The following is a 113398-nucleotide window of genomic DNA, read 5'->3' as shown; positions in this document are numbered from 1 at the left end:
CGGTGATTTGGGATTTGTCACATTCCTGCGGCGCCATGCCGGTTGATCTCAACGCTTGCGATGCGGATTTTGCGGTGGGTTGCGGCTATAAATATCTCAATGGCGGCCCCGGCGCGCCCGCTTTCACTTTTGTGGCGAAGCGGTATCAGGAAAAAGTCTTCCCGGCCCTTTCAGGCTGGCTCGGCCACAAGCAGCCCTTTGCCTTTGATGATCGCTATGCGCCTGCCCCCGGAATCAACCGCTTTCAATGTGGCACGCCGGGCATCATTGGCTGCGCAGCACTGGAGGTCGGTATCGATCTCATGCTTGAAGCCGACATGCAGGCGCTCCGCCAAAAATCATCCGCCCTCGGTGACTTGTTTATCCAGCTGGTTAACCAGGAATGCGGCGAATTCGGATTTGAACCCGCCTGCCCGATCAATGCCGCCGAGCGTGGAAGCCAGGTCAGCTTTCATCATCCCGACGGCTACGCCATCATGCAGGCCCTGATCGCCTGCGGTGTGATCGGAGACTTCAGGGCGCCCGATATTCTCCGTTTCGGGTTCGCCCCCCTTTACATCTCCTATCGCGATGTCTGGAAAGCCGTCGACATTCTGCGCGACGTCATGTCCAGCGAGGCATGGAACCAGAGCCAGTTCAAACAAAGGGCCGCTGTCACATGAGCGAAATCGTCACCACTGAAATCCGCGATGAGTGTCTGATCGTCAGGGTCAATAACCCGCCGGTGAATGCGCTGGGTCATGCCGTACGGGACGGTGTGGTCAATGCATTGAAAGAAGCCGGCGATGCGAAAGGCGTCGTCCTTCACTGCGAAGGCCGCACCTTCTTTGCCGGCGCCGACATCACCGAATTTGGCAAGCCGCCGAAGTCACCCTCTCTGCCCGACATGATCGAAGCGCTCGAGACCTGCCCGGTTCCGGTTGTGGCCGCCATACATGGCATGGCGCTGGGCGGCGGACTCGAAACGGCGCTGGGTTGCGACTATCGCCTGATTGACCGAAAAGCCCGCGTCGGATTCCCCGAAATTGACCTGGGTATTTTCCCTGGGGCCGGTGGCACACAGCGCGCGCCCCGTCTTACAGGTATTGCGGCGACGCTTGCCATGACACTGGACGGCAAACCTGTCTCTGCCGCGCGAGCCGTAGACATCGGGCTCTGTGATGAGGTGTCCGACGGAGATATTCTGGAAAACGCCATTGCCTTTGCACGCCAGCAATCCGTCAAGCGCCGCATCAGGGATCTACCGGCCCCCGCAATGGATCAGCCTGCCATCGACGCCGAACTGGCCAAAGCCGCCAAAGCCCGGCGGGGGCAGATCGCGATTGAAAAAGCCACCGAGGCCGTCCTCGCTTCCGCTTCCTTGCCGTTTGAGCAGGGACTGGAAAAGGAGCGCGAGCTCTTTCTGGAGCTGATCGGCGGATCGCAGTCCCGCGCCATGCGCCATCTTTTCTTTTCCGAGCGCCTGTCCGCGAAGGTCGATGGTCTGAATGCCACGCCAAAGTCGCTTGGCCTGATTGGCGTCGTCGGGTCCGGAACAATGGGCGGCGGTATCGCCATGGCCTTTGCCAATGCCGGTTTCGCAGTCCGCCTGTTTGATGCCAATGCAGACGCTCTGGCGGCGGGGCTGGAGAAAATTCGCAGCCTTTACATGGCCTCGGCCGCCAAGGGCCGGACCAGCGAAGCCGAAGCCCTGGATCGCTATGACCGGATCCAGCCGGCCGACAACTGGGAGGCATTTGCCGCCTGTGATCTCATTATAGAAGCGGTGTTCGAGCGTATGGACGTCAAGAAAGCCGTCTTTGCCGAACTCGACCGCGTCGCCCGGCCAGACGCCATTCTCGCCACGAATACGTCCTACCTTGATCTCGATGTCATAGCGGCCGGCACAAAAGACCCAACGCGCGTACTGGGCATGCATTTCTTTTCACCGGCCAATGTGATGCGCCTGCTGGAGATCGTGCGCGGCGCAAAGACATCGGACACCGCGCTGGCCACTGCGTTGGATGCCGCCAAGAAGATTAGGAAAGTGCCGGTTGTGTCGGGCGTCTGTCACGGCTTCATCGGCAATCGCATGCTGAAAGGCTATGGCCGCGAAGCGGGTCTTTGCATGATGGAGGGGGCTGCCCCACAAGACGTGGACAAGGCTTTGTTTGATTTCGGCATGCCGATGGGGCCGCTGGCCATGGCCGACCTTGCCGGCCTTGATATCGGCTATGACAATCGCCGGTCGATGACGGCGGGCGAGGACTATGAGCCCCTCGCCTCGGTTCTTCAGGACCGACTCGTCGAAATGGGCCGCAAGGGACAAAAAACCGGTGCGGGCATCTATAACTACGAACCCGGTGACCGCACGCCGCAACCCGATCCGGTGGTGACCGCACTTATTGAAGAATTGGCAAAGGAGCATGGCGTCAAACGGCGCAATGTTGCCAGCGAGGAAATCGTCGAGCGCTGCATGCTCGCCCTGATCAATGAAGGCGCCGCCATACTGTCCGAAGGCATCGCGCAGAGGTCCAGCGATATCGACGTCGTCTACGCCAACGGCTACGGTTTCCCGCGCTATCGCGGCGGACCGATGTGTTATGCCGATGAGCTCGGTGCGGCTCATATTCTTGAGCGGCTTGAACACTATCAGGAAAAATATGGCCCCAAATGGTGGACGCCGTCCCCGCTGATCCGGGAACTGGCTGAAACGGGTGGCACATTCGGACAATGGAAAAAGGGATAAGCAGATGGGACATCTGAAGGGGCAGACCGCCGTCATTACCGGTGGCGGAACCGGCATTGGTCTGGCGATCGCCAAACGATTGACAGCCGATGGTGCAAATTGTGTGCTGATGGGGCGAAATCTGGAGCGCCTGGAAACGCAAGCGAAAACGGTTGAGCGCGCGCGTGCCATCCAGTGCGACGTGACCGACAGCGCCGCAGTTGAGGCCGCCTTCGAAGAGGCGCGCCGCGATGGCCCGATCACCATCCTTGTGAACAATGCCGGCATTGCCTCTTCTGCGCCCTTCCACCGGATGGGCGAGGATGAATTCCTGCGGATTCAGGACGTGAACGTCACCGGTGTCTTCCGCTGCACCAAAGCGGTTGCGCACGACATGCGGGGTGCCGACTCTGGCCGGGTGATCAACATCTCATCCATAGCCGGACTGTCGGGTGGGCCGTATATCTCGCATTATTGCGCGTCCAAACACGCCGTTATCGGCATGACCCGCGCCCTGTCCGCCGAATGGGCCAAGACCAACACGACCGTCAATGCCATCTGCCCGGGCTATGTCCGTACCGAAATGGCCGAAGGCGCGATCCGGACGATCATCGAGAAGACCGGCGCAACCCGCGAGCAAGCCATCGCCGAGCTGGCCAAGAGCAATCCGCAGGGCCGCCTTCTGGAAGTCGAGGAAGTGGCCGAAATTGCCGGCTGGCTTTGTCATCCTGACAGCCGCAGTATCAATGGACAGGCTATTGCGCTCAATGGCGGACATTCCATGTAGGAAGCGGACGGAATTCCGCCTAGAAAGCCTGCGACAGTCAAAGAGGATGCGATGCGTCAATTCTACGTTTTTATCAAATGCGAGCTCGGCAAAACCTACGATGTGGCCAGCGATATCGTTGACCAGATCGACGAGGCCCGGCACGTCCACTCGGTTTCCGGCGTGTATGACCTGCTGGCCCATTTTTCGGTCGAGGCCGATGAGGACATTGGCCGGTTTGTGAACCAGCGCTTGCAAATCCTTCCCGGGATCAAGGACACACAGACAATCCTCTGCTTCAACGCCTTTACCCCCGATCGCGGGCTGGGCGAAGGCTAACCCATGCACCTGGGAGTCTTCGATCTCTTCAAGATTGGCGTCGGTCCGTCCAGTTCGCACACTGTGGGGCCGATGAAAGCAGCCGGCACCTTTGTGTCGCGCGTCCGTGACGATCACGGCCTGAACCGTATTGCGCGCCTGCAGGCTGAACTCTACGGCTCTCTGGCTTTTACCGGCGTCGGCCACGGCACGGACAACGCCGTGCTGCTCGGCTTGGAAGGCGAAGACCCTGCCGGAATCGATCCGGATACGATGGCGGCCAAGATCGAACGAATCCGCAAGGACGGCACGTTGAAAGCCGCTGGCCAGCACGACATAGGTTTCAACGTCGAAGAAGACCTGATCTTTGATGGCGGAACCCGCCTTCCCTTTCATTCAAATGCCATGAAATTCCGCGCTTTGGATAAATATGGCGAAGTCTTGCGTGAAGAATTCTGGTATTCGATCGGCGGCGGTTTTGTCATTGATGAACAGGAAGCCGGCCGCAATTCCGCTGTCGGCGACCAGGAGGGCGAACCCTACCCCTTCAATACCGGCGATGAGCTGATTGCGCTGGGCAAACAACATAACCTGTCGATCCCCGAAATCATGTTGGCGAATGAAAAAGCCTTCCGCTCGGAATCTGAAATCCGGGATGGCATCAAAGCCATCTGGAAAGCGATGGAAGACTGCATCGATCGCGGCCTGAGGCATGACGGCACCCTACCCGGCGGGCTGAATGTGAAGCGGCGGGCCGCAAAGATGCATCGCTCACTACTGGAGAACCCAGACAAGGCCGAAGCCGATCCCCTCACTGCCATGGACTGGATCAATCTCTGGGCCATGGCCGTAAATGAGGAAAATGCCGCCGGAGGACGTGTGGTAACGGCCCCCACGAATGGCGCTGCCGGCATCATTCCCGCCGTGGCCCGCTATTTTGACCGACATCATCGCCGCACCGGCGACACGGAATGCATGCTGCGCTTCTTTTTGACGGCCGCCGCCATCGGCGCCCTCTACAAGAAGAATGCCTCTATCTCCGGTGCGGAAGCGGGCTGTCAGGGTGAAGTTGGCGTCGCCTGCTCCATGGCCGCCGGCGGGCTCGCCGCGGCGCTGGGCGGCACGAACCGCCAGATCGAGAACGCCGCCGAGATCGCCATGGAGCATAATCTGGGGCTGACCTGCGATCCCGTCGCTGGCCTGGTGCAGATCCCCTGTATCGAACGCAATGCCATCGGCGCGGTGAAAGCCATAGATGCGGCTCGTCTGGCCCTGTCCGGCGATGGCGAGCACAAGGTCTCGCTCGATCAGGTCATCAAGACGATGAGCGATGTCGCCAAGGATATGTCGGACAAGTACAAGGAGACCTCGCAAGGCGGTCTCGCCATCAATGTCCCGGTCTGCTAGCGCGCGCTAATTGGCAATATTGCCGCCCGTTGCGCCATTCGCCGATGCGAGATTACCCAGAATGTTGACGCTCTGACCCGGGCGCAAATTCTCCGCACCGCGTACAACAACGCGATCCCCGGCATCCACTTCACCTGTCACAGCGATCAGGCCGTCGCCGCGGGTTCCGGCCTCGACGTGGACCTGGCGGACCGTGTTGTCCTCTTCAACCACCCAGACATGAGAGCCTTGAGACCGAAGCACCAGCGCGTCCTGCGGCACCGCGATGACATGCTCGCTGGGCGCGCGGGGCAGATGCACGCGAACAGCCGTTCCCGCAATCCAGGGAGAATCTTCCAGGTCAACGCGGACCTCGAAGGTGCGGGTCGCCTCGTCGCCCACGGGGATAATCCGGCGCACAGGGGCATTAATCGCCTGCTCGCTATCGCTGACGGAGACCTCATCTCCAACCGTGATGAAGGATGCCACGGAAATCGGAGCCTGGGCGCGGGCCTCCAGGGCCGTTGTGTTGACCAGCCGGACGATTTCCCGCCCCGGATTGGAATATTCGCCAACTTCGATCAGGCGCTCGACAACCCGCCCGTCAAACGGTGCCAGAATTTCCATACGCGCAAGCGTCAGTCTGGCGCGTTGCACGGCGCTGCGGGCTTCGGCCTGTTCCTGAAGCGCCAGATTGCGTGCCAGTTCGACTTCGCGCAGCCGCGTTTGCGGCGCGGTCCCCTGCTCGACAAGGCGCGACCAGCGCTCGAACTCGGCCGTCTGGTAGTCGGCATTTGCCGTCAGGCGTGCCAGCCGGGCTTGCGCTTCTCCCAGTTGAAGGCGTGGCTCGGCATCATCGAGGCGAGCGACCGGTTGGCCCGCCTCCACAAAATCACCGGCTTCAGCCACAAAGACCACCCGGCCGACACCTTCAGACGCAATCCGGGAATCGCTGCGGCTGAGCACCGTTGCCGGGCTCTGAATGGTCGGTGCCATATCCGTTTCGATCGCCATATCAATCCGCACAGGTGCTGGCGGCGGTGCGCCGCCCGGGCTCTGTTGCGCAAAAGACGGAACAGACGTCAGTGCAATGGTGAAGCCGACAATCAATGCGGTATTCAAATTCATGGACTTACTCCGCCGGCACGAGCCGGGATTGGCCCTGCCGGGCCGGTGAATGCTCCCCCAGCCGCAACAGGCTGGGGATCAGGATAAGGGTGAAAATCAGACTCACACTCATGCCGCCGACAATCGCAGCCGCCAGACCACGATAGATCTCGCTGCCGGCGCCGGGGAAGATCAGAAGCGGCGTCATGCCGAGAATGCTGGTCAGCGTCGACATGAAGATGGGGCGCAGGCGGATATTCAGGGCGTTCTCGACGGCCTCGGTGCGGGACAGCCCCTCACGTTCGCCTTGCCGTGTCTGATCCACCAGCAGGATGGCATTATTGATCACCAGACCGAGCAGGATGATGAAGCCCATCATGGTCAGAAGATCGAGTGGTTGCCGTTGCTGGGTCGTCGCCTGCATCACCAGATCAAGAATACGCAACACTATGACACCCCCGACCGTCGCCAGCGGGATCGAAATCAATACCAGACAGGCATCCCAGATCGACCGGAAAAGGCCCGCAAGGATCAGGAACAGGATGAAGAGCGCAAAGGCGAAGTTCTGCAGCATCGTGCTGATCGCCCGATTGAGACTGTCGGCACTGCCGCCATAAACGATGGAACCGTCAGCGCCGAGTGTCTGCATCAAAGCCGGTTCGATCTCATTCTGAATGACTTCCAGAACTTCCTGCAGGGTCTGTCCCTCGGGCTGGGACAGATTGAGGGTGATCGTTCTGCGGCGATCCACGCGTTGCAGGCCGGTGGGCGACAGACTTTCGCGCACATCCACAAGATCGCCGAGCGGCACAATGGCACCGGATGGCGTCGCCACGGGTATCCCTTCCAGCTCCTGCACATTCTCCCAGCCTTCGGTGCGTAGGATCATGTTCAAGCGCTGGTCACCGTCAAAATATTCACCGACGAACTGACCATCGCCAAGGGCCGCGATGACACTTCCGACCTGAGCCCGGCTCCAGCCGGATTCCTGGATACGCCGGTCATTTGGAATGATGGACAGGCTGGGCTGCGTCGCCTGCGGGGAAGGGTTGGCATTGATATTCACCCCCGCAAAGCGCTCCCGGAGCAATTGGAGCCCTTCAATTGCGGCAGCGGACAAGCGATCGGGGTCGGCCGACTGAAGATTGACCTGAATGCCTCCGCCCTGACCAAAGCCGCCGAATAACTGTCCGCGGAATGCAAAGGCACTGACGTCCGGTATGCCGGCAATCAACTCGTCGCGGACCAGCGTTTCCAGCGCGCGGATATCCTCGATGTTGCGGGCCCGGAAACCGGCATTGGCGAAAGTTCCAAACGTTCCGAAATAATAGTTCAGAAGCGCCGGTTCCTGCTCGCCGGACATATATGGCTCAGCCCGCTCGATGATGACACTGGCGACCTCATCATTGACCCATTGCGGATTGGCCCCCGGCGGCAGTTGGAAGAACACGTCGATCGCATCCCGGCGCACCGGCGGCAGATAGTCCAGATTGGGCAAGAGGAACCAGCTGGCAGCGGCGGGAACAACAATCAGCCCCGCAATCAGCCCAAGGCGTCGGGACTTTCCACCCGTGACCGTCATCAGCAAACGGGACAATCGCTTGATAATGGGCTGACCGGTCGGGTTGCTCTTGTCCCGAACCCATTTCTCCGTTGCCACTGGCAGGATTGTCACCGCGACAAACATGGAAATCGCCACGCCAACAGCGATGGTTATCGCAAGATCCGCAAACAGCTGCCCTTCAGCGTCGTCCAGAAAGATGATCGGCAGGAAAATCGCGACGGTCGTCGTCGTCGAGGCAAATAGTGCGCCCCAGACCTGTCCCGCGCCCTTGTCAGATGCCGTTCGGGCGTCCTCGCCGGCTTCACGTCGCCTTATGATATTTTCCATCACGACAATGGCCGCATCCAGCACCATACCGGTCGCAAAGGCGAGGCCGGCCAGGGAGATCACATTCAGCGTCCGTCCGAGTGCAAACAGCACAATCAGCGTGGCCAGCAAGCTGACCGGGATCGCCAGCGATATGATCAGTGTCGCCCGGCTGCGGCGCAGGAAAAGCCAGAGCCCGCCAATGGCCAGAACAATGCCAAGCGCCAGATTGGTGCGCAGCAGATTGATGGCGCGATAGATGAAGACAGACGCATCAAAAGACGGCTGCAGCGACAAGCCGAGATCGGCCGCTTCGCTCTCGTTTATGCGTGCAATTTCGTCTTTGACGGCTTCCAGCGCGGCGAGGAAATTGGCCCCGTTTTCGCGCGTAATCTGGATGCCGATCGCCGGATTGCCATTCTGATAGGCGAAAGTGTTGTTCTCGCCGTAATCGATACGGGCGTCCGCCACATCCCGTAGATAGACCGGCCGTCCATCCCGCCAGTCAACTACCAGCTCCGACAACTCGCTGGGGTCGTATTCTCCCTCATAGCGAACGGTAAAGGCACGCCGGCCGATCGTGGCATCTCCGCCTGAGACATCGGTATTCCCGCGCAGCGCTGCGGAGATTTCCGGAATGGTCACGCCGAGCGCCGCAGCCCGGTAGGGGTCAAACACAATCTGGTATTCCTGAGGCCTCAGACCCCAATTCGCCTGCGCGTTGGCAACGCCCGGCAGGGCCGACAGTCGCGGCACGACCGTATTATTGATAAAATTACTGTAATCATTGATTTCTCTGGGATTTCCGGGAAGCGCCTGTACAAAATAATAGATCAGGATCTCGCCCGAACCGCCGCCAAAACCGTTATTGATATTAGGACCGACCGCATCAAGCGGCATGGGCGGCAGCTGGTTCATGCGCCCGATTACGTCAATCAGGGCCTGATCCATATTCGTGCCATTGGCAAAGGTCAGGTTCAGAAAGGCCCCGCCCTGCCCGATATTGACGCGTAACTCCTCCAGCCCGGAGATACCGGCAAGCGCCTGCTCCTGCGGTTCGACGATCTGGGATTCCATTTCAAGCGGCGATGCGGCGCGCCAGAAGGTCTGGATGAAGAGCTGGGGCCGGTTGGTGTCCGGGAAGAGCTGGACGGGCAGCTGGGTGACGCTCATCGCCCCGATCACGGCCAGCAGCATGACGCCGATCAGAATGGCGACCGGATTATTCAATGCAAACCGGGTCAATGGCATTTTCGCGTCTCCCTCACTCGGAGAGCTAAATGCTACGATGCGACAAATTCACCTAATTAAACTATGGACAGGCTACTCACACGGCTGTGATGCCATGCGATTGAGGATAAAAATGCCTGCATCACAAATCAGGCAGCAAGCCCACCCGCAAGACCGAAGGAAGCTTCCGTATTGGCGCGAACATCCTCAACGGAAACATCCGGGGCCAGTTCGATCAGAACCAAACCCTTATCCGTGACATCAAAGACGCCCAGATTGGTGATGATCCGGTCGACAACGCCCGTGCCGGTCAGTGGTAAGCTACACTTTTTCAGAAGCTTCGGCTCGCCCGCCTTCGAGGTGTGATCCATGATCACTACGATACGCTTGACGCCCGCGACCAGGTCCATGGCCCCGCCCATGCCTTTGACCATTTTGCCCGGAATCATCCAGTTGGCGATATCCCCGGTCTCGGACACTTCCATCGCGCCCAGAATCGACAGGTCGATATGGCCGCCACGGATCATGCCAAAACTGTCAGCAGATGAAAAATAGCTGGTCCGGCGAAGTTCCGTAATGGTTTGCTTGCCGGCATTGATGAGATCAGGGTCTTCATCGCCCTCATACGGAAAAGGGCCCATGCCCAGCATTCCGTTTTCAGACTGCAGCGTCACGTCGATCTCTTCGCCAATGAAATTGGGGACCAGCGTCGGTATCCCGATACCCAGATTGACGTAGAACCCGTCTTCCAGCTCCTGCGCTGCGCGGCGCGCCATGTCTTCGCGTGTCCAGGCCATGATCAACCCTCCTTCGCGCGCGTCGTGCGCTGTTCGATACGCTTTTCAAACTCGCCCTTGATCAGGCGCTGAACAAAAATTCCCGGCGTGTGGATATGATCTGCATCCAGCTCGCCGACCTCAACAATCTCTTCGACCTCGGCCAGCGTAATCTTTCCCGCTGTCGCCATCATCGGATTGAAATTGCGGGCAGTTTTGCGATAGATCAGATTGCCCTGGGCATCGCCCTTCCACGCCTTTACAATCGACAGATCGGCCTTCAGGCCCGTTTCCATGATATAGGTTTCCCCGTCAAACTCGCGGTGATCCTTGCCCTCGGCGATGACCGTTCCCACGCCGATCTTGACGTAGAATCCGGGAATACCGGCGCCGCCGGCCCGGATGCGTTCAGCGAGCGTGCCTTGCGGATTGAACTCAAGCTCCAGCTCTCCGGACAGGAATTGCCGTTCGAATTCCTTGTTCTCGCCGACGTAGGACGAAACCATTTTCTTGATGCGTTTGGCATCCAGCAGCTTGCCCAGACCGAACCCATCGACCCCACAATTATTGGAAATAATCGTCAGATCCTTGACGCCGGAATCCAGAATCGCCTGAATGGCATTCTCCGGAATGCCGCATAGACCAAAGCCGCCAGCCATGATGGTCATGCCGTCAAACAGCACGCCGTCCAGAGCCGCGGGCGCATCGGGAAATATCTTGTTCATCAGGCGTCCTTGCGTGGGATTATGTGATGGCTGTCCCGCTTATATCGCGTGCAGAAAAATTGGCCAGTCATTCGCGATGCCGCTTTTCAGTCAGCCGGTATTTGTCGATCTCCACAGCCAGGGCCCCACCGAAGAAAACGGAATAGGAGCCCCAATAGATCCACAGAAGAAAAACGATCAAAGCGCCGATGGACCCGTAGGCCGTCGGATTGACCCAGCCGTTCACGTAAAACGAAAAGCCGGCCGACAGAGAGAGCCAGAGCCCGCAAGCCGTGACGGCCGCAATCAGTGACGCCACCCAACTGATCCCGCCAGCACGGCGCATCAGATAGCGATACAGCAAAACCAAAGCCAGGAGCATCGTGACGCAAACAACGGTCCACTCATTAAAGACGGCGTTCAACCCTTGAATTTCAAAACCGAGCCATCCCAGTGCAGGCCGGACAATTGTGGGTATCGCCAACACGACGATGTTCGAAATGGCCAGCAACAAACCACCCATGACAACGGTCAGAATTGCCAGAAGGTTGAATTTGATAACATTCCGGAAGTCGCCCATTCCTGCAATCTGGTTCAACCCGGCGATGAGTGCCTTGGCGCCGCGCGAGGCCGCAAAAATGGTGATGGCCAGTGCCAGGAGTCCCTGCAGCGAGAGCGCCGCCGAAGACGCTTCGGTTATTGGTGATATCTGGTTGGCGATAAAGGATTGCGCCGTCTCGGGCATAACGCTCGACAGTCGCGCCAATTGCTGGCTGGCATCATCAGCATCGAAGATCAGGCCGTAGGAAACCGCGGCAACAGCAATGAGAGGAAAGATAGCAAGCAGGGTAAAAAAGGACACGCCACCCGCAAACAGCATCACTTCCCGCGCCATCGTCCGGCTGACCGACGCGATGATGATCGCCAAAGGTGTCCAGTCGAGCACCATCTGCGCGACATCACGGATTTTTCCGGCATGTTTGCGAATTCTTTCCATACCCACGCCATAACGCGAAAACGGGCTGACGGAAACAGAAACGCCAGCCTGTGGGTGCAGGCTGGCGCATCTGGGATAGGAAGGACCGGTGACCCGGCCAAGACAACGAACGTGCGAGGGACAAGAAGGTGTCCGTTGATCTCGAGAACAGGAATACCGAACGGTGCTTGAACGCTATATGAACGAAATTCCGCCGATCCGTTCAGCTGTTTCCCCGGCCACAATTTTATGACAACGTGGAGTTTGTTGCCTTGGGGGACGGCTTGCCGCGCATGCTGAATATCGCACTCATTGATGCCGACGGAAATCTGTCGCTGAAACCTGCAGACCTGGAGGTCTACCGGATTGCGGCGCAGACCGTTTCCGCAGATCGCCCCCTGGAACCCAACCGCCTCGATGCGATCATTGTTTGCGCGTCCGATATGGATGACGCGAGAAAACTGGCCGATTTGCATGCAGGTTCGGGAAAAACCCGACCACCAGTCATTCTCATTTCCGATAGTGAAACACCGCCTGTGGGATTTGATGGATGGCTGCGCCGGCCTGTATCAGCTGTGCAACTGGCAAATCGCATCCAATCCCTGCGTCGTCTTTGGGTCATGGAGGATGTGGCGCGCCGCCGCCGGGCCGCGGCTGAAGTCTTCGGTCATGCCGCCAACACGGATATGCTTTCCGAAAAGCGTCCAACCGTTCTGTTCGTGGGCGATGCGACCTCCCGTTTCATGGCGATTCACCATGCGTTGACGTCTGCCGGCACCGGCATGGTCGCCGCGTTCTCGTCTTTTTCGGCATTTGATTATCTGCATGAACGCCCGTTCGATGCCGTTATCTTGAACGCCATCAACAAGAAAGAGCTGGCCTTCACCATATCATCGGCCATGCGGCGCAATGCCCGCCTTTATCACACACCGGTTTTGCTGCTGACACCGTCCGGCCGCTATGAGTCGGCAGACGAAGCGTTCGCACGGGGGGTCTCGGATATTCTACCCGACAACGCCTCATCGGCGGAGATCGCGGCGCGGGTGTTGCGGCTGGCAGATGAGCGCCGGCGCCGCCGGGCGGCAAAGACTGTGCTGGAAAACTGCCGGGCGCGCTCCACAACGGATGCCGAATTGGGCCTTTACCGACCGAAACTGGCAATGGCGCATTTGCAGGATTTATTGAATACGGCGGTGCGGTCCAGAAAACCGACGGGGCTGGTACTGATTTCCATGGGCAAGCCCGAGGCGTCGGTGGGGCCAGACAAGTTAAGTGGCGCCAAGGTTCAGTTTGCTGCCATGTTACGACATTTGTTGCGCGCTGAGGATTTTCCGGCGCTGATTGCGCCCGATTTCTACGCGGCAATTCTACCCTATACTGGCAAGGAAGGCGCAACCTGCGTCGCGGAGCGCATTGCGGCGGTGGCCGATTGCACGGCGTTTGATGGCGATGATCCGCTCTACCCCTTCCGCCTGAACGTCCACTGCGTTGCCCTGGAAGCTTCGGGAGAAGAAACGGCCGAAGCCCTTGTTGAACGCGCCACACGCCTTCTGGACAAGGCACGGATGGAAGCGGTCTAGCTTCGCCGTGCGAGATCCGCGAGCCTTGCCAGCGCGCGTTCCATACCCTTCAGCCGTTGTCGCGGCTCCGGCCAGTCGCCCGCGATAAACAGTTTCTGGTCAGGACGCACGCGGAATTCATGCGGGTTTTCCGTGATCAGTTTGACGAGGCCTGCCGGGTCGGCAAACTCGCCATTGCGGAACTGGATCGTCGCGCCTTTCGGACCGGCATCGATTTTCTGCACACCCGCAATCTTGCAGAGCGTCTTGACCTGCATGACATGCATCAGCTGCTCGACTTCTTCCGGCAAGGGCCCAAAACGGTCGATAAGCTCAGCGGCAAAGGCCTCGCGTTCGGCCTTGTTGGCGAGGTTCGACACACGGCGATAGAGCTGCAATCGCAAGTCCAGATCGGTCACATAGCTTTCCGGGATCAGAACCGCTGCGCCCGCATTGATGGCCGGTGACCAATCGCGATCATCCTCTTCACGATCATTCTGAAGCGAGGCGACCGCTTCCTCCAGCATGGACTGATAGAGCTCGACGCCGACATCGCGGATATGTCCGGATTGCTCTTCACCCAGCAAATTTCCGCCACCGCGTATGTCGAGATCATGGCTTGCCAGCGAGAAGCCGGCACCAAGCGTATCAAGCGAATGAAGCACCTGCAGGCGGCGTTCCGCCTGGTCTGTAATCTTCTGGTTGGGAGAGGTTGTCAGATGGGCATAGGCTCGGGTCTTCGAGCGTCCGACCCGGCCGCGGAGCTGGTAAAGCTGCGCCAGGCCAAACCGGTCTGCACGATAGATAATCAGCGTATTGGCGGTAGGAACATCCAGCCCGGATTCCACGATGGACGTCGAGACAAGCACATCATATCGTCCCTCATAGAAGGCGGTCATGATGTCTTCGAGGCGCGTCGGGGCCATTTGCCCATGGGCGACCACAAAGGACACTTCCGGAACCTGTTCGCGCAGATATTCCGCCATCGCATCGAGATCGGTTATCCGCGGCGCGACGAAATAGCTCAACCCGCCGCGGTATTTCTCACGAAGCAGCGCTTCACGAACGGTCACCGGATCAAAGGGCGAGACATAGGTTCGCACCGCCAACCGGTCGATGGGAGGCGTCGCAATGATCGACAGGTCACGGATGCCGGTTAATGCCAGTTGCAGCGTTCGGGGTATGGGCGTGGCCGTCAGCGTCAGCACATGAACATCGGTTCGCAGTGCCTTGAGCCTTTCCTTGTGCTTCACACCGAAATGCTGCTCTTCATCGACGATCAGAAGGCCAAGATCCGAAAATTTCACGGAGTCTGACAGCAAGGCATGGGTCCCGACGACGATCTCGGCCTTGCCCTCCTGCAATTCCTTTTTGGTCAGCGCCGCTTCCTTGGCCGACACAAGGCGCGACAAGTGACGCACCTTGACCGGCCAGTTGCGGAAACGCTCGGAGAATGTCTTGAAATGCTGACGGGCCAGCAAGGTGGTGGGAGCAACGACCGCGACCTGTCGGCCTTCCATTGCGGTGATGAAGGCCGCGCGCAGCGCCACTTCGGTCTTGCCGAAACCGACATCTCCGCAAATCAGCCGGTCCATTGGACGTCCGCTGGCAAGGTCGCCGAAAATGTCCTCGATCGCTGAAAGCTGGTCGTCCGTCTCGACATAGGGGAAGGCAGCGCTGAACTCGTCATAGGTGCCGCTGGGCGGCGTTATCACATCCGCCTTGCGGGCATTGCGCTGTGCCGCGATCCGGATGAGCTCCTCGGCCATATCACGCAGGCGCTTCTTGGCCTTGGCCTTGCGCGCTTGCCAGGCCACGCCGCCGAGTTTGTCGAGCTGAATGCCATCGCTTTCATTGCCATAGCGCGAAAGCAGTTCAATATTTTCAACCGGCAGGAACAGCTTCGAACCGCCGGAATATTCGATCTCCAGACAATCATGCGGCGCTTCATGAACGTCCAGCGTCTTCAGACCGAGATACCGTCCCAATCCATGATCGCTGTGGACCACGAGATCGCCAACACCGAGTGAGCCCGCCTCCAGGATGACTTCAGCGCCCTTCTTCCGGCGCGGCCTCGCCAGGCGGTCGCCCAGAACATCCTGTTCGGAAAGTACGACCAGATCGGTGGTCTCGAAACCATGTTCGAGCGGAAGAACCGTTCTCAGCGCCGTATTGGCTGACGCTTTTTGAATATCCGGCCAGCTATTGGCCGGAACCGGGTCTTTCAGACCATGATCGGCGAGCACACTGCCCATCCGGTCCGACGCCCCTTCCGTCCATGAAGCAATCACAACCCGTTTGCCGAACGAAAGCTGGGACTGGATATACTTGGCGGTGACATCAAAAATATTGACGCCTTCAGCGGCGCGCTCGGCGGCAAAGCTGCGACCTTGCCGGCCGCCAGCATCAATCGCATCCGGCTCGTTGAAAGGCGTAAAGCGGCGAACGTCCAGACCGGACAGGGCCGCGTCAAAATTATCCGACGTCAGGTATAGCACTGCGGGCGGAAGCGCGCGATAGGTCGGGGCCTTGATCCCGCCCTTCACCGTTCCGGCAGCGGTCTTGCGGGCATCGTAATAATCGGACACCAGCTCGTCGCGCTGGGCGAGCGCGTCCGATGCCTGATGATCCACCGCAATCAGGGCGTCCGGCCCGAGATAGTCAAAAGGGGTTTCCAGTGTTTCGTGAAAGAGCGGCAGCCAGTGTTCGATCCCCTGCGGCCTGTGTCCTGCACTGACACCCTCATACACCGGATCGCCATCGGTTATGGCGCCGAACTCGCGAACATAACCAGAGCGGAAGCGCGATATGCTCGCCTCATCCAGAAACAGCTCGCTGACCGGGGAAAAGGTAATGACTTTCAGCTGCCTGGTGGAGCGCTGCGTTTCAGGGTCAAAAGAACGGACCGATTCCAGCGTATCGCCAAACATGTCCAGCCGGACGGGTTCCTCTCGCCCCGGCGGGAAAGCATCCACCACGCCTCCGCGAATAGCGAAATCACCCGGCTCGCGAACCGTCGTCGTCCGCGCATAGCCATTCGCGGTGAGGTAGGCTTTCAATCCCTCCAGATCGATGATCTCTCCGGGTTTCGCCTGAAAACCGCGCGCCGCCATGGTTTCGCGGGGCGCGCATTTCTGTGTCACCGCATTGATCGTCGCGATGATCAGCAGCGGCGATTTTTCATCGCGCGGCCGTGTCGCCAGCCAGGCCAGCGTTGCAGACCGGCGCGCCGCCACACGCGGGCTGGGCGAAACCCGGTCATAGGGCTGGCAATCCCACGACGGCAGACGCAAAGCAGGTATTTTGGGCGCGAAGAATTGCCAGGCAGATTCGAAGGCTGCAGCGCGGGAGTCATCCCGCGCAATAAAGAGCGCGGTGCCCCCTCTTTTTGCAAGAGCCTGCGCCAGGATCAGCGCGTCGTAGCCTTCCGGCGCGCCGCCAACGGTCAACCCGCCGGGCGACAAGGCAATGGGCTCAATCCACTCCATGGTCAGGGTTTGACAACCGCAACAGCCGACGCCGCCAGAGAATCAAACACCGGACCGCGGAATTCATCCGGTACCGGCTCGCGCCCGACAATCCATGCGTAGAGATCCTGATCGGGTGTCTCGATCAGGGCTTCAAATTCATCCAGAGCTGCTTCGCTCATGCTCGGCAAATTCTTGCGGGCATAACCACCAATCACCAGATCGGCTTCCTTGAAGCCCCGGTGTTCAGCGCGGAAAAGCAAGCGGCGGCGGCGTGTTTCAACATTTTCTGACATGGGACGGCCATATAGGCTGACCCGGCGCTGGCGTGAAGGCGTAACCTGTCGCAATCTGCACCTCATGCGTCCCGAGATTCTCTTTCCCCTCTTCAAGGAGGTAACCACCCTGCCCGGCATCGGTCCCCGATTGGCTGCGCTGGTGGAGAAAGTGGCCGGCGACCGCGTACGGGATCTTGTGTTGTTCCGGCCCAGCTCGGTCATCGATCGTAGCCTGCGTCCGACGATTGCAGAAGCTCCCGAGGGACAGATCGTCACCATCAGGTGCGAGGTCGAGGGGCATATCGAGCCACCGAAAAACCGCTTTACGCCCTACAAGGTGCGAATGAGCGACGAGACGGGGTTTCTACACCTCGTCTATTTCAAACCGCGTATTGATTATCTCAAACGTCTGCTGCCAGAAGGCGAAACCCGTATCGTCTCCGGAAAAGTGGAAACCTTCGGCAGCGAAAAACAGATCACCCACCCCGACCTCGTTCTAACTGAAAGTGAAGCAGAAGAACTGGGTGGCCTGGAGACGGTTTATCCTCTGACACAGGGACTGAGCCTGAAAGTCCTGCGCAAGGCAATCCGCGCGGCGATGCAAGGCCTGCCACATCTGCCGGAATGGCATGACGGCTCGGTTTTGCACGACCGCAGCTGGCCGGATTGGAATCAGGCGCTGCAAAGCCTGCATTATCCTGAAAGCCTTCCGGAAACGGACCCTAGTCATCCCGCGCGGCAGCGTCTGGCATTTGATGAATTGTTCGCGCGCCAACTGGCCTTGCAGATCGTGGCTCAAAGACGCCGGCGCCGGGCCGGTCAGCCTGTCACCGGTAACAATTCCAGCATTGACAAGGTGCTCGCGGCCGCCCCCTTTACCCCAACCAATGCGCAAATGCGGTCCTTCGACGAAATTTCCGGAGATATGGCCTCCGACCGCCGCATGATGCGCCTGCTGCATGGTGATGTGGGCTCTGGAAAGACTTTTGTGGCCGCTCTCGCCGCCGCGCGCGCCCACGAGGCGGGCTTGCAGACCGCCATCATGGCGCCGACCGAAATTCTTGCCCGCCAGCTGGCGCGGAATATGGAGATTTTTCTCAAGCCGGCAGGCATGCAGGTCGAGGTTTTGACCGGCAGGGATAAAGGCAAAAAGCGCGGCGAGATTCTCGAACAGCTGGCAGCTGGAGAAATCAATGTCATTTGCGGCACGCATGCCCTGTTCCAGGAAGGCGTGGAATTTGAGAAGCTCGGCCTGGTCGTCATTGACGAACAACACCGGTTTGGTGTGTCCGACCGGCTGAAACTGTCATCAAAGGGGCGGCGCCCGGAATTACTGGTCATGACGGCAACCCCTATACCACGAACCCTGTCCCTGTCGGTTTATGGTCACATGAATATGTCGCGACTCGACGAGAAGCCGGCGGGTCGCAAGCCGCCCGACACGCGTACGATTTCAATGGACCGCATAGACAGCGTTATTGATGGCGTCGGCCGCGCGATCGAACGCAATGAGCGGGTCTATTGGGTCTGCCCACTCGTCGAGGAATCCGACCTGTCCGATTTGTCAGCGGCCGAAGACCGGTATCGGCAACTCGCTGCCATTTATGGGGAAGATCGCGTGGGTCTCGTGCATGGCCGGATGAATGCGAAAGACAAGGACGCTGAAGCGGTACGATTCCGAAATGGCGAGATCGACATTCTGGTCGCGACAACTGTCATCGAGGTCGGGATCGATGCGCCCGATGCCACCATCATGATCATCGAACACGCCGAACGTTTCGGTCTCGCCCAGTTGCATCAGCTCCGCGGCCGCGTCGGGCGTTCCGACAAGGCCTCGACCTGCCTGCTGCTTTATCAGGCACCGCTGGGCGAGATCGCCCGGAAACGCCTCGATATCATGAAACAGACCGATGACGGTTTTCTGATTGCCGAGGAAGACTGGAAACTTCGCGGGGCCGGCGACCCGCTCGGTGTGCGCCAGAGCGGCCTGCCGGACTACCGGCTGGTCGACATCGAGGCCCATCTCGACCTGATCCCGCTCGCCAATGAGGCGGCGAAAAAAGCCGTCTATGAAGACCCGGATTTCAAGGGTGAATACGCCGAGGCCCGCCGGATATTGCTGTATCTCTTTGAACAGGACGACGGCATTCGTCTGATTGAATCTGGCTAGTCGCTCTTTTTCAACTTGGCCGCCTTTTTCTTGATGTGCTCCGGCACGTTCGCGCGCGCCAGGCCTTCAGGGGTCACCAGTCCGAATGATATGATCATCTTCGCGGCTTCTTCCACGGACATGTCCAGCGGGGTCACGCGCGAACGCGGCGTGTATAAAAGAAAACCCGATGTCGGATTGGGGGTTGTCGGCACGAAAATGCCGATCGAATCCTCGCCGACATCATCCTTGATTTCGCCCTGGGCGGCGGCCGTGACAAACCCGATCGCATAAGACCCCTTGGTCGGGAATTCCACGAGCACGACTTCCTGAAAAGATTGCTGCCGGCTGGAAAACACCGTCTCGGCGATCTGTTTGACGGCGCCATAAAGATTACGCACCAGCGGGACTGAATTCAGCAGGCTTTCACCCATGCTGATCAGCGTCCGTCCGAAGAAATTGGCGGCGAGCGCGCCCAGCAGAGTCAGCCCGACGACCGCGACAACAACGCCCAGTCCTGGCAACGCAAATGGCAAATAGGTTTCAGGATTATACTGCGCCGGGATAAGGGGCTTGATCACCCGATCAACGAAATTCACAAATGTATAGATAATCCAGATGGTTACCGTTACGGGCAGTGCCACGACGATCCCCGTCAGAAGACTATTTCTGAGCCAGCGAAACACGCTTGGTCTCCCTTGCAACAATTCCGGCTGTCAATCCGGTTGATTCTGAGCCGAACTCGGCAACACTACGCGTCTGGCGGATCAACGCCAACACGCAACGAGGTAACAGTCAGGCATGGCTAATCTGTGGCAATCCGTATCCCGCACCCGTATTGCGCTGTGGATGATCACAACGGCAATTGTCGGATTTCTGATACTGGTCGCTTTGGCGGCCTGGATTTTACGCGATCAGATCTACCAGTCACTTCTGGACCCCGGCGAACCTTATCAGACTTACGTCCTGCCGGATGCCCCCGACTACAATGAAGTCGGTTCCTGGTATGCCCGCCCGGCAGCGTTGGCAAACCAGCCGGCGGTGTTTTTCGTTCACGGCACCACCTATCCCGGCGGTTCGGACTGGAATGCGGCCATCGACGCCGAGGAGCCTGCCAGTCTGGTGATCGAAGAGCAGCTTCCGAATTTCGCAGCCCCCTTCTCGACGGTGGGCGCGATCTATGCGCCGAGATATCGTCAGGCGTCTCTCTACACCTTCATGAACCTCCGGGAAGATGGCGTAGCCGCTCGGCTGACGGCTACAACCGATGTGCGCGCGGCTTTTGCCGAGTTCATAAGATTAATCGGCGAGGACCGACCATTTATCATTGCCGGAATCGGTCAGGGCGGCCTGCATGGACTGGCGGTCCTGACAGAAGATGTTGCACCCAACCCGGCGCTCCGCCGTCGTCTCGTTGCCGCCTATATTCTGGAATATCCGCTCCCGCTGGATCTTTTGCAGGAACCGCTGGCAGATATTCCCGCATGCGAAGCCCCCGAGGCATTCCGGTGCGCCTACAGCTATGTCTCCGCCATATCAGAGAATGAAGACCGAATCCGCTATCTGACCGAGCGGACCATGACCTGGGCGCCCGGCGGATCACTCGAACGCGTCGATGGCCGAGGACTTTTGTGCATCAATCCCATTCTCGGCGCTCGCACCATCGATTACGCGCCAGCCCGGCTGCACCGCGGTGGCGCTCAGGCTTCCGGTTTTCGTGAAGGTACCAGTCCGGCCGCCCTACCCGCGCAGACCGGCGCACAATGTACCGATGGCGTATTGATGACCGAGCCACCGCGCTCGCGCACCCTGCATCGGCCGGGACGTTTGACAGAAAATTATCGCCTGCCGCCCTTCAATCTCTTTTATGAGGATTTGCGGGTCGACGCCGAGCAAAGGCTGGCAGCATTCCTGCCGGTTTTCGAAGCCGAAAATCAGATGGCACCGCCGCTGGAACAGCCGGAAGAGATCGAAGACGTGCCCTTCAGACCCATTCCGGACCGCTCGGACGATAATTAGTCGGCCGGATCCGAAAGTTTCTGCAATATACCGGTCGTGGATTTGCCTGCCACAAGCGGGATTAACCGGATTTCACCACCATAGGACTGCACGATCGACCCGCCGAGTGGCAGAAGGTCCTCAACCGAGTAATCAGCGCCTTTCAGATAAACATCCGGCCGCAAGGCCTCGATGAGATTTGCCGGAGTGTCCTCATCAAAGACGACGATCTGATCCACCGCAGCAAGCGCAGACAGAACACTCCCGCGCGCATCGGAATCATTCACCGGACGCCCCTCGCCTTTCAGTGCGCGCACAGACGCATCCGAATTCAGGCCAACAATCAATCGGTCACAATGGGCGCGAGCTTTCTCAAGGTAGCTGACATGCCCGGCATGCAGGATGTCAAAACAGCCATTGGTCAGTCCGACCTTCAGACCATGAGCCCGCCACCGCGCAACGGTTTCAACCAGTTGAGCCAGCGATTGCCCGCCGGATTTGGGGCGCCCCGCACCCGCGATCGAAAACAGGTCTTCGGGTGAAACCGTCGCGGTTCCTACCTTGGTGACAACCTCGCCCGAGGCATGGACTGCCGCTTCCATGGCGGTGCGCAGATCCGCCCCTGCCGCCAGAGCGATGGACAGCATGGATATGGCCGTATCGCCGGCCCCGGACACATCGTAAACCTGCCGAGGGCGCGCACGAACATGCGTGACGCCGTTCTGACCATAGAGGCTCATGCCTTTGGAGCCGCGCGTGACAATCAGATGATCGACATCATCAAGCCGCTGGTAGACTTGCGCCAGACCACGGGCCGTTGACTCGTCATCTACGGGATCGATGCCGCCCTCTTCGAACAATTCGAGCGCATTCGGCTTGATCAGGAACGCCCCGTTATAGCGCGAGAAATCCCGGCCGCGGGGATCGACGCAAACACGTTTTCCTGCGGCTCGGGCAAGGCGCATGAGTTCGTTACTGATGGCAGGAGACACGCCGCCGCGTCCATAATCCGACAGGATCACGATATCCGCAGCGTCCAGCTCACGCTCGATCTTCGCCAGAACAGATTTTGTGGTCGCCTCCGACAGACCGGATTTCGGATTGCGGTCGACGCAAAGCATTTGATGACCATTGGACACAAACCGCGTTTTGACGGGCGTCGGCCGGTCGGCATCGACAACAACAGCCTCCCCCGCTCCCTCCTGGCGAAGGCGCTCCACCACATCACGGCCTTCAGCATCATCACCCACGACGCTAACGAGGGTCGCTTCGGCGCCGAGTGCGCGGAGGTTCCGGATCACATTCCCCGCACCGCCGAGCATCAGCTCGACAGCATCTTCATCCAGCACCGGGACAGGCGCTTCGCGGGATACCCGATGGGTCGAGCCGTAAACGAAGCGGTCCAGCACGACATCGCCCACACAAAGGATGCGCAAATCCTTTGCCTGCTCCAGAATGCCGGAGAGTGTGGTGATATCCATAAAGACCTCGCGGTTCTAGCGCGCCGGATTACCAGCCCTTGGTGAGCTGATCATACTCAAGCAATCGCGAGACCATAGATTCAAATTGATCCAGCGGGACCATGTTGGGGCCATCAGATGGCGCATTATCCGGGTCGGGATGGGTTTCCATGAAGACAGCAGCGACACCAATCGAAACCGCAGCGCGCGCCAGAACCGGCACGAATTCGCGTTGACCGCCACTGGTTCCGCCCTGGCCGCCCGGCTGTTGCACCGAATGGGTCGCATCGAAGACGACCGGACAACCAATGTCGGCCAATACCGGTAGAGACCGCATGTCGGAGACCAGTGTATTATACCCGAAACTGACACCGCGCTCACAAGCCATGACATTGCCATTGCCTGCATCCGTCACTTTCGCGATGACGTTTTTCATGTCCCAGGGCGCCAGGAACTGACCCTTTTTGACATTGATCACCTTGCCGGTTTTGGCGGCCGCAATCAACAGGTCCGTCTGACGGCACAGGAAAGCCGGAATCTGCAGGACATCAACGGCTTGCGCGGCGATGGCACACTGTTCAGCGGTATGAACATCGGTCAGAACCGGCAATCCGGTGGTTTTCCGGATCTCCTCGAAAATCGGCAAAGCCGCTTCCAGTCCAATGCCGCGTGCGCTTGAAATACTGGTCCGGTTCGCCTTGTCAAAAGAGGTCTTGTAGACCAGCCCGATATCGAGGCGGTCCGCGATTTCCTTGAGCTGGCCGGAAACGTCCAGCGCATGATCGCGGCTCTCCAAAGCACACGGTCCGGCCAGCATGACCAGCTTCCTTGAATTGGAAATCTGAATGGGCGCAGCGTTGGGACGCGGCACTTCAATGATGGCATTGGGTTGGCTGGTTGCCATGTTTTGTCTTTCTGCAACTGCGATGCGGACACAACTGATCCGCTTTTCATCTGCTTACGTAGTTATGGAGGAAAAGAATAGAAGGCCGCTGAAGTTTTGTCCTCCAATTTGCCCGCCCCGATCATCCTCTGGTTCCGTCAGGATTTGCGCTTATCCGACAATCCCGTACTGGAGGAAGCGGTCAAGTCCGGACACCCCCTTATTCCGATCTATATTCTTGATGATGAAACGCCCGGAGACTGGAAACCGGGCGGTGCCAGCCGCTGGTGGCTGCATCACAGTCTGAAGGCACTTGCCGGCCAGCTTGAAGAGCTCGGATCACGTTTGATTCTTCGCAGTGGTCCTGCCGGACATGTTCTGGCCGACCTGGTCGAGAATACGGGCGCAGCGTATATCTTCTGGAACCGTTGCTATGAGCCCTTTCACTGCGAGCGGGACGCAAAAATAAAATCCACTTTCACGGACAACGGGCTGACCGTCCGCTCGTTCAATGCCAACCTGCTGGCAGAGCCCTGGACGGTGAGAAACAAGTCCGGCGATCCGTTCAAGGTGTTTTCGCCCTTCTGGCGCGCGGTCAGAGCGGAACTGGATCCCGGCAAGCCCCTGAAGACACCCGACTCGCTGAACGCCCCTCAATCCTGGCCTGATAGTGACAGGCTTGAGGAGTGGGAATTGCTGCCCACCAAACCGAATTGGGCGAAGGAATTCGAAGACATCTGGACACCGGGTGAAAACGGTGCCCGCGACCGCCTCGACCGATTCCTGGAAAATGGCGCGAAACACTATGCGGATGGCCGCGATCGGCCCGACAAGGCTTACACATCAGGCCTGTCCCCGCACTTGCATTTCGGTGAGATCAGTCCCCGGCAAATTCTTGCCGCGACAGATAGTGTCCGCGACAGCATCGGCGACCGGAATGCCGAGAAATTCTTCAGCGAAATCGGCTGGAGAGAATTCTCCTACAGCCTGCTATTCAACTTTCCGGATTTTCCGCACCAGAATTACCAGTCGAAGTTTGATCATTTTCCCTGGCGCGAGGACTCAGACGCCCTGTCCGCATGGCAGCGTGGCCAGACAGGATATCCGATCGTGGATGCCGGAATGCGCGAACTCTGGGCAACAGGCACTATGCACAATCGTGTCCGCATGATCGTCGCCTCCTTCCTGATCAAGCATCTGTTGATCGACTGGCGAGAGGGCGAAAAATGGTTCTGGGACACGTTGGTTGATGCCGATCTCGCGAACAATTCCGCGAGCTGGCAATGGGTCGCCGGTTCTGGAGCCGATGCCGCCCCCTATTTCCGGATATTCAATCCCATCACCCAGGGCGAAAAGTTTGACCCGAATGGCGACTACGTCCGGAAATGGATCCCCGAAATCGCACGACTGCCCGACAAATATCTGAACCAGCCCTGGGAAGCAGGTCCGCTGATCCTGAAAGAAGCCGGTGTCAAACTCGGCGATACCTACCCCGAACCGATTGTGGATCACAAAGCCGCTCGAGAGCGCGCGCTGGACGCATTCAAGAGCCTGAAGGAAACCGCATGAGCCCGATCATCACCCCGGATTTTGTCCAGCGAAAGAAAATCGCCGTTATCGGTGCCGGGATTGCCGGGCTGGGCGCGGCCTGGGCGCTGCGCAAGGTGCATGATGTCACCCTGTTCGAAAAACGCGACCGTCTGGGTGGGCACGCGAACACCGTCGATGTCGATTATGACGGACAGACAATCGCCGTCGATACGGGCTTCATCGTCTTCAATCCGCTCAACTACCCCAACATGATCGCCTTTTTTGAGAAGCTGGGAGTTAAATCGATTGAATCCGATATGAGCTTCAGCTTCGCGCTGGATGGCGATATTGAATGGTCGTCCAATGGGCTGGGCGGGCTCTTCGCGCAAAAGCGCAATGCCTTGCGCCCGTCATACCTCGGCATGCTGCGCGATGTGTTGCGATTCAATGCGGCCGCACCGAAAGATCTCGAATCCGGAAAGCTGAACGGGCTGGGTCTCGGACATTACCTTTCCCAACTCGGCCTCGGTGAGCGCTTTATACGGAATTATCTTCTGCCAATGGGCGCAGCCATCTGGTCAGCAAGCGAAGACGAAATGCGCGCCTATCCGGCCGATACCTTTGTCCGGTTTTTTCAAAACCACCGTTTGATGAATATGTCCCGCCCGCTCTGGCGCACGGTGAAAGGCGGCAGCCGGGAATACGTCAACAAAATTGCGGCGGATCTGGAGGGGCATATCCGCATGGCGGAACCGGCAACCCGCATCGAACGTCACGCACAGGGCGTCAGCATCCAGACCGGAAGCGGGAATGCCGAACATTTCGACGAAGTTATTCTCGCCTGCCATTCAAACCAGTCACTCGACCTCCTGTCGGATGCCGACACGACCGAGCGCGAATTATTGTCCGCGATCCCCTATTCACCCAATCGGGCTGTTCTGCATCGCGACCCCTCACTATGCCCGAAACGCGCCGGGGCTCGGGCCGCATGGAATTATTGCCGTGATGACGTAGATGGGCCTGCCTCGGTCACCTATGACATGAACCGCCTGCAGGGCATCGACCCCGCGAAGCCGCTTTTTGTGACGCTCAATCCGCACCGCGAGCCGGATCCGGCCCTCACCTTTGGTGAATTCCAGTATGACCACCCGCAATTCAATACAGCGGGTCTCGCCGCTCAGCGCATTTTCAACCAGGTCCAGGGCGTCCGGCACACCTGGTTTGCCGGCGCATGGCTCGGCTATGGCTTCCACGAAGATGGCCTGCGATCGGGATTGCGGGTCGCGCTTCGCCTGGGCGGACAAATTCCTTGGGCCTTTGCGGAGGGCGATGTCAGCGGTGGCAGCTGGGGCAAGCGTCCATTCTTCTCCGATCCGGCGCTTGCAGCGGCCGAATGATCGACCCCCTCCATATCTGGCGTGGATCGACGGCGCATAAACGCCTGAAGCCTTTCAAGCACGGATTCAGATATCCGGTGGCCATGATCGGAGTCGATCTCGACCGCCTGGATGAGGCGGGCCGGATTACGCGGCTATTCAACGTCAACCGGGCCGGACTCTTCAGCTTTCACGAAAAAGACTTCGGGGCCCGTGACAATTCCTGCCTGCGGGATTGGTCCAAACGGCAATTTGCCGATGCCGGTATTCCGAACGTGAAGCGTATCATCTTTATCTGCCAGCCGAGAATTCTGGGCTATCAATTCAACCCGATCTCCCTGCATTTCGGCTATGGCAGCGACGGCGTACTCCTCGGCATTATCTATGAGGTCCACAACACGTTCGGGGATTCTCATGCCTATGTCGCGCCAGTCAAAGGCAGCGCGGTTGAACAGCACACCGCAAAGAAATCATTGCATGTTTCGCCGTTTTTCGACGTTTCCGGTCAATACGAATTCGCCCTTCAGCCGCCGGATGAAAGCCTTGCTCTGGCCATCCGCAAAATCGCTGACCAGGGCGCGGATTTCAGGGCCTCGATGTCGCTTCGGCGCAAGGCCGCGAAAACCGGGTCATTTCTCGCATGGTTCTTCGGTTTCCCGTTTTCCACACTGGCGACGATCGCACTGATCCATTTCGAAGCGCTCCGCCTCTGGTTCAAGGGCGCCCGCTATCATTCTCGTCCCTCCCCGCCAGCCCGGCCCTCAACGCCGGTTCTGGAATCAAAGCCGCAAAAGCAGTAAGGTTAAAACATGAACGCAGTCACGCCTCAGACCCCCTTGCTGGCAACGCCGGACAGCATTCGCGCCCTTCGCGGTCTTCCGATGGGCATGAAAACAGCGCTCCGTATTTTCCTGCACCTCCCGAACGGACAGCTGACCATACGCTTCCCGAATGCGCAGGAACTGACCTTCAAGGGAAAATCTCTCGGCCCGGTTGCCGAGCTTCATGTTCATGAATTCAAATTCGTTCGCCGGGCCCTCGCTGGCGGAGATATCGGTCTGGCTGAAGGCTATATGGAAGGCGAATGGTCAACGCCTGACCTGACGGCTCTGCTCTCATTCTTCTCGGTCAATCTGGATGCAAAACCGGACATCGTTGCCGGCGGACCGATCACGCGCTTTTTCCACTGGGCCTATCACCAGCTGCGCGCGAATACGAAGTCAGGCGCGAAGAAGAATATCGAAGCCCATTACGACCTCGGCAATGATTTCTACGAAAAATGGCTTGATCCTTCGATGACCTATTCATCGGCACGGTACACGAAGCCGGACCAGTCGCTGGAAGATGCACAACACGAGAAATACCGCGCACTGGCGGATTCAATCGATTTGCAGGAAGGCGAGCATGTCCTTGAAATTGGTTGCGGCTGGGGCGGCTTTGCCGAGTATGCCGCTCGCGATCGCGGCGCACGCGTCACCTGTCTCACCCTCTCCACCGAACAGCGTGAATACGCCATCGAGCGTATGGAGAAACTGCAGCTCGGCGACAAGGTCGATATCAAGCTTCAGGATTATCGCGACGAAACCGGTGTTTACGACAAGATTGCCTCCATCGAGATGTTCGAGGCTGTCGGACAGGAATACTGGCCGTCTTTCTTCAGGAAAGTCCATGATTGCCTGAAGCCGGGTGGAAAAGCGGGTCTGCAGATCATTTCCATTCGCGATGATCTGTTCGAGACCTACGCCAAGCGGGCCGACTTTATTCAGCGCTATATCTTCCCCGGAGGCGTCTTGCCGAGCCTGGCGCGCCTGAAGGAAGAGTTTGCCAATGCTCAGTTGAGGCTCGATCAGGTCGAGGCTTTCGCGACCGACTATGCCGACACGCTGGCCGACTGGATGAAGCGCTTCACCTCCGCATGGGACGACATTCAACCCCTGGGATTCGATGCCCGTTTCAAACGAATGTGGGAATTCTATCTGGCCTATTGTGAAGCCGGATTCCGCACCGGACGGATTGATGTCGCGCAATATGCGGTCAGCCGCTAGCTGATCCCGATATCCTTGAAAAAGCGGCGGCTGTCCTCCCGGATCGCCGCCGTTTTTTCATCGCTCATTTTGGCGAGATTCCGATACGGCATGTTGAGACGGGGATTGCCTTTCAGCTTGTCCTCATTCTCGATCAGGAAATTCCAGTAGAGATAATTGAACGGGCAGGCTTTCGGCCCGTTCTTCTTGCTGACCGCATAATGGCATTTCCCGCAATAGTCCGACATCCGGTTGATATAGGCGCCACTCGCGGCATAGGGCTTTGTACCCATGACGCCGCCATCTGCGAAAAGGGCCATGCCGTGCGTATTGGGAAGCTCCACCCATTCATAGGCATCCGCATAGACGAGCAGATACCATTCCTCGACCTGCCGGGGATCAATACCGGCCAACAGGGCAAAATTGCCCGTAATCATCAGCCGTTGAATATGGTGCGCGTAGGCGTGCTTTCGGGTCGTTTCGACCGTATCCTTCACACAGGCCATACGCGTCTCCGCCGTCCAGTAGAAATCAGGCAGTGAGCGCGACGCATTCAGGAAATTTGTTTCGGCATAGTCCGGCATTTTCAGCCAGTAGAGCCCGCGTACATATTCGCGCCAGCCGATGATCTGCCGGACGAAACCCTCGACGGCATTGATCGGGGCCCGGCCTTCCTTCCATTCCGCTTCAGCACGCTGGCAAACATCCAGTGGGTCGAGGAGTCCGCAATTGAGGTAAAGCGCGATCACCGAGTGAAAGAGAAACGCTTCACCCTGCGCCATCGCGTCCTGATAATCGCCGAAATCAGCCAAGCAATACCGGAAGAAATGATCAAGGTCCGCTTCTGCGGCCGATCGCGTCACCCCATAGGTAAGGGGCTCCAGGTCGCCGAAATGATCCGCGAAGCGGTCTGCCACCAAAGCGCAGACATCCTTGGTGATCTGATCTGTCTTGTGAGTCTGGCGCTTCGGTAGAGATATTTCGGGAGGCAGCTTCTTGCGATTTTCCTGATCGAAATTCCACTGACCATCGGCCGGCTGATCGCCGTCCATCAAAAGGCCGGTTTCCTTGCGCATTTCGCGATAGAAATATTCCATCGTCAGGCGTTTGCGCCCCTCCGCCCATGTGGCAAAGCGGTCAAGCGACGCAACAAAGCGGGTATCCTCACGAATGTCGACGTCGATTTTCAGGCGTTTGGCCCATCCGCGCATTTCGTCCAGCAAGCGCCACTCGCCCGGCGCTGTGATAACCACGCGATCAAATGTCCCGGAATCCTGCTGGATGGCGCGTTCAACTTCGCCGACGAGCGAGCCCGCATTCCCGGCATCATCCAGCTTGATATAGCGAACAGATTGGCCTGTTTCCGTTAGCTCTTCTGCAAAATGACGCATCGCCGAAAACAGAAAGGCGATCTTTTTCTTGTGATGCCGAACATAGATCGCCTCGGCATCTACTTCAGCAATGATAATCAGATCGCCATCCTGATAGTCATTCAGAGAGGAAATAGCGGGCGACAACTGATCGCCCAGAACCAGTCTCAGGCTTCGCGGCGCGTCACTCACACGTCACGGCGTACATAGGTGATGTCCTGACCGCGGACCGAAAACTCGCTGCGAACCCATTCACCATTGGCATCATACCAGAGGTCGAGCGTCAGCGAGCCTTCCAGACGGACATGACGAGCCTCGATGGTTTGTCCGCCCACCTCGATCATGGTCTGACCCAGTTCAGTGATCGTCACCGGCATTTCAGCCCCGGTCTCCGTATTGAGTACGGTGTCCAGCCCGACAGCATATCCGCCCCAATGGCTTGATGGTGGCAAGGAAGACGGAAGGCTGACGGGGCGGGTATTTCCGTCTTCATCAGAGCCTTGGCCTGAATAGACATCGCCATTTCTGGAAATGTCGACCGACAGGCGTTCGCCGTCTTTCAGGGTGGATGTCTGAAGGCTGACGAGCTCACCGTCCCGGTAAACCTCGACCGAGTCATGCTCATACCGGAAGGCGGTAATCGGTCCGATACGGACGCGGAGATCCACATCCGTGGTTACGCGCAACTCATCACCGTTTTCTTCAAAGCGCAGGATGTGCGTACCGAAAGGACTATTCCCCCGATAGACATCAAAAGCGATCGTGCCGGCGTCCGGTACAGCTTCCCGGTTGGCGGCAGGTGCAGAGCCCAACGACGCTGCAGCCAGAATTATGCTCGCGAAGATCATGCGTATCATGTCAGTATCCTTGCAGCGATTGACATCAGCGGATTGCGGAAACGATATCCACCAAGAGAAACGGCGAAACAGATGCAGGGTTCCCCTTCAAGTCCGACTGGCGTGTGTGGTTCACCCGCTTCACCCGCGCATACATCGCCGCGATGATAGACACCTTTCTCGTCGGAAAAGCCGCCCTGTAGAACAAGCGTGAGTTCCTGCCCCCTGTGATCGTGGTGAGGAATAGCCGAACCCGGCTGGATTTTCAAAAGCCGGGCATCCACACCAGGCTCGCACAGCCGGTTGATCTTGCGCCCCTGAACCCCGCCCAACTTGCTGCGCCAGGGGCTGTCGGACGCCTTAAAGCCATAGCGATGAAGGGCCGTCGGATAAAGGGGATCCGACCCGGCCGGAACAGGCACCGCCTCATTTGCCAAAGAGAGCGGTGTGTTGCTCTGGATGTCATCCCAGATGTCGTCGGTCATCATATTGTCGAAGGCACGGCCGGCAATACCGGCATTGGACTGGCCATGGTCGGGGCGGCGCTGGGGTATCGCGTCGTCATCGTATTCCCACGCACCCAGTCGAAAGAAAAGAAAGATGCCATTCGCCTCATGGGCGCCGAATTGATCGAGGTTGACGCCGTCCCCTACGCCAATCCGAACCACTACGCCCGGTATTCCGGTCAGTTGGCTGAGGAACTGAACCGGACAGAACCGAATGGCGCCATCTGGGCCAACCAGTTTGACAATACCGACAATCGAAAAGCGCATTACGACACGACGGCACCGGAAATCTGGGATCAGCTTGAGGGCAAGCTGGACGGCTTTATCTGCGCGGTCGGTTCGGGAGGAACGCTGGGCGGTGTTTCCATGGCCTTCAAGGAGCGCAATCCGGCCATCCAGATCGGACTGGCGGATCCCGGTGGCGCGGCGCTTTATGGCTTCTATACCGAGGGCGAATTATGCGCTTCGGGTACATCGATCACCGAGGGCATCGGCCAGAGCCGGATTACGAAAAACCTGGAAGGTGTCGTCGTCGACAAAGCCTACCGGATTTCCGATGAGGAAGCTCTGCCCATCCTGTTCGATCTCGTGCAGGAAGTAGGTCTTTGTCTTGGCGGCTCTGCGGGCGTGAATATTGCGGGCGCCATGCACCTCGCCAGGGATATGGGGCCCGGCCATACCATTGTGACCATTCTTTGCGATCATGGCTCGCGCTATCAGAGCAAGCTCTATAACCCTGCTTTTCTGCGTGAAAAGGGCCTGCCAGTGCCGGCCTGGCTGGACGATTAGCGGAAGGGCGGCGAGTACAGCAATCCGCCTTCCGTCCATTGTGAGTTCAGACCGCGCCGCAAACCCAGCTCGGACCCCTGCCCCAGATTCCGGTCAAATATCTCGCCGTAATTCCCGGTCGCCCGCAGCATGGTGACCGCAAAGTCCGACTCGATCCCGAGGCGTTCACCGAAATCATCCTCGACGCCCAGCAAGCGCCGGATTTCCCGGTTCGCACTCGCCTCCGAAACGCTGTCCACATTGGCCGAATTCACGCCAAATTCTTCAGCGGCAATCAACGCGAACAGCACCCACCGCGAAATATCGAGAAATTGCGCATCGCCCGAGCGGATGACCGGCCCGAGGGGTTCCTTTGAGATCACATCCGGCAAAAGGATATGATCTGATGGGGTTTCGAGACTGACGCGCAACCCGGCCAGTGACGAGAGATCATTCGTATAGACATCGCATTCGCCGCCGACATAGCCTTCGAGTCCGGACTGTGCCGTCAGGTATTCGATGACCTCGACGCTCAGATTGTTCGCCGCAATGAAGTCTTCGAGGTTAAGCGCGGTTGTGGTGCTGCCCTGCACGCAGATCCGGGCGCCATTGATATCCCGCGCGCTTGAAATCCCCAGATCGGCCGGAACCATGAAGCCCTGCCCGTCATAATAGGCAATTCCGGCGAAATCGAAGCCCTGGCCTACGTCCCGCGCAAACGTCCAGCTGGTATTGCGGACGAGGATATCAATCTCGCCATCGGCCAGCGCGGAAAAGCGTTCGGCCGTTGTCACGGGCACAAAACGCACATCATCCGCATCCCCCAGGATGGCCGCCGCATAGGCCCGGCAAAGATCCGCGTCAAATCCGCTCCATTGCCCGTCTTCCTCCTGTTGAGCAAAACCGCTCAGCCCGCCATCGACGCCGCAGAGAAGTTCGCCTCTTGTCTCGATCAACCGCAATGTAGTGCCAGACTGCGCGACCTCGCCCGTGTCCAGTGCAATGCCCGCCAGACCGCCCAGCATAACCACTGCCGCTTCTCGCAATCGGCGCGGAGACAAGAAGGATAGGGGCGACACCGGAACAAAACTCCTGTTGAATAAGCGGGACCTGAGAGTGTGTTTAACGGGGAATCGAATGAAGCGCGACACCCAATTATCGCGAGCCGGCCGCGCGCACCACGGAACGCGGTCCGTCAACGCTCCGGTCAACCGTGCTTCGACCATTCTCGCGGGGACAGCCCACGAACTGTATAACCGGCCGGATGGCACGCCGCTTTACGGCCGGTTTGGAACCGACAGCCAGAATGCCTTGCGTCATGCGCTTTGCGAAATGCAGAAAGCCGATTATTGCGCACTGGCGCCGTCTGGCCTGTCCGCCATGACATTAACAGCCATCGCCGAAGTGAAAGCGGGCGGGCATTTGCTGGCCTCGGACAGCCTCTATGGGCCGACTCGCATGTTCCTGTCCGATACCGTTTCTCGCTGGGGCATCGACATTGAGTATTACGATCCGAGGATCGGCGCCGGTATCAAGGATCGCCTGAAAAAGACCACGCAACTGGTGTTTTGCGAATCTCCGGGATCGCTCACCTTCGAGGTTCAGGATATCCCGGCCATCACCGCAGCCGCCGCGAAAGTCGGTGCGCGCGTCATGGTCGATGATACCTGGTCTGCCGGGTTGAATGCCAACATGCTGGATCTCGGTGCAGACTATGCGGCGCAGTCCCTGACCAAATATGTGGGTGGCCATTCAGATGTCATCATGGGATACCCCCGGCAGGACTCGAACCTGCAACCTGCGCATTAGAAGTGCGCTGCTCTATCCAGTTGAGCTACGGGGGCGGGAGCGCGGCAGGCCGCACCCAACCGGCTTTAATGCGACCAGGGTTCTTTCCGGTCTGCAGAAAAATTCGATGCATAGGTTTTCGGCTTGCGCACCATGTCCGCTTTTTCGGTCACGCGATACGGAATGCCGTACTTCTTTGCATAAGCGACGGCCTGTTCCTTGTCGTCAAACTTCAAGCGAACCTGAGCGGCTGTATCCGCGGTGGAATTCCATCCCATCAGCGGGTCCGGCCGCTTGGCCATGGATGGCTCGAATTCGAGAATCCAGTTGCGGCTCTTGGCCTGACCTGACTGCATGGCGGTCCGAGACGGACGGTAAATCTTTGCAAACATGATAGCCCGCAAGGCCTCCAGAATTAATGGTCGGGGCGGCAAGATTCGAACTTGCGACCCCTCGGTCCCAAACCGAGTGCTCTACCAGACTGAGCCACGCCCCGACAAATGAATCCCGTTCTCGTGCGGCGGTGTTTAGTGATGTCGTGCCGGGCTGGCAAGCCAATCACTCTTCTTCAGGTGCAGCGGCTGCATCTGCATCAACATCGCCGTCTGGATTTGCATCCTCTTCTGCATCTGAATCGTCTTCTGATACAGCCACTTCCGTGTTGCCGAACATGGCATGACGCACGGTGTCACCGGGCTGAATTCCCGCATCCCGTGTCAGGCCGCCGCGCACTTCTAATACACCCAGGACCGGGAAATCAGATGGCAGGGAGCGCAAGGAGTGAGGCCGGGCATTGGCGATAATCTTCAGAATCTCGCCATCCGGCGCGATGTAGATCAGGTCCAGAGGGATCAACGTATTCCGCATCCACATGGAAACGGTTTGCACTTCCTGATAATCAAACAGCATGCCTTCATTATCCGCCAGCGACTCGCGGAACATGAGACCGCGTTGACGCTCGGTATCGCTGTCGGCGATCAGAGCTTCGAAGACAACCTCACCGGCTTCGGTATCGACGATCACCGTTTGCGGCGCGCCAAATTCGATAATTGTTTCGGGATGAGCGGGATCGCCAACAGGTGCAGGCGGCAACTGTGCGAAAGCGGCCGGCGCAAAGAGCGCGAAGGCAGCGGAAATCAGAAAGCGTTTCATGGCGCGCAAGCTAGCCGGAGGCCGCGCCTTTCGCAATTGCCGATGGCTGTAATCTCACGCGTATTGGTTGGGATAGACTTCCGCTGCGAGAATACCTTTCGGTCCGTCCGTGCACCGGGCCTGCATGGTTTCTCCCGGATGAACTTCATCAATGCCGGCGCGCCGCAAGGTCGCCGCGTGCAGGAAGACATCTCCGTCGACGCCATCAACATCCAGGAATCCGAAGCCGCGATCGGCATCAAACCACTTCACAACGGCTGCACTCACACCCTCTTCCGGCTCGCGCCGCGGATGAAACCGCCGGGGCCGTGGATCGGTTGCAACGCCGCCTTCCAATGACATGATCTCAACGGCCTGACGGCCCTTGTCACCGCTAATGGCCAGGCATTTGACGTGCGCCCCTTCCGGCGCTGTCATACGGCCCGACATGCGCAACCGGCTGGCATGCAACAGCACATCGCCCAGACCATCACTCGTTTCGATAAATCCATAGCCGCGCGTGGGATCAAACCATTTCACGCGGCCTTCTACGACGGAAGCCAGATCTTCAGGACTCGTATCGGTTTCGATCGTCATGACGCTCCCCCACAACACAACTGTCAGGGGAATTAATGTAACCAATTCGTCATGAAAGGGAATACGAATCGTTCATAATTATGAACAACGATGTCAAGCTATTGAATTAATGAATTAATCCCAACCGGCAATGTATCGCGTATTAATATGGCAGCCTCATTCGCCGCAAAAAACGGCAAGAAATCGCCATAACCCTCAATACCGGTCTTGTCAGGAAGCCCGATGGTAGTCCCTAGGGGAATCGAACCCCTCTTTCCAGGTTGAAAACCTAGCGTCCTAACCGATAGACGAAGGGACCACTTCATCGGAGGGCGTCATATATCGACTCCATCGCGGTCACGCAAGCGTCACTTTGCAGACTTTTTCAGCTTGCGGCAGCAAGATCCTCGAGATGGAACTGAACACGGCGATTTCCACGCCATTCATCCAGTTTCAATCGTCCCGCCGCATGCCACAGCCCGCCGGAATTGCTCAGCAGGGCTTCACCAATCGGCTGATCAGCTTGCCGGAAGACAATACCATTGATTCGCTGACCGTCCGAATCCGCTAGGCTGAACCGGACGTGGTCGGCCCCCACGCGCTCGGCATAGGCAATCCGGACAGCCGGCATGACAAAGCGCGGCTCCGCAAATCCTTGCCCGAAGGGGGCAGCCCCCATGATTCGCTCGGCAAGATCGAGTGTCGCCCCTGCAGGCGTGAGCACAGCATCGAGCATTAGCGCCCGCTCGGCGTGACTGGCATCCCATTCCGGCTGCAGTCTATCGATCAGATAGGCCTGCAATTCTTCAATCCGGTCTTCGGCAACCGACAGGCCTGCCGCCATTGGATGACCGCCGCCGGCGATCAGCAAACCCACCGATTTTGCTGCTGCGATCGCACTTCCAAGATCGACGCCTGAAACCGAGCGGCCTGAGCCCTTGCCGACGCCATTGTCGGTGCCGATCACGATGGCCGGGCGTCCGAAACGCTCTTTCAGACGGCCCGCTACAATCCCGATGACACCGGCATGCCAACCCTCGCCGCGCGCGATCAGCAAAGGCGCATCGGTTTCGCCGGCGGCAATGATCTGGGCCTGCGCTGCTTCCAGCACATCCGCTTCAATCTGTTTGCGTTCAGCATTCAGCGCATCCAGTTCACCGGCAATTTCCATGCATTCCGCCGGGTCATCGCTCGACAGCAACCGGGCCCCGAGATCGGCACGGCCCACCCTGCCCCCGGCATTGATGCGCGGCCCCAGAAGAAAGCCGAGATGATAGGCAGATGGATCGCCGGTCAGGCCCCCGACTTCGGCCAGTGCTTTCAAACCGGCGTGCCGCCATTGTCCCATCACTTTGAGGCCTTGTGACACCAGAGCGCGATTGATGTCCTTCAGCGCCACCACGTCGCAGAGTGTGCCCAGGGCGGCAAGATCAGCCAGTTTTAGAATATCGGGTTCCGGCTGGTCCTCGAATTTGCCGCGCCGCCGTCCCTCACGATTCAGCGCGGCCAGCAAGACAAACGTTACGCCCGCCGCCGCCATATGCCCGCAGCCGGATGTGTCATCAGGGCGATTGGGATTCACAATGGCCAAAGCGGGCGGCAAATCGGCGCCCATCAGGTGATGGTCCACTACCACTACATCAAGCCCCATATCGGCAGCCGCCTTCAAAGGCTCATGAGCCGCGGCACCGCAATCCACCGTTATCACCAGCTCGGCGCCCTGCTCTTTCAGTGCGGCAAAGGCCTCGGCGGAAGGGCCATAGCCTTCCTCAATCCGGTCAGGCACATAGAGCAACATGGATTGCCCCATCTGCCGGAAATAGCGAATGAGTTGCGATGCGGACGTCGCGCCATCGACGTCATAATCAGCAAAAACCGCGAGTACTTTTCCCGCTTCAACCGCATCCCAGATGACCGATGCAGCCTTGTCCATATCCTGAAAGCTGGACGGATCTGGAAAAAAGTGGCGCAAGGTCGGGCTGAGAACCGCTTCGGCATCATCGGGCAATATTCCGCGTGCGGCCAGCATACGGGCGACAATTTCATCCACCCCCGCCTTCCGGCGGATGTCCGATATCACCTGATCATCAATGTCGCGCAGGCGCCAGGCCTTGCCGGAAAGCGAATGTTGAACCGAAAAGGGCTCGCCCATACCGCCGCCTATACCGGACGGGTCGTCTTGATACGCCGCACGATAGACCCTGCCGACTGCATGATCAGCGTGTCGGTGCTGACATGACCATTGCTATGACGCACGCCATCAACAAGGTCACCCGACGTCACGCCCGTCGCAACAAACAGGCATTCCGAAGATGCCAGTTCGCTGAGGTCGTATTTGCGATCAAGGTCCGTAATGCCGGTCTTGGCGGCGCGTGCCCGCTCGTCATCATTGCGGAAGAAAAGCCGCGCTTCCATCTGCCCGCCAACACATTTCAAGGCCGTGGCCGCAAGCACACCTTCCGGCGCCCCGCCCTGACCCACATACATGTGAATGCCGGTTTCGGGAATCGTCGTGGAAATCACGCCGTTCACATCGCCATCCGGGATCATCATCACGCGGGCCCCGACAGAGCGGATGTCGGCGACAATATGTTCATGGCGTTCCCGTTCCAGCACGCAGACGCAAATCTCTTCCGTGGACACGCCCTTGGCTTTGGCAATGGCTTTGATGTTGTCAGAGGGTGACCGGTCGAGATTAATCACCCCCGCCGGCAGGCCGGGCCCGACGGCGATCTTGTCCATATAGGTGTCCGGCGCGTACAACAGCCCGCCCCGCGGGGCAAAGGAGACAACCGCCAGAGCGTTGGCCATGCCCTTGGCCGTCAGGGACGTACCTTCCAGCGGGTCAAGCGCAATATCGATTTCCGGACCTTCGCCGGTACCGACTTCTTCGCCAATATAGAGCATGGGCGCTTCATCGCGCTCGCCCTCGCCAATCACGATCCGGCCCTTCATGGCCATGGCATTGAGCCCCGTGCGCAAGGCGTCCACCGCAGCCTGGTCAGCGGCTTCCTTGTCCCCGCGTCCAACAAGCGTCGCGGCGGCAATTGCAGCAGCTTCGGCAGCGCTGACAGCATCCAGCGCAAGGCGTTCAAGATTTCGGGCGTCGCTCATGTTTTCAGGCTCCGGAGAATAATTCAGTCGATCGGGGGTGGCGGCTCAGCGCGTTGACGCGCTTCTTCGGCATAGGACTCGGTATCATTAACGGGTGGGCGTGTCGCGCGTTCCTGCGAGGAGACCGCATCCCGCGCTTCCAGGACTTCACGCGCCGACTCGCTGAGTTCCTCGGCACTGACGGAAGGCGATTTGTCCGGAATGGCAACTGGTGCATTATCCGCGCTCGCGCCTTCTTCCACGCGGGCATCGAACCAGCTCTGCTCGTCCTCGAACCCGCCCGGCAGGTCAGGCGTCGTGCACGCCGCCAAAACCAGGGGGCAAAGAAAGAGAATTTTTCGGTTCAAACCCGTGCTCCGGTGCTGGACGCCGCTGTGGCTATCTATACGCTGTCAGGGATCGCTGTCACCCGCCCGTGCACAGATTAAAGGGACGCTTTTCATGGCCGAAGATAAGAAAACCGGAGCCAAGCCAAAACCCCGCAAGCCTGCGGCAAAGAAAAAGCCTGCAGCGCAAACGGCAAGAAAGCCAGAAACCACTCCGAAGCTCGATGCCAGCAAAGCTCAGGCCGACAACCCGTTTGGCACGCTCAACACCGCGGATGTCGAGGCGCTGGACCATATGTCCCGCAACCTCATGCAGGCCGCGCTGAAAAGCCAGAAGCTGATGTCCGATTCCATGCGCAAGGCATTGGAAGGCAAGGTTGAAATGCCCGATACGATGGCGATCAACTCGACGCCGGAACTGGGCGAGGTCTGGGCCAAAATCATCTCCGACCCGCAAAAGCTGATGGATGCACAAGCCAATCTGATGACCGGCTATCTGGATCTGTGGAGCAATACAGCCCGTCACTTTGTGGACGGTGGAGATCATGAAACGGTCAAGGCCGACGCCGGTGACAAACGCTGGCGCAGTGAGGACTGGTCGGAAAATCCGGTCTTCAATGCCATCAAGCAATCCTATTTGCTGAACCAGAATTTCCTCATGGGGCTCGTTCATGGGGTTGAGGGCGTCGACCCAGCCGTGAAGCGCAAGGTCGAATTTCTGACCAAGCAGATGGTCGATGCCTTGGCTCCGACCAATTTCGCCCTGACCAATCCCGATGTCATTCGTGAAACCGTCCAGTCCAAGGGCGAAAACCTCACCCGGGGGCTCGCCAATCTGGCCAGCGATCTGGAAAAGGGCGGCGGCCGTCTGGCGCTGACGCAGACCGATATGGACGGCTTCAGGGTGGGCGTGGATCTGGCGGCCACGGAAGGTAAAGTCGTCTTCCGCAACGAGATTTTCGAGCTGATCCAGTATGCGCCAACCACGGAGACGGTGAAGACCCGGCCCCTGCTGATCGCGCCGCCCTGGATCAACAAATTCTACATCATGGATATGCGCCAGAAAAATTCCATGGTGCGCTGGCTGACCCAGCAGGGCTTCACGGTATTCCTCATTTCCTGGGTCAATCCCGGCCCGGAACTGAAAGGCAAGACCTTCCAGGATTATATCGAACAGGGTCTTTTCGTCGCGATCGATCAGGTCAAGGAAGCGACCGGCGAGGACAGCGTCAACACGGTCGGATATTGCATTGGCGGCACCATGCTGGCGTCCGCCCTCGCCTTGCTCGAGGCGCGTGGTGAAAGCGACAAGATCGCATCTGCGACATTCTTTGCAGCCCAGACCGACTTTGAACTCGCCGGAGACCTGCTTCTTTTCGTGGATGATGCCTGGTTCAACGAAATCAATCGCCTGATGGAAGCACAAGGCGGCGTACTCGACGGGCGCACCATGTCGGACACATTCAATCTTCTGCGCTCCAACGATCTTGTCTGGTCATTCGTCGTCTCGAACTATCTGCTGGGACGCCAGCCGCAGGCTTTTGACCTTCTGTACTGGAATGCGGACCAGACCCGCATGCCGCAGACTCTGCATCTCTGGTATCTCGACAATATGTACCGCAAGAACCGGCTTGCGAAAAAAGAGATCGAGATGGACGGGAAGGTACTCGATCTGACGAAGGTCAAAACACCCATCTTCATGCAGGCAAGCCGGGACGACCATATCGCCCCCTACCCGTCCGTCTATCGCGGCGCGAAACTCTTTGGCGGACCGGTTCGCTATATGCTGGCAGGCTCAGGCCATATCGCCGGCGTAATCAATCACCCCGGCGCCAACAAATATCAGCACTGGGTCAACAAGGACCTGCCCGACACGGTCGAGGAATGGCTGGATGGCGCGACAGAAGTGCCGGGATCCTGGTGGGAAGAATGGCGCGACTGGCTCTATGAACGTTCCGGCGATGATGTACCCGCGCGCCGGCCCGGCGATGGCAATCTCGACATCATCTGCGATGCCCCCGGAGAATACGTGCTGGTTCGAAGCTGATGCTGGTCCACATTCCACTGGGATTGGGATCATTGCGTCAGGATTTCGCACCTGTCCTGCAACCGTCTGATGATCTGAAAAACTCGCTGAACGGAATCGATCTACTCGCCGTGCACATGCGCGGCGGCGGCGAAATGGGTCACGATTGGGTATTTGAGCTGAAAACCCGCAAGGGCATTGTCAGGATAGACAATATGCATCGGGATTTTGATCCTTTTTATGACTGGATCGAAACCGCCCTGAATGTCGATATGGCCGAGTATCTCGCGTTGGCTCATGAAAAGGCGAGCGACCTGGCCCCGGCCGCTTGGCGCGAAATGATATGGCAGGGCGACGAGTAAACCTCAGCCAAAAAAGTGGTGACACCTGACCTCAGACCTGCCCGAACTGCAACGCGATATAGCGCCTGTAGACGCCTTCCCGGCCCAGCAATTCGTCATGCGTGCCCTGATCGGCAAACCGCCCATCCTCCAGCACGATAATGTGGTCGGCATTGCGGACCGTCGCGAGCCAGTGCGCGATGATCAGTGTGGTCCGTTCTTTCGCGGCGGCCTCGAACGCGGACTGAATGACCTACTCGCTTTCCGGATCCAGCACGCTCGTCGCCTCATCCAACAGAAGAACAGGCGAATCTGGGAATGAACGGTCCGGACGTCCGTATAAATCTGATGTCCATGTCGCCCTATGACGGCAAGAACCAGATGAAGCGGATGATCTATCAAAGGCAAACATCTGGCCCGACTGTTTCTTAGTCATGCATCTATGACTCGCGCCCGCAGATAACATCCGTATTCTATTTTGAATGAATAACTGGGCCGAATACCAGATCGCTTTGGCGATCCATGAATCGGGCAGCCATGCGGCAGCCGCCAAACATCTCGACGTCTCCCAACCAACAATCAGTCGCGGGCTTCGCGCACTGGAATCGCGTCTGGGCGAACCGCTCTTCGAGCGCCGCGATGGCGAGAACCGACCAACCGAAACCGGCAAGGCCGTAATACGCCACGCCCTGCGCATGCGTGATGACGCTGCCGCCATCGAACGCGCCATTGCACGAAGCGAGGATGAAATCACCGGCGAGGTCGTGATTTCCGCCAGCGATGGCGTCGGGGGTGACTGGCTGCCGCATGTTCTGGCCCCTTTGCGCGATCGCCATCCCGGCCTGATTCTGCGGATAGATCTCGGCATGCAAAAGGCCAATCTGGCCGCTGGCGAAGCCGATATTGCCCTGCGCTGGCGGTCACCGGGTGAACAACAGAGCCTGATTGTGCGCAAAGCCGCCACGGTGGGCTGGGGTCTCTATGCCTCCCCTGCCTATCTGGACTCTTTTGGTCGCCCCTGGTGTGTCGATCATCTCAAACCGCATCGGTTGGTCGACTGGGGCTATATCGAACCGGACGGGTGGCCGGAAAACGAAGACGGTGAGGTCATCCGGCCAGCACAGGCCGCCGTCATTGCCAATAGTGCCACCAGTCACTTGCAGGCCATGAAGTCCGGCTTTGGCATCGGCATGACATCGCACCGGCTGGCGCGGCAGTCCGGCGGGGCGCTGGAACGGGTTTTGCCGCAGCACGAAAGCGTACAGGAATTGTTTCTGGTGGCGCATGATGGCGTGAAGCGCAGCCGCCGACACCGCCTTGTTGTCGATCACCTGGCCGAGAGCTTCAAACGTGATGCAGCCCATTTCCGCAAAGGTGATTTTTCAGTCTTCGCGGGGACATAAAAAAGGGCCGGTCCAGGGCCGGCCCTTCCAGTTGAGATGCTGGCTTGCCTATTGGGCAGCGGCCAGCGTCCGGGAAGAAACAAGGGCGCGGTTTTCCGCGATAACGGTTTCATCGGGCGCAATTTCGAAAGCCGCCGCAAAGGCCCGCTCTGAATCTGCCAAACGGCCGGCGCGATAGAGCACTGCGCCGTAATTATTGTTGGCTTGCCAAGTCACACGGGCGTCCAGGGCCGTTTCGCAGGCCTCAATCGCAGCGTCGTATTGCACCTGCATGGCACGAGCCGCGCACAGATTGGACCAGGCCGCAGATCGGCGGCCACTGGTCAGCCCGCGCTCGGTCGCCTGCAGAGCAATGCCGGCCGCCTGCCGGTATTCACCGTTTTCAAACTTTCGGGCAGAGAGCTGGATGATGCCGGTCGTTGTGGTCTGGACCACGAATTCAGGCGCATCAGAAGACTGCGCACCGACAACAGGCATAACCGTCAACACGGCCAGAATGGGGAGAAGAGATTTTATCAGTTTCATAGTCGCCTCCTTGCGAACAAGGAGACAGATAGACCTGATCCCGAATGAATATAATTACCCGGCTTGTATCTTCATAATGCAATTATGTATGCACAAACCGCGGCCACACATCCGCGGCTGGGAACGCTGTCAGGCCTGCCCGAACTGCAACTCGATATAACGCTTGTAAACGCCTTCCCGCCCCAGCAATTCATCGTGCGTGCCCTGATCGGCTACCCGGCCATCTTCCAGCACGATAATGCGATCGGCGTTGCGAACGGTTGCCAGACGATGCGCGATGATCAGCGTCGTCCGGTCTTTCGCGGCGGCCTCGAACGCGGCCTGAATGACCTGCTCGCTTTCCGGATCGAGCGCGCTGGTCGCCTCATCCAGCAGAAGCACCGGCGCGTCACGCAGGACTGCACGCGCGATGGCAATACGTTGGCGCTGTCCGCCTGACAGCGTGCCCGCACTCTCGCCAAGCTGGGTGTCGTATCCTTCGGGGAGTGCCATAATGAAATCATCGGCATTGGCCGCGATCGCGGCGGATTTCACATCCTCATCACTCGCACCGGGCCGTCCGAAACGGATATTCTCGGCGACCGAACCGCTGAAGAGCGGCGCATTCTGCTGCACGACGGCCAGCTGACGCCGTAGCTCCTGCGGCTCAACCTGTCGGGCGTTCACGCCATCCAGCGTGATCACGCCGCTGGCCGGATCGTATAATCGCAAGAGCAGCTGGAATATCGTTGACTTGCCGGCACCGGACGGCCCGACCAACGCGACCGTCTCGCCAGCCTGAATATCGAAACTCACATTATCCAGCGCATTCGCTTCCGGCCGTGCCGGATAGGCAAAGGTCACGCCCGAGAACGACAATTCACCTCGCACAAGCGCTGGCAGAACTACTGGTGCCGCCGGCGCCGAAATATCGGTTCGCGCCGAGAGCAATTCCATCAGCCGCTCGGTCGCACCCGCTGCCCGCATGACCTCCGCATAGGTCTCCGTCAGCATGCCAACGCCGCTCACGGCCACAAACGCATACATGACAAACTGGGTCATCGCGCCGGGCGTGATGGCCTCGGCCTGCACCTGCACCGCACCAAACCAGAGCACCGCGATCAGCCCGGTCAGAATGACCGTGAAGATCACCGCCGTCATCGCAGCGCGTACACCGATGCGTTTGAGCGAGATTGCAAAAGTCGATTCCACAACGTCCCGAAAGCGGTGGCTTTCTTCCGGCTCGCGCGTGAAAGCTTGTACGGTTTCAATCGCCTGCAAACTCTCTCCGGCTCGCGCCGATGCATTGGCCAGCTCGTCCTGAGACTCGCGCGACAAGCGCTGCACCCGCCGGCCGAACAACAGGATCGGCAAAAGGATGACCGGGCCAAGGGCGAGCACCATCAAAGCCAGTTGCCAGTTGACGAAGACCATCAGCGCCAGGGCCCCGACTGTGGTCGCGACCGTTCTGAGCGCCACCGAGACCGATGAACCCACCACGGTCTGGATCAGCGTGGTATCGGTTGTCAGGCGCGAGAGAACCTCTCCCGTCCGCGTATCGACATAGAAAGACGGGCTGAGCGTGAGAAGATGATCAAAGACGGCGCGGCGCAGATCCGCCACGACACGCTCGCCCAGACGGCTGATGAAATAGAATCGGAAGGCGCTGGCAATCGCCAGACAGAAGGCTACCGCCATGCCCGCCAGAAAATAACCGGACAAATCCGGACCGATCGAAAAGACACTGCACAAGTCTGAGTTTGGTGCCCCGCCGAATCCGCAATCGACCACCAGACGGAAGGCACCCGGCAAGATCAGCGTCAGGCCGGACGCAAGCACCAGAAACACAGCGAACGCCGCCAGCAAGGCCGGATAGCGCATGATATAGGGGATGAGACGCCGCAGCGGCTTGGCGCTCCGCGCCTTCTCCCGGTGGGCCGCATCCCGCTCCATCTCGGCGGCGAATCCGGAACCGCGATCCCGGTCGGCTTGCTGGCTGGCGGCATTACTGGCGGACATTCACTGACTCCCGGATCATGTGTCCGCACTAGCGGGCTTTTGCGCGATAATAAACACCGCAACACCGTTGTCCGGCTTCCAGAATTCCTCGATTGCAAAGCCAGCGGCCTCGATATCGCGCGCCAGCGCTTCACCTGAGAAAAACTTCAGCAATGGAGCCTGACCAAAAAGCCTCATGAAGCCGATTACCGGCCAGATAAATCGCCATAGCCCCGTAAGACAAACCGTGTTGGTGACGAAATATCCGCCAGGCTTCAACATCACACCTGCCTTGCGAATTGCGCTTCGGCGGTCTTTTAGAAGATGGAGGAGGCTGTGCATCATGACGACGTCATACCTTCCCGGTTCGGGCCGGTAATCGTCGATATCCGCCACTTCAAAGAGTACATTTTCAATGCCCGCTTGGCGTGCCTTGTCCCACGCAATCTCGATCATCTTCTCCGAACCGTCTGTGGCCCAGACATGATTCACATGTGGAGCGTGATGAAGCGCGGTCGTTCCGGTTCCGCAGCCAAATTCAGCGATGAGGGAATTCGGCGAAAACAATTTCTGCGTCATCGCCAGCTTTCGATGGTAAGCCGTTTCATTCCCCACCGGGCTTGCGGCGTATTTCCGGGCGGCATTGTTCCAGAACGTCGGATCATTGGTCATGGCACGTCATCATCAATTTGCGGGCAAAGCCCTGTTGAAAAGATTGGCGCTGTCTTACGCATACATATTCAGCGGATAAATTGCGCATTTCGGCCTGTCAGATATACATTTTCGTATGAACTGGCAGAGCATCAATTTTGACTGGAACCAGATCCGGGCTTTTCTCGCGACCGTTGACGAGGGCTCATTCTCCGCCGCGGCAAGGGCGCTGGAGTCGACCCAGCCTACGCTAAGCAGGCAGATTGCGGCTCTCGAGGAACGCCTTGGCGTTACGCTATTCCAGCGTGGTCGGCGGTCCATGATCCTGACGTCAGCCGGCCGCGAACTGGTCGATCATGTCCGGACCATGGCCGAAGCCGCAACCCGGATCTCGCTCGCCGCATCGGGCCAGTCGCTCGCCGCCGAAGGACTAGTGACGATTACAGCGACCAGCTTCACCGCAACAATGTGTTTACCCCCTGTCATCCGGAAGCTCAGCGACACGGCGCCGGGAATCCAGATTGAGGTCATTGCCTCGAATGATGTCCAGGACCTCAACAAGCGCGAAGCGGATATCGCATTGCGCCATGGCCGGCCAGACCATCCTGACTTGATAGCCAAACTCGTGGACGAGTCGCCTGCGTATCTTTTCGTCAGCCGAGACTGGTTGGCCAAGAACCAGGAACCTCGAAATCTCGACGACCTTGCCGGCATCACCTTTATCGGATTCAACAAGCCCGACATTGTCGAAGCCGGACTGTCGGAGCGTGGCCTCCCGATCTGCCGGCACGATGTCCGCTATTTTGCCAACAGCGGCGAAATCATGCTGGAAATGGTGCGCGCCGGCGTCGGGATCAGCATTCTGCCGTCCTGGATATGCCGCGACTTTGACGATCTGGTCCCCATTCTGACCGGGCAGTTCTCTGTCGATGTGCCAACCTGGCTAACCACGCACAGCGAGCTGAACACCAGCGGCCGGGTCCGGCTGGTATTCGATGAAATCGCCGAGCATTTCGTACAAACGAAAACGGGCGGCCCGAAGGACCGCCCGTAATACACAGTATTTGCGTCGAACTAGCGCTTGGAGAACTGGAAGCTCCGGCGCGCTTTCTTGCGACCATACTTCTTGCGTTCAACCACGCGGCTGTCACGCGTCAGGAAGCCTGCAGCCTTGAGCGGACCCCGAAGCGCCGGCTCATACAGGTTGAGGGCTTTCGAGATACCGTGACGAACCGCGCCAGCCTGACCCGACAGACCACCACCTTTAACGGTACAGATCACGTCGAACTCATTCTTGCGCTCGGCCACTTCAAACGGCTGTTGCAGCATCATCCGGAGAACCGGGCGCGCGAAGTAGACTTCCTGCTCACGGCCATTCACGGTGATTTTACCGGAACCGCGCTTGATCCAGACGCGGGCGACCGCGTCCTTGCGCTTGCCAGTGGCGTAAGCACGGCCAAGAGCGTCGATCTTCGGCTCGGGAAGCGCTTCTTTTTCATCCGCGACGACAGGCGCATCTGATTCTTTCAGAGCATCCTTCAGGTCTTCCAGGGAACGGGCATTGTCAGACATGGGCTTAGCTCCGGACGTTCTTGGTGTTCATCGACGCAAAGTCGATCACTTCAGGCTGTTGAGCCTCATGCGGATGCTCGGTGCCGGCATAAACGCGCAGCTTCGAGAACTGACCACGGGCGAGCGGGCTGTCTTTCGGCAGCATGCGCTTCACGGCGAGCTCGACGACACGCTCCGGATGCTTGCTGGAGAGGATTTTCTCCGGCGAAGTTTCCTTGATACCGCCCGGGTGACCCGTGTGACGGTAATAACGCTTGTCATCCATTTTCTTGCCGGTGAAACGGATCTTGTCGGCATTGATGACGATCACGTGGTCGCCCGTATCAACGTGCGGCGTGAAATCGGGGCGGTGCTTGCCGCGCAGGCGGGTGGCGACGAAGGCTGCAAGGCGGCCAACAACGGCATCCTGAGCGTCAACGACGATCCACTTGTTCTCCACCTCCGCAGGCTTTGCGGTAAAGGTTTTCATATGAGTCTCTCGAACTTTCGACCGAGTGCCGGTCTGATGAAGCGCGCGGAATAGGCTTCTGTTCGAATTACGTCAACATGTATTTCAGAAGTCAATAATTTCAATGCGTTACAAATACGGTATCTGAATACCGTGTTATTACGAAGTTTTTGTGAGCCCCTTTTCTCTTGAAGCCGATCTGGCTAGACAATCCGCGACATCACGGAAGCCAGCATCATGTTCAATCGTCGACAATTCCTCCGCAATAGCGCTGCGGCAACCGCCGCATTTTCGGGTCTCGCCTCTCTGACAGGCTGCGCCAAAGCATCAAACCTGGCCGTTGACATGGCGCCGGTCAATCTCGTGCCCGACCCGGCCGGACTGCTCGATCTGCCGCCTGGCTTCACCTATTCGGTGATATCGACCGAGGGCGATGAAATGGATGATGGCCTGCTGACGCCCGGTGATTTCGATGGCATGGCCACATTCGAGACTCCGGACGGCCTCACCCTCGTCCGCAATCATGAGCTTCACCCGTTCGAGTTCGAAAAATCACCTTTTGGGCCGGACGGCGAGCGCATACGCCAGATCGACCAGACCCGCCTTTATGATCGTGCCGAAGATCTGTCCGGCCTTCCCGGCGGGACAACAACACTGGTGCTCGACCCCGTCACATACGAATTGAAGCATCATTTCCTGTCGCTGGGCGGCACGAATAATAACTGTGCCGGCGGCCCGACACCCTGGGGCAGCTGGCTGACCTGCGAAGAGACCACACAACGCCGCGATGAACACCTTGCCCGCGACCATGGTTATGTTTTTGAGGTACCCGCCGCCTCGCGTGAACTGGTTTCGGCGGTACCGCTGACGGCGATGGGCCGTTTCCGCCATGAAGCGGTCGCCGTCCATCCGGCAAACGGGATCGTCTATCTGACCGAGGACGCATACGACATCGCCTGTTTCTACCGATTCATTCCCAATGTCGCTGGACAGCTGGCGGAAGGCGGGCGGCTGCAAGCCTTGAAAATTATAGATGAAAGCGGTTTCGACACTCGCAACTGGGACCGGACCTCCCTGCGCCCGGGTGATAGCCTGCCGGTAGAATGGATCGATGTCATCGATGGTCATAATCCGGATGAAGATCTGGCTGAGCGCCATATCGCGATGGGCGCCGCCCATTTCACCCGCGGCGAAGGCATCTGGTTTGGCGAGAACGAGCTCTATTTTACCTGCACTGATGGTGGCGCGGCCAGAACCGGGCAGATTTTCCGCTACGTCCCGTCTTCTCGCGAGGGCCAGCAAGACGAAACGGACCAACCTGCACGGCTGGAGCTCTTTCTGGAAAGCCCGGGCGAGGACGTGATGGGTAAATGCGATAATCTGACGATCGCCCAATGGGGGGATTTGATCGTCGCTGAGGATGGCAGCGGCGAGCAGTACATTCGCGGCGTGACGCCAGCAGGTCGTGTCTATACCATTGCCCGGAACGCATTCAGCCAGAACAGCCAATTCAGCGAGTTTTGTGGACCATGTTTTTCTCCGGACGGAAGCACTCTCTTCATCAACGTGCAGTCGAGCCCTTCGCGCACCTTCGCCATTCGCGGACCCTGGCGCGAATTGGGCTGATTGCCGGCGGCGCATTATTGCTGGCCGCCTGCGAGCCCGCCTCCGATACAGATACGGTCGTAGACCAAAGCCCCGGCCTCCAGGACGATGATTATCTCCAGCTGGTTTCAACCGGCATTGTTGATACAGTCGACAGTGACGGCACAGCCGCTGTCACCTTTTTGCCTGATGGCGATGCGGCCTGGACCGGACTGGTGGCCACGACGCCGCGAGAAGGCGGCATCGATCTCTACAACATCGAAGGCCAGTCGGTTCATCGCATGACCGGGCCACGTTTGTGGGGGCTGGCCGCCGCTCCCGGCTTCCAGCTTCGGGGCGAAGCCTTGCCGCTCCTGTTCGGCGCGGACCGCGATACCAATCTTGTGCGGGCCTATGTTCTGCTTCGCAACGGCCCCGAGCTTGTCGAGGCACCGATCCAGCCCATTGGCCCGGAAGGGGATATCGCTGCGGTCTGCGGCCTGGGAGAAGGGATCGGCTTTGTCGATCTGATGGTGTTGTCACGCGGGACGACGGCAGAGATCTGGCGCGTTTCCGATACCGGTGGCGACCTGATCAGTGCCACCCGCCGTGCCCGCTTTGACCTGCCCTCGCCTGTGCGCACCTGTACGGCCGGTAACGGATTTGTCTATGCCGCAGGGCCTGCAGGCGGCATTTTCCGGCTGAGTGAAGACGGAGCGGTCGAACAACAAATGGATGGCTTGGCAGTTGATCTTGCGGCCGGTGAATTCTTTGGCCGCCCGGTGTTGATCTTGTCGGATGGCAATGCGGCAACGCTCGAAATTCGCGATGGCCGGACGCTGGAGCTGATCGGCGATGTCATCATTCGCGACGGCTTCTCGATTGCCGGAGTGGATCAGCCCGGTGCAATTGCAACCACGGAATCATCCTACGGTGGGACCGCTTATCAAAGCGGACTTGTCGCGGTCGTCGATGAAGCCGATGGGCGGGTCCGCCTGGTTGCCCGCGAAACCTTCGCCCGTGGCATAACGGTCGTTGACTAGATACGCCGCGTTTTCCACGTCACGACAGCGGCAATTGAGAAAAGCGCAATCGCGCCAGCCTGGTGAAGCAATGAGAGGCTGAGTGGGGCAGCGTGGACCAGCGTTGTAATGCCAAGCGCGACCTGAAACACGGTCGCAGCGCTGACCCAGATGGCCCCTGCCCGCAAGGACGAATCCCGGCTACGCCAAAGCGCCACGGACAGAAGGACCGCGCAAAGCGTCACCAGATAGGCCGTCCATCTGTGATGCAATTGAACCGCCGGGCGGCTTTCAAAGGCGGCCTGCAACCAGCCCATTCCGCCCAGATACCCGTCCGGGATCAACCTGCCTTCCATCAGCGGCCATGTCGTGAAAATCCGGCCAGCATCCAGCCCGGCTACAAAGGCCCCTAGGATCACCTGCAAAAAGACCAGAACCCAGAACCCGGCCGCCCATGGGGCCGTTCGGTCCGCGCTCCGGGAATTCACGCCATAGCGTGCCTCAAGCGCGAGCCAGATTGTTAGGCCAAGAATAACGAAAGCCATGCCGAGATGCGTAGCCAGCCGGTATTGACTGACATCAAGCCGGTCCACGAGACCGCTGGAGACCATCCACCAGCCAATCGCGCCCTGCAGGCCACCCAGAAGCAACAGCACAATAAGGGGAGCCTTGAGCCGCCCGGGAACCATACCGCGCGCCCAGAAAAAAATCAGCGGCACGGCAAACACCAGTCCGATCATCCGGCCGAGAAACCGGTGCCCCCATTCCCACCAGTAGATGAACTGGAACTCCTCCATGCTCATCCCGCGATTTTGCAACTGGTATTCGGTGGTCGACCGATAGAGTTCCAGCTCGCTCTGCCAGCCCGCTTCGGTCAGCGGCGGCACAGCGCCCGTTACCGGCCGCCATTCGGTAATCGACAGTCCGGAATCGGTCAGGCGCGTCGCACCACCGATCAGAATCATGGCCGACACCATCGCGGCGACAATCAACAACCAGATAAAAATCGACTGGCTGGTTTGGGGACGGGCAAAAGGCATGGCAATTCCTCCGGCACCCGACTTAACGGGGCTTTTCCCCTTGGCAAGTCCCGGCGATCATTCGTCACAGGTGGAAATTGGGCTCGCCTCGCGGGATTCTCGCGCTAGTCTTTGACCCGACAAAGAGACCAAATGGGGAGCATTATGAGTAATCTGGAATCCTTCCGCAGCGAGACACGGGACTGGCTTGAAGCCAATTGCCCTGAATCCATGCGCACACCGATAAAGTCGGAAAAAGATATTTGCTGGGGCGGCAAGCGCTTCGAGTTTTCCAGCGACGACCAGCAGGTCTGGCTGGAACGCATGGCAGCCAAGGGCTGGACCTGCCCGACCTGGCCAAAAGAGTATGGCGGCGGCGGTCTTTCCAAGGAAGAATCTGAAGTCCTGAAAGAGGAATTGAGCCGCATCAAGGCCCGGCCTGCCCTGATTTCGTTCGGCATCTGGATGCTGGGGCCGGCACTCCTGAAATACGGAACGGAAGAACAGAAGAAACACTATCTGCCGCAAATCACGCGCGGCGAAATCCGCTGGGCCCAAGGCTATTCCGAACCCGGCGCAGGCTCCGATCTGGCAGCCCTCCGTACCAAAGGGGACGACAAGGGCGATCACTGGGTGGTCAACGGCCAGAAGGTGTGGACCAGCTATGCCGATGAATGTGATTGGATTTTCGCGCTGGTGCGGACTGAGCCGGATGCACCCAAGCATCTGGGCATCTCATTCCTGCTGATCGACATGACCTGGAAAGGCGTATCCACCAAACCGATCAAGCTGATTTCCGGCAAATCACCCTTCTGCGAAACCTTCTTCGATGACGTTGAAGTGCCGAAGGAAAATATCGTCCACGAGGCGGGCCGTGGCTGGGATGTTGCCAAATACCTGTTGTCACACGAGCGGGCCAATATCGCCGGCGGTGGCAGCGGAGCACAGATGAATCCGGCGTCTGCCGCGCGTCTGTCGGGCGAAGTCGACGAGGATGGCCGTATCGCCGATCCGATCCTGCGTGCTGATATTGCGCGTCTGACGATTGATGCCCTCGCGTTTGAAACCACGCTGCAACGGATCAAGGACCAGGCCGATGGCGGTCAGGGCGTTGGCGCAAAAGCCTCGATGCTGAAATATTACGGCACCGAGCTGAACAAGCGCCGGCATGAGCTCAACATGTCTGCCCTTGGATCTGACGGTCTTCTCTGGGAAGGCGACAATCCGGAGGACGGTGATCCTGCGCGCAGCTGGCTGAGATCGCGCGCGAATTCCATCGAGGGCGGCACGTCTGAAATCCAGTTGAACATTCTGGCCAAGCGCGTGCTTGAGCTACCGGGCGGCTGATCGGAGATTATCGAATGAGCTATATATTATCCGAAGAAGAACAGATGCTGCGCGACAGTGCGCAGGCTTTTCTGGCCGAAAAATCACCCGTTGCCGAGCTTCGCCGCCTGCGCGATGAAGGCTGCAAGGATGGTTTCCGGCATGCCATCTGGAAGGAGATGGCCGATATGGGCTGGAACGGCATCGTTATCCCCGAGGAATATGGCGGTGTGGATATGGGCTATATGGCCGCCGGCATAGTCCTGCAGGAGATGGGCAAGACCCTCGCGGCCACGCCCTTTCTGGCATCTTCCATTTTATGCGCAACCGCGCTGCGCTATGGCGGCACCGAGGCCCAGAAGTCGGAGCATCTTCCGAAGATCGCCGCGGGTGAAAAAGTCTACGCCCTCGCCTTCGACGAGAAGGCACGCCATGACGCCAAGCATATCGAGACCCGCGCCATGAAGGACGGCAATGGCTTCCGCCTGAGTGGCCAGAAACGCTTCGTGGCCTGCGGCAATGGGGCTGACATGTTGATTGTCGCGGCCCGAATGGACGATGACTCCATCGGTCTTTTTCTGGTGGATCCCGAAGCCGACGGCGTTGAACGGACACTCCGCCGTTCGGTCGACAGCCACGCACCGGCAAATATCGACTTCAAGGACGTGAAGCTGGATGGCGATGCTCTGTTGTCGGAAACCGATGATGGAGCGGCTTTGCTGGATACCGTTCTCTATGCCGGTCGCGCATGTCTGGCGGCCGAGCAATTGGGTGTCGCGGTCGAGGCCTTCTCGCGCACGATCGACTATATCAAGGAGCGGGACCAGTTCGGTCAGAAAATCGGCTCTTTTCAGTCCCTGCAGCACCGTGCTGCTGACTTGTTAACGGAAGTCGAAATGACCGAATCCCTGGTCGTGAAGGCCCTTCGTCAACTGGACGAATCGCCATCACAGGCGCCGTTCTGGATTGCCGCTGCCAAGGGCCGCGCAACGCGTGTCTCACGCCTCTCCGCGGCGGAAGCCATTCAGATGCATGGCGGTATCGGCATGACCGATGAATACGAGATCGGCTTCTTTTACAAACGCGCCCAGGCCGCCGGCGAATTCCTCGGCGATGAGGCCTGGTGCACCGCCCGCGTTGCCGAGATGAGCGGGATCTGACGTCAATCTCAGCATCAAAAAAAAGGGGCCACTCTTCCGGAGTGGCCCTGTTTTTTTTGCCCTAGTCCTGCCGCAATTGTTACGCCTGATACGGGAAACACCGGGGAGACAATTATGGCAAATGCAACCCTTTCACGCCCACATGGACGTGGGGGCGTCATCGCCCGGCTCCTGATCCTCTTGTCAACGGTTTGTCTGGCTGCCGGCCTATTGACCCCGATGCTGGAAACGCGGCGCATGGTTTTCTTTTCAGATGCGCACTCCCTGATCGACGTCACGCGCGCGCTTCTGGACAATGAGAACTATCTTCTCGGTCTGGTTATTTTGATCTTCTCGATCCTGTTTCCGATCGCCAAGGCGATCTATCTGGCCGCTGTGAATGCCGGTTGGGCCCACGGCCAATCGGCCCTTGTCTGGGTCGACCGGCTCGGCAAATGGTCCATGCTGGATGTACTCATTGCCGGCCTGATCGTCTTCGCCCTCTCAGGCGACCGGGCCATCCGGATTACCGAACAGCCCGGCCTCTATTTCTTCACAGCCGCGATTTTTGGCTTGATGATTTCATCCGGCCTGATTTTGCGAGATGCCAGAAGCCGCGTTTAACATGGCGTCATTCGGGTTTGGCCGGGGGTCTTGCACATGGAAAAAATGGCTTCCCAATTCGCCGCACCATCATTCGCCATGTAGATATCGTATTCTGTATCGTTTAAAGCGATCAGAACCTGAATACGGCGATCTGTATTCCGGAAGCGAATAAACTGACCCGGTTCGCGACCGGTTTCTGTCATGCACAACGTGGTCCCGAGCGTTTCCGCCTCGCCCATGCTCACCGACCCGAACGACGTTACATCGATCTCGCCGAGGCGCCTTTGCAATCGCGATCGTGTGATATTCGCCGGCGCACAAATGTCATAGGCGACGACGTCCACTTCGCCGGACGCGGCGGCTCCCTGCCCCGACCGATTCTCCGCAGCAAACTCAAACGTTACCGAGCCAGGATCAGACGGCAGATTGATACTCAGAACACCGCTAAGCGGATCGAAAGTATGCGTAGCAGTCGGCGGCGCCGTCAGCAAAAAGCGATCAATTTCGATATTGCTATCGGCGTGATCATCCAGATCCACCTGAAAGGTTCCGTCCGTATCATCCGGAATCGTGAATGTACTGACAACCGGAAGCGGCAAGCCGTTTACCGTCACCGTTGCCGCCATTGCCGGCGACCAGCCGCTCGAATTGCCAACGCGGTAAGTGAAGCTGTCCGAGCCCCCCAGGGCACCGGCAGTGTAGGTATAGCTGCCCGTGCTCCCATTCAGTTCCACACTGCCCAGAGCGGGCTGTGTCACGATTTCAAATCGGTCAAAATAGCCAGTAGCATAACTGGCCAGAGCGCCGGTCTGAGAACCAAAAGCTGTAACAGAAAAGGCATGCGCCGAAGCAGTCGGCGGCAGGATCGTTGCGGCATCCCGCACGGCAACGGATGTGGAACCGCGAATAACGCCACCAACCTGTGTCTGGAACTGGAAACGCTGCCGCGCACTGAAAGGTGTGGCATAAGTCGTTCGGACAAACACCCCGAATGTCGGCGTTTCATTCGGCCCGATATTCAGGGTCAGACTGTCCGCAGGTGGCGCGAGGCAAGCCCCTGCTGAATCCGTCTGGCAAACCTGTCCGGTTGCCGGCAAATCCGGATCAAGCGACCGGGCGCTCACCAGGACGTCGCCAGCGCCGCCAAGGTTGATGGTCGCCACCGAAAACACACCGCGCCGTCCATCCGGGACATCCACAATACCGTTGTTTCCAATCGTCGCACTCAGAGCGATGATATCCGGTCCGCCGGCCGCATCGGCTCCAAGATCCACCGTATTCAGACCCGGCGACACTTCCGCCATCGGGATGTTGTCGCAGGAGGCATAGGGCGCAAAGCGGACGCCAGAAACGTCGGTCGCGGGCGTGAGCGATATCAGGAATGTCTGCGCACCACCCGCCGGAATATTCACCGGCAGATCCGCCGTTCCGACAAGCGCATTCGTGGCCGGGTCGGTCGGCTGAAAACTGAAGCTTTCCCGATTGGGTCCGTGATGCTCGATAATGCAGTTCGTGCCCTCAACCTGATTGGGATTGATCACGGTCATGAAGGCCGTTGCGGCAGATCCCGTTGTCACAAAACGACTGGTCGGAAGCACAGAAGAGCGCAAACGCCGGTTTGGCACCGCTTGGGCCGGGAAACCGACCGCGTATCGCCGTAACGCTTCCGCGGCATAGGAGCCCACGCTGTTATCGGCAGGATCCAGCGGAATGCCGCAAACGCTGCCGCGCTCCGGGCATCGAATTGTCGGATCGGAAAATTGCGGCACCCGCCCGCTGCCATACGCCATGACCGACGTGAAAATACCGCCATCAGCATTTGCACTATCAATCCGGAAGCCCCGTGCCCAATCGACTGGCCGGCCGGATGTGCCATCTGTCTCCAGGCCGTGCGCAAGTCCCATATTGTGGCCGGTCTCGTGCGCCAGCGTTAAACCGTTATGACAGACATTGATGTGCGACCGGCCGGTGAAATCCGATGTTGGATCATGAACAAATCCCAAGCCGCAGAAGTTTTCCCGGTCTGAATCATACACCCGGTTGAGCGAAATCACATCAATCCCGAGCGCATCCACGCGGGCCTGCAGGTCCGTAAAAATGCCATTGCGACCGCCTGCATCGTTCAACAGGTCATCACTGGGATAATTCTGAGCGACGTCCATGAATTGCAGCTGTGTCAGATCCGAAAACAGGGGCACGCCGGATGTCGTCAGAGCAGTCTGCAGATTGCCGATGTCGGTGGCAGCAAGGTCGGGCAGGCCCCATCCATGCGTCGTGATCATGTCAGCATCATAAAAATAGAGAAAATCTAGCGTGTCGGCTCCGGCCTGTACGCCGTCTACTTCAGATTCCGCGATATCGGAAAAGGCATGGATCCTTTCATCGGCGATTCCATCCTCGAACAGCGGCTCTTCCGGAGCTGTTCGCATGATTGAGCCACCGCTTGGACCGGGCTCAATCACGAACTCACCATCAGCCGTCCAGATACGCCCGTATATCGCATTCAGCCCGACATGGATCAGAACGCCTTGTCCGGGCTGATCAAATTCAATCTGAAGATGACGGCCACCCGAGGCCGTCGGGCGATTGATCGAAACCTGTCCCGTGAAGGCTTGCCCATCCGGCATCGGAACCCGAAGTGCTTCGCCCGTCATCATGGTAGTCAACCCGGAGGCAATCCGCACATCCCAAACAGGATTTGCGGCCAGGTCCGGCTGTCCCGTCTCCGACACGCCAGAAATCTCGGCTGCCGCTGGCTGATCGAGCTCCCATGCTGCAAAATCCTGAGCCAAGGCAGCGGGTGAAACCGACAACAACAATCCGGACAAAAACAAACGCATAAATCACTCCTGTGCTTGGGAAAAGCATGACTCAAAGAAGCGCGATCGCCAACCATAAAGAGAGTAGGGAAATGGTCGGAACGGCGAGATTCGAACTCGCGACCCCTGGTCCCCCAGACCAGTGCGCTAACCGGGCTGCGCCACGTTCCGAACCTTACTTGAGAACAACCGCCAATGACGGCTGTAGGGGACGGGTCTTATAGGAGCGACAAGCGGGCTCGGCAACCGGATAAGTTAGTTGGATGACCGCTCCGATAGCGCATTGTCAATTTTCGCCTTGGCCGTTTCCAGCTTGGCAATGATGGGTACCAATCCTCCACTTGCCGAGGCCTGGCGCGCGACGGGAATATACCGATCTGCCAAAGGACTATGAATGGCAGGCTCGGTGGAATTAGCTGCGCTATCGGCCAGTGACGATACAGCAGCGACGCCATGTTCGCGCAAAAACTTCTGGGCCCCCTTTATGGTGTAGCCCTGATCGTAAAGCAGAGTGCGGATACCCCGAAGCAGTTGCAGATCACCCGGACGGTACAACCGGCGTCCCCCGGCCCGCTTTACAGGTTTGATCTGTGCAAACCGGCTCTCCCAGAACCGCAAAACATGCGCCGGAAGGTCAAGCTCTTCTGCCGCCTCGCTGATCGTGCGGTAAGCGTCTGGCGCTTTTTCCGTCACTTGTTCAGCCTTTCGAATGACCTGCGTCGACTTTTTCCTTCAAAACCTGTGACGGCTTGAAGGTCAGAACACGGCGTGGATCAATCGGCACTTCTTCGCCTGTTTTCGGATTGCGGCCAACCCGGCCGCTCTTGTCTCTCAGCAAAAAAGACCCGAATGAAGAGAGCTTCACGGAGTCGCCATTTGCCAGCGAATCCGAAACCATTCCGAGCACAGATTGAACGAGATCAGATGATTCCTGACGCGACAAACCAATGTTCTGATGGACTGCATCGGCAAGGTCTGCTCGCGTTACGGTTTTACCGGACATTCTATTCCCCCACTGGAAGAAGACAGGCTAGTCCCAACAGGCCAGCCTCGTCAACGTGTTAGCCACCCATTTGGGCTATAATCGCACCAAAGCTGACCCCCACGTCAACCCGCCACCCAAAGCTTCAAGCAGACAAAGGTCTCCAGGCTTGATGCGCCCATCATCCACCGCTTGTGAAAAGGCCAGTGGTACCGAAGCCGCTGACGTATTCCCGTGTTTTGCGACGGTTGAAATCACCTTGTCCCTTGAAATGCCCAGCTTGTCTGCCACACCTTCCAGAATTCTCTGATTGGCCTGGTGCGGCACAAACCAGTCAATATCCTCGATCGCAACATTTTCGCGTTCGATCAGCCTTTCCATCGAATTGGAAATTTTCAGAACCGCGTGCTTGAACACGGCGGGCCCTTCCATTGTCAAAAGCCCGGATGATTGCGTTGACGAAACACCGCCGGTCGTCTTGAGCAGGTCGGTATACCGTCCCTCGCATCTCAGATCGTAGCCAATAATACCCTTCTCGCCCTCTGACCGCTCCAGCACCCAGGCACCCGCGCCGTCGCCGAAAAGAACACAGGTTGTGCGATCCTCCCAGTTGAGGATGCGCGACATGGTTTCGGCTCCGATCACAAGCGCACGCTGAAAGACACCGCCTTTCAACAACCCGTCCGTCACCGCCAGCGCGTAGATAAAACCGGAACAAACAGCCTGAATGTCAAACGCAGCGCCATGCCGGATGCCCAGCCGGGCCTGGATCAGGGCGGCAGTAGACGGAAAAATCAGATCAGCCGTCGTTGTCGCGACGATAATCAGGTCAATATCATCCGGCGTCAGACCGGCATCTTCAAGCGCTGCAAGTGCCGCCATGTAGCCGAGGTCCGATGTGGTTTCGCCCTCTGCGGCTATATGGCGCTCGGCGATGCCTGTCCGCGCACGGATCCACTCATCATCCGTATCGACAAAGGTCGCGATTTCCGCATTCGTCAATATACGTTCAGGCAGATAGCTCCCCTGCCCGGCCACGCGTGAAATCAATTGGGTCAAGAGTCCGTTTCGCTTTTGGCTTCTTCGGCGCGGGTGAGGCGTTCCAGATTGGCTTCGATTTCCGTGAGGAAATGACTTCCGGCAATATCAATGCCGAGGCCGAGAGCCGTGGCAAAGCCCTCCCCGTCGGTTCCGCCATGGCTTTTGACGACCATGCCGTTGAGGCCCAGCAAGACGCCGCCATTGATCGAACGCGGATCCAACTTTGCCCGCAAGTGATCCAGGCCGCCCATGTTTAGAAAGAACGCACCGATCTTGGCCGTCAGCGAGCTGGTGAAGGATTCCCGCATCCAGTGCGCCACCAGTTTCACCGTACCTTCCGCCGTTTTCAGCGCGATATTTCCGGTAAAGCCGTCGGTGACCACGACATCAGTCAGACCAAGCGAGATATCATCGCCTTCGACAAAGCCGTGATATTTGAAATCGATCTTCGCATCGCGGATCAGACGATCTGCCGCGCGAACAGTGTCATTTCCCTTGAGCTCTTCCTGGCCCACATTCAGCAAGCCGACCGTCGGATGAGTCGAGCCATGAACGGCCCTGTGAAACGCCTCGCCCATAATGGCAAACTCGACCAATTGCTTCGGTCCGCATTCGACATTCGCGCCCACATCCAGAACGACGGTGTGGCCGCGCGGCGTTGGCCAGCTGGCTGAGATAGCCGGGCGATGCACGCCCTTTTTCATCCGCAGCACGACTTTCGAAATCGCCATGAGCGCACCGGTATTTCCGGCTGACACAACTACATCGGCCTCACCATTCTTCACGGCGGCCAGAGCATTCCACATGGATGAGCCACGCGAGCGGCGCACCGCTTCGCTCGGCTTGTCCGTCATGCGAACTTCCGAATCGGTGTGTTGCAGGGTGATCCGCTCACGAGCAAGCGGCGACGCGGCGGCGATCAATGGCGCGAGCTGGGCTTCGTCGCCATGGACGAGAAAGCGCGCAGGCGTCTCCGGCAGACGCGTCAGAATATGGCTGATTCCTTCGACCGCGACGGACGGGCCGTTATCGGCCCCCATGGCATCAACGGATATTATCGGTGCGGTCTGGGTCATACCTTAGCGGAGCTGGCGCAGGACGCATCCGGCGCATTTATTGAACCGCCGCGACCATATCCAAAGCCCGAAGCGATGCAAGACGCCTGAACGGGCCGAGGGCAGCGGTCAGAAGTCGGCAAACCGCAATTCGCCACTGGATTCGCTACTCAGCAAAGACTGTGCAGCAAGCAATTCGGCACTGCTTTGGAAATAATCTGCAAAGCGCCCGGCCTGTTCATGACTCGCATCTCCGAGGAGATTGCGCCCAATCGCGTCAGCCAGCGCCGATCTATCGGCGGAGTCCGACGCTTCGGCATAGCTCTTGAACCGTCCGTAGAAGACTTCTGCCATGGCCCGGATCTTCTTTCCGATGGTCGTATCGCCGATGCCCATTTCGCGCATCGCATAGTCCATATCCTTGAAAAAGTGATCAAACAGGGCCTGCCCGGCCGCGCGCCCCGCTTCGCCTTCGGCATTGAGACGGCTGATCGTCAGGATGACGTGAAGCGCGATCAGTTCGAAACGTCCCTCTGGTGTATCCGGCACGCCGCCAACTGCATAGAAATCCGGCTGACGGGCCGTGACAACAATGCGGTCATAGAGCGCCTGTATCTGCGCTCTGGACTGACGCCGGGCCTTCAAGAACGACAACATGTGATGAACACTCCCTCTTGTTGGGACTTGAAGCTATGATCAGCCTCAGCTAGGTCAACGCGGCATAGTATCCAGAACCGGGAGTTAGGGTTTAGTCCATGAAGCGCGCATTGCTATTGGCTGTTGCAGCCGGATCCGTATTAGCTGCCGGTTGTACACCTGTCCTCCGGAATCACGGCTTTGTTTACGTCAACGGCGAAGTGCCGGAAATCGTACCGGGCGAGGACAACCAGGCCAGCGTCCTTGAACGCCTCGGCAGTCCGTCGACGCAGGGCGTATTTGAATCAACGACCTGGTATTACATGTCCGACACGCGGGAATCGCTGGCCTATCAGCGCCCGCAGACCAGCTATCGCCGGATTGTCGAAGTCCAGTTTGATGAGTCCGGCGTGGTCTCCTCGGTCGATGAATATGGCCTTGAGGATGGGCGCCGCGTTGCACTCGTCGATCGCGAAACCCCGACGCCAGGCCGCGAAATGAATGTCTGGGAACAATTGTTCGGCAATATCGGCAGCCTGCCGACCGAGCAGTTCGGTGGCGAGCAGAACCTGCCGGGCGGCGCAGGCGGTCCACGCCGCGACCAGTAACCGCTTCGTACACGCAAGCATAAAAAAGCCCCGGTCCGAAGACCGGGGCTTTTCTTTTGCCTGTGGCTGATTGCTACTGGTGAGCAATCACCGCGAGGAGCAAGAGCGCCACAATATTGGTGATCTTGATCATCGGGTTCACAGCCGGGCCAGCCGTATCCTTGTAGGGATCGCCAACCGTATCGCCGGTCACCGCGGCCTTGTGAGCCTCGGAGCCCTTTTCATGCAGAACGCCATCGGAGTCGGTGAAACCGTCTTCGATCGCCTTCTTGGCATTGTCCCAGGCACCGCCGCCGGACGTCATCGAAATGGCCACGAAGAGGCCCGTGACGATCACGCCAAGCAGCATTGCGCCCACAGCCGACAGAGCCGGGCCCGGTCCTGCGATCAACATGATGGCAAAGAACAGGACGATGGGTGACAGGACCGGCAGAAGCGACGGCACGATCATCTCGCGGATTGCCGCCTTCGTGAGGAGGTCAACAGCCCGGCCATAATCCGGCTTGACCGTGCCTTCCATAATACCCGGGTTTTCACGGAACTGACGGCGCACTTCCACAACAACCGACTGGGCCGCGCGGCCAACTGCCATCATCGACATGCCGCCGAAGAGGAATGGCAACAGGCCACCGAAGAGCAGACCAACCACGACATACGGGTTGGACAGCGAGAAGTTGACGACATTCGCCGCAACTTCGGTTCCGCCATAGACCAGGTTCGCGAAGAAACCTTCACCATTTGCGGTCTCGATGAAGTGCTGAATGTCCGCCGTATAGGCCGCAAAAAGCACGAGAGCACCCAGGCCCGCCGAACCAATGGCATAGCCCTTGGTGACGGCTTTCGTGGTGTTGCCCACAGCGTCCAGTGCATCCGTCGTATTGCGAACTTCCTCGGGAAGACCCGCCATTTCGGCGATACCACCGGCATTATCCGTGACCGGACCGAAGGCATCGAGCGCCACGACCATGCCCGCCAGCGCCAGCATCGTTGTCACAGCAATCGCGATGCCGAAGAGACCGCCCAGCACATAGGTGCCGATGATGCCGCCAATGATGACCAGAGCCGGCAGCGCCGTGGATTCAAGCGAAACAGCCAGACCCTGAATGACGTTCGTGCCATGTCCGGAGACAGATGCCTGTGCCACAGAACGCACCGGACGGGCTGACACGCCTGTATAGTATTCTGTGATCCAGATAATCAGGCCCGTCACGACAAGACCAATGACGCCGCAGCCGAAGAGCTGCAGGCCGGTAAAGGTCGTCCCGGTGTTGGTGGTAAAGCTCGTATCAAAGCCGACCATCGAGTAGAAAATTCCGCCAACCGCAAAGAGTGACAGAACCGACGAGGCGATGAACCCTTTATAGAGCGCGCCCATGATATTGTTGGACTTGCCAAGCTTCACGAAGAAAGTGCCCAGGATCGACGTCACAATACAGACGCCGCCAATGGCCAGAGGCAGAAACATCATCAGCGCGCTATCAGCACCAGTAAAGAAGATCGAGGCCAGAACCATGGTGGCGACAACCGTCACCGCATAGGTTTCGAACAAGTCAGCCGCCATGCCAGCACAATCACCAACATTGTCGCCGACATTATCCGCGATCGTGGCAGCATTACGTGGATCATCTTCCGGGATACCCGCTTCGACCTTGCCGACCATATCGCCGCCAACATCCGCGCCCTTGGTGAAGATACCGCCGCCGAGACGAGCGAAAATCGAGATCAGGGACGCGCCAAAACCGAGTGCGACGAGCGCGTCAATGACGGTTCGCGGATTCTCGATGGTGAACACCTGAGTGAGAAGGAAGTAATAGACCGCAACCCCGAGAAGCGCGAGACCGGCAACAAGCATGCCGGTAACAGCACCGGACCGGAAAGCCATCGACAAACCGCCCGCAAGGCTGACCGACGCCGCTTGAGTTGTCCGCACATTCGCCCGCACCGAAATCAGCATGCCGATAAAGCCGGCAATACCTGAAAGCACAGCGCCGATCACGAAACCGACGGCAACGAGAAAGCCCAGCAAAAACCAAACAAGCACGGTAACGGCAATGCCGACCATGGCGATCGTAATGTACTGCCGGCGAAGATAGGCGTTCGCACCTTCCTGAATCGCCGCAGCGATCTCTTTCATGCGGTCATTTCCGGCATCTGCTGCCAGAATGGCCCGGCTCTGCACCACACCGTAAACGACGGCAAGCAGGCCGGCCAGAATGACCAATCCAAGTCCCAATTCCATATTCATGGCGTTCAGCCTTTCGTCCCAATTCAAATTGATCGGGGAGGAAATGCTGTCAGGGCATAGCTCGCGAATCAGCGAACCTCCCATCCCCCCCAAGGAAAGTGGCGGGAATATGCCCAAAGCCGTTGGCGGGCGCAACACGCCCGGATGCAATGGATCAATTTACTGAAATATCAGCGGATAAGCCGGATATCCGGTGTCGCGAGAGACACTTGCTCGATCACACCCTCGCCAAAATACTCTGCAAGGGCTTCAAGCCAGACTTCTCGAACCCGCTCGCGATCAATCGTTACACCGCTGGCATCGGTCAGATTCTCACGATGGCTGGCCCGGATCAGCCGGTCGAGCGCGAAATGGGTATTTTCCTGCACCCTGCGCGATTGATTTCCCCGCGCCACCAACAGACGCGGATGCACATAGGCATAACCGCGCAGACGATGGTCAGACACGAGCGGCACGACGATCGCTGGCATCGAAATCACGCGCGGATCGCCATCATCCACGCCGAGCTCTTCCATGATGCTGCTATGCGTTGTGCCGGCCCCGTCGCCGGTATCGTTCCAGTCGAAATTGACTGTGTAGCTACTACTGCCATGACTGGAACCGCCGCCACCTCCACCTGCAAGTGCGGATGGTGACAGGACAAGCGAAAACAGGGCGAGGCCAAGGACAAGATTTTTCATGCTGCAAAGACTAACAGTCCTCGCTCAAAAATGCGTAAAGCCGGTCCGTAAAATTTGAACGATCTGACCGGATTCATCAGTAACCTGGACACCCTTCCCCTCGGCAACCTCGCCGATTTCGGTGACGGAGACACCGCAGGCCTGAGCCGCCGTCAGCAGGGCTTGACGTTCATGTTCCGGAACACAGAAAAGCATTTCATAGTCATCGCCACCGGTCAGCAGCGATGACCATGCCTCCACCTGATTATTCTGCCGTGAAAGCCAAAGACGCGCCGCGTCTGACAAAGGCACATCTTCCAGCCGGATATCGAGTGCAACATCACTGGCGCGGGCCAGATGCCCGGCATCGGCCACCAACCCATCCGAGATATCGAGACCAGCCGAAGCCGATTGCCTCAAGGCCTTGATCAGCCCAACGCGCGGCTCGGGCAAAAGATAGCGGTTGTTGAGTGATTGTGTTGCGCTTTCCGGCAGACCGGCCTCCGCGGCGTGCAAACCCAGCCCGGCATCACCGATCGTGCCGCTGACAAACACGCGGTCACCCGGCCGGGCCCCGCTCCGCCGAAGGGGCGCTTCAGTCTCGCCAAAAGCGGTAATCGTGAGCACAAGCCGGTCGCCGCCGCGCGTCGTATCGCCGCCGATAAGGGGAACGGAATACTCCGCAATATCGAAAGCAAGACCCTCAACAAACAGATTTTGTTGCTCTGGCCGGATGCTTTCGGGCCAGACAATGGACAAAAGAAAGGCATGGGGTTTCGCCGCCATCGCCACAAGATCGGAGATATTCACCCGCAGCGCCTTGCGGGCAATCAGGTCCATGGGATCGTCATTCCGGAAATGCACGCCCTGAACCAGCGTATCGGATGTCACCACCAGCCCCGGCGTCTGCGCCAGAAGTGCCGCATCATCGGTCAGGCCGAAGGCGCCCTCATAACCAGCCGACAAGGGCGCCAGGGACTGCGCAATAAATTCGAATTCGCCGATCCGGCTCACCCCACCAAGCTTCCCGGCCGGATATCCCGCGTCAGGCGGTCAAGAACCGCATTGACGAAGGCCACATCCTTGTCGTCAAAGAAGGCTGCGGCAATATCCACATAGGCTTCAAGCAGAACCGGTGCCGGTGTTTCGGTGGCATCGATCATCTCGAACACACCGCAGCGCAAGATCGCCCGAAGTGTCGCATCAATCCGCTCCAGCTTCCATTTCGCGGTCAATGCCGGCGCAATTTTCTGATCCAGTAGCGCAGTGGAGCCGATGGTCCCGCGCACCAGCTTTTCAAACAGCTCGGCATCGGCGGTTTCAGAAAGCCGGTGTTCGGCAAACTGCCCCAGGACGCGCTCGACAGAGCCGCCGCCCTGATCAATCTGGAACAAGGCCTGCACTGCCGAAAGGCGCGCTTCAACCTTCGGCTTCATCGCCGGCAGGGTTTCTTCCGAAATGTCCATCACGCCGCCCCAAATCGCTCGCGAAGCCGGATCATCGCCAAGCAGGCGCGCGCTGCATCACCGCCCTTGTCCTTGTCGCCGGCGCGCTTCATGGCCTGTTCGCGGTTTTCAACTGTCAGAATGCCATTGCCGAGCGCTATGCCTTCCAGTGTCAGGTCCATCAGGGCTCTCGCCGATTCACCTGCAACGTAATCATAGTGGCTGGTTTCACCGCGGATCACACAGCCAAGCGCGACATAGCCATCATACCGCGTGCGGCTCTTGACCGCCGAGGCAATGGCGCCCGGGATTTCCAGCGCCCCGGGAACCTCGACAAAATCGACATCGGCATCAGCCAGCGCCGCTTCCGCGCCATGCAGCAAGGCGTCGCTGACGTCCTTGTAATAGGGCGCGACAACAACAAGAATTCGCGGTTGACCATTCATGCGTTAAAGTCTCCAAGCTGGATGGTATCATGGATGGAGAGGCCATAGCCTTCCAGTCCGACAATCGGTTGGGGAGCGGTCGTCAGAAGATCCATTTTACCAACCCCGAGATCCGTCAAAATCTGTGCGCCAATGCCGTATTCGCGCAAGCGGCGCTCCTCGCGCTTTTCATCCGGCTCGGTCGGCTTGGCGCCAAAGCGTTCGCGGATTGCATTGAGATTGCTTTCGCGGATGAACACCATCACCGCCGGGCCATCATGCTGCGCCAGTGTCTGCATGGCGATTTCGACCAACCCCGACCGAGGACCGGTGGCGGCGATCACATCGTCGACAAAACTGACCTTGTGCATCCGCACAAGCGTGGGGTGATCCGCTTCGGGATGGCCTTTCAGCAAAGCCACATGCTCGAAACCGTCCACAAGGCTGCGATAGACCACCAGTTTGAATATGCCGCCCCAATGGCTTTCGAACGGCACCTCGGCGCGGCGCTCGATAAACAGGTCATTGCGCCGACGATAGGCAATAAGGTCCGCGATCGTACCGATCTTCAGACCGTGCAATTGCGCAAATGAAACGAGATCCGGCATGCGCGCCATCGTCCCGTCTTCATTCATGATTTCACAGATCACGCCAGAGGGATTCAAGCCGGCCAGACGGGAAACATCGACCGCGGCTTCCGTATGGCCGGCGCGGACCAGCACGCCGCCATCACGCGCGATCAAAGGAAAAACGTGACCGGGGGTCACGATATCATCCGAGCCCTTCTCCGGATCAATCGCCGCGGCGATCGTCACTGCACGATCATGCGCCGATATTCCGGTTGTCACACCTTCCCGCGCTTCGATGGAAACCGTGAATGCCGTCTGGTGCCGCGTCCGGTTGTGCATGGACATCATTTCCAGACCGAGCGCCTTTGCGCGTTCGTCGGAGACCGACAGGCAGATCAGCCCACGCCCGTACCGCGCCATGAAATTCACGGCATCCGGGGTGGCAAACTGGGCGGGGATGACAAGATCGCCCTCATTCTCGCGGTCATCGGCGTCGACGAGAATGAACATCCGCCCATTCCGGGCGTCTTCGATGATGTCTTCAATCGGGGAGAGCGGTGTGTCGCTGGCCATGCCTCAATCTTCCGCCTGCATAAGGCGTGCGGCGTATCGCGCCATGAGATCAACTTCAAGATTGACGTGCGCGCCAATCTGCAGCTGACCTATCGTGGTGACCTTCGCGGTATGAGGTATGATCATCAGACTGAAGACGTCCTTTTGAACCGCATTGACCGTCAACGACACGCCATCGACCGCGATCGATCCCTTCTCCGCCACAAATTTCGCAACGGATCCGGGCGCGCGAATCACCAGATTCAGCCAATCGCCAGTCTCGACTCGGTTCACGACCTCTCCCAGACCATCAATATGGCCGGTCACGAGGTGTCCGCCGAGCTCATCGCCCATGCGGAGAGACCGCTCCAGATTGACTTCGCTGCCGACAGACCATTGGCCGAGTGTGGTCCGGTCAAGGGTTTCCGGCGAGACCTCAACCACATGAAGCCCTCCCGAAGGAGTGGCCGACTTTTCAATCACGGTCAGACAGGCACCAGCATGACTGATCGACGCGCCGATATCGATTGAGTCCGGATCATAGGCGCTTTCAATGCTGAAACGCCGGTCCGATTCACCGGAAACAGCACGCACAACGCCCTTGGCGGTCACAATTCCGGTAAACATTCAGGCCTGCTTTCGTCTGTAGGTTTCGCGCAGATCAGCGCCGCATTCTTCAATACTGATACGCTCGAAGATGGGCGCTTCATCCAGTCGCTCAAGGCCAAGCGCTGCCATTACCGGCATTCCGTCTCCCCCGAGCAGCATGGGGGCCCGGAACCATTCGATCTGATCAACGAGATCATGCTTGATCGCACTGCCGGCAATCCGCGCGCCCGCCTCGATCAGAATGGACTCGCCGTCCAGATCGGCAATCTGCTCAATGGCCGCCTTCAGGCTGATATGTGGTCCGTCATAGCGGTTCAGGGCGATCACACTTGCGCCCCTAGCTTCAATCGCGGAGCGAATGTGAGCGGGAACATCGGCCCCGCATATAAAAAGTAAAGGCCCACCCTGTTCGAACAATCGCGCCGTATCGGGTGTACGAAGCCGTGTGTCCATCACCACCCTGCCCGGCTGATCTCCTGCAAAGTCCGGTAGGCGAACCGTCAAATGCGGATCATCCGCCAGCACCGTGCCAACGCCGGTCAGAACGACATCATGCGCGCCGCGCAGTTGATGGACCGCCTGCCGGGAGGCCTCGCCCGTTATCCAGCGGGATTGACCATTGGCCAGCGCAATGCGCCCATCCAATGATGTGGCAAGTTTCAACGTAACTCGCGGACGCTCAGCTTCTTTCATGTCTCGGAAGGCGTATCGTCACCATTGGGCGGCCCCAATTGTTCGCCCTTGATGAAATCGCGGAAATCATCGACTTCCCGGAAATCCTTGTAAACGGAGGCGTAGCGAACATAGGCAACCGGATCGAGATTCTTGAGCGCGTCCATCACCAGCTCGCCAATCGTGTCCGATGTCACATCGGAATCGCCCGAACTTTCAAGCCGCCGCACAATCCCGGAAACCATCTGGTCCAGCCGGTCCGGATCAATGGCCCGCTTCTGACAGGCCAGCGAAACAGAGCGCGCCAGCTTGTCCCGGTCGAAGGGCACGCGCCGATTGCTGCGCTTGACGACGGTCAGTTCCCGCAGCTGAACCCGCTCAAATGTCGTAAAGCGCGCCGAACATTTCGGGCAGGACCGCCGGCGCCGAATGGAGGCCCCATCCTCGGCAGGCCGGGAGTCTTTCACTTGAGTGTCAGGGTGACTGCAGAACGGACAGCGCATTTTTCAGAGCCTAGCTCAATTCGGGATAGATCGGGAAGCGGCCGGTCAGTTCCAGCACTTTGGCTTTCACGGATTCCTCGACGGCCTTGTTGCCAGACCGGTTTTCCGCAAGCGCATCCAACACCTCGACCATCATCTCGCCGACCTGTTTGAATTCCGCCTCGCCGAATCCGCGTGTTGTCGCAGCGGGCGAGCCGATCCGGAGACCGGACGTCACCATCGGCTTCTCAGGATCAAAGGGAACGCCATTTTTATTGCAGGTCATGAACGCGCGCTCCAGCGCCTTCTCGGAAATGTCGCCCGTCAGGGATTTCGGACGGAGGTCCACAAGCGCCAGATGCGTATCAGTGCCGCCGGAGACGATTTCGTAGCCGCCATCCTTCAGGGTAGCAGCCATGACCTGGCAATTCGCCACGACAGACTTGATATAATCCTTGAACTCAGGGCGGAGCGCCTCGCCAAACGCCACTGCCTTGCCTGCGATGACATGCATCAGGGGACCACCTTGGATGCCGGGGAAGATGGCCGAGTTGAATTTCTTCCCCAGATCCTCGTCGCGCGACAGGATCATGCCACCGCGCGGGCCTCGAAGGGTTTTGTGCGTTGTGGTCGTGACAACATCGGCATGCGGAACCGGGTTGGGGTATTCGCCAGCGGCGACCAGTCCGGCGAAATGCGCCATGTCGACCAGAAGATAGGCGCCGACAGAATCCGCGATGGCCCGAAAACGCTCAAAATCGATGATCCGCGGATAGGCTGATCCGCCCGCAATGATCATTTGCGGCTGGACCTCCTTGGCCTTTTCTTCCAGCGCATCATAGTCGATCAGCGCATCTTCCTCGCGCACGCCATAATGATGTGCGTCAAACCATTTGCCGGACATGTTCGGCTTGGCGCCATGGGTCAGGTGCCCGCCGGCATCGAGGCTCATCCCGAGAATTTTGTCGCCCGGCTTCAGGAGCGCCAGAAACACACCCTGATTGGCCTGGCTGCCGGAACTCGGCTGCACATTCACATAGGCAGCGCCGAACAATTCTTTCGCACGGTCTCGAGCCAGCTCTTCTGCGATATCGACGAATTCACACCCGCCATAATAGCGCTTGCCCGGATAGCCTTCGGCATACTTGTTGGTCAGAGGAGAGCCCTGCGCTTCCAGAACGGCGCGGGAAACGATGTTCTCGGAGGCAATCAGCTCGATCTGCTGTTGCTGGCGCCTGATTTCCTTACCGACCGCCGCGGCAAGATCCGGATCGGCACTCGACAGCGACTGGCTGAAAAAATCGTCATTCACGGCATACTCTCCTGAAACGCTACGCGGGACATGCTTGATAGGCCGCAACAGGCAGGCTGACAATCTTTGACTTTCGCAAGCGCGCGACCTTAAGCAGCAAAAAGCTCAAGTATTCGATGTATTTTTGACTATTCGTGTGTTGCTATTTGAAGCCGCGAATTTTAAACAGAACTGGTCGACTTATCGAAGTCAAAGAATACACAAGGCAAACGGAGCCCCTATGACAGACGAAATCCTCCCCCCGATCGATGAAGAAGAAGTTCTGCGCATGACAACGGACATCGTGGCGTCCTTTCTGACCCACAATTCCGTGCCGGCTGACAGCATTCCGGACCTCATCCGGTCGGTTCATTCCACAATGGGCGAAATCAGTGGCGCCGCGGCCAAGCCGGAACCGAAGTCCAAACCGGCGGTCTCTGTCGCGAAGTCCGTGACCGACGATTACATCATCTGCCTAGAAGACGGCAAAAAGCTGAAAATGCTCAAGCGTTATCTGCGCTCGCAATACGACATGTCGCCGGACGAATATCGCCGCAAATGGGGTTTGCCGTCCGACTACCCGATGGTGGCTCCGGCCTATTCGCGCAAGCGTTCGGCATTCGCCAAGGATATCGGCCTTGGGCGCGGTGGCCGTAAAGGCAAATAAGCGCGCAACGTCAGACTTTTATACCGCGGCCGGGTGATCCATCATCCGGCCGTTTTCTTTGCGAGGACAGGCCGAGCTTCCGCGCCAGCTTCGCGCCGGCCACGCGCTCCATGTCGAGCCGGCTGGCCGTTTTTGGTGACTGGATTATCACTTCCGCGCCGGTGGCCACGTCTATGGCGGCCACGCGAATGGCGGACGAAGTCTCCACAAATTCATAGATCACCTCGCGCCCGGCGAGGGGATGCCCTGTATGCGGTGAACCGGTCAGGCGACCCGCCGGGCTTTGAACCGGACCCAGACTTCCTGCAGCGAATCGATCAGTTGATCGAACATCTCGTCCGAATGAGCTGGTGTCGGTGTAAAGCGCAGCCGTTCGGTTCCGCGCGGAACGGTCGGGTAATTGATGGGCTGCACATAGATCCCGTGATCGTCCAGCAAGGCATCCGACAGACGCTTGCACATCACAGGATCGCCCACCCAGAGCGGAACGATATGGGTTTCGCTGTCCATGACCGGCAAATCGGCTTCGCGCATGCGCCGCTTCAGCGTTGCCGCACGCTCCTGATGAGCTTCACGCAATTCATGGGCAGATTTCAGATACTCCACCGAAGCGCGCGCGCCGGCCGCCAATGCGGGCGCAAGCGATGTTGTGAAGATGAAGCCTGGCGCCCAGGACCGGATCGCATCGACCAGCGCACCGTCCGCCGCAATATAGCCGCCCATAACGCCATAAGCCTTGCCGAGCGTGCCTTCGATGATGTCGACGCGGTCCATCAGGCCCTCGCGTTCGGCAATCCCGCCGCCGCGCAAGCCGTAGAGCCCGACCGCATGGACTTCATCAAGATAGGTCAACGCATTGTATTTGTCCGCAAGATCACAGACCGCTTCAATCGGACCGATATCCCCGTCCATGGAATAGACCGACTCAAAGGCGATCAGCTTTGGCGCATCCAGCGGTGCCGCCCGCAGCAATTCTTCCAGATGCTCGACATCATTATGCCGCCAGACATGTTTTTCACATTTGGCGCCTTTGACTCCTTCGATCATCGAGGCGTGGTTCAGGGCATCCGAAAAAATGATCAGACCCGGCAGAATTTTGCCAAGCGTGCCGATGGTAGCTGAATTGGAAATATAGCCCGAGGTGAAGAGCAGAGCCGCGTCCTTGCCGTGCAGGTCAGCGAGCGAGCGCTCCAGCTCGACATGGTAATTCGTGGTACCGGAGATGTTGCGGGTGCCGCCCGCCCCTGCACCGACATCATCGATGGCCTGTTTCATCGTCTCGGTCACACAGGCGCGCTGGCCCATGCCGAGATAATCATTCGAGCACCAGACAACGACATCGCGGACATCGCCCTCATCCGTCCGCCAGCGCGCACGCGGGAATTCCCCCTTGTAGCGGCGCAAATTGGCAAAGACCCGATAACGCCCTTCAGCGCGCACGCGGGAAACAGCGGATTTGAAGGCGTCTTGGTAATTCGTCATGGGCCTGCTGCGTTAGTGCTCATTCCTGTTAACGGCACTAATGCAGCAATTCCGTCTGTTTGGCGAGTTGGACGAATGGACGCAGCCGAAAAAATTACAGCCGGAAGCGAATATGATCGGCCCAGAAGCGCTCCAGGCGATCCAGCGCAACATTTGTGGCCTCGACCGTATCGGTCGTCAGACCACCGGACGGCTCCAGCGCAATCGATTGCCGCGCAAACAGCGCCGACAGGCGCTCGCACACATCCTGCCCGCTTTCGGTCAGGCTGATGCGCACCGTGCGGCGGTCATTATTGGACCGCTCCTGATTCACAAAGCCCAGATCAACGAGCTTCTTGAGATTATAGGAGACGTTCGAACCCAGGTAATGGCCGCGCGATTTCAGCTCACCGGCCGTCAGCACCTGATCTCCGATATTATAGATCAGAAGGGCCTGAACACTTGTCAGGTCACGGAGGCTTTCGCGATCAAGTTCATCCTTGACCACATCGAGCAATTGCCGGTGAAGGCGCTCGACACGTTGCAACAATTCCAGATAGTCGGCGCGAATTTCCGCAGCCGGGGCCAGTGTCTCGGCAAGAGCCATGACGGTTTCTCCATTCCACCCAAATGTATTTTGTTATTTTGGGGAACGGTAACCCAGACAGGTTAAAAACCGATTATTCCGCTTTCCAGCTGCCCTGGAGCAGTTTGTAGATGCCCGAGAAATCCGCATCGCGGCCGCCCAGATTGTCAAACAGGGCATAGAGTGCTTCGGCCTGCGCGCCCATCGGCGTCGTCGCTCCGGAGGTGGCAGCGGCATCCATCGCCAGTTTGAGATCTTTCAGCATCATCGCGGTTGCAAAACCGGGCGTATAGCCCCGGTTGGCCGGCGAGGCTTCCACGGGACCCGGCACCGGGCAATAGCTGGTCATTGACCAGGACTGGCCAGACGCTTTCGAGGCAATATCGAAAAACCGCTGCTGATCGAGCCCGAGCTTTTCGGCCAGCGCAAAGGCTTCGCAGGTTCCGATCATGGTAATACCAAGAAGCATATTGTTGCAGATCTTGGCCGCCTGCCCCGTGCCAGCATCACCGGCATGGATGACCGCCTTGCCCATGATGGACAGGAATTCCTCAGCCTTTGAAAACGCGTCATCCGGCCCGCCCACCATGAAGGTCAGCGTACCGGCCTCGGCCCCGGCGACGCCGCCCGAGACCGGGGCATCGACGAACGGAAACCCTTTTGCGGCCGCCGCTTCACCCACCGATCTTGCGGTCGCCACATCAATGGTCGAGCAGTCCATCATCAGCGCGCCCGGCTTGGCATTGGGAAAGACCTCGCCCTCATAGACTGCCCGGACATGCTTGCCCGCGGGCAACATCGTCACAACGGCATCAGCACCCATGACCGCGTCGGCCGCGCTCGCCGCGCCCTTGGCGCCTGCGCTTTCGGCGCGCTTCACAGCAGCGGCGCTCAGATCAAAAGCGCGGACATCATGCCCGGCTTTCGCCAGATTGGCGCACATGCCCGAGCCCATATTGCCCAGTCCGATGAATGCGATGGTGGCCATGATCTAAACTCCCGATTTGGCGTTTGGTTTACGGCGTGCTGTCGGTAAAATCCACAAACGCATAAGGATCAACCAGCCAAGCGGCCCCAAAAACATCAGGGCAATCCAGGCGCTTGAATACCGTGCATCTTCCAAGCGCCGAGCGCCGGCAAAAAACAGTAAAACTAACGAAACGATCCCATACGCCGAGAAAACTAGCGGCGCGGAGGAGCCCCCAAGGCGTGTTGAATTGATGTCGATCAACGCAATCAGCATGGTTATCAACAGTCCGAGAAGCGCCAGGAAAGCAAAGAAATACCAGAAGTCATAGCGTTTTGTCCGGCCGCGCAACGAAAACGCTACACTCAGCATTCTGGAAATAACGTCCATGATTGCTTCCTGCATTCCGCCTACAAAAACGTCAGTTCTTTATCGCTTGTCAGCGGTTCGAAATACGCAGCAATGATCGCATCATCGACGCCATCAAGTGTCGCCGGCGACCAGTTCGGCGCATTGTCCTTGTCGATGATGACTGCACGTACGCCTTCGTAGAAATCCACGCCGCCGAGACAATGCGTCGACAGGCGCAACTCCTGCCGCATGACGTCCTCGAAGGATTTGTCGCCGCCGATGCGGATGGCCGCGCAGGTCAGCTTCAGCGCTGTCGGCGATTTCGTCGCGATGATCTTGGCCTGCTTTTGCGACCAGCTATCCCCGGCCTCCGTAATCCGCGAAACCATCGCCGCCACATCATCGCCGGCAAAAGCCGCATCAATCAGGCCGCGTGTCACCGCCAGATCGGAATCACCCGGATCACCGGAATGTTCTTCCAGAATAACCTCCAGCGCGTCCTCATCGCTCAGATCCGCGCTTTCCAGCGCCGAGATCAGGGCGGGCAGGTCCGCAGACGGCGTATAGTGCGTCGCAATACCGGTCGCGACGCAATCGGCCGCTTTCAGACGCGCCCCGGTCAGCCCCATCCACATGCCGATCTCTCCGGCCAGACGCGGCAGGAAATACGTGCCACCCACATCCGGGAAGAAACCAATTCCGGTTTCCGGCATGGCCAGCATGGTGCGGTCACCGGCCACGCGGTGCGAGCCATGAACCGAAATGCCGACACCGCCGCCCATGGTGATGCCGTCAATCAGCGCGACATAGGGCTTGGGATATTCCTTGATCAGCGTGTTGAGCTGGTATTCGTCATGCCAGAAGCGCCAGGCATCTTCGCCGCCCGCCTTGCCGCTATTGTGCAGCATCAGGATGTCGCCGCCGGCGCAGAACCCCTTCTCGCCTTCGGCATCGACGACCACGGCCTGAATTTCAGGATCATCCGCCCAAGCCTGCAACGCAGCGATCATGGCATGCACCATGTCCATATTCAGCGCGTTCAATACCTTGGGGCGGTTCAGCGTAATGCGGCCAATCTGGCCAACCTTGCGGGCAATGATTTCGTCGGTCATTTCATCCAGGCTTTCAGCTTAAATCGGCGAGTGAACGCACGAGCATCCAAATCCATATCACGGTCAATATTGTGCCAGATACTGCCGCTGCTAATCGCCACCAGACACCGCGTGGTGGAAAAGCCAAGAGGGCAAAAAACATAAGCCCTGGAGTCCAAAAAAGCGAAAAAGCGACGGCGGTTACTTGTTGCGTGTCCTGGTTCAAATAAGGCAGCAAAGAAAATAGTGCCGAGGAATAAAGGAGCAAAAACGTGCCGGTGCGCGTTACGCCCCAAAATGCTATCCTTTTGTGATCGATCATGTCGTATAGGTCCTGGTCGCGCGAAGTAGAGGCTTTCGAAGATCAATCAGATGAATACCCCAATGCGTAAGGAACCCGAATTTGAATTCCCATTGGGCGTCACAAGCAGTTCCGTTTTCATGGGTTCGCAACACACACAATAGGTCGAGACCAATATGCTGCATATCAGACCAAGGATCTTCGTCAGGAATAACAGCAAACTCGGTTAGTAGGGCAAATCGCTTCTCGATCTCTGGCAACGACAAATCTGCGGGTCTCGGCATTTCACGATCATCATCTTCGATAATTGGAAAAGGCAGTAACTGCGCGGAAAGCGAGAGTTCGTCAGTCAATCTACATAATCGGACAATGTCATCCGGCGTCGCAACTGCTGGCCCAGATACGCAATCGACAAATGCCCCGGCCAGCTTCATCGCCAATTCCAATTGACCTCTAGCGGAATCTACCATCAGCGCAGCACATCCTTGGCAATGATCACGCGCATGATCTCGTTCGTGCCTTCAAGGATCTGGTGGACCCGCAGATCTCGCAGAATGCGCTCGATCGGATAGTCCTTCAGATAGCCATAACCGCCATGCAGTTGCAGCGCCTGATTGACGATGTCGAAACAGGCATCGGTCGCAAACCGCTTGGCCATCGCACAATGCTTGGGCGTGGACGGGTCTTTCGCATCGATCGCCGCAGCCGCGCGGTAAAGCATCAGACGCGAGGCCTCGAGGTCGGTTGCCATGTCAGCCAGCTTGAACTGGGTGACCTGGAAACCGGCAATCGGCTTGCCGAACTGTTTGCGGGATTGAACATAATCCGCCGCCACGTCCAGCGCCTCAGCGGCCCCGCCAAGCGAACAGGCCCCGATATTCACGCGCCCGCCATTGAGGCCATTCATGGCAATCTTGAAGCCGATGCCTTCCTCTCCCAGCCGGTTGGCAGCGGGAATACGGCAGTCTTCAAAATTCACAACGGCGGTCGGCTGGGAATTCCAGCCAAGTTTCTTTTCGTTCGCACCGAAAGACAGACCCGGCGTGCCTTTCTCGACGACAAAGGTGGAAATGCCGCCAGCCCCCTCACCGCCCGTACGTGCCATCACGACATAGATGTCGGAGCGGCCCCCGCCGGAGATAAAGGCTTTCGAGCCATTGAGGATGTAATCATCGCCATCCTTCACCGCCTTGGTCCGCAGCGATGCGGCATCAGAGCCCGCGCCCGGCTCGGTCAGGCAATAGGACGCAAAATGCTCCATCGTCATCAGCGGCGGCAGGAATTTGGCGCGCTGCGCATCATCGCCCCAGGTGTCGATCATCCAGGCGCACATATTGTGGATAGAGATATAGGCTGCCGTGGAGACGCACCCGCGCGACAATTGTTCAAAGATCAGGGCCGCATCGAGCCGGCTCATACCCGACCCGCCAAACTCGTCACCCGTATAGATGCCGGCAAAGCCCATTTCGGCGGCTTCGCGCAATATATCTTCGGGGAAATGCTTGGTCTCGTCCCATTCTGCCGCGAACGGCTTCATGCGGTCCTCGGCGAATTTTCGCGCAGCGTCCTGTATCAGGCTCTGGTCTTCATTGAGCTCGAAGTGCAAATCAGGCTCCATCCGGGTTTTGAAAAAGGCCGCGAAGCCCTAACGTGGACCACGCGTTTGGGCAAGCTGTGAGGGTAGACGACGATGAGCACATTTCCAGCCACACGCCTGCGCCGCCTCCGGCAAACCGACTGGTCGCGCCGCCTCGTGCAGGAAAACGTCCTGACGGTGAATGACCTGATCTGGGCGGTTGTCGTGTCAGATACCGCAGACCCGACCGAGCCCGTGGCCGCCATGCCGGGCGTCGAACGTCTGGGTCTGAGCGCCCTTGCGGATGCTGCAAGGCGTGCCGAACAGCTTGGCATTCCGGCGATGGCGATTTTTCCGCACATCGATCCAGCGAAGAAAGACGAAGACGGATCCGAAGCGCTCAATCCGAAAGGGCTGATCCCGCAGGCCATTCGCACCATCAAGGACGCCGCGCCCAATGTCGGCGTCATCTGCGATGTCGCGCTCGACCCGTTCACCACGCATGGGCATGACGGTATTTTGAAAGATGGCGTCATCCTGAATGATGACACCGTCGACCGCCTCATCCAGCAGGCTCTGGTTCAGGCGCGTGCCGGATGCAACGTCGTCGCACCGTCCGACATGATGGATGGCCGCATCGGCGCCATCCGCGAAGCGCTGGAACTGGAAGGTTTCACCGATACGATGATCCTGTCCTATGCGGCGAAATACGCCTCCGGCTTTTACGGCCCCTACCGGGAAGCCATCGGCTCGGGCACCGTGTTGCAAGGGGACAAGAAAACCTACCAGATGGACCCGGCCAATACCGAGGAAGCCTTGCGCGAAGTCGGTATGGACCTCGACGAGGGCGCGGACATGGTCATGGTCAAGCCCGGCCTGCCCTATCTCGATATCGTTCGCCGCGTCTCGGAAACCTACGGCGTGCCCACCTTCGCTTTTCAGGTCTCCGGCGAATACGCCATGATCCAGGCGGCGGCCGCCAATGGCTGGATTGATGGTGACCGGGTGATGCTGGAAAGCCTGATGGCTTTCAAACGCGCCGGTGCTGCGGGAATTATCACCTATTTTGCGCCGAGGGCGGCTGAAGTTCTGAGTAAATAATTGTTGGAACCGCGCCACATTTTAGCCGGGCCCGCCTGCCAAGAGTTGCTTAGAGAAATTCTGAATTCAAGCGAGTGGCTTTAGACAGTGAACTCTTGGCGGTTAATCGTCTACGCAGGAATAGCCGCGATTATTGCATCGTGTATCGTTGCGGGCGGAATTCTTGCTTACGCCTATCTCCAACACAATCCGTGGTATTTTCCTGGTGCTGAAACGGAAGCAAATCGGTACCCGCAATCTCTAGACAGTTATCTCGAGGTGTTTCAGACCGCGCTGGGCAACATAGTACAACATGCGATTACGCTTTTTATTTGGCTCATGCTGTTACCGTTTTGGGCAAGGCGAAAACTCTATCCACAATATGCATACATAAGCACGGTCGCCTCGATATTTTTTTCAGCGTTATTCGCGTGGTCCTTTGTCTTGCTTGGAAATTACCAATGGGACCTTGCTTCGGCACAAGTCGGGATTGAACACGATCGAGTTAGATATGTCGTGTTTTGGCGGGGAATTTATGTTCCCGACTACTTATATATCTGCGCGTACTTCATGCTTCCGATAACGGCGGTTTTGATTTTTGCTTGGCTCTCCAGAAATTGGCGACCGCCCGAAGAAGGATTGTTCATCAACAGCCCACCCGGAGGCGTCTAATCCCCCAACTTCCCGATCGGCGGCAAGGTCCAGTTAAACGCAATCGCACAGCCGCGGATGACAAAGGCCAGCAGCGCTGCGCCCACGGCGGCGGTTCCGGCGCCGATCCCCAGGGCAATTGCCAACACATAGGCCCCCGCCCCCGCCAGTGCCGCCAACGCATAGATTTCCGCGCGCAGGACCAGCGGCACATCATTGACGATAATATCCCGGATCAATCCGCCAAAGGCCGCACTCATTACCCCGGTCAGCATGGCGATGGACCAGTGCGCGCCTGCGGCAAGCCCGGCCTTCGCGCCGAGCACGCAGAAGACCGACATGCCTATGGCGTCCGCCCAGGCCAGCGCCGCGCGGCGGGTCGCAAGCGATTGCGCCCAGGGCGACGTATAATAACCGATCAATGCGCCAATGAGCGCCAGCCAGAGATATTCCGGGGCATCGACCCAGTAGACCGGCAACCGTCCTAGCAGGACATCGCGGAGCGTTCCGCCGCCCATGCCGGTCACGGCGCCAAGGATGGCCGCACCGAACGGATCGAGCTCCTTACGGGCCGCCAGCATGCCGCCGGAATAGGCAAAAAGCGTGACACCACTATAGTCGAGAATAAGGAAGAATAAATCTACGGTCACACGCCCTGCCTTTCAGATATTTCAATTATCAAATTTGACTATTTCGCTTTTGCTCTTGCCCAAACAGTCGATTCACCAACTAATCTCGCTCTGCAGCAGGTGACGATTGCGTCATCTGACATGCAAAACAAAGGGGGAGACTCATGTCACTCGACAAAATCATCTGGGCAGTCGCGTTTCTGGCAGCCATCGTGTTTGCGTTCATAACCTTTGAATATGGTGCACTTATCCTTGCGCTACTGGGCCTCGCAAGCGGTTTCTTCGTCAAGGGCGACCACCGCAAGGCCTTGATACTGGCTGCCATCTTCCTGATCGGCGGCGGCTCCATGGCGCTGGGCTCGATCCCCGCCGTCGGCGAGTATCTGAACGACATCTTCGCCAATTATGGCGCTGTACTCGGTGCGGCCTCATTGATGGTGATCGTCATGGCGACCGTTGAGCGCCTGATGCCTGGCGGCGACTAGTCACCGCCCTATCGACCTGAATGCCCCGTCCGGAAAGCACCGGGCGGGGTTTTTCATGATCCGTCGATCACATCGGCCAGACCCGCATCGTAAACCGTCACCTGCCATGCGGCGATTGTCAGGCCGATAATCAGGATCGCCCACACAGCATAATTGACGAAAACGGACCGCTTGGCGGATTTGCGTTCCAGCCAGGTGCGCGGCCGAACGCCCTTCACCCGGTAGGTAAAGAGGGCGGCCAGATTGACGCTGACCACGTTGATAGAAAGCAGCAATCCGGCGCGCGCGGCCATCGCCCATTCACCATCACCCGCATAGAGCCCCATCGCGGCTGACGGCGGCAGCAAGGCGACGGCGACCATCACACCGACAAGAGCGCTGGACACGCCGGTGGATATCGACAGCGCTGCCGCCGCGCCCGAAACCAGAGCCAGGGCGGTCGTGTCAACGCCGACAATTGTCCGGGAAACGAGTTCGCCGCTCAGCGTGTTCACCGGCAATGCCATGCCGAGCGCAAAACTGATCAGAAGGCCAAGCGCGAGGCCGGCAATCGCCGTCCGCGCCGATTTCACCATCAGGTCCAGATCGCCAAGCGCGGATGCGAACGAAAACGCAAGGATCGGACCCAGCAAGGGCGCAATCACCATGGCACCGATGACCGCCGCCACATTGTTGGCATTCAGGCCAAGCGCAGCAACGACCGCAGACAAAGCGGTCAGAACCAGAAAATCGCGGTTCAGCTGTGCGCCCGAGGAAATGTCCTCGTAGAGTTCTTCGCGCAAGGCCAGCGTCTTGCGCTTCTTTTTGGTCTCGACGTCTTCCTCGGCTTCCTCTTTGGGCAAGGTGGCTTCGATAGGGATGACGACGAGCCGCCAGTCGGCGACATCCGCCAGCAGGCCTTGGATGGCATCAATCGCATCCTGCCCGTCACCGCTCTTGAAGTAGAGCCGCAAGACCCGGCGGCCGCGATCGTCTGCCGGCTCCAGTCTGTGCTCGACCGGATTGGCCCGCAGGCAGGATTTCAGGAGTGGCTTGGTATCAACCGTGTCGGGAAAGGAGAGCTCGATCAGACGCATCTAGCGACTATCGGCGTTTTTCAGGCGGGCAATCAAGCTGGAAGTGTCCCAACGCCCCCCGCCCATGGCCTGAACCTCGGCGTAAAACTGGTCCACGGTCGCCGCGACCGGCAGACGCGCGCCATTGTTCCGCGCCTCATCCAGGGCAATACGCAGATCCTTGCGCATCCAGTCTGTGGCAAAGCCATGCTCGAACTGACCGGCAACCATGGTCTGCCAACGGTTTTCCATCTGCCAGGACTGGGCCGCACCCTTGGAAATCGCGCCAATGACCTTTTCGGCGTCCAGCCCGGCCTGCTCGGCAAAATGCAATCCTTCGGACAATCCCTGCACCACCCCGGCGATGCAGATCTGGTTGACCATCTTGGTCAATTGTCCCGAGCCCGCCTCCCCGATCAGCGTGATCGCCTTGGCATAAGCCTCCATCACCGGTTCGGCATAGGCAAAGACATCCGCATCTCCGCCGCACATAATGGCCAGCTGGCCATTCTCCGCCCCGGCCTGCCCGCCCGAAACCGGCGCATCGATGAAACCGACACCCACGGCCTTGCATTCTGCATGCAAGGCCCGCGCGAGCGCCGCCGACGCCGTCGTATGGTCGACCAGAACGGCACCCCGCTTCATGGCCGGGATGATCCTGTCGGCAATCGCGCGTACATCGGGATCATCACCCAGGCACAGAAACACGAAATCAGCGTCGCTGACGGCATCCTCCGGCGTTACGGCGACCTTGCCGCCATGCGACTTGGCCCAGAGGCGGGCTTTTTCCGTGGTCCGGTTCCAGACCGTAACCTTATGATCCTTCGCCACCAGATGCCCCGCCATGGGAAATCCCATCACGCCGAGACCGAGAAATGCGCAAGTTGCCATGATCGCCTCCTAGTCCAGCTGGCCGTAATCGCGGCGATGGAAAGTCAGAGCCCCGGCTCCGTCATTTATCGATATGCCCACGACCTCACCCACGATGATGTCATGATCGCCACCGGGATGGATGGCATGACGGCGGCAGTCAAGGACAACGCTCGCGCCATCAATCACGGGAAAGCCATACCGGTTTTCAGACCACTGACCTGATGGAAGATCGTCATTCTCGGCACAATATTGTGCGATATCGGCCTGATCCTTACCGAGAAAACAGATCGCATAGCTCATCGCGTTCTGGAAAATGTCGGCGCGCTCTGCAGTTTTTGCGACCGACCACAAGACCAGCGGAGGCTCCAGCGAAACGGACGCGAACGAGTTGGCCGTAATGCCATAGGCCTTGCCGTCATGATAGGCGGTGACCACCGTCACGCCCGTTGGATAGAGCGACATGGCATCGCGAAATGATTTTGATGACGACAATTTACATACTCCGAATCGCTTCGAAACCGGACTTTAACTGTGTTGGGACATACTCCGACCCCTAAGAAGAACAAACAAGGTGGTGCGGTTATGGCTTCGGATAGACCGATTATCATCAAGAAAGTCAAAAAGGGTGGCGGTCATGGCCACCATGGCGGCGCGTGGAAAGTGGCCTATGCCGACTTCGTGACGGCCATGATGGCTTTTTTCCTCTTGATGTGGCTCATCAATACCACAACGCCTGAACAACGTCAGGGTATTGCGGATTATTTTGCCCCGGCTAGCGTCAGCCCGACCAATTCCGGTGGTGGTGGCATTCTGGCCGGCACAGCGCTCGGCGAAGGCGGCAGTGGCCGCGGTGCCTCATCCACCATTGAACGCCTGTCTCCGGATGCCGTGGATGACCCCGAAACGCCTGAAGAATCCTCCGAACAATCGAGCCAGTCGGCCAGCGCCGAAGCCATGGCAGCAGCGCGCGAACGCCGGGAGCAACAATCCCAGTTCGCATCCGCAGAAATGTCCCTGCGCCAGTCCTTGCAGGAAATGCCGGAACTCGCCGAACTCACGCGCCAGCTGATCATCGAGGAGACGCCGGAAGGCCTGCGTATCCAGCTGGTCGATGAAGAAGGCCGCCCGATGTTCAATCCGGGCTCGGTCCAGCCCAATGAGCGCGCCGTAGTCCTCCTCCGCGCCGTGGCCGAGATTGCGCAACAATTGCCGAACCGGATCGCCATTTCCGGCCATACCGACTCTGGCCCCGCTCCGGGCGATACCTATACCAATTGGGATTTGTCGGCGGATCGGGCCAATGCGGCGCGTGCCATCCTGCAAGGCGGCGGCGTCACCGATGAGCGCATTGCAGAAGTCACCGGCCGCGCCGGATCGGAACCGCTTTATCCGGACGATCCCTACATGGCGGGTAATCGCCGGATTTCCATCCTGCTACTGCGCGAAGCACCGGTGATCGCTCCGGGACACGGGCTGAACAGGTAATCCACAGCTGACCGCAAAAAGGGCTCGCCTCACGCCGCCTTACTCATGCTAGTCTTTGCAGTCCGCAGCCGATGCGGACGCAGCGGACAAGGCATGAGGGATGCTCGATACGGTTATTGAGACATGGCAAATGTGGGCCGCCATGGCCCTGGTGGCCGTGGCAATTGTCTTCTACGTCTGGGAAAGATTCGCGATCGAGATCGTGTCTGCGGCCATCGTCGCCGTGGTGCTGGTCTTTTTTCAGTTTTTCCCGATACCAACCGATAATCCCGATGCAGCAGATATTCTGGCAGGCTTCGCCAACCCGGCGCTTCTGACGATCATGGCTCTGCTGGTCGTCGGCCAGGGCATTTTCCAGACCGGCGCCATGGATGGCCCGACACAGCGGCTTCTGACATCCTACGACAAGCGCCCGCGCATCACGCTCATATCCATTTTCTTCTTTCTGTTTGTGGTCAGCGCCTTCATCAACAATACGCCCGTTGTGGTGATGTTCATTCCCATCCTCGTGGCTATTGCCGGCCGCATGGGGGCCTCCCCGTCCAAGATCATGATACCACTCAGCTATGTCTGTATTCTGGCCGGCATGACGACGCTGATCGGCTCGTCCACCAACCTGCTTGTATCCGACAGCTATGCCGCATTTACCGGCGAGCATCTCAATTTCTTCGCGCCATCGAAATACGGCATCATCCTCGCCGCCATCGGCGTGCTTTATGTCTCCTTCATTCTGCCCCGCCTCTTGCCCGAACGCGCCACGATGGAACGCGAAATTGCCGGCGGTGACGGCAAGCAATTCATCGCGCAGCTGGAAGTCACCCGCGACCATCCATTGCGCGGGCAATCTCCGGTCGCCGGAATGTTCCCGGACCTGCCCGATATCACCGTCCGGATGATCCAGCGCGGCGAGCATGCGATCTTGCCACCGTTTGACGATGTGAAGCTGCGCACCGGCGATTTGTTGATCGTGGCGGCGACACGAAAAACCCTGTCCGATCTCCTTTCCTCGCGCGCTGAATATCTGCGAGGCCTGCTGCAAAGCGGCCCCGGCAGTGACGAGCCGACGCCGGGAGAGCGTCTCGGCCTTTCAGAATCGGTCATCCCGCCAGGATCGCGCCTGATCGGGCGGACGGTCGAACAGATCGGTTTCCGCCACCTCACCGGTTGCGTGGTGCTGGGTGTTCAACGGCGCTCGCGCATGATCCGCAAGAAGATGGGCGAAATCCGCATTGAAGCCGGTGACGTCCTGCTACTTTTCGGCAAGGCCGATGCCTTGCGGACCTTGCGAAATGACCGCGACCTTCTGTTGATGGCCTGGGCGACCACCGACCTTCCGGACCCGCGCCGCGCCAATTATGCCCTGATGATCTTTGCCGGTGTCGTCGTGGCTGCCGCAACCAATCTGATGCCGATCGTCCACGCCTCCATACTCGGCGCCGTCGGCATGATCGCCGCCGGATGCTTGAATTCGCGGCAGGCTGCGCGGGCAGTGGATATGCGGGTCTATCTGCTGGTCGGCTCGGCCTTCGCCCTTGGCACGGCCTTGCAATCGACCGGCGCCGCCAACTTCATCGCCGGAACAGTTGTCGCAACATTCGAGCCTTACGGGCCCGTTGCTCTGATCTCCGTGCTTTTCATTCTGATCGCCCTGCTGACCAACGTCCTGTCCAACAATGCGACTGCCATCCTTTTCACCCCCATTGCCATCGCAGCCGCCAATCAGATGGGGCAGGACCCGACACTCTTTGCCCTGACGGTCCTGTTTGCCGCGAATACGTCATTTGCCTCACCGATCGGTTATCAGACCAACCTTCTGGTGATGGGGCCCGGGCACTACAGGTTCGCGGACTACATCAAGGCAGGGGCACCGCTGGTCTTTATCCTCTGGATCACCTTTACCGCCATCGCGGCATTCCATTTCGGCTTCTGACGATGCAGGGTAGGTCAAAGATTGCAACAAGGATTCGAGCAGCGCTGTGACCCATCCGTTCACAACCCGGCAAATTCCTTTCTACCTGACCGCGTCGGGTCCCTGCCCCTATTTGCCCGGCAAGCTGGAACGTAAGCTGTTTACGCGTCTCGAGCCCGGCGACGGCCCTGCCCTGAATGACGCCCTGACACACGCCGGCTTTCGCCGGTCCCAGGCCGTGCTCTATCGTCCGGCTTGCGAAGGCTGTGATGCCTGCCGCTCGGCACGCATTCCGGTCGCTGAATATCGCTTCTCGCGTTCGAACCGGAAAGTTCTGAAAGCCAATGCCGATCTGATCCGCAGCGAGCAGCCGGCCCACGCAACAATGGAGCAATTCCAGCTCCTGTCGCGCTATCTCGAAACCCGTCATGGCGATGGGGACATGGCGGGCATGAGCTTTGCCGACTATGTCATGATGGTCGAGGACGGCGCCCAACGAACAGATGTTGTCGAATACCGCGACGAAGCCGGTGTATTGCGGGCCGCGGCCCTGATCGACCGCCTCCGCGATGGGCCGTCCCTGCTCTACAGCTTCTTTGATCCAGAACAACCTGCGCGCAGCTTTGGCAAATTCGTGATTCTCGATGCGATCAGCTGGTCGCAAAGCGAGAACCTGCCTTTTGTCTATCTGGGATACTGGGTGCCGGGCAGCGCCAAGATGGCCTACAAATCACGATACCGGCCGCTGGAAATCCTGACATCTTCAGGATGGCGGCGTTTTGAAGACACCGAATTCGGCAGACAGACCGAAATGGATTTTGGGGGAGATTGATATGGATCGCCGGACTTTTCTGAGCGGGGCAAGCATTGCCGCCGCAACCGTTGCCACAGCCTGCAGTCAGGGCGAAGACAGCAGCGTTGCCTCACCGAATGTGCAGACCCGCCGGACGCGCCGTTTGCGCATGGTGACGACCTGGCCGGCCAACTTCCCCGGACTCGGCACGGCAGCCGACCGGGTCGCCGAATTCTGCAACACGATGTCGTCAGGCTCTCTGGAAGTCCATGTTCATGCCGCTGGCGAAATTGTCGGCGCGTTTGAAGCCTTTGATGCGGTCGCAACCGGCACCGCCGACATGTACCACGCCGCAGAATATTACTGGCAGGGCAAGTCCCCGGCCTTCAACTTCTTCACCGCGGTGCCGATGGGCATGACAGCGACAGAGATCATGGCCTGGGTCGAGTTCGGCGGCGGTCAGGAACTCTGGGAAGAGCTCGGCCGCGAGTTTGGCGTGGTTGCCTTTCAGGCCGGCAATTCCGGGCATCAGATGGGCGGCTGGTTCAAACGCGAAATCAATACGCTGGAAGACTTCCGCGGATTGCGCATGCGCATTCCTGGCCTCGGCGGAAACGTGCTTCGCGAACTGGGCGGTGCAGCTGTCGCGCTTTCGGGCGGCGAGATTTACCCTGCCCTGCAGAATGGCACGATTGACGCCACCGAATGGGTCGGTCCGTGGAATGATCTGGCTTTCGGCTTCTATCGCGAAGCACCGTATTATTACGGACCCGGCTTCCACGAGCCCGGTTCGGCGCTGGGGCTGGGCATCAATGCCGGTGTCTGGGACAGCCTCGAAGCGGATCACAAGGCGATCATTCGTGCCGCCTGCCGGGCCTGCAACCATATGGCGCTGGCAGAATACACGCACCAGAACGCTATCGCGCTCAACGTTCTGCAGAATGAGCACGGCGTGCAATTGCGATCCTTCTCCGACGAAGCCTGGCTGCGGATCGGTGAGATTTCCGAGCAGGTCGTCGCGGATGTGGCCAATACCGACGCCATGACCCGGCGGGTGTATGACAGCTACATCGCCGCCCGAAACCGGGGTCGCGACTGGGGCCGGATTTCCGAATACCCCTATTTTGCGCAACGCGAACGCGTTCTGGGCGGCTAGGCCATGCGCGGGGGAGACTGGCTTGTTGTCCTGATCATCGCAGGCAGCGTTGTCCTGGCGTTGCTGGATGGCCTGACGGCTGGCGGTATATCCGGCTGGATGACCGCCAATCTCTACCAGACCGCCCGGCCGGTTGGCATCGCTCTTGGCTGGATCGGGCTGGTGGCTTCACCCCTCCTCGCACTGCCGCTTCTGGGCGGACTATGGGGCCGATTTGCCGGGCTTCCGGGACGCCTCGAATCTGTGTTTCGCAAGCTGATCTCCGTTTTCGATGGCGTCAGCACGGTGATCGGCGATGCGGCCCGCTGGCTCGCGCTTGGTCTGGTGATTGTCACGGCGACGGTCGTCATCCAGCGCTATGTCTTCGGCTTCGCTTCCACGAAATTGCAGGAAAGCGTGATCTACATGCACGCTTTGCTTTTCCTCTTGTCAGCCGGATCGACATTGTTGGCCGATGGCCATGTGCGGGTGGACATCGTGTACGCAAAACTGTCCGAGCGCGGCAAAGCCTGGACCGATATGATCGGCACCTATCTGGGCCTCTTTCCCATGGCATTGCTCATCCTCTGGGTCTCGACGCCCTATATCAACGCCAGCTGGCGCATTCTGGAGCGCTCGCGCGAAAGCGACGGCCTGCCACTGGTCTTCATCCTGAAAACAGCAATCCCGATCTTCGCGGTTCTGGTGATTTTGCAGGGTCTGGCATCGGCCATGCGGGCAGCGCTGACGCTTTCGGGCAAGGCCGCTCCCGGCCATGCCAAAGCCGTGGATCAGGAGCTCTAGATGAACACCCTCATCGAACTCCTGCCTTTCCTGATGTTCGCCATCGCCTTCGCGGCGCTGCTGCGCGGATATCCTGTCGCCTTCACGCTGGCCGGTGTGGCCTTGCTCTTTGCTGGCATTGGCCTTGTGCTGGACGTGTTTGACCCCATCCATCTGCGCGCCTTCCCGCAACGCATCTACGGCAACATGATGGAAATGGACCGCTCCATCCTGGTCGCCGTCCCGCTTTTCGTCTTCATGGGCGTGATGCTCGAAAAGTCGAAGGTCGCGGAGGAATTGCTCGAAGCCATGGGTGCCCTCTTCGGCACGCTGCGCGGCGGGCTGGGTATTTCGGTGGTCGTGGTCGGCGCGCTTCTGGCTGCGTCGACCGGCATTGTCGGTGCGACCGTTGTCACCATGGGCCTCCTGTCCCTGCCGACCATGTTGAAGCGGGGCTATGACCCCGGCCTCGCCGCAGGGTCTATCGCGGCGGCTGGAACGCTGGGCCAGATCATTCCGCCGTCCATCGTGCTGGTCCTGCTCGGGGATCAGATATCCAATGCCTATCAGGAAGCGCAACGTGCGCAGGGTATTTTCTCCCCGGACATCGTGTCGGTCGGTGACCTGTTCGCGGGCGCGCTCATTCCCGGCCTGCTGCTGGTTGCAGCCTATATCGGCTATCAGATCTTCGTCGCCATCACACAGCCCTCGAAAGCGCCAGCCGCGCCACTGGAAGACAAGCTGTCAGTCTCAAAACTCCTCCATGCCCTTATCCCGCCTCTGGGCCTGATCGTCGCTGTGCTGGGCTCGATTCTGACCGGACTGGCCACACCGACCGAAGCGGCGGGTGTGGGCGCGGTGGGCGCAACCTTCCTCGCCGGCTTCCGCAATGCCGGAGCCGCCACAAATCCGAAGGCCGGACAGATATTCTCCGGATTGGGCGCATTGTCCCTCTTCCTTCTGATCGCCATGACTCTGGTGTTTGACCTGCGCGTGGGACGCGAAAACATCTCGGCTGGCGACCAGTTCGGCCTGTATCTCGCCTACGCGTTTGTTGCGCTCACCATCGCCGGCGCATTGGCGGCACTCTGGCGACTGAAAAAGACCGGCGTGCTGGACGATGTCATGCGCGCAACCGCCCAGATCTCGGCGATGGTCTTCGTCATCCTGATCGGCGCGGCGCTCTTTTCCCTGATCTTCCGGGAACTGGGCGGCGACGCGACGGTTCAGGCTGCGCTCGAAGCCGTCCCTGGCGGCAAATGGGGCGCTCTTGCCATCGTCATGCTGGTCATGTTCCTGCTCGGCTTCTTCCTCGACTTTATCGAAATCACCTTTGTCGTGGTGCCGATTGTCGCGCCCATCCTGTTGATGATGGGGATTGATCCGGTATGGCTCGGCGTCCTGATGGCGTTGAACCTTCAAACCAGCTTCCTGACGCCGCCTTTCGGCTTTGCGCTCTTCTATTTGCGCGGTGTCGCACCGCCGAGCGTCACCACGGGCGCGATTTATCGCGGTGCCCTGCCCTTTGTCGGTATCCAGCTGATTGTGATCATTCTCGTCGCGCTATTGCCGTGGCTCGCCACTGGCCTGCCGGAATTGCTCTATGACTAGGCCGCTCATTGCACCCGTCATCGAGACGGAGCGCTTACGCCTGCGGCCACTCCGCGCCGACGACTTTGATCCGGTCTGCCGGATCTGGTCGGATCCGGAGAATGTGCGCTTTGTCGGTGGAAAACCCTCGCCGCCCTCCCGGTCCTGGTCGCGCGTTGTGTCCAGTGCAGGATACTGGCCCATTCTCGGTTACGGTTACTGGGCACTCGAAGAGCAGGCTTCCGGAAACTTTATCGGCCTGGTCGGATTCGCAGATTTCAAACGCGATGAACCAGCTGGCTTCAGCGGCGATCCCGAAATAGGCTATGTCATTGACAAGGCCGTTCACGGCAGAGGCTATGGCCGCGAGGCCATGACAGCCTGCATGACGTGGATGGATGAAACGCTGGGGCGCAGCCGCACCATCTGCATGATCGAGCCGGGGAATACGGCCTCGATTAGAATCGCGCAGCGTCTCGGCTATCAAACCTATGGTGAAGGCGAAATCGACGGCACAAAAGTCTTGCTGATGGAACGTCTTTAGACCGCCGGCACGCTGGTGCTGCGCACCCTTCTCTGGCCACCCGCAAATTCAACCAGTGCCTCGATCCGCTTTTCAATCGGCGGGTGGGTCGCGAAGACACCTGCAAATCCGGCCTTGGGATTCTCGATCATCATTTCGCGGACGCCATCCGGTGTGTTATCCATTTCGGCATGCCCGGAAATCTTCTCCAGCGCGGAAATCACGGCATCCGGATTTCGCGTCAGTTCGACCGCGCCGGCATCCGCCATGTATTCGCGTTTGCGCGACAGGGCAAAGCGAATGGCAATCGCCAGGAAATAGGCCACCGCCACGATGGCTATGGCGATAATCATCAAAAGCGCCGCATTGCCGCGTCGTCCCGAAGAGCGGCCGCCCAATCCGCCCCAGAAAAGCGAACGGAAGACGATCTGGGCAACAAAGGAAAATATGCCGACAAAAATGACGGAGACCACCAGCAACCGGACATCCCGATTGAGAATATGGCTGAGCTCGTGGGCCAGAACAGCTTCCAGCTCCGCCTTGTTCAGCTTCGCCATCAAACCGCGCGTCACCGTCACGGTATATTGTTTGTCAGTCAGTCCACTCGCATAAGCGTTCAGCACATCTGTCTCGATCACCTTAAGCTTCGGCATGGTGATGCCGCGAGAAATACAAAGGTTTTCAAGCAGATTATAGAGTTCGGGTTCTTCTTGCCGGGTGACCGAATGCGCTCCGGTCGCCATGTCGATCATGGTCTGATGGCCGAACCAGGCAATCACGAACCAGATGCCGGCGATGATGATCGACCAGAGCGCCATGGTCGGCCAGATGTCGATCGCAGCGGAAAAATCTGCACCAAGATCCATTCCGCCCTGCCCGGAAGAATAGGTATCTCCACCCATACCGGTCAGAACGAGCGCGGCGGCAAACGCCAGCAACATCAACAGGAACGGAAATCCAGCCAGAAGCAGGATGGATTTCAGATTATTGTTCCAGATATGCGTGCGGAGCCCGACCGCGCCCATCATGGTCTAAGTCCTAGAATTTGACTTCAGGCGCATTCTCGACAGAAGCCCGATCCGCGACTTCGAAGAATTCACGCTGGCTGAAGCCGAACATGCTGGCAAATAACACGGCCGGGAATTGCTCCACGGCTGTGTTGAATTCGCTTACGGCATTGTTGAAGAAGCGGCGAGCGGCCGCAATCTTGTTCTCGAGATCAGCCAACTCGTTCTGCAGCGACAGGAAATTCTCGTTCGCTTTCAGATCCGGATAGGCTTCTGACAGAGCAAAAATCTGACGCAGCGCACCGGTGAGCATGTTCTCGGCTTGCGCCTGATCTTTCACGCTGCTGGCATCGACCGACGCCTGACGCGCCTTGATGACGTTTTCCAGCGTTTCCTTCTCATGGCTGGCATAGCCCTTGACCGTGTTCACCAGGTTCGGGATCAGATCGACGCGTTGCTTGAGCTGCACGTCGATATCGCCCCAAGCCTGATTTGTGGTCTGCCGCAAAGCGACGAGGCGGTTGTATATGCCGATCACAAAGAACGCGATCACGACCACAACGACCAACAAGATAATCCATTCCATAAGCATTCCCTCCGGATTCATTTGAATCGAAACTATTGGCTGATTACGCCGAATCCATGGCGCGCGCTACTGCAACAGGGTCGGACGGCATGAATTTTCCCGTCTTGGGGAAACCGCGTGGACGCGCCGTGCCCGCCTGAGCCCGTTTGCCATCCCAATCCTTCCAGTCTTCAAAGACATGCCGGCGGCCGGCACCGTCAATCCAGGCCAGCCCCTCCTCGGGATTGAATGTCGCGACATCAATCAGTTCCGCGCCCTTGCCGCCCATCAGGCGGACCCCTTTGCCGCGCGCCATTTGAGGCAAGTCTTCAATGTCGAAGATCAACAATCGCTTCTTGTCGTTGGAAACGGCGATCTTGCTGCCGACCACCGGGACGCAGGCAATGGCCTCGCCCTCTCCGACATTCAGCGCCTGCCTGCCGCCTTTTTTCGTCGCGAAAACATCCGCTTCCTTGACGCGGAACCCGTTTCCGGCCCGCGACGCGATCAACAACTCCCGCTCGGGATCATGTTTGAACAGTGCAATCGGCGCGGCATCTTCCGGCAAACCGGCATGCAGCCGCAGGGGGTCTCCATGTCCCCGGCCACCGGGAAGTTTGGACGCATCGATCGCGTAGAATTTGCCGTCGGTTGCGAACAGGATCAGCTTGTCGATGGTCTCACATTTGACCGTGAACAGAGCGCTATCACCTTCCTTGAAGGCAATCGTGCTGATGTCATGGGAATGCCCCTTGAGAGCGCGGATCCAGCCCTTCTGCGAAACCACCACCATGATCGCTTCGCGGATGATCAGCGATTCTGCGACCGCATCCGCATCATATTCCACGATACCGGCAAAATTGATTTCCGTCCGGCGCGCGCCGATAGCGGTTTTCGGACCGAAGGCCGTTTCGACCTCGGCGATTTCGCCGTCGACTTTTTCCCACTGAACGGATTCCGAACCGATCAGCGTCTTCAGCTCACCGCGCTCATTCTGCAGATTGCCTTCTTCCTTCCGGATTTCGAGCTCCTCCAGCTTCCGCAAGGCACGAAGGCGCATATTGAGAATAGCCTCGGCCTGCCGGTCGCTCAGTTCGAAATGCGCCATCAGCTTTGCCTTGGGCTCATCCTCGAAACGGATGATCCGGATGACCTCGTCCAGATCGGCATAGACGATGATGTAGCCGGCCAGCACCTCGAGCCGGTCTTCCACCTTGGCCAGCCGCGTTGTCGCGCGGCGCACCACGACCTCCCGGCGATGGTCGAGCCAGATGCGCAAGACATCCTTCAGGCTCATGACGCGCGGCGTGCCGGAGGGGTCCAGAACGTTCAGATTCAACGATATCCGGTTTTCCAGCTCGCTCATTTTGTAGAGCGCGGCCATCAGGAGTTCGGGTTCGACATTCTTGCTCTTGGGCACCAGCACAAGGCGAATATCCTCGGCGCTCTCATCACGTACATCTTCCAGAAGCGGCAGCTTTTTCTGGTCCAGCAATTGGGCAATTCGTTCGACCAGCTTGGATTTCTGGACCTGATACGGGATCTCGGTGACCACAATTTGCCAGGTCCCGCGGCCAAGATCCTCGGTTTCCCATTTCGCGCGCAAGCGGAAGCCGCCACGCCCGGTTTCATAAGCCTCTCGAATGGACTCCGGGGATTCCACGCATATCCCGCCGGTCGGAAAATCCGGCCCTTTGACCGACCTTAGCAACTGCGCCACCGAGGCATCCGGATTGGCAATCAGCGTGCGCGAAGCCCGGCACAATTCATAAGCATTATGCGGCGGGATTGATGTCGCCATCCCCACAGCAATACCCGTCGCACCATTCGCCAGAAGGTTCGGGAACGCCGCCGGCAGTACAATCGGCTCTTCCTCTGAACCGTCATAGGTCTCGCGAAAATCAACCGTGCCTTGGTCAATATCCTGCAGGAGGAGTTCGGCGGCTTCGGTCAGGCGGGTCTCAGTATATCGCATGGCGGCCGCACCATCACCATCGATATTGCCGAAATTGCCCTGACCCTCGACCAGCGGATAGCGCGAGGCAAAATCCTGTGCAAGACGCACCAGAGCGTCATAGACGGCCTGGTCACCATGCGGGTGAAATTTACCGATCACATCGCCGACAATCCGGGCGGACTTCTTGAAAGCGTCTCGCGGGTTCAGCTTGAGCACGCGCATGGCGTGAAGGATGCGGCGATGAACCGGCTTCAGCCCGTCGCGCGCATCGGGCAGCGCCCGCTGGGTAATGGTCGAGAGCGCATAGGCCAGGTAGCGCTTGGACAGCGCTTCATCGAAGGGTTCTTCAAAGATTTCCCCGCCCTCGGGGGTAAACACATCGCCCATACCGCACTCCTGATTCGGACCGGCCCAGTATGCCGCTAAATCCGCCCGGCGTCCGTTAGCGCCTTGACCAATCGCACACGCGATTCCGGCAAATCACGGTCGATGGGCCAGAGGACGCGCCTTTGCAGAAAGAAGCCCGTCAGAGCGAGGCCATTGGCAATGTCGCCGGGCTCGAATTCAGCCTCCGGGTCCCGCAAAAAACGCGGCAGGGCCAGCAATTTGTCGATATAGGGTGCGGCAGCCTCGCGGCTGACGGCCCGGCCTGTTCGCGGGCTGACATGAGTCAGGTCCATCGTCGCGCCCGTGGCGGCACATTTTGACAGATCAATCCCGTAGCCGAGGTCCTTTAGAAGCCCGAGCTCCCAACGGATATAGAGCATTGGCCAGATGTCGATATTGTCGAGAGCATCAAGAAACACCTCCATCGCCCGATAGACCGGCGCATGGCCTTCGCGCTCGGGCAAGGCCTGGCAGGCCATAGCGCACGCCGCATTCAGTCCTGCTAACGAAAGGGCATCATCCATCACCAGACCGGCGCGGGAGATGTCCGCCTCAATCGCATAATTGCCCAGATGGTCCGCAAGCCGCGCGCGCCAGTTCGCAGTCACCGTATTTCCAGGCTGGAGGACAGGCCGCATGGTGCGGGAACGCCCACCGCGAACAAGGCCGGCATGACGCCCCTGATCTTCGGTCAGCAATTCGACGATCGCACTGGTTTCACCATGCGGTCGAACGGCCAGAACATGCCCTCTACCGCTCCATTCCATCAGATATCGTAATCCAGTCCCATCGCCAGATAGCGGGCGCGGTTTTCATCCCAGCCGGGCTGGACCTGGACCTGCAGGAAGAGATGAACCTTGCAGCCAAAGGCCTGCTCCATCTCTGCCCGGGCCGCCGATCCGATGACTTTCACCGTCTTGCCGCCCTTGCCCAGAACGATCGGACGCTGGCTGTCGCGCTCGACAAAAATCCGCTGCTCGATTCGCACGGATCCGTCATGCAAACGCCGCCAGCTTTCCGTTTCGACCGCTGTAGAATACGGCATTTCCTGATGAAGCCGGTCATAGATCTGTTCGCGTGTGATTTCAGCAGCCAGAAGGCGCTGCGGAATATCGGCCGCCTGATCCGCCGGATAGAGGTGCGGCGATACCGGCATCATGGAGGCCAGCTTGGCTTTCAGATCCGCCACGCCATAGCCCTTGGTCGAGCTGATCATGAAAACATCGGAATAGACGCCGGTGGACGTGAGGGATTCAACTAACGGCAGAAGGCGGTCCCGTTCCAGCGTATCGATCTTGTTCAGCGCCAGAATGGCCGTCTTGCCGGCCGCCTTCAGGCCTTCCGTGACGCTGTCATCATCCTTCACGGACAGTTTTTCAGCGCCGCCGCCCTTTCCGACAGCGACCAGATCGCGCGCTTCCGCATCGATCACATGGACAATCGCATCCGCGTCGTCTGCGCCCGTCCACGCCGCTTTCACCATGGCCCGATCCAGCCGCCGGCGCGGTTCGAAAACCCCGGGCGTATCCACCAGCACAATCTGATTTTCGCCCTCCATCGCAATCCCGCGAACCGGGAATCGCGTGGTCTGCACCTTGCGCGTGACGATCGAGACTTTTTCGCCCACCAACGCATTCACCAGCGTCGACTTGCCCGCGTTCGGCGCCCCGATAATGGCCGCAAAACCGGCACGTGGTTCAGTCATGACTGTTAATCCTCTGCAGCATGGCCGATGCGGCCTCGCGCTGTGCTTCCTGTTTGGATCCACCCTGACCTTCACAGGGATCAAAGCCGTTCAACTCGACCCGAACGACAAAGATCGGCCGGTGGTCGGGCCCGGCCTGCTCCAGCAGGTCATAATGCGGGACACCATAGCCTTTCTTGGCGGCAAGTTCCTGCAAATCCGATTTCGGATTGCGCGGTTTTTCAGTGAGCTTCGCAACGGCGTCGCCCCATCCGCGCTCGAAGACACTGCGCGCGGCTTCCAGTCCCCCATCCAGATAGACAGCGGCCATAACGGATTCCGTAGCATCGGCAAGAATGGAGGCCTTGTTGCGTCCCCCGACATTCTCTTCGGACGGTGACATGCGCAAGGCCGGTCCCAGTTCAAACTGCCGCGCCACTCGTTCGCAGGCATTCTTGTCGACGAGTGAATTGAAAAGCGGGGCGAGCCGCCCCTCCCGCGCCATCTTGAACTTCGTGAACATGGCTTCGGCGGCAATCAGGCCCAGCACCCGATCACCCAGAAATTCCAGACGCTCGTAATTGCGCACCTGCTTGTTACCGTCCCCGAAGCTGGAATGGGTCAGTGCCCGCGTCAGCAGTTCAGGGTCGTTGAAATGATAGCCGATATTATCCTGTACCCGTTTGACTTCGACACTCATGCCGGATCCTCGGGCAGAGCTTCGATAATCACATTCGCGAGGGCATAGGGCGGTTCATCCGTGATGCTGATATGAACCGATGCGGTCATGCCGTCGGGCGTGAGGCGGGCCAGCCAGTCCAGCGCGCGGCCCTTCAGCTCCAGCGTCGGCTTGCCGCCCGGCAGATTCACAACGCCGATTTCTTTCCAGGACACACCGCGCGCAATCCCGGTCCCGAGCGCCTTTGCACCCGCCTCTTTGGCGGCATAGCGCTTGGCATAACTGGCCGCGCGTTCCTTGCGGCGATCCGATTTGGCCTGCTCGATTTCGGTAAAGCAGCGTTGCGTAAAACGGTCGCCAAAGCGGTCGAGCGTCTTCTCGATGCGTCGGATATCGATCAGGTCAGTGCCCGTGCCGATGATCAAGCTGCCGCCTCGCTGCGTGCATCCGCAATCAATCCGCGCATGGTTGTGACCGCCTCGCGCAAGCCGCGGAATATCGCCTCTCCGATCAGGAAGTGACCGATATTCAATTCCATGACCTGGGAGATCGCCGCGACCGACTTCACCGTGTCATACGTCAGGCCATGCCCGGCATGCACTTCCAGACCACGTTCAGCCGCCAGAGCGCACGCCAGTTCGATACGTTTCAATAGCGCGGCGGTTTTGGCCTGATCACCGGCAATATAGGCATCGCAATAGGCCCCGGTATGAAATTCCACAACGGACGCGCCGATGGCTTCGGCAACCGCGATCTGAACCGGGTCCGGCTCGATGAAGAGTGAAACGCGGATGCCGGCCGCGTTCAGCCGATCCACAAATGGCGCGATATGCTGGTGACCGCCCGCAACATCCAGTCCGCCCTCGGTCGTCCGCTCCTCGCGCTTTTCCGGCACGATGCAGCAGGCATGGGGCTTGTGGGCCAGCGCAATGGCGAGCATTTCTTCTGTCGCCGCCATTTCAAAGTTCAAGGGCAAATCGATTTCGTGGGCCAGGCGCTCGATATCCTTGTCGCCTATATGCCGCCGGTCTTCGCGCAAATGCGCTGTAATGCCGTCCGCGCCCGCTTCCGCGGCCTGCCGCGCGGCGCGCACCGGATCGGGATGCAATCCGCCGCGGGCATTCCGGATGGTCGCTACGTGATCGATATTGACGCCAAGTCGGACCGGACGGGTCATGATTTGAGCCCCCGGCTCCCCGGTTTGATTGCCGGAATGGTCGCCAGTTCCGGCGGTAAGTCATCCGGCGCGTAAGCGGGGAATTCAATGGATGCGAGAGCAATCAGTGGCACGCCGACATCTGCCTTGCCGCCAGAGCGATCAATCAGGCAAGCTTCCGCCAGCACACTTGCACCGGTCTCCTTGAGCGAGTCGATGCATTCCCGCGATGACAGGCCCGTAGTGACGATGTCTTCGACCACCAGAACTTTCTGACCCGGCGTCAATTCAAACCCACGGCGCAACCGGAATTCGCCATCTTCCCGCTCGACATAGATCGCGGGCAACCCCATCTGCCGGCCCATCTCGTAACCGGGCACAATGCCCCCAACGGCAGGCGAAACGATGATCTCCGGAGCTTCACCCAGCTCGGCCTTCACCTTCGCCGCCAGAGCCTTGCAAAGCCTGGCCGTACGTTCGGCATCCGCAAAGACTTTGGCCTTCTGCAAAAAGACCGGGCTGCGCAAACCTGACGACAGGATGAAATGCCCTTCCAGCAGTGCACCGGCAGCGCGGAACTCGTTTAGAACGTCGTCGGTATTCATGCTTCGGCCTCATCCATTTCGCCGCGGGCGCGCTCGGCGGACACCACGCTGTTACACATTTTCAGAGCAGAGATAATGTTCGCCAGATGCCGGTTGTCGAACACTTCGATATCAAATTGCATTTCAAAGAAGTCCTTGGCGCGCTTCAACGTCTTCAAATTGCCGATGTTTCCGCGGTTTTCTCCCACGGCTTTGGCAATTTCGGCCAGCGCGCCCGGCGTATTATGCATCACTGCGTGCACACGCGCAGACGACACCGCATTTTCTTCCGCCTCGGCCGTCCAGCCAAGATCAATCCAGCGATCCGGATCGGCCTCGTCATGTTCGGTCAGGGAATCGCAATCAATCGTGTGAATCGTAACGCCTTTATCCGGCACGATGACGCCGACGATCCGGTCTCCCGGAAGCGGCGAACAACATTCCGAAAAGTGAATGGAAACCCCCGGCGTCAGTCCGCGCCCACGAACATAAAGCCGCGCTTTCTCATCCCGGATCAGCTCTTTCTCGCTGGCGTCATACTGGCGGCTGTCACGCCGGCCCGGAAAAACCGCATCGAGGAAATGTCCCGACGTCAGCCGGCCACGGCCAAGCGCCTGATAAAGATCATCGATGGAGTCGATATCCAGGCGCGCCAATGCATCCTCGAGGCCCTTTTCACGGAAAACCTTGCCTTCGCGTTCAAACGCATGTTCGGCGAGCATTTTGCCAATGCCCTCGAATTCGGCCCGTTCGGTCGTCCGGATCAGGCGGCGAATGGCCGCGCGCGCCTTTCCGGTGACGGCCAGTTCTTCCCAGCCGGCTGGTGGCTGGCGCAATCCGCCGCGCAGAATGTTGACGACATCGCCATTCTTGAGACGCGTGCGCAAGGGCCGGTCCCGGCCATTCACTTTTGCGCCGATACACGTATGACCGAGCTCTGTGTGAACGGCATAGGCAAAGTCCAAGGGCGTGGCCCCCGACGGCAATGCGATCAATTCACCCTTGGGCGTAAAGCAGTAGACCTGATCGGCAAACATCTCGAGCTTGGCATGCTCGAGAAATTCGTCCGGATCGCCGCCCTGCTCCAGAATTTCTAGGAAAGGCCGCAAGCGCTCCAGCGGATCACCGCCTGCAGATTTCGCCGCGTCAGCGTCATAGCCATAACTATGGCCCTTATAGCGCCAATGCGCCGCGACGCCGCTCTCGGCGATCGCATCCATCTCTTCGGTCCGGATCTGAATCTCGACGCGAACACTTTCTGGCCCGACGATTGTTGTATGCAGGGACCGGTAATTATTGGGCTTCGGCGTTGAAATGAAATCCCGGAACCGTTCAGGCACGCAGCGCCAATTCTGGTGAATGATACCGAGCGCCCGATAACAATCATTAACCTCGTCAACGATAAGCCGGAAGGCATAGATGTCGGCGATCTCGCCAAAGCTCGTGCCTTTGCGCTCCAGCTTTCGCCAGATCGAATAAGGCCGCTTCTCCCGTCCGAAAACACGCCCCTGAATGCCGGACGCCTCCAGCTTCGCCATGATCACTTGCGATACTTCCGCAACCGCCTCGGAGCGGGATTCCCGCATTTCGGCCAGGCGCATCGAAACCGATTCAAAGGCCGCGGGATTGATATGCCGGAATGACAGGTCTTCGAGTTCAACGCACAACCGGTTGATCCCGATCCGGCGCGCCAGCGGCGCATAAATCTCCAGCGTCTCGGTCGCAATCCGCTCGCGCTTCTCCGGTTTGGGAATGTGATAGAGCGTGCGCATGTTGTGCAGCCGGTCAGACAATTTGACGATCAGCACGCGGACATCCGACGAAATCGCTACGACCAGTTTCTGGAAATTCTCGGCCTGCTTGGTCCGGTTGGAGCCCAGCTCCATCTGCCCCAGCTTGGTCACGCCATCGACCAGTGCGGCGATTTCGGGGGAGAAAAGATCGCTGAGCTGTTCGAGGGTCGCCGGCGTGTCCTCGACGGTGTCGTGCAACAGGCCGGTACAGATTGTCGCCGCGTCCATCTTCAGATCGGCCAGGATCATGGCCACAGATGCGACATGGGCAAAATACGGCTCGCCGGAATAGCGCTTTTGCGGCGCATGCATCTCCCGCGCGAAATCATAGGCGCGGTGAATCAGGTCGGCATCGACGGTCGGATAGTATTTTGAAATACGCCCGACGAGATCGTCGGCGGTTGGGTAGGCCTCAAACGCCGGAGGATCAAGGTCTGGCGCGGCGAGGCTCACCCTGCCCTAGAACCGGTTGTCAGGTGCGCCGTCACGATCACTTTGCAGCGCTTTGAGCATGTCGGCTTCATCAGGATCAACAGGAGTCGGCTTGGACGCAATTTGCGGCAGATCGTCTTGCGGCGAAGCGCGTTCTTCTTCTTCCTCGTCGCTCGGAATGACGCGTTGCAGACCGTTGACGAGGCTATCCTTCAACGCATTGAGGTCGAGATTGCCATCGGCAATTTCGCGCAGCGACACGACGGGATTCTTGTCGTTGTCACGGTCAAGCGTCAGCTCGGAACCGGCAGAAATATTCCGGGCGCGGTGCGCGGCCAGCAGAACAAGATCAAACCGGTTTGGAACTTTCTGGATACAATCTTCAACGGTGACGCGGGCCATACGTGCGGCCTCCTGTAAATTCTCGTAAACGGATCGCAGTAAGTAACGCCGCTTGCCCCTTACCGCAAGGGCTTTGCCGCAATGCAACACAGCGATTTCAGCGAATGGACCGCGTCTGGGCTACATCGCCGTCCGGCAGTCTGGCAATCAACTCCGAAATGCCACGTTTTGAAACGGGATGGACCCAGACCGGCGCAATCTCCTGCATGGGCAAAAGCACAAAGGCCCGTTCATGGGCGCGTGGATGCGGCAAGGTCAGATCGGCTTCGTCAACAACGAGGCCTCGATAATCGACAATATCGAGATCCAGGGTTCGGGAATCCCAGCGAATATTCCGCTCACGGCCGAAATCACTCTCGATATCCTGCAACGCTTTCAGCAACTCACCGGGCGCCAGATGCGTGGCAACCTCGGCAACCGCATTGACATAGGCGGGCTTGGCAGGGTCTGGCCAAGCCGGTGACGCCCAGTATTCTGAAACCAGAACCGGCGTCAGGCCTCTACTTGGCATTCGCTGCAATGCCTCGGTCAGCGTCTCTTGCGGAGACAGGCCGTCGCAGGGCAGATTACTGCCGAGCGCGACATATATTTTCGCGAGCTCCGTCATGTTTTTAACTTTGCACTGCGGGAGATTCCCATGACCTTTTATCCAAATGAACGTATTGGACTTTTTATTGATGGTGCCAATCTGTTTTCAACCTCGAAAGCCCTCGATTTCGATATCGATTACCGCAAGCTGCTCGATGAATTCCGCAAGCGCGGCCGACTGACCCGCGCCAATTATTATACGGCTCTGCTGGAAAACGAGGACTTCACGCCGCTCAAACCGCTCGTCGACTGGCTCGACTATAACGGATTCAATGTCATCACCAAGCCAGCCAAGGAATTCACCGATGAGTCCGGCCGCCGCCGCATCAAGGGCGATATGGATGTCGAACTGGCCGTCGATATCATTTCAGCTGCGGCCTATCTGGATCACATCATCCTGTTCACCGGCGATGGTGATTTCCGCTATGCCGTTGAGCACTGCCAGCGTAAGGGCGCGCGCGTGACCGTCGTTTCCTCGCTGAAAGCCCGCCCGCCCATGATCTCGGATGATCTGCGCCGCCAGGCCGATGGTTTCATCGATCTTGCGGATCTGAAATCAATGGTCGGCCGCGAGGGCGGACGTCCGCAGCACGATGACGATTGAGCGCTACGGCCCGGAGGCGCCCCTCGATTGTCCGCTCTGTCCGAGGCTCGTTGAATTCCGCCACGCCAATAACCGGCTTTATCCGTCGTTTCACAACGCGCCCGTTCCATCTTTCGGGGACGCGCAGGCGCGCTTCCTGATTGTCGGGCTAGCCCCCGGACTGAAAGGTGCCAACCAGACCGGCCGCCCTTTCACCGGCGATTATGCAGGCGATCTGCTCTACGCCACGCTGAGCAAGTTCGGCTTTGTCGACGGCCAGTATGGCGGTCATGCCGCGGATGGCCTGACGCTGAAGGATGTAATGATCACCAATGCGGTGCGCTGCGTGCCGCCGCAGAACAAACCTGTTGGCGCAGAAATGAATGCCTGCCGCCCGTTTTTGACAGAGCGCCTGAAGGCCCTGCCCCGCCTTTCTGCGATTCTGTGCCTCGGAAAAATTTCGCACGACAACACGCTTCGCGCACTGGGCGAACGCGTGTCAGCCATGAAATTTGCGCATCAGGCGGCGCAAGATTTCGACGTGAGTGGCCGGAAAGTCAGACTGTTCGATAGCTATCACTGCTCTCGTTACAACACGAATACCGGCCGTTTGACCGAAGCCATGTTCGAAAACGTGTTTGCGGATATTCGCCGCTTTCTGGGCGACTAGCCGTAATTCTTGATCAGACGTGACTTCTGACGATTCCAGTCGCGCTGCTTCTGGGTTTCACGCTTGTCGATGGTCTTCTTGCCTTTGGCGAGACCAATCAGGAGCTTCGCAAAGCCGCGATCCGTGAAATAGAGTTTGAGCGGAATGATCGTCCGCCCTTCCCGCGCGACCGCCCCCTGCAGCTTGGCGATTTCCTTGCGCTTGAGCAGGAGTTTCCGGCGGCGGCGTGGTTCATGGTTGAACTGATTGGCCCCCTCATACATGGGGATGTCCGCATTGATCAGGAAAATCTCGTCGCCTTCTGGCCCGACATAGGCTTCGGCGATATTGGCCCGCCCCTTGCGCAGGGATTTGACCTCGCTGCCCTGCAATTGCAGCCCGGCCTCGAACGTCTCCTCGATTTCATAGTCGAACCGCGCCCGGCGGTTCACCGCGACAGCGGCATTCGGGTCTTTGGCCATCAGATCAATCCGGCATGTTCCATGGCTGCCTTCACGGCAGACTTCGCCGCCTCGTCAGGCTCGGTCAGCGGCAGGCGGACATCAGGTAAGCACAAACCCAGCAAACTCAAGGCATACTTGGCCGGCCCCGGGCTCGGTGACAGGAAGAGCGCCTTGTGCAGGGGCTGCAGCATATCGCCGACCTCCAGCGCCTCCTGATAATCACCTGACAGGGTCGCATTCTGTAGCTGAGCGCACAGTGCGGGCGCCACATTCGAGCTGACCGAGATGCACCCCACCCCGCCTTCGGCATTATAGCCGATTGCCGTCGGATCTTCGCCGGACAACTGGATGAATTTCTCGCCAATCAGGCGGCGGTGAGCGCCCACGCGGGTCAGGTCGCCCGTCGCGTCCTTGACGCCAATCACGGACGGCAGCTTCGCAATGCGCGCCATGGTCTCCGGCTGGATATCGACAATGGACCGTCCGGGAATGTTGTAGACCACGATCGGCAAGTCACAATTCGCCGCTATCGCCTCGAAATGACGGAACAGACCTTCCTGGGAAGGTTTATTGTAGAACGGTGCCACGATCAGGGCAGCATCCGCGCCGGCCTCTTTGGCCCATTGGGTCATCTCGACCGAAGCGGCCGTGTTATTCGATCCGGTCCCGGCGATCACCGGTACACGTCCATTCGCCACTTCAAGGGTGAGCGCAATCACCCGCTTTTTCTCATCCAGAGACAGGGTCGGGCTCTCGCCTGTTGTGCCAACGGGAACCAGTCCATGCGTGCCGCTGTCGATCTGGCGTTCGACAAGGGCCTGGAAGGCGGCTTCATCCACGGCATTATTCTTGAATGGAGTCACGAGTGCGGTAATGGATCCGGAGAGCATGAAAAGCCTGCCTGACAAAATTGTTATCGGTTTCAAGCCTATCGGACGCCTGACACGCGGCCAAGTGCGCATGTCGGCTCTGGACAGTGCCATTGCTTACGTCATGATGCGGCCAATATTGCGAACATGATGAGTCCGATGAGAACCGTATCCCTGTTGATCGTCCTGATTGCCGGCTGGATCGCAATTCCGTTTGCGGACGCGCAAGTTCCGGACCCGCGCCTGCGACCCGAACGGCCCAACCCGTCCCGCTATCTGGATGATCAGGACTTCCTGATGCTCGAACGCGGCCTCGAAGCGTCCGCCGACGGTGATTGGGGAGAGGTTCGCGATGCCCGCCGCCGGATATCCGATCCGATCGCCAGCAGCATTCTCCTGTGGCGTATCGCGACATCCGACGAAGACGCCACTTTCATGGAACTCGATCTGGCGCTCGAGGAACTCGAGGGCTGGCCGCAATATGCGATGATCCGGTCCGAAGCCGAGTTCAAGATATCGACGTCCGGCCTGTCGTCCGAATTCATCGTCAGCTGGTTTGAAGACCGTGAGCCGGTGTCCGGCGAAGGCAAGGTCGCGCTGGGCGCCGCCTTGCGCGATATGGGTCGACTGTCGGAGGCGAGCATCTACATCCGCGATGCGTGGCGGCATCACACATTCCGCCGCTATCGTCAGCGGGAGATTCTCGCAGCCAATGACGACATTCTGACTCTGTCGGATCATGAAGCCCGCGTCGATTTTCTCCTCTGGCGGGACCAACGCACGCTGGCGCGTGATCTGCGCAATGAAATCAGCAATGGTCACCGCGCCCTCATGGATGCGCGTATTGCGCTGGCCAGCCGGTCTGGCGGCGTGAATGCGGCGGTCGCACGGGTTCCATCAGAGCTCGCGAATGATCCGGGCCTTGTTTACGAGCGCGCACGCTGGCGCCGGCGGGCCAATCTGGACGAAGGTGCTCTGGAAATGCTCCTCCTGCTTCCAGACACGCATGACGATCTGGAAGCCCTGGATGACATGTGGCTGGAGCGCCGCCTCATGATCCTGAACCTGATCCGCGACCGCGACTATGAGACGGTCTACGAACTGGCGGCCGCGAATGGCATGTCGTCCGGTGCCGATTTTGCCGATGCCGAGTTCCTCGCCGGCTGGATGGCGCTTCGATATCTTAATCGCCCTGCCGTGGCGCTCGAACACTTCACGCGTCTGGGCGAAGGTGTGTCCTACCCCGTCTCGGTCTCGCGTGGCCGATATTGGCAAGGCCGTGCCGCTGCGGCACTCGGCCGTACGGAAGAAGCGGAAAACTACTATCGGCTGGCCGCCGTGCATTCGACGGCTTTCTATGGCCAGATGGCGATCATCGAATTGGCGGGCGAAGAAACGCCCATGCTGGACCTGCCCAACCCGCCTCTGCCCACAACCGCCACGGAAGTGACCTTCGAGTCCCGTCCGGTGACGCGCGCCCTGCGTCTGTTGGCCGAACAGGGCGAAGATTATTTCTTCCGCGTCTTCATCTATCATCTCGATGATGAGCTGGAGGATGGTGCCGAAAGCTTGTTGCTGGCCCGTCTGGCTCAGGAATACGGGCAATTGCGTCAGGGTGTACGCGCTGCCAAGGCCGCCAGCTATCGCTGGAATATCCTGCCGGAAGAAAGCTTCCCGGTCATCGACCTGCCGCCGCCCTCTGGTGTCCATGTAGAACCGGAACCCGGCCTGATCCATTCCGTCATCCGGCAGGAAACCGAATTTGACCCCCGCGCTATTTCCAGCGCCGGAGCGCGCGGCATGATGCAGATGATGCCGGCGGTTGCCCGGGTGACAGCGCGCCGCGTCGGCCTGCCCTATCGCTATGAATCGCTGACCTATGATCCGGAATACAATATGCGTCTTGGCCGCTATCACTTGCAGGAGGTCATAGACGAGTTTGATGGCTCCTACATTCTGGCCCTGGCCGCCTATAATGCCGGCGGTCATCGGTCGCGCCGCTGGATCGAGGATTATGGCGACCCGCGCACCAGCGAAATCGATCCGATTGACTGGCTGGAATCCATCCCGTTCTCGGAAACCCGCAACTATGTCCAGCGGGTGATGGAAAATTTGCAGGTCTACCGCTACCGCCTCGGTGATGGAGGGCCGGTGCCGCTCGAGCTTGAGGCCGATTTGCGCCGCGGGTCGGGGTATTTCTAGATGTTGCAGCTAGCGCTGTTACTTATCACGCTTCAGGGCAACGACCCGACAGATGAAGGATTTCCCGGGGCATACCTCTGCACCATTGAGTCCCAAGCCACCTTGGTTCAGAGCCACATACCGCCTTTTAGGCCACCATTTGCAATGGCCGACAATGAAATCACCTACCAGCTCGCCATAGAAATCAATGAATCCTCCGACAACATGTTCTCGATTCGCGAAACAAGCCGGGCTGGTTTGAATTTCACTCCACATGTTTCGCTGATGGGAACGGCCTTGCTCCATGAGGAATACGTTGGCGATGGAAGAGAATTCCGGCCGGTTGAAGGCATGGGATTTATGTCTATTAGCGATCACTCGCCCAATGGGTGGGCGTTCTACCATTCTAGCCCCGCCGGAATCGGAGTGCGCGACTTCATAGTGCTTACCAGTTATGGGCACTGCCAAAGAATTGTGGACTAGACCCGGTCCAGCGCCTGCCGGAGCACCGCCGGGTCAACATTCCCACCGGTAATCAGGACTATTGTTGTTTTGTCCCGAGTATCCAGCTGCCCGTTGAGCAGGCTTGCAAACGCCGTTGCGCCACCCGGTTCGGCGACCAGTTTCAGATGTTTCCAGATGAATGCGATTGCTTCCAGCGTATCATCGTCAGAAGCGGTCACCGCGCCGGCCAATTGCTGCTGATTGAGCGGAAAGGTCATTGCGCCCGGCATCGGTGTGATGATCGCATCCTGCAAAGAGCCTGATCTGCGTTCATTTGCGACGCGCTCTCCGGCAGCCAGCGAGCGGCGATGGTCATCAAAGCCTTCCGGCTCGGCCGCCCAGATATCGCAATCAGGGAAATATTCTTTCATCGCCAGTCCGGTCCCGGCGATCAGCCCGCCGCCGCCGGCACAGCAAACCAGTTGATCGGGCACCACGTTCTTCGCCTGCAAATCTTCAGCGATTTCCAGCCCCGCCGTGCCCTGCCCGGCCATGATAAAAAAATCATCATAGGACGGCACCAGAATCGCCCCGGACTTCGCGACCAATTCTTCTGAAATGGCTTCGCGATCACCTGTGGCGCGGTCATATTCAACCACCTCTCCGCCCAGCCGCCGCACGCCGTCGGCTTTGATTTTCGGCGCATCGGACGGCATCACGATCGTCGCGGGAATACCCAGCAGCTTGGCCGCCAGTGCGACCCCCTGGGCATGATTGCCGGACGAAAAGGCGACGACCCCCTTTTCCCGCGCCTCAATCGGTATACGTGACAGGCGATTATAGGCACCCCGGAATTTGAAGGAGCCAGTGCGTTGGAGACATTCCGGTTTGATCAGGATGCGACCGCCCAGGCGTTCGTTCAGAACGTCGTTCTCAAGCAAGGGCGTCCGCACTGCCTCGCCCGCAATCTGACGCGCGGCATACTGAACATCGGCAAACACCGGAAAATCGCTCATACCCTTACTCCTTGTCTGGAATTGCCTGTAATCGTTTTCGAAAAATCACGCAAAGACGTTGCGCTGTGGGCCCAATAAAGGCTTCAATGGGGCAAGCCTGAAAACGGGCAATATTGACCGGGGAGAATATGACATGCTGCTGAAGGGCGAAATGATGGATGCCCCCCTGATGATTTCAGGGATTTTGAAACATGCCGACAAATGCCATGGCGATCAGGAAATCGTCAGCCGTTTGCCGGAAGACCTGTCGACACACCGTTACGGCTATTCGGATGCGCATAAACGCACCCGTCAGCTCGCCAATGCGCTGACCAAGAAGCTGGGGATCAAGGAATCCGACCGGGTGTCGACGATCGCCTGGAACACGCACCGGCATTTCGAGCTATATTATGGTGTCTCCGGCATCGGAGCCGTCATTCACACCGTCAATCCGCGCCTCGACCCGGCCCAGATCATCTGGATCCTGAATCACGCCCAATCAAAGGCCGTCTTCTTCGACAAGACGTTCGCGCCCCTGATTGATGGCATCGCGCCGCATTGCAAGACCGTGAAGCACTGGGTGCTGATGGCCGATTCCTCGCACCTGAAAGACGTGCAGACCAAATGCCTCGCCTATGAGGACCTGATCGACGACCACAAGCCGGACTATGACTGGCCCGAGTTTGATGAGTATGCCGCTGCCGGGCTTTGCTACACGTCCGGCACGACAGGCGATCCAAAAGGTGTCCTCTATTCGCACCGCTCGACCTTGCTGCATGCCATGGCGTGCAGCGCAGCCGATGTGATCGGCGTGGGCGCACGCGGCGTCATGCTGCCGGTCGTGCCGATGTTCCACGTCAATGCGTGGGGCATCCCGTATGCCTCGCCCATGGGCGGCGCCAAACTGGTGATGCCGGGACCGCGCCTCGATGGCGCTGGCCTGCACGAGATGATTGAAGAAGAGAAAGTCAATTACGTCGCCGGCGTGCCAACGGTCTGGCTCGGCCTGCTGCAATATCTGCGCGAAAACGACAAGCGCATCGACTCGGTCGAGCGCGTTCTGATCGGCGGTTCGGCCCTGCCCGAAGCGCTTCTGCGCGCGTTTGAAGACAATTACGGCGTCACCATGCAGCAAGGCTGGGGCATGACAGAAATGAGCCCGCTGGGCACGGTCAACGTTCCGCTCGCCAAGCACGATGATCTCAGCAAGGACGAGATGGTCAAGCTGAAGCTGAAACAGGGCCGCCTCGTCTATGGCGTCGAAATGCGTATTGTCGATGATGAAGGCAATGAATTGCCCTGGGATGGCAAATCCTCCGGCCATGTTCATGTGCGCGGACCGTGGATTGCCTCCGGCTATTTCCGTGGCGCAGGCGCCGAAGCCTTCACCGATGACGGCTGGATGAAGACCGGCGACGTCGCCTACATGGATTCCGACGGCTATATGACCATCACCGACCGCTCCAAGGACGTCATCAAGACGGGCGGTGAGTGGATTTCCTCCATCGATCTTGAAAATGAAGCCATGGGCCATCCCGATGTCGCCATGGCCGCCGTCATTGGCAAGTATCACCCGAAATGGCAGGAACGCCCGCTATTGATCGTCCAGCTTCAGGCCGGCGCTGAGCCGAATGCCGAATCCATTCTGGAATATCTACGCGGCAAGGTGCCCAAGCTCTGGGTGCCGGACGGTGTCGAATTCATCGACGAAATGCCCATTGGCGCAACAGGCAAGATCCTGAAGACCAAGCTCCGCGACATCTACCGGGATTACCAATTCCCGGGAACCGAAGGCATGGAGCCCTGATCGGGTCGCCATAAATTCGTAAAACCAGACAAGGCCCGGCATTGCCGGGCCTTGTTTGTTTTTCGCTGCAGCATCCATGCAGCAAGTTTGACAGCAGTCTGACCCCAGCCGATACATATTGACCTATACGGCAGTTAAGGGGGGAACAGACATGCTGCGATATCTCAAGATAGCGTTGGTTATTTTTGCATCGATACAGGGCTTTGCCTATGTCGCCGGCAATCTCTTGAATTTTGAATCTGCCCGGCAGGTTGTCAGTCTCGTCATCAGCCAGGCAGGCCACGAATATTATCCAAATCATATCATGCCGGCCTTGTCCGGAGACATGGCAGCCACCGTCGCCCTGGCAATCATTATCACCGGCGAGGCGCTGGTCGGCCTTTTGTGCCTGAAGGGCGCACTGGATATGCTTGGCGCAGTTGGCTCGGGTGCCGGGACATTCGATCAACGCAAAAAATTTGCTCTTCTTGGTACAGGAATGGGCATGGTTGTCTGGTTTGGCGGCTTTATCGCTATCGGCGCCGGACTGTTCCAGATGTGGCAGACTGAAGTCGGCGCGGGTTCATTTGAAGGCGCCTTCATCTATGCAGCGACAAATGGCCTTGTCTATCTGATCGTCAGCCAACCGGAACAAAACTAGACGGAGGCCGCGTGGGGGACTGACAATGCGTCATTCCCCCTCACCGCCCCTTGCGCGATCGCCATCGCCCTCATATATTTTTATCGAAATTCGATAAGGAGTGCATTCGATGGAAATCGCCATCCCCGGCATAGTGATCTTCTTCATCCCCAGCCTGATTGCGCTGGCGCGAGGGCATCACAATACATTTGCGATCTTTCTGACCAACTTCCTGCTGGGCTGGACGGTGATCGGCTGGATCGTTGCCTTGATCTGGTCGACCACTGCGGGCGAACGCCGCGTCCGGTCCTGATCAGTCGATAAAGTCGCAAATGTCCGAAAGCGACTTTTTGATCAGCGCGTGTTCCGGCACGGTCGCGCCTTCTGCCGGATAGCCCGCCACGATCAGCATGAAGGGCTTTTCATCCTTCGGACGCCCGCATATCTCTGACACGAAAGTCATCGGATTGGGCGTGTGGGTGAGTGTCACAAGGCCAGCCCGATGCAGTGACGTCAGCAGCATGCCGCAGGCAATGCCGACGCTCTCATTCACATAATAATTCTTGCGGTTTTCTCCGACGGTGACACCGCCGCGACGCTGAGCAAAAACGCAGATGATCCAGGGCGCGATCTCCAGATACGGTTTGTGATCATCCGTTCCCAGAGGCTCCAGCGCCTCCAGCCATTCCGGACTCGCCTTGCTTTCATAGAAGGCCTTTTCCTCGGCCTCGGCGGCGGCGCGCAGTTTCGTACGCAAGGGCCCCTTCCCGATCACGGTGAAATGCCAGGGCTGATGGTTGGCCCCCGACGGGGCCGTGCCGGCTGCCAGAATCGCGTGCTCGATAATCTCGCGCGGCACATCACGGCCCGAAAACTCCCGTACCGTCCGGCGCTTGCGGATATCCTCATAGAAAGCCTTCGCCTCGGTGGTCATCTCGTCGAGCGGTTTTTCGGTAAAGTCGAGGGGGTGGAGTTTTTTGGTCATAGTCTGTCGCGCCTAAATAAGTTGAACCAGCTCAAAGTAGTAAGCCACACCTAGCAGCAGGCCTGTGAAACACCACACGTATCCAATGACAACGACTGGATCGGACAACATGACGCCTCGCCATTTATCTATTGTGGTTCGCAACACTAGAAAAAAATATGGGATAAAAACTGCAAAAATCGGCAGCAATGCAAGTAAGACCAACCCACCGTCAGTGGGTTCTCCTCGCATCGAAAACGCTATGTGGGTTTTAGCAGCCAACGCGATATAGAATAAACCGCCAGCCCATAGCTCGAGAACAATCCACGCATCACTTCGTGAACGAAGGTAGAACCATCCCAATGCGGTCCAACCAGCAACAGAAAATGGAACAGCCCATAGTGCGAATTGTGCAGTTCCCAAAAGCGCGTCTGCAATGATGCTTGGAGTCAGCTCCAATCCAGCACCACCTTGCCGGACTGACCGGACCGCATGGCGTCAAACCCGGCCTGGAAATCATCCACCGGCAAGCGGTGGGTGATCACGCCGGAGACATCGAGGCCGGATTGCAGCATGGCCAGCATTTTATACCAGGTCTCGAACATTTCGCGGCCATAGACGCCTTTGACGGTGATCGCCTTCAATACCAGCTTGCCAAAATCGACCTCGATGGGTTTTGATGGCAGGCCGAGCATGGCAATCTTGCCGCCCATAACCATCGTATCCAGCATCTGCCCGAAAGCCTGAGGCGCGCCGGACATTTCCAGCCCGACATCAAAACCTTCGCGCATTTTCAGCGATGCCATCACATCTTTCAGATCCTGCCTGGCGACATTCACCGGCGTGAGATGGGGCACGACCTTCTCGGCGAGCGCGAGCCGGTCCGGATTGATATCGGTCAGCACCACATGGCGCGCGCCGACATGGCGGGCAATGGCGGCGGCCATGATACCGATGGGCCCGGCGCCGGTGACCAGAACATCCTCGCCGATCATGTCGAATTGCAAGGCGGTGTGCACCGCGTTGCCGAGCGGGTCGAGGATGGCCCCGATCTCGTCGGGCACATCATCGGGCAAAGGCACGACGTTGAAGGCCGGCAATTTCATGTATTCGGCAAACGCGCCGGGAATATTGACGCCCACGCCCTTGGTATCGGGGTCGAGGTGAAACTTGCCCGCCCGCGCCGCGCGCGAGCTCGCGCCTACGACATGGCCCTCGCCGGATACGCGCTGACCAACCTTGACCCGCGTCACGTCCGAGCCCACCGCCTCGATCACGCCGGAATATTCATGGCCCACCACCATGGGTGTCGGCACATTCTTCTGCGCCCACTCATCCCAATTGTAGATGTGGATGTCCGTGCCGCAGATCGCCGTTTTCCTGATCCTGATCAGCACATCGTCCGGCCCGATTTCGGGGAAGACGGCGTCCTCGATCATCCAGATTCCGGTTTCAGGTTTCGACTTGGCGAGGGCTTTCATTTTCGGGCTCCGTCCGGCGGAAAGACTGGAGGAGGAAATAAACTGCCAGCACCGGAATGGCGAGGAAGAAAACTGCAATCGCCTGCGCCATGAACTCGATGGCCGGGCCGGAGGGGGCGATGAAGCGGGCGTACAAGGTTGCAGCAACGGGTACGATAGCCAGGGCGGCAAGAACTCTGAATCTGGCAAATGCGAAAAAAGCAGAAATGAAGCCGACAAGATAAGCGATTGCGGACCACTTGAACCACGCCGCTTCATTTATTCCTGGCAACAGGGAACGGGACATCGATCTCAGTAGCCCGGCGTTATGGTCCACCAAATGAACGACTTCGTTGATTAAGTCATTTTCTCGCAAATCGGCACGAATTATACCGTATGCAATCAGGCCGCACGTCACTCCGACAAGAAG

Annotated in this window: 116 protein-coding genes and 4 tRNA genes (2 of these 120 only partly in view); 42 read left to right on the top strand and 78 right to left on the bottom strand. The window is 58.6% G+C overall.

All coding sequences use genetic code 11. The annotated features are described in order from the left end of the window. The 5 genes in view from kynU to P0D52_RS06490 are tightly spaced (at most 51 nt apart) and all read left to right on the top strand, a layout consistent with a single transcriptional unit that may run on beyond the window. On the top strand, positions 1-662 hold the 3' portion of the coding sequence (kynU, locus tag P0D52_RS06510) for a kynureninase (RefSeq protein WP_394694610.1). It extends 580 nt beyond the left edge of the window; the window shows 662 of its 1242 coding nt (coding positions 581-1242); its start codon lies off the left edge, out of view; the stop codon is at positions 660-662. After that, positions 659-2728 (top strand): 3-hydroxyacyl-CoA dehydrogenase NAD-binding domain-containing protein, encoded by a 2070-nt coding sequence (locus P0D52_RS06505; protein ID WP_394694609.1) that lies wholly within the window; start codon positions 659-661, stop codon positions 2726-2728. The genes kynU and P0D52_RS06505 overlap by 4 nt, the downstream gene beginning before the upstream one ends. Before the next feature lie 4 nt (positions 2729-2732). Then, on the top strand, positions 2733-3494 hold the full coding sequence (locus P0D52_RS06500) for an SDR family NAD(P)-dependent oxidoreductase (protein WP_394694608.1): 762 nt from the start codon (positions 2733-2735) through the stop codon (positions 3492-3494). A gap of 51 nt (positions 3495-3545) precedes the next feature. Beyond that, positions 3546-3812 carry an Lrp/AsnC ligand binding domain-containing protein gene (locus tag P0D52_RS06495; protein ID WP_394694607.1) on the top strand — a complete coding sequence of 89 codons (267 nt, stop codon included), beginning with the start codon at positions 3546-3548 and terminating at the stop codon, positions 3810-3812. 3 nt (positions 3813-3815) lie between these two features. Then, the gene (locus P0D52_RS06490; RefSeq protein WP_394694606.1) at positions 3816-5198 is read left to right on the top strand and encodes an L-serine ammonia-lyase; all 1383 of its coding nucleotides are present in this window, start codon (positions 3816-3818) and stop codon (positions 5196-5198) included. Between the two features lie 6 nt (positions 5199-5204). On the opposite strand, the gene P0D52_RS06485 is transcribed toward P0D52_RS06490, so the two are convergent. From P0D52_RS06485 to P0D52_RS06465, 5 genes are all read right to left on the bottom strand, one after another. Beyond that, positions 5205-6305 (bottom strand): efflux RND transporter periplasmic adaptor subunit, encoded by a 1101-nt coding sequence (locus P0D52_RS06485; RefSeq protein WP_394694605.1) that lies wholly within the window; start codon positions 6303-6305, stop codon positions 5205-5207. A 4-nt stretch (positions 6306-6309) separates the two neighbouring features. Next, complete coding sequence (locus tag P0D52_RS06480) at positions 6310-9405, bottom strand: efflux RND transporter permease subunit (protein ID WP_394694604.1); 3096 nt, start codon at positions 9403-9405, stop codon at positions 6310-6312. Positions 9406-9533: 128 nt separating this feature from the next. Then, complete coding sequence (locus tag P0D52_RS06475) at positions 9534-10181, bottom strand: CoA transferase subunit B (protein ID WP_394694603.1); 648 nt, start codon at positions 10179-10181, stop codon at positions 9534-9536. 2 nt (positions 10182-10183) lie between these two features. Continuing rightward, positions 10184-10885, bottom strand: a complete 702-nt coding sequence (locus P0D52_RS06470) for a CoA transferase subunit A (RefSeq protein ID WP_394694602.1) — start codon at positions 10883-10885, stop codon at positions 10184-10186. 67 nt (positions 10886-10952) lie between these two features. Beyond that, complete coding sequence (locus P0D52_RS06465) at positions 10953-11861, bottom strand: YihY/virulence factor BrkB family protein (RefSeq protein ID WP_394694601.1); 909 nt, start codon at positions 11859-11861, stop codon at positions 10953-10955. 272 nt (positions 11862-12133) lie between these two features. On the opposite strand from P0D52_RS06465, the gene P0D52_RS06460 reads away from it, so the two are divergent. Next, a complete protein-coding gene (locus P0D52_RS06460) occupies positions 12134-13420 on the top strand; it encodes a hypothetical protein (RefSeq protein WP_394694600.1) in 1287 nt (428 codons plus the stop codon). Here the strand turns inward: P0D52_RS06460 and mfd are convergent. Together mfd and P0D52_RS06450 are read right to left on the bottom strand one after the other, a co-directional pair. After that, positions 13417-16887: a transcription-repair coupling factor gene (gene mfd / locus P0D52_RS06455; RefSeq protein WP_394694599.1), complete on the bottom strand. Its 3471-nt coding sequence runs from the start codon at positions 16885-16887 to the stop codon at positions 13417-13419. The two genes, P0D52_RS06460 and mfd, sit on opposite strands and share 4 nt — an antisense overlap. A 2-nt stretch (positions 16888-16889) precedes the next feature. Then, entirely contained in the window at positions 16890-17162 is a 273-nt protein-coding gene (locus P0D52_RS06450; RefSeq protein WP_394694598.1) for a succinate dehydrogenase assembly factor 2, read from the bottom strand. 64 nt (positions 17163-17226) lie between these two features. On the opposite strand from P0D52_RS06450, the gene recG reads away from it, so the two are divergent. Beyond that, a complete protein-coding gene (gene recG, locus P0D52_RS06445) occupies positions 17227-19314 on the top strand; it encodes an ATP-dependent DNA helicase RecG (protein ID WP_394694597.1) in 2088 nt (695 codons plus the stop codon). On the opposite strand, the gene P0D52_RS06440 is transcribed toward recG, so the two are convergent. After that, on the bottom strand, positions 19311-19979 hold the full coding sequence (locus tag P0D52_RS06440) for a DUF502 domain-containing protein (protein ID WP_394694596.1): 669 nt from the start codon (positions 19977-19979) through the stop codon (positions 19311-19313). The two genes, recG and P0D52_RS06440, sit on opposite strands and share 4 nt — an antisense overlap. A gap of 115 nt (positions 19980-20094) precedes the next feature. On the opposite strand from P0D52_RS06440, the gene P0D52_RS06435 reads away from it, so the two are divergent. Beyond that, the gene (locus P0D52_RS06435) at positions 20095-21312 is read left to right on the top strand and encodes a DUF3089 domain-containing protein (protein ID WP_394694595.1); all 1218 of its coding nucleotides are present in this window, start codon (positions 20095-20097) and stop codon (positions 21310-21312) included. On the opposite strand, the gene rfaE2 is transcribed toward P0D52_RS06435, so the two are convergent. Then, positions 21309-22772: a D-glycero-beta-D-manno-heptose 1-phosphate adenylyltransferase gene (gene rfaE2 / locus P0D52_RS06430; RefSeq protein ID WP_394694594.1), complete on the bottom strand. Its 1464-nt coding sequence runs from the start codon at positions 22770-22772 to the stop codon at positions 21309-21311. The two genes, P0D52_RS06435 and rfaE2, sit on opposite strands and share 4 nt — an antisense overlap. Before the next feature lie 28 nt (positions 22773-22800). Beyond that, positions 22801-23655, bottom strand: coding sequence for a 3-deoxy-8-phosphooctulonate synthase (kdsA, locus tag P0D52_RS06425; RefSeq protein WP_394694593.1), 855 nt, complete (start codon positions 23653-23655; stop codon positions 22801-22803). 96 nt (positions 23656-23751) lie between these two features. Between kdsA and P0D52_RS06420 the strand changes: the two genes are divergently transcribed. The 4 genes from P0D52_RS06420 to P0D52_RS06405 are packed head-to-tail and all read left to right on the top strand — an operon-like array spanning position 23752 to position 28585. Then, a complete protein-coding gene (locus P0D52_RS06420) occupies positions 23752-25203 on the top strand; it encodes a cryptochrome/photolyase family protein (protein WP_394694592.1) in 1452 nt (483 codons plus the stop codon). Continuing rightward, a complete protein-coding gene (locus P0D52_RS06415; RefSeq protein WP_394694591.1) occupies positions 25200-26561 on the top strand; it encodes an NAD(P)/FAD-dependent oxidoreductase in 1362 nt (453 codons plus the stop codon). Before P0D52_RS06420 ends, P0D52_RS06415 begins: the two co-directional genes overlap by 4 nt. Further along, complete coding sequence (locus tag P0D52_RS06410; RefSeq protein WP_394694590.1) at positions 26558-27340, top strand: DUF1365 domain-containing protein; 783 nt, start codon at positions 26558-26560, stop codon at positions 27338-27340. Before P0D52_RS06415 ends, P0D52_RS06410 begins: the two co-directional genes overlap by 4 nt. 9 nt (positions 27341-27349) lie before the next feature. Beyond that, positions 27350-28585 (top strand): class I SAM-dependent methyltransferase, encoded by a 1236-nt coding sequence (locus tag P0D52_RS06405; protein ID WP_394694589.1) that lies wholly within the window; start codon positions 27350-27352, stop codon positions 28583-28585. On the opposite strand, the gene P0D52_RS06400 is transcribed toward P0D52_RS06405, so the two are convergent. The 3 genes from P0D52_RS06400 to P0D52_RS06390 are packed head-to-tail and all read right to left on the bottom strand — an operon-like array spanning position 28582 to position 31192. Further along, entirely contained in the window at positions 28582-30126 is a 1545-nt protein-coding gene (locus tag P0D52_RS06400) for a cryptochrome/photolyase family protein (RefSeq protein ID WP_394694588.1), read from the bottom strand. The genes P0D52_RS06405 and P0D52_RS06400 overlap by 4 nt on opposite strands. After that, a complete protein-coding gene (locus P0D52_RS06395) occupies positions 30123-30791 on the bottom strand; it encodes a DUF6134 family protein (protein WP_394694587.1) in 669 nt (222 codons plus the stop codon). The genes P0D52_RS06400 and P0D52_RS06395 overlap by 4 nt, the downstream gene beginning before the upstream one ends. Further along, a complete protein-coding gene (locus P0D52_RS06390) occupies positions 30788-31192 on the bottom strand; it encodes a cupin domain-containing protein (protein ID WP_394694586.1) in 405 nt (134 codons plus the stop codon). The genes P0D52_RS06395 and P0D52_RS06390 overlap by 4 nt, the downstream gene beginning before the upstream one ends. On the opposite strand from P0D52_RS06390, the gene P0D52_RS06385 reads away from it, so the two are divergent. Continuing rightward, positions 31088-32065, top strand: a complete 978-nt coding sequence (locus P0D52_RS06385; RefSeq protein WP_394694769.1) for a cysteine synthase A — start codon at positions 31088-31090, stop codon at positions 32063-32065. The genes P0D52_RS06390 and P0D52_RS06385 overlap by 105 nt on opposite strands. Here the strand turns inward: P0D52_RS06385 and P0D52_RS06380 are convergent. Next, complete coding sequence (locus tag P0D52_RS06380; RefSeq protein ID WP_394694585.1) at positions 32062-33069, bottom strand: amino acid ABC transporter substrate-binding protein; 1008 nt, start codon at positions 33067-33069, stop codon at positions 32062-32064. The genes P0D52_RS06385 and P0D52_RS06380 overlap by 4 nt on opposite strands. Between P0D52_RS06380 and P0D52_RS06375 the strand changes: the two genes are divergently transcribed. Beyond that, a complete protein-coding gene (locus tag P0D52_RS06375; protein WP_394694768.1) occupies positions 33047-33853 on the top strand; it encodes a PLP-dependent transferase in 807 nt (268 codons plus the stop codon). The two genes, P0D52_RS06380 and P0D52_RS06375, sit on opposite strands and share 23 nt — an antisense overlap. On the opposite strand, the gene P0D52_RS06370 is transcribed toward P0D52_RS06375, so the two are convergent. The 9 genes from P0D52_RS06370 to P0D52_RS06330 form a co-directional block, all read right to left on the bottom strand. Continuing rightward, positions 33815-33888 (bottom strand) — tRNA-Arg (locus tag P0D52_RS06370). The genes P0D52_RS06375 and P0D52_RS06370 overlap by 39 nt on opposite strands. Before the next feature lie 30 nt (positions 33889-33918). Then, positions 33919-34224, bottom strand: a complete 306-nt coding sequence (locus tag P0D52_RS06365; protein ID WP_394694584.1) for an ETC complex I subunit — start codon at positions 34222-34224, stop codon at positions 33919-33921. 27 nt (positions 34225-34251) lie between these two features. After that, positions 34252-34328 (bottom strand) — tRNA-Pro (locus tag P0D52_RS06360). A gap of 62 nt (positions 34329-34390) precedes the next feature. Beyond that, positions 34391-34984: a DUF192 domain-containing protein gene (locus P0D52_RS06355; protein WP_394694583.1), complete on the bottom strand. Its 594-nt coding sequence runs from the start codon at positions 34982-34984 to the stop codon at positions 34391-34393. A gap of 54 nt (positions 34985-35038) precedes the next feature. Then, positions 35039-35560: a cold shock domain-containing protein gene (locus tag P0D52_RS06350; protein WP_394694582.1), complete on the bottom strand. Its 522-nt coding sequence runs from the start codon at positions 35558-35560 to the stop codon at positions 35039-35041. Between the two features lie 223 nt (positions 35561-35783). Continuing rightward, positions 35784-35858 (bottom strand) — tRNA-Glu (locus P0D52_RS06345). 66 nt (positions 35859-35924) lie between these two features. Then, positions 35925-37691 (bottom strand): single-stranded-DNA-specific exonuclease RecJ, encoded by a 1767-nt coding sequence (gene recJ, locus P0D52_RS06340; protein ID WP_394694581.1) that lies wholly within the window; start codon positions 37689-37691, stop codon positions 35925-35927. Between the two features lie 8 nt (positions 37692-37699). Continuing rightward, on the bottom strand, positions 37700-38653 hold the full coding sequence (glpX, locus tag P0D52_RS06335) for a class II fructose-bisphosphatase (RefSeq protein WP_394694580.1): 954 nt from the start codon (positions 38651-38653) through the stop codon (positions 37700-37702). A gap of 23 nt (positions 38654-38676) precedes the next feature. Continuing rightward, on the bottom strand, positions 38677-39000 hold the full coding sequence (locus P0D52_RS06330) for a hypothetical protein (protein WP_394694579.1): 324 nt from the start codon (positions 38998-39000) through the stop codon (positions 38677-38679). Between the two features lie 94 nt (positions 39001-39094). On the opposite strand from P0D52_RS06330, the gene phaC reads away from it, so the two are divergent. The 4 genes from phaC to P0D52_RS06310 all read left to right on the top strand — a co-directional run bounded on the left by phaC (position 39095) and on the right by P0D52_RS06310 (position 42749). Continuing rightward, the gene (gene phaC / locus P0D52_RS06325; protein WP_394694578.1) at positions 39095-41026 is read left to right on the top strand and encodes a class I poly(R)-hydroxyalkanoic acid synthase; all 1932 of its coding nucleotides are present in this window, start codon (positions 39095-39097) and stop codon (positions 41024-41026) included. Beyond that, positions 41026-41367: a hypothetical protein gene (locus P0D52_RS06320; protein WP_394694577.1), complete on the top strand. Its 342-nt coding sequence runs from the start codon at positions 41026-41028 to the stop codon at positions 41365-41367. Before phaC ends, P0D52_RS06320 begins: the two co-directional genes overlap by 1 nt. Before the next feature lie 97 nt (positions 41368-41464). Beyond that, the gene (locus tag P0D52_RS06315) at positions 41465-41668 is read left to right on the top strand and encodes a hypothetical protein (RefSeq protein ID WP_394694576.1); all 204 of its coding nucleotides are present in this window, start codon (positions 41465-41467) and stop codon (positions 41666-41668) included. 160 nt (positions 41669-41828) lie between these two features. After that, positions 41829-42749 carry a LysR family transcriptional regulator gene (locus P0D52_RS06310; RefSeq protein ID WP_394694575.1) on the top strand — a complete coding sequence of 307 codons (921 nt, stop codon included), beginning with the start codon at positions 41829-41831 and terminating at the stop codon, positions 42747-42749. Positions 42750-42797: 48 nt separating this feature from the next. On the opposite strand, the gene P0D52_RS06305 is transcribed toward P0D52_RS06310, so the two are convergent. The 3 genes from P0D52_RS06305 to P0D52_RS06295 all read right to left on the bottom strand — a co-directional run bounded on the left by P0D52_RS06305 (position 42798) and on the right by P0D52_RS06295 (position 45923). Further along, positions 42798-43274, bottom strand: coding sequence for a hypothetical protein (locus P0D52_RS06305; RefSeq protein WP_394694574.1), 477 nt, complete (start codon positions 43272-43274; stop codon positions 42798-42800). A gap of 129 nt (positions 43275-43403) precedes the next feature. Further along, positions 43404-45272 (bottom strand): ABC transporter transmembrane domain-containing protein, encoded by a 1869-nt coding sequence (locus P0D52_RS06300; protein ID WP_394694573.1) that lies wholly within the window; start codon positions 45270-45272, stop codon positions 43404-43406. A gap of 15 nt (positions 45273-45287) precedes the next feature. Further along, on the bottom strand, positions 45288-45923 hold the full coding sequence (locus tag P0D52_RS06295; protein ID WP_394694572.1) for a class I SAM-dependent methyltransferase: 636 nt from the start codon (positions 45921-45923) through the stop codon (positions 45288-45290). A gap of 115 nt (positions 45924-46038) precedes the next feature. On the opposite strand from P0D52_RS06295, the gene P0D52_RS06290 reads away from it, so the two are divergent. Then, the gene (locus P0D52_RS06290; RefSeq protein WP_394694571.1) at positions 46039-46956 is read left to right on the top strand and encodes a LysR family transcriptional regulator; all 918 of its coding nucleotides are present in this window, start codon (positions 46039-46041) and stop codon (positions 46954-46956) included. 20 nt (positions 46957-46976) lie between these two features. Here the strand turns inward: P0D52_RS06290 and rpsI are convergent, their stop codons facing one another. Then, a complete protein-coding gene (gene rpsI, locus P0D52_RS06285; RefSeq protein WP_394694570.1) occupies positions 46977-47474 on the bottom strand; it encodes a 30S ribosomal protein S9 in 498 nt (165 codons plus the stop codon). A 4-nt stretch (positions 47475-47478) separates the two neighbouring features. After that, positions 47479-47943, bottom strand: a complete 465-nt coding sequence (gene rplM / locus P0D52_RS06280) for a 50S ribosomal protein L13 (RefSeq protein ID WP_394694569.1) — start codon at positions 47941-47943, stop codon at positions 47479-47481. A 216-nt stretch (positions 47944-48159) separates the two neighbouring features. On the opposite strand from rplM, the gene P0D52_RS06275 reads away from it, so the two are divergent. Continuing rightward, positions 48160-49548, top strand: a complete 1389-nt coding sequence (locus P0D52_RS06275; RefSeq protein WP_394694568.1) for an alkaline phosphatase PhoX — start codon at positions 48160-48162, stop codon at positions 49546-49548. After that, positions 49452-50549, top strand: coding sequence for a hypothetical protein (locus tag P0D52_RS06270; protein ID WP_394694818.1), 1098 nt, complete (start codon positions 49452-49454; stop codon positions 50547-50549). The genes P0D52_RS06275 and P0D52_RS06270 overlap by 97 nt, the downstream gene beginning before the upstream one ends. On the opposite strand, the gene P0D52_RS06265 is transcribed toward P0D52_RS06270, so the two are convergent. Beyond that, a complete protein-coding gene (locus P0D52_RS06265; protein WP_394694567.1) occupies positions 50546-51568 on the bottom strand; it encodes a COX15/CtaA family protein in 1023 nt (340 codons plus the stop codon). The genes P0D52_RS06270 and P0D52_RS06265 overlap by 4 nt on opposite strands. A 144-nt stretch (positions 51569-51712) precedes the next feature. On the opposite strand from P0D52_RS06265, the gene P0D52_RS06260 reads away from it, so the two are divergent. The 3 genes from P0D52_RS06260 to P0D52_RS06250 all read left to right on the top strand — a co-directional run bounded on the left by P0D52_RS06260 (position 51713) and on the right by P0D52_RS06250 (position 54636). Next, complete coding sequence (locus tag P0D52_RS06260) at positions 51713-52894, top strand: acyl-CoA dehydrogenase family protein (protein ID WP_394694566.1); 1182 nt, start codon at positions 51713-51715, stop codon at positions 52892-52894. Between the two features lie 14 nt (positions 52895-52908). Next, the gene (locus tag P0D52_RS06255) at positions 52909-54033 is read left to right on the top strand and encodes an acyl-CoA dehydrogenase family protein (protein ID WP_394694565.1); all 1125 of its coding nucleotides are present in this window, start codon (positions 52909-52911) and stop codon (positions 54031-54033) included. Between the two features lie 114 nt (positions 54034-54147). Further along, positions 54148-54636 carry a paraquat-inducible protein A gene (locus tag P0D52_RS06250; protein ID WP_394694564.1) on the top strand — a complete coding sequence of 163 codons (489 nt, stop codon included), beginning with the start codon at positions 54148-54150 and terminating at the stop codon, positions 54634-54636. Here the strand turns inward: P0D52_RS06250 and P0D52_RS06245 are convergent. From P0D52_RS06245 to P0D52_RS06215, 7 genes are all read right to left on the bottom strand, one after another. Beyond that, the gene (locus P0D52_RS06245) at positions 54633-57458 is read right to left on the bottom strand and encodes a reprolysin-like metallopeptidase (RefSeq protein ID WP_394694563.1); all 2826 of its coding nucleotides are present in this window, start codon (positions 57456-57458) and stop codon (positions 54633-54635) included. The genes P0D52_RS06250 and P0D52_RS06245 overlap by 4 nt on opposite strands. Before the next feature lie 72 nt (positions 57459-57530). Then, positions 57531-57608: transfer RNA gene (locus P0D52_RS06240), tRNA-Pro, on the bottom strand. Between the two features lie 84 nt (positions 57609-57692). Continuing rightward, complete coding sequence (locus P0D52_RS06235; protein ID WP_394694562.1) at positions 57693-58130, bottom strand: MerR family transcriptional regulator; 438 nt, start codon at positions 58128-58130, stop codon at positions 57693-57695. A gap of 4 nt (positions 58131-58134) precedes the next feature. Continuing rightward, the gene (locus P0D52_RS06230; RefSeq protein ID WP_187167424.1) at positions 58135-58440 is read right to left on the bottom strand and encodes an integration host factor subunit alpha; all 306 of its coding nucleotides are present in this window, start codon (positions 58438-58440) and stop codon (positions 58135-58137) included. Positions 58441-58515: 75 nt separating this feature from the next. Then, on the bottom strand, positions 58516-59478 hold the full coding sequence (locus tag P0D52_RS06225) for a beta-ketoacyl-ACP synthase III (protein ID WP_394694561.1): 963 nt from the start codon (positions 59476-59478) through the stop codon (positions 58516-58518). Further along, on the bottom strand, positions 59475-60536 hold the full coding sequence (gene plsX, locus P0D52_RS06220; RefSeq protein WP_394694560.1) for a phosphate acyltransferase PlsX: 1062 nt from the start codon (positions 60534-60536) through the stop codon (positions 59475-59477). Before plsX ends, P0D52_RS06225 begins: the two co-directional genes overlap by 4 nt. Before the next feature lie 108 nt (positions 60537-60644). Next, entirely contained in the window at positions 60645-61172 is a 528-nt protein-coding gene (locus P0D52_RS06215; RefSeq protein WP_394694559.1) for a ubiquinol-cytochrome C chaperone family protein, read from the bottom strand. 98 nt (positions 61173-61270) lie between these two features. On the opposite strand from P0D52_RS06215, the gene P0D52_RS06210 reads away from it, so the two are divergent. After that, the gene (locus tag P0D52_RS06210; RefSeq protein ID WP_394694558.1) at positions 61271-61759 is read left to right on the top strand and encodes an outer membrane protein assembly factor BamE; all 489 of its coding nucleotides are present in this window, start codon (positions 61271-61273) and stop codon (positions 61757-61759) included. Between the two features lie 73 nt (positions 61760-61832). Here the strand turns inward: P0D52_RS06210 and P0D52_RS06205 are convergent, their stop codons facing one another. The 10 genes from P0D52_RS06205 to glyA form a co-directional block, all read right to left on the bottom strand. After that, positions 61833-63998: a sodium-translocating pyrophosphatase gene (locus P0D52_RS06205; protein WP_394694767.1), complete on the bottom strand. Its 2166-nt coding sequence runs from the start codon at positions 63996-63998 to the stop codon at positions 61833-61835. A gap of 176 nt (positions 63999-64174) precedes the next feature. Next, positions 64175-64684, bottom strand: a complete 510-nt coding sequence (locus P0D52_RS06200; RefSeq protein ID WP_394694557.1) for a hypothetical protein — start codon at positions 64682-64684, stop codon at positions 64175-64177. 24 nt (positions 64685-64708) lie between these two features. Continuing rightward, positions 64709-65677 (bottom strand): thiamine-phosphate kinase, encoded by a 969-nt coding sequence (thiL, locus tag P0D52_RS06195; protein ID WP_394694556.1) that lies wholly within the window; start codon positions 65675-65677, stop codon positions 64709-64711. Further along, positions 65674-66129 carry a transcription antitermination factor NusB gene (gene nusB, locus P0D52_RS06190; protein ID WP_394694555.1) on the bottom strand — a complete coding sequence of 152 codons (456 nt, stop codon included), beginning with the start codon at positions 66127-66129 and terminating at the stop codon, positions 65674-65676. The genes thiL and nusB overlap by 4 nt, the downstream gene beginning before the upstream one ends. Further along, complete coding sequence (ribH, locus tag P0D52_RS06185) at positions 66129-66554, bottom strand: 6,7-dimethyl-8-ribityllumazine synthase (RefSeq protein WP_394694554.1); 426 nt, start codon at positions 66552-66554, stop codon at positions 66129-66131. Before ribH ends, nusB begins: the two co-directional genes overlap by 1 nt. Continuing rightward, complete coding sequence (ribB, locus tag P0D52_RS06180; protein WP_394694553.1) at positions 66551-67675, bottom strand: 3,4-dihydroxy-2-butanone-4-phosphate synthase; 1125 nt, start codon at positions 67673-67675, stop codon at positions 66551-66553. Before ribB ends, ribH begins: the two co-directional genes overlap by 4 nt. A gap of 3 nt (positions 67676-67678) precedes the next feature. Beyond that, positions 67679-68281: a riboflavin synthase gene (locus P0D52_RS06175; RefSeq protein ID WP_394694552.1), complete on the bottom strand. Its 603-nt coding sequence runs from the start codon at positions 68279-68281 to the stop codon at positions 67679-67681. Continuing rightward, positions 68282-68956 carry a RibD family protein gene (locus P0D52_RS06170; RefSeq protein ID WP_394694551.1) on the bottom strand — a complete coding sequence of 225 codons (675 nt, stop codon included), beginning with the start codon at positions 68954-68956 and terminating at the stop codon, positions 68282-68284. After that, positions 68953-69438, bottom strand: coding sequence for a transcriptional regulator NrdR (gene nrdR / locus P0D52_RS06165; RefSeq protein WP_394694550.1), 486 nt, complete (start codon positions 69436-69438; stop codon positions 68953-68955). The genes P0D52_RS06170 and nrdR overlap by 4 nt, the downstream gene beginning before the upstream one ends. Positions 69439-69448: 10 nt before the next feature. After that, on the bottom strand, positions 69449-70729 hold the full coding sequence (glyA, locus tag P0D52_RS06160; RefSeq protein WP_394694549.1) for a serine hydroxymethyltransferase: 1281 nt from the start codon (positions 70727-70729) through the stop codon (positions 69449-69451). 220 nt (positions 70730-70949) lie between these two features. Between glyA and P0D52_RS06155 the strand changes: the two genes are divergently transcribed. Further along, complete coding sequence (locus P0D52_RS06155) at positions 70950-71375, top strand: MucR family transcriptional regulator (RefSeq protein WP_394694548.1); 426 nt, start codon at positions 70950-70952, stop codon at positions 71373-71375. Between the two features lie 10 nt (positions 71376-71385). Here P0D52_RS06155 and P0D52_RS06150 read toward each other — a convergent pair whose 3' ends face one another. The 9 genes from P0D52_RS06150 to P0D52_RS06110 all read right to left on the bottom strand — a co-directional run bounded on the left by P0D52_RS06150 (position 71386) and on the right by P0D52_RS06110 (position 77750). Next, positions 71386-71598 carry a DUF6898 family protein gene (locus P0D52_RS06150; RefSeq protein ID WP_394694547.1) on the bottom strand — a complete coding sequence of 71 codons (213 nt, stop codon included), beginning with the start codon at positions 71596-71598 and terminating at the stop codon, positions 71386-71388. 41 nt (positions 71599-71639) lie between these two features. Next, the gene (hemA, locus tag P0D52_RS06145; protein WP_394694546.1) at positions 71640-72857 is read right to left on the bottom strand and encodes a 5-aminolevulinate synthase; all 1218 of its coding nucleotides are present in this window, start codon (positions 72855-72857) and stop codon (positions 71640-71642) included. A gap of 94 nt (positions 72858-72951) precedes the next feature. After that, complete coding sequence (locus tag P0D52_RS06140; protein WP_394694545.1) at positions 72952-73443, bottom strand: winged helix DNA-binding protein; 492 nt, start codon at positions 73441-73443, stop codon at positions 72952-72954. Positions 73444-73516: 73 nt separating this feature from the next. Then, the gene (mmsB, locus tag P0D52_RS06135) at positions 73517-74410 is read right to left on the bottom strand and encodes a 3-hydroxyisobutyrate dehydrogenase (protein WP_394694544.1); all 894 of its coding nucleotides are present in this window, start codon (positions 74408-74410) and stop codon (positions 73517-73519) included. Positions 74411-74413: 3 nt separating this feature from the next. Continuing rightward, complete coding sequence (locus P0D52_RS06130) at positions 74414-74779, bottom strand: DUF805 domain-containing protein (RefSeq protein ID WP_394694543.1); 366 nt, start codon at positions 74777-74779, stop codon at positions 74414-74416. Positions 74780-74799: 20 nt separating this feature from the next. Further along, the gene (locus P0D52_RS06125; RefSeq protein ID WP_394694542.1) at positions 74800-75852 is read right to left on the bottom strand and encodes an enoyl-CoA hydratase/isomerase family protein; all 1053 of its coding nucleotides are present in this window, start codon (positions 75850-75852) and stop codon (positions 74800-74802) included. A gap of 13 nt (positions 75853-75865) precedes the next feature. Then, positions 75866-76153, bottom strand: a complete 288-nt coding sequence (locus P0D52_RS06120) for a hypothetical protein (protein ID WP_394694541.1) — start codon at positions 76151-76153, stop codon at positions 75866-75868. Beyond that, positions 76150-76602, bottom strand: coding sequence for a hypothetical protein (locus P0D52_RS06115; protein WP_394694540.1), 453 nt, complete (start codon positions 76600-76602; stop codon positions 76150-76152). Before P0D52_RS06115 ends, P0D52_RS06120 begins: the two co-directional genes overlap by 4 nt. Beyond that, entirely contained in the window at positions 76602-77750 is a 1149-nt protein-coding gene (locus P0D52_RS06110; RefSeq protein WP_394694539.1) for an isobutyryl-CoA dehydrogenase, read from the bottom strand. The genes P0D52_RS06115 and P0D52_RS06110 overlap by 1 nt, the downstream gene beginning before the upstream one ends. A gap of 72 nt (positions 77751-77822) precedes the next feature. On the opposite strand from P0D52_RS06110, the gene hemB reads away from it, so the two are divergent. Continuing rightward, on the top strand, positions 77823-78809 hold the full coding sequence (gene hemB / locus P0D52_RS06105) for a porphobilinogen synthase (protein ID WP_394694538.1): 987 nt from the start codon (positions 77823-77825) through the stop codon (positions 78807-78809). 647 nt (positions 78810-79456) lie between these two features. On the opposite strand, the gene P0D52_RS06100 is transcribed toward hemB, so the two are convergent. Continuing rightward, positions 79457-80089, bottom strand: coding sequence for a trimeric intracellular cation channel family protein (locus P0D52_RS06100; RefSeq protein WP_394694537.1), 633 nt, complete (start codon positions 80087-80089; stop codon positions 79457-79459). A gap of 143 nt (positions 80090-80232) precedes the next feature. Here P0D52_RS06100 and P0D52_RS06095 point away from each other — a divergent pair, with 143 nt between their 5' ends. Beyond that, the gene (locus P0D52_RS06095) at positions 80233-80553 is read left to right on the top strand and encodes a hypothetical protein (protein WP_394694536.1); all 321 of its coding nucleotides are present in this window, start codon (positions 80233-80235) and stop codon (positions 80551-80553) included. 53 nt (positions 80554-80606) lie between these two features. Here P0D52_RS06095 and P0D52_RS06090 read toward each other — a convergent pair whose 3' ends face one another. The 3 genes from P0D52_RS06090 to P0D52_RS06080 are packed head-to-tail and all read right to left on the bottom strand — an operon-like array spanning position 80607 to position 82973. Then, the gene (locus tag P0D52_RS06090; RefSeq protein ID WP_394694535.1) at positions 80607-81629 is read right to left on the bottom strand and encodes a TIGR00341 family protein; all 1023 of its coding nucleotides are present in this window, start codon (positions 81627-81629) and stop codon (positions 80607-80609) included. Beyond that, the gene (locus P0D52_RS06085) at positions 81630-82499 is read right to left on the bottom strand and encodes an NAD(P)-dependent oxidoreductase (protein ID WP_394694534.1); all 870 of its coding nucleotides are present in this window, start codon (positions 82497-82499) and stop codon (positions 81630-81632) included. It abuts the gene before it with no gap. 9 nt (positions 82500-82508) lie between these two features. Next, positions 82509-82973, bottom strand: coding sequence for a flavin reductase family protein (locus P0D52_RS06080; protein WP_394694533.1), 465 nt, complete (start codon positions 82971-82973; stop codon positions 82509-82511). 90 nt (positions 82974-83063) lie between these two features. Between P0D52_RS06080 and P0D52_RS06075 the strand changes: the two genes are divergently transcribed. From P0D52_RS06075 to P0D52_RS06045, 7 genes are all read left to right on the top strand, one after another. Then, on the top strand, positions 83064-83966 hold the full coding sequence (locus tag P0D52_RS06075; RefSeq protein WP_394694532.1) for a flagellar motor protein MotB: 903 nt from the start codon (positions 83064-83066) through the stop codon (positions 83964-83966). 100 nt (positions 83967-84066) lie between these two features. Further along, on the top strand, positions 84067-85896 hold the full coding sequence (locus P0D52_RS06070) for an SLC13 family permease (RefSeq protein WP_394694531.1): 1830 nt from the start codon (positions 84067-84069) through the stop codon (positions 85894-85896). Positions 85897-85942: 46 nt separating this feature from the next. Continuing rightward, entirely contained in the window at positions 85943-86707 is a 765-nt protein-coding gene (locus P0D52_RS06065) for an arginyltransferase (RefSeq protein ID WP_394694530.1), read from the top strand. 1 nt (position 86708) lies between these two features. Continuing rightward, entirely contained in the window at positions 86709-87824 is a 1116-nt protein-coding gene (locus P0D52_RS06060) for a TRAP transporter substrate-binding protein (RefSeq protein WP_394694529.1), read from the top strand. A 3-nt stretch (positions 87825-87827) separates the two neighbouring features. Continuing rightward, positions 87828-88607, top strand: a complete 780-nt coding sequence (locus P0D52_RS06055; RefSeq protein ID WP_394694528.1) for a TRAP transporter small permease subunit — start codon at positions 87828-87830, stop codon at positions 88605-88607. Next, positions 88608-90197 (top strand): TRAP transporter large permease subunit, encoded by a 1590-nt coding sequence (locus P0D52_RS06050; RefSeq protein ID WP_394694527.1) that lies wholly within the window; start codon positions 88608-88610, stop codon positions 90195-90197. It begins immediately after the preceding gene. After that, entirely contained in the window at positions 90190-90720 is a 531-nt protein-coding gene (locus P0D52_RS06045; RefSeq protein WP_394694526.1) for a GNAT family N-acetyltransferase, read from the top strand. Before P0D52_RS06050 ends, P0D52_RS06045 begins: the two co-directional genes overlap by 8 nt. Here the strand turns inward: P0D52_RS06045 and P0D52_RS06040 are convergent. From P0D52_RS06040 to folK, 12 genes are all read right to left on the bottom strand, one after another. Next, entirely contained in the window at positions 90717-91727 is a 1011-nt protein-coding gene (locus P0D52_RS06040) for a M48 family metallopeptidase (protein WP_394694525.1), read from the bottom strand. The two genes, P0D52_RS06045 and P0D52_RS06040, sit on opposite strands and share 4 nt — an antisense overlap. A 10-nt stretch (positions 91728-91737) precedes the next feature. After that, positions 91738-92298 carry a LemA family protein gene (locus P0D52_RS06035; RefSeq protein ID WP_394694524.1) on the bottom strand — a complete coding sequence of 187 codons (561 nt, stop codon included), beginning with the start codon at positions 92296-92298 and terminating at the stop codon, positions 91738-91740. A 37-nt stretch (positions 92299-92335) separates the two neighbouring features. Further along, positions 92336-94615, bottom strand: coding sequence for a DNA topoisomerase IV subunit A (gene parC, locus P0D52_RS06030; RefSeq protein WP_394694523.1), 2280 nt, complete (start codon positions 94613-94615; stop codon positions 92336-92338). A gap of 35 nt (positions 94616-94650) precedes the next feature. Next, positions 94651-95382, bottom strand: coding sequence for a DNA repair protein RecO (gene recO, locus P0D52_RS06025; RefSeq protein ID WP_394694522.1), 732 nt, complete (start codon positions 95380-95382; stop codon positions 94651-94653). Then, on the bottom strand, positions 95382-96320 hold the full coding sequence (gene era / locus P0D52_RS06020) for a GTPase Era (protein WP_394694521.1): 939 nt from the start codon (positions 96318-96320) through the stop codon (positions 95382-95384). The genes recO and era overlap by 1 nt, the downstream gene beginning before the upstream one ends. Then, positions 96313-96999: a ribonuclease III gene (rnc, locus tag P0D52_RS06015; RefSeq protein ID WP_394694520.1), complete on the bottom strand. Its 687-nt coding sequence runs from the start codon at positions 96997-96999 to the stop codon at positions 96313-96315. The genes era and rnc overlap by 8 nt, the downstream gene beginning before the upstream one ends. Next, on the bottom strand, positions 96996-97403 hold the full coding sequence (gene acpS, locus P0D52_RS06010) for a holo-ACP synthase (protein WP_394694519.1): 408 nt from the start codon (positions 97401-97403) through the stop codon (positions 96996-96998). Before acpS ends, rnc begins: the two co-directional genes overlap by 4 nt. Further along, entirely contained in the window at positions 97400-98155 is a 756-nt protein-coding gene (locus tag P0D52_RS06005) for a pyridoxine 5'-phosphate synthase (protein ID WP_394694518.1), read from the bottom strand. Before P0D52_RS06005 ends, acpS begins: the two co-directional genes overlap by 4 nt. Continuing rightward, positions 98152-98739 (bottom strand): orotate phosphoribosyltransferase, encoded by a 588-nt coding sequence (gene pyrE, locus P0D52_RS06000; RefSeq protein ID WP_394694517.1) that lies wholly within the window; start codon positions 98737-98739, stop codon positions 98152-98154. Before pyrE ends, P0D52_RS06005 begins: the two co-directional genes overlap by 4 nt. Beyond that, complete coding sequence (locus tag P0D52_RS05995; RefSeq protein WP_394694516.1) at positions 98736-100964, bottom strand: RelA/SpoT family protein; 2229 nt, start codon at positions 100962-100964, stop codon at positions 98736-98738. The genes pyrE and P0D52_RS05995 overlap by 4 nt, the downstream gene beginning before the upstream one ends. A 6-nt stretch (positions 100965-100970) precedes the next feature. Next, positions 100971-101345 carry a DNA-directed RNA polymerase subunit omega gene (gene rpoZ / locus P0D52_RS05990; protein WP_394694515.1) on the bottom strand — a complete coding sequence of 125 codons (375 nt, stop codon included), beginning with the start codon at positions 101343-101345 and terminating at the stop codon, positions 100971-100973. Positions 101346-101442: 97 nt separating this feature from the next. Further along, the gene (folK, locus tag P0D52_RS05985) at positions 101443-101952 is read right to left on the bottom strand and encodes a 2-amino-4-hydroxy-6-hydroxymethyldihydropteridine diphosphokinase (protein ID WP_394694514.1); all 510 of its coding nucleotides are present in this window, start codon (positions 101950-101952) and stop codon (positions 101443-101445) included. Between the two features lie 30 nt (positions 101953-101982). Here folK and P0D52_RS05980 point away from each other — a divergent pair, with 30 nt between their 5' ends. Together P0D52_RS05980 and P0D52_RS05975 are read left to right on the top strand one after the other, a co-directional pair. Further along, complete coding sequence (locus tag P0D52_RS05980; RefSeq protein WP_394694513.1) at positions 101983-102537, top strand: NYN domain-containing protein; 555 nt, start codon at positions 101983-101985, stop codon at positions 102535-102537. Beyond that, positions 102527-103186, top strand: coding sequence for a uracil-DNA glycosylase (locus P0D52_RS05975; protein ID WP_394694512.1), 660 nt, complete (start codon positions 102527-102529; stop codon positions 103184-103186). Before P0D52_RS05980 ends, P0D52_RS05975 begins: the two co-directional genes overlap by 11 nt. Here P0D52_RS05975 and smpB read toward each other — a convergent pair. Further along, positions 103183-103647, bottom strand: coding sequence for an SsrA-binding protein SmpB (smpB, locus tag P0D52_RS05970; protein ID WP_394694511.1), 465 nt, complete (start codon positions 103645-103647; stop codon positions 103183-103185). The genes P0D52_RS05975 and smpB overlap by 4 nt on opposite strands. Beyond that, a complete protein-coding gene (gene dapA, locus P0D52_RS05965; RefSeq protein WP_394694510.1) occupies positions 103647-104519 on the bottom strand; it encodes a 4-hydroxy-tetrahydrodipicolinate synthase in 873 nt (290 codons plus the stop codon). The genes smpB and dapA overlap by 1 nt, the downstream gene beginning before the upstream one ends. 138 nt (positions 104520-104657) lie before the next feature. On the opposite strand from dapA, the gene P0D52_RS05960 reads away from it, so the two are divergent. Both P0D52_RS05960 and P0D52_RS05955 read left to right on the top strand, forming a co-directional pair. Continuing rightward, positions 104658-106700: a lytic transglycosylase domain-containing protein gene (locus tag P0D52_RS05960; RefSeq protein WP_394694509.1), complete on the top strand. Its 2043-nt coding sequence runs from the start codon at positions 104658-104660 to the stop codon at positions 106698-106700. Then, a complete protein-coding gene (locus P0D52_RS05955) occupies positions 106701-107162 on the top strand; it encodes a hypothetical protein (protein ID WP_394694508.1) in 462 nt (153 codons plus the stop codon). Here P0D52_RS05955 and P0D52_RS05950 read toward each other — a convergent pair. Beyond that, entirely contained in the window at positions 107159-108139 is a 981-nt protein-coding gene (locus tag P0D52_RS05950) for a threonine/serine dehydratase (protein WP_394694507.1), read from the bottom strand. The two genes, P0D52_RS05955 and P0D52_RS05950, sit on opposite strands and share 4 nt — an antisense overlap. Before the next feature lie 133 nt (positions 108140-108272). On the opposite strand from P0D52_RS05950, the gene P0D52_RS05945 reads away from it, so the two are divergent. The 3 genes from P0D52_RS05945 (at position 108273) to P0D52_RS05935 (ending at position 110857) form a co-directional block, all read left to right on the top strand. Beyond that, the gene (locus P0D52_RS05945) at positions 108273-109925 is read left to right on the top strand and encodes a long-chain-fatty-acid--CoA ligase (RefSeq protein ID WP_394694506.1); all 1653 of its coding nucleotides are present in this window, start codon (positions 108273-108275) and stop codon (positions 109923-109925) included. A gap of 118 nt (positions 109926-110043) precedes the next feature. Next, positions 110044-110565, top strand: a complete 522-nt coding sequence (locus tag P0D52_RS05940) for a DUF2165 family protein (RefSeq protein WP_394694505.1) — start codon at positions 110044-110046, stop codon at positions 110563-110565. Positions 110566-110674: 109 nt separating this feature from the next. Next, entirely contained in the window at positions 110675-110857 is a 183-nt protein-coding gene (locus tag P0D52_RS05935) for a superinfection immunity protein (protein ID WP_394694504.1), read from the top strand. Here the strand turns inward: P0D52_RS05935 and P0D52_RS05930 are convergent, their stop codons facing one another. The 4 genes in view from P0D52_RS05930 to P0D52_RS05915 are tightly spaced (at most 12 nt apart) and all read right to left on the bottom strand, a layout consistent with a single transcriptional unit that may run on beyond the window. Then, positions 110858-111529, bottom strand: coding sequence for a nitroreductase family protein (locus P0D52_RS05930; RefSeq protein ID WP_394694503.1), 672 nt, complete (start codon positions 111527-111529; stop codon positions 110858-110860). Positions 111530-111541: 12 nt separating this feature from the next. Further along, positions 111542-111967, bottom strand: a complete 426-nt coding sequence (locus tag P0D52_RS05925; RefSeq protein WP_394694502.1) for a hypothetical protein — start codon at positions 111965-111967, stop codon at positions 111542-111544. Next, positions 111958-112989, bottom strand: a complete 1032-nt coding sequence (gene tdh / locus P0D52_RS05920) for an L-threonine 3-dehydrogenase (RefSeq protein ID WP_394694501.1) — start codon at positions 112987-112989, stop codon at positions 111958-111960. Before tdh ends, P0D52_RS05925 begins: the two co-directional genes overlap by 10 nt. Next, positions 112961-113398, bottom strand: partial view of a hypothetical protein gene (locus tag P0D52_RS05915; protein WP_394694500.1) — the 3' portion only. It continues 336 nt past the right edge of the window; the window shows 438 of its 774 coding nt (coding positions 337-774); its start codon lies beyond the right edge, outside the window — the gene reads right to left on this strand; it ends in the stop codon at positions 112961-112963. The genes tdh and P0D52_RS05915 overlap by 29 nt, the downstream gene beginning before the upstream one ends.

The sequence above is a fragment of the Hyphobacterium sp. genome (genome assembly GCF_043584775.1).
Lineage (GTDB): Bacteria > Pseudomonadota > Alphaproteobacteria > Caulobacterales > Maricaulaceae > Hyphobacterium.
This window is presented reverse-complemented; position numbering and strand designations above follow the sequence as displayed.

Bases quoted from the DNA above. Each gene is read 5' to 3' on its own strand.
- P0D52_RS06505 (WP_394694609.1), top strand. From the start codon at position 659: ATGAGCGAAATCGTCACCACTGAAATCCGCGATGAGTGTCTGATCGTC.
- P0D52_RS06500 (WP_394694608.1), top strand. From the start codon at position 2,733: ATGGGACATCTGAAGGGGCAGACCGCCGTCATTACCGGTGGCGGAACC.
- P0D52_RS06495 (WP_394694607.1), top strand. From the start codon at position 3,546: ATGCGTCAATTCTACGTTTTTATCAAATGCGAGCTCGGCAAAACCTAC.
- P0D52_RS06490 (WP_394694606.1), top strand. From the start codon at position 3,816: ATGCACCTGGGAGTCTTCGATCTCTTCAAGATTGGCGTCGGTCCGTCC.
- P0D52_RS06485 (WP_394694605.1), bottom strand. From the start codon at position 6,305: ATGAATTTGAATACCGCATTGATTGTCGGCTTCACCATTGCACTGACG.
- P0D52_RS06480 (WP_394694604.1), bottom strand. From the start codon at position 9,405: ATGCCATTGACCCGGTTTGCATTGAATAATCCGGTCGCCATTCTGATC.
- P0D52_RS06475 (WP_394694603.1), bottom strand. From the start codon at position 10,181: ATGGCCTGGACACGCGAAGACATGGCGCGCCGCGCAGCGCAGGAGCTG.
- P0D52_RS06470 (WP_394694602.1), bottom strand. From the start codon at position 10,885: ATGAACAAGATATTTCCCGATGCGCCCGCGGCTCTGGACGGCGTGCTG.
- P0D52_RS06465 (WP_394694601.1), bottom strand. From the start codon at position 11,861: ATGGAAAGAATTCGCAAACATGCCGGAAAAATCCGTGATGTCGCGCAG.
- P0D52_RS06460 (WP_394694600.1), top strand. From the start codon at position 12,134: ATGCTGAATATCGCACTCATTGATGCCGACGGAAATCTGTCGCTGAAA.
- mfd (WP_394694599.1), bottom strand. From the start codon at position 16,887: ATGGAGTGGATTGAGCCCATTGCCTTGTCGCCCGGCGGGTTGACCGTT.
- P0D52_RS06450 (WP_394694598.1), bottom strand. From the start codon at position 17,162: ATGTCAGAAAATGTTGAAACACGCCGCCGCCGCTTGCTTTTCCGCGCT.
- recG (WP_394694597.1), top strand. From the start codon at position 17,227: ATGCGTCCCGAGATTCTCTTTCCCCTCTTCAAGGAGGTAACCACCCTG.
- P0D52_RS06435 (WP_394694595.1), top strand. From the start codon at position 20,095: ATGGCTAATCTGTGGCAATCCGTATCCCGCACCCGTATTGCGCTGTGG.
- rfaE2 (WP_394694594.1), bottom strand. From the start codon at position 22,772: ATGGATATCACCACACTCTCCGGCATTCTGGAGCAGGCAAAGGATTTG.
- kdsA (WP_394694593.1), bottom strand. From the start codon at position 23,655: ATGGCAACCAGCCAACCCAATGCCATCATTGAAGTGCCGCGTCCCAAC.
- P0D52_RS06415 (WP_394694591.1), top strand. From the start codon at position 25,200: ATGAGCCCGATCATCACCCCGGATTTTGTCCAGCGAAAGAAAATCGCC.
- P0D52_RS06410 (WP_394694590.1), top strand. From the start codon at position 26,558: ATGATCGACCCCCTCCATATCTGGCGTGGATCGACGGCGCATAAACGC.
- P0D52_RS06405 (WP_394694589.1), top strand. From the start codon at position 27,350: ATGAACGCAGTCACGCCTCAGACCCCCTTGCTGGCAACGCCGGACAGC.
- P0D52_RS06395 (WP_394694587.1), bottom strand. From the start codon at position 30,791: ATGATACGCATGATCTTCGCGAGCATAATTCTGGCTGCAGCGTCGTTG.
- P0D52_RS06375 (WP_394694768.1), top strand. From the start codon at position 33,047: ATGCCCGCCAGACCGCCCAGCATAACCACTGCCGCTTCTCGCAATCGG.
- P0D52_RS06380 (WP_394694585.1), bottom strand. From the start codon at position 33,069: ATGCTGGGCGGTCTGGCGGGCATTGCACTGGACACGGGCGAGGTCGCG.
- P0D52_RS06365 (WP_394694584.1), bottom strand. From the start codon at position 34,224: ATGTTTGCAAAGATTTACCGTCCGTCTCGGACCGCCATGCAGTCAGGT.
- P0D52_RS06355 (WP_394694583.1), bottom strand. From the start codon at position 34,984: ATGAAACGCTTTCTGATTTCCGCTGCCTTCGCGCTCTTTGCGCCGGCC.
- P0D52_RS06350 (WP_394694582.1), bottom strand. From the start codon at position 35,560: ATGACGATCGAAACCGATACGAGTCCTGAAGATCTGGCTTCCGTCGTA.
- recJ (WP_394694581.1), bottom strand. From the start codon at position 37,691: ATGGGCGAGCCCTTTTCGGTTCAACATTCGCTTTCCGGCAAGGCCTGG.
- glpX (WP_394694580.1), bottom strand. From the start codon at position 38,653: ATGAGCGACGCCCGAAATCTTGAACGCCTTGCGCTGGATGCTGTCAGC.
- phaC (WP_394694578.1), top strand. From the start codon at position 39,095: ATGGCCGAAGATAAGAAAACCGGAGCCAAGCCAAAACCCCGCAAGCCT.
- P0D52_RS06320 (WP_394694577.1), top strand. From the start codon at position 41,026: ATGCTGGTCCACATTCCACTGGGATTGGGATCATTGCGTCAGGATTTC.
- P0D52_RS06315 (WP_394694576.1), top strand. From the start codon at position 41,465: ATGCGTGCCCTGATCGGCAAACCGCCCATCCTCCAGCACGATAATGTG.
- P0D52_RS06310 (WP_394694575.1), top strand. From the start codon at position 41,829: ATGAATAACTGGGCCGAATACCAGATCGCTTTGGCGATCCATGAATCG.
- P0D52_RS06305 (WP_394694574.1), bottom strand. From the start codon at position 43,274: ATGAAACTGATAAAATCTCTTCTCCCCATTCTGGCCGTGTTGACGGTT.
- P0D52_RS06300 (WP_394694573.1), bottom strand. From the start codon at position 45,272: ATGTCCGCCAGTAATGCCGCCAGCCAGCAAGCCGACCGGGATCGCGGT.
- P0D52_RS06295 (WP_394694572.1), bottom strand. From the start codon at position 45,923: ATGACCAATGATCCGACGTTCTGGAACAATGCCGCCCGGAAATACGCC.
- P0D52_RS06290 (WP_394694571.1), top strand. From the start codon at position 46,039: ATGAACTGGCAGAGCATCAATTTTGACTGGAACCAGATCCGGGCTTTT.
- rpsI (WP_394694570.1), bottom strand. From the start codon at position 47,474: ATGTCTGACAATGCCCGTTCCCTGGAAGACCTGAAGGATGCTCTGAAA.
- rplM (WP_394694569.1), bottom strand. From the start codon at position 47,943: ATGAAAACCTTTACCGCAAAGCCTGCGGAGGTGGAGAACAAGTGGATC.
- P0D52_RS06275 (WP_394694568.1), top strand. From the start codon at position 48,160: ATGTTCAATCGTCGACAATTCCTCCGCAATAGCGCTGCGGCAACCGCC.
- P0D52_RS06270 (WP_394694818.1), top strand. From the start codon at position 49,452: ATGTTTTTCTCCGGACGGAAGCACTCTCTTCATCAACGTGCAGTCGAG.
- P0D52_RS06265 (WP_394694567.1), bottom strand. From the start codon at position 51,568: ATGCCTTTTGCCCGTCCCCAAACCAGCCAGTCGATTTTTATCTGGTTG.
- P0D52_RS06260 (WP_394694566.1), top strand. From the start codon at position 51,713: ATGAGTAATCTGGAATCCTTCCGCAGCGAGACACGGGACTGGCTTGAA.
- P0D52_RS06255 (WP_394694565.1), top strand. From the start codon at position 52,909: ATGAGCTATATATTATCCGAAGAAGAACAGATGCTGCGCGACAGTGCG.
- P0D52_RS06250 (WP_394694564.1), top strand. From the start codon at position 54,148: ATGGCAAATGCAACCCTTTCACGCCCACATGGACGTGGGGGCGTCATC.
- P0D52_RS06245 (WP_394694563.1), bottom strand. From the start codon at position 57,458: ATGCGTTTGTTTTTGTCCGGATTGTTGTTGTCGGTTTCACCCGCTGCC.
- P0D52_RS06230 (WP_187167424.1), bottom strand. From the start codon at position 58,440: ATGTCCGGTAAAACCGTAACGCGAGCAGACCTTGCCGATGCAGTCCAT.
- plsX (WP_394694560.1), bottom strand. From the start codon at position 60,536: ATGACCCAGACCGCACCGATAATATCCGTTGATGCCATGGGGGCCGAT.
- P0D52_RS06215 (WP_394694559.1), bottom strand. From the start codon at position 61,172: ATGTTGTCGTTCTTGAAGGCCCGGCGTCAGTCCAGAGCGCAGATACAG.
- P0D52_RS06210 (WP_394694558.1), top strand. From the start codon at position 61,271: ATGAAGCGCGCATTGCTATTGGCTGTTGCAGCCGGATCCGTATTAGCT.
- P0D52_RS06205 (WP_394694767.1), bottom strand. From the start codon at position 63,998: ATGGAATTGGGACTTGGATTGGTCATTCTGGCCGGCCTGCTTGCCGTC.
- P0D52_RS06200 (WP_394694557.1), bottom strand. From the start codon at position 64,684: ATGAAAAATCTTGTCCTTGGCCTCGCCCTGTTTTCGCTTGTCCTGTCA.
- nusB (WP_394694555.1), bottom strand. From the start codon at position 66,129: ATGGACATTTCGGAAGAAACCCTGCCGGCGATGAAGCCGAAGGTTGAA.
- ribH (WP_394694554.1), bottom strand. From the start codon at position 66,554: ATGAATGGTCAACCGCGAATTCTTGTTGTTGTCGCGCCCTATTACAAG.
- ribB (WP_394694553.1), bottom strand. From the start codon at position 67,675: ATGGCCAGCGACACACCGCTCTCCCCGATTGAAGACATCATCGAAGAC.
- P0D52_RS06175 (WP_394694552.1), bottom strand. From the start codon at position 68,281: ATGTTTACCGGAATTGTGACCGCCAAGGGCGTTGTGCGTGCTGTTTCC.
- P0D52_RS06170 (WP_394694551.1), bottom strand. From the start codon at position 68,956: ATGAAAGAAGCTGAGCGTCCGCGAGTTACGTTGAAACTTGCCACATCA.
- nrdR (WP_394694550.1), bottom strand. From the start codon at position 69,438: ATGCGCTGTCCGTTCTGCAGTCACCCTGACACTCAAGTGAAAGACTCC.
- P0D52_RS06155 (WP_394694548.1), top strand. From the start codon at position 70,950: ATGACAGACGAAATCCTCCCCCCGATCGATGAAGAAGAAGTTCTGCGC.
- hemA (WP_394694546.1), bottom strand. From the start codon at position 72,857: ATGACGAATTACCAAGACGCCTTCAAATCCGCTGTTTCCCGCGTGCGC.
- P0D52_RS06140 (WP_394694545.1), bottom strand. From the start codon at position 73,443: ATGGCTCTTGCCGAGACACTGGCCCCGGCTGCGGAAATTCGCGCCGAC.
- mmsB (WP_394694544.1), bottom strand. From the start codon at position 74,410: ATGGCCACCATCGCATTCATCGGACTGGGCAATATGGGCTCGGGCATG.
- P0D52_RS06130 (WP_394694543.1), bottom strand. From the start codon at position 74,779: ATGGACGTTATTTCCAGAATGCTGAGTGTAGCGTTTTCGTTGCGCGGC.
- P0D52_RS06125 (WP_394694542.1), bottom strand. From the start codon at position 75,852: ATGACCGACGAAATCATTGCCCGCAAGGTTGGCCAGATTGGCCGCATT.
- P0D52_RS06120 (WP_394694541.1), bottom strand. From the start codon at position 76,153: ATGATCGATCACAAAAGGATAGCATTTTGGGGCGTAACGCGCACCGGC.
- P0D52_RS06115 (WP_394694540.1), bottom strand. From the start codon at position 76,602: ATGGTAGATTCCGCTAGAGGTCAATTGGAATTGGCGATGAAGCTGGCC.
- P0D52_RS06110 (WP_394694539.1), bottom strand. From the start codon at position 77,750: ATGGAGCCTGATTTGCACTTCGAGCTCAATGAAGACCAGAGCCTGATA.
- hemB (WP_394694538.1), top strand. From the start codon at position 77,823: ATGAGCACATTTCCAGCCACACGCCTGCGCCGCCTCCGGCAAACCGAC.
- P0D52_RS06095 (WP_394694536.1), top strand. From the start codon at position 80,233: ATGTCACTCGACAAAATCATCTGGGCAGTCGCGTTTCTGGCAGCCATC.
- P0D52_RS06090 (WP_394694535.1), bottom strand. From the start codon at position 81,629: ATGCGTCTGATCGAGCTCTCCTTTCCCGACACGGTTGATACCAAGCCA.
- P0D52_RS06085 (WP_394694534.1), bottom strand. From the start codon at position 82,499: ATGGCAACTTGCGCATTTCTCGGTCTCGGCGTGATGGGATTTCCCATG.
- P0D52_RS06075 (WP_394694532.1), top strand. From the start codon at position 83,064: ATGGCTTCGGATAGACCGATTATCATCAAGAAAGTCAAAAAGGGTGGC.
- P0D52_RS06070 (WP_394694531.1), top strand. From the start codon at position 84,067: ATGCTCGATACGGTTATTGAGACATGGCAAATGTGGGCCGCCATGGCC.
- P0D52_RS06060 (WP_394694529.1), top strand. From the start codon at position 86,709: ATGGATCGCCGGACTTTTCTGAGCGGGGCAAGCATTGCCGCCGCAACC.
- P0D52_RS06055 (WP_394694528.1), top strand. From the start codon at position 87,828: ATGCGCGGGGGAGACTGGCTTGTTGTCCTGATCATCGCAGGCAGCGTT.
- P0D52_RS06050 (WP_394694527.1), top strand. From the start codon at position 88,608: ATGAACACCCTCATCGAACTCCTGCCTTTCCTGATGTTCGCCATCGCC.
- P0D52_RS06045 (WP_394694526.1), top strand. From the start codon at position 90,190: ATGACTAGGCCGCTCATTGCACCCGTCATCGAGACGGAGCGCTTACGC.
- P0D52_RS06040 (WP_394694525.1), bottom strand. From the start codon at position 91,727: ATGATGGGCGCGGTCGGGCTCCGCACGCATATCTGGAACAATAATCTG.
- P0D52_RS06035 (WP_394694524.1), bottom strand. From the start codon at position 92,298: ATGCTTATGGAATGGATTATCTTGTTGGTCGTTGTGGTCGTGATCGCG.
- parC (WP_394694523.1), bottom strand. From the start codon at position 94,615: ATGGGCGATGTGTTTACCCCCGAGGGCGGGGAAATCTTTGAAGAACCC.
- recO (WP_394694522.1), bottom strand. From the start codon at position 95,382: ATGGAATGGAGCGGTAGAGGGCATGTTCTGGCCGTTCGACCGCATGGT.
- era (WP_394694521.1), bottom strand. From the start codon at position 96,320: ATGACTGAACCACGTGCCGGTTTTGCGGCCATTATCGGGGCGCCGAAC.
- rnc (WP_394694520.1), bottom strand. From the start codon at position 96,999: ATGAGTGTCGAAGTCAAACGGGTACAGGATAATATCGGCTATCATTTC.
- P0D52_RS06005 (WP_394694518.1), bottom strand. From the start codon at position 98,155: ATGACCCGTCCGGTCCGACTTGGCGTCAATATCGATCACGTAGCGACC.
- pyrE (WP_394694517.1), bottom strand. From the start codon at position 98,739: ATGAATACCGACGACGTTCTAAACGAGTTCCGCGCTGCCGGTGCACTG.
- rpoZ (WP_394694515.1), bottom strand. From the start codon at position 101,345: ATGGCCCGCGTCACCGTTGAAGATTGTATCCAGAAAGTTCCAAACCGG.
- folK (WP_394694514.1), bottom strand. From the start codon at position 101,952: ATGACGGAGCTCGCGAAAATATATGTCGCGCTCGGCAGTAATCTGCCC.
- P0D52_RS05980 (WP_394694513.1), top strand. From the start codon at position 101,983: ATGACCTTTTATCCAAATGAACGTATTGGACTTTTTATTGATGGTGCC.
- P0D52_RS05975 (WP_394694512.1), top strand. From the start codon at position 102,527: ATGACGATTGAGCGCTACGGCCCGGAGGCGCCCCTCGATTGTCCGCTC.
- smpB (WP_394694511.1), bottom strand. From the start codon at position 103,647: ATGGCCAAAGACCCGAATGCCGCTGTCGCGGTGAACCGCCGGGCGCGG.
- dapA (WP_394694510.1), bottom strand. From the start codon at position 104,519: ATGCTCTCCGGATCCATTACCGCACTCGTGACTCCATTCAAGAATAAT.
- P0D52_RS05960 (WP_394694509.1), top strand. From the start codon at position 104,658: ATGAGAACCGTATCCCTGTTGATCGTCCTGATTGCCGGCTGGATCGCA.
- P0D52_RS05955 (WP_394694508.1), top strand. From the start codon at position 106,701: ATGTTGCAGCTAGCGCTGTTACTTATCACGCTTCAGGGCAACGACCCG.
- P0D52_RS05950 (WP_394694507.1), bottom strand. From the start codon at position 108,139: ATGAGCGATTTTCCGGTGTTTGCCGATGTTCAGTATGCCGCGCGTCAG.
- P0D52_RS05945 (WP_394694506.1), top strand. From the start codon at position 108,273: ATGCTGCTGAAGGGCGAAATGATGGATGCCCCCCTGATGATTTCAGGG.
- P0D52_RS05935 (WP_394694504.1), top strand. From the start codon at position 110,675: ATGGAAATCGCCATCCCCGGCATAGTGATCTTCTTCATCCCCAGCCTG.
- P0D52_RS05930 (WP_394694503.1), bottom strand. From the start codon at position 111,529: ATGACCAAAAAACTCCACCCCCTCGACTTTACCGAAAAACCGCTCGAC.
- tdh (WP_394694501.1), bottom strand. From the start codon at position 112,989: ATGAAAGCCCTCGCCAAGTCGAAACCTGAAACCGGAATCTGGATGATC.